The following is a 115,343-nucleotide window of genomic DNA, read 5'->3' as shown; positions in this document are numbered from 1 at the left end:
ATTATCATATGTCTCTCTCAATCCTTGCGTAAATAAACTCTCAGCTCCAACGCTCGAAGGATTTCTTTTATCCGTATTGAGATCATCGAGCCTATCATCACACCCTATAAAAAAGAGTGCAATGGTTAATATATATATAATTTTTTTCATGTGTCTCTAGTTCAAAATTAAAATTTGATGTCTGCTTTGAAACCTAAAGTTCTAACTGTAGGATATGATCCAACCAGGTAACCTTGTGCAGGGCCTGCTCCAAGTCCTGATTCAGGATCTGCATAGGGTACATTTTTATGAATTATCCATAAGTTTCTTCCTACAATTGATAAATCTACACTTTGAGCAAAAGAATCAGTCCATTTAGATGGTAAACGATACCCAATTGACAACTCTCTCAACTTAACGTAAGAAGCATCATACATAGTCATTGCGCTAGGGTTGTAATCACTATTACCCCAATAAAATGCTCCTGCGTAATTAGCATCTGCATAAGTGGTATTTACAGATCCATCTTCGTTAACTCCAGGATTAAGAACGCCACCACCTGCAGATACAGCATCTCTAATAGGATTTCCTTTATCATTCAGACCTACAGTATTCTCATACAAACCAGTACCTTGTCCGTAATGCATATCTAGTGAATATACATCCCCACCTTTCTGAACATCTACCAAGAAGCTCAGTGAAACCCCTTTGTAAGAAAATGAGTTGGTTACACCTCCAATCCAATCTGGATTTGGATCACCTATAATCTGATCTGCTTCTGATACATAAAGACCATCAGAATTAACTACTTTCTCTCCATTTAAATATTTGAAACCCGTGCCTTTAAACACTCCGAAAGGCTGACCTACAGTGGCATTAGAAGTAATACCTCCTCCAAAACTTTGAATAACAAAGTTTTCAGTTCCACCTAACAACTCTAAAACTTCACTTTTATTCTTAGTAAAGTTCACTGCTACATTATATTTAAAATCATTACTTCTCACGACATCACCTGAAAGCACAACTTCAACACCTTTGTTTCTTATCTCTCCTGCATTTACAAATTTCTTTGTATAACCAGTAGCCCCTGAAACATCAATATCTAGTAGCTGATCAGAAGTTGTTCTGTTGTAGTAAGCTACATCTAAGTTAACTCTTCTATCTATAGCCGTTAGCTGTACACCAAATTCATACTCACGAGTTTGCTCCGGCTCAAGAATATCATTGTTTTTGGTATTAGGAAGAGAAGTAAGAATTGAATTTCCAAAGTTATTTTGTCTTAGGAAATAATCTTTAACTCTTAAAGCTCTAGTATCATTACCTACTGTACCATAACTCGCTCTCAATTTACCAAAATCAATCCAGTCTATATCTACTATTTCAGTAAATACAAAACCTAAACCTAATGAGTAGTAATCATACTGGTTATTATCCAATGGAAGAGTAGAAGAAACATCTACGCGATAGTTTCCATCAAAATATAAGAAGTTCTTATACCCTAAGTTTACGTTAGCAAAATAGCCATAAACCTCTTTTTCCCACAAAAACTCATAAGGAAAAGGATTAGCATTAACAGAGTTGCTCAACGCGTATAAACCAGGTACTGCCAGTCCACCACTAGTTGATTTCTGGCTGTAATTATAACTTTCCTTTCTAAGGTTAAAACCGATCAAACCATCCAAAGAAAAGTCTGTACTCAATTGTTTATTGAAACTTAAAATACCATTATAGTTATATTCCGTGTTTTCAATATCAGTTCTTTGGTAACCAGAACCAACGTCATTAAGATTTACACCAAACGCCGTTGGAACGCTACCTACAGCTCTTCTTTCTTCCCTCACCTCGGTATAATGGTCTATAGACGCTCTGCCTGAGAATGTTAACCACTCGTTAATTTTATAGGTTAATCCAACTTTTGACAAAGTACGGTCACGAGTTGAAGTACTATAGTTTTCATATCTTGTCCAGTAAGGGTTGTCCCAGTAAATTGGCGTAGTTGGATTGTTATAATTTGCAGCGTTCCAAGTATAGTTTTTGCCCGTTCTATCATACCAACGCTCAAGTTCTTTTACATCCACATTCACTTGCCACCACTGACGGAATTGAGTCATGATGTTATCAGAATAACCTGTTGAGAACAAACCGTCAAGATCTTGTTTATTATATTGGAACAATACATCCGCAGATAATTTATCGGTCAGCTGAGATGATCCCGTGAAATTAATAGTATTCTTATTCATTGATGAATTCGGCATAATATCATCAATGTTCAAATTAGTATAGCCTAACCTAAAAGTACTTTTTTCAGTGCTTCCTGAAAATGCGATACTATTATTTAATGTCACTTGAGATTCAAAAAAGTCATTAGGAGTATTTTTTGCAGCCACCCAAGGTTGTTTCTTCATGAAGTTTTCTGATTCTGGTATAAAAGAATCCCATTGGTAAACATTCAAATTCGGGTTAAATGCTGCTCCATAAGAACCATCATCATTAGTAGGAACTACCCAGTCTAATTGTCCATCTCCGTCAATATCCTCTTGTAGGAAATAACTATCAGCATTTTCGCCATATGAAGGGAGGTAGCCTGCACCATATTGCTTCTGATACTCTGGTAAAGTTTTTCTATTCACCTTACCTACAGTAACCCCTGTAGAAAAGTCAACTCCAATACCTTTTTTTCCAGAACCTTTTTTAGTAGTGATTAATATAACACCATTTTGTCCTCTAGATCCATAAAGCGCCGTAGCTGCCGCACCTTTTAACACAGACATAGAAGCTATATCCTCTGGGTTAATATCTGCGGCGGGATTACCATAATCATACCCAGCGTTACCAGCCTGTTGGTTAGCGGTATTATTAGTCTGGTTGCTAATAGGTACCCCATCAATAACAAATAAAGGCTGATTATTACTAAAAGAAGAGTTCCCTCTAATTGTAATATTGGTTGAGCCTCCCATGGTATTGTTTGTTCTTACTTGAACACCTGATACTTTACCTGATAATGAATTTATAAAGTTACTTTCCTTTACTTTACTAACAGCATCAGAATCTAATGTTTGCTGAGAATAGCCTAATGAAGCTTTATCTCTAGAAACGTTCATTGCTGTAACAACTACTTCTGTAAGCTGCTGAACATCATTGGCCATCTGCACATCAACTTTACTTCGTCCGCTAACTGCAATTTCTTGAGTTTTTAAACCCACAAAAGAAAAAACCAAAGTTGAATTTTCAGGAACGCTAAGAGTATAGGCACCCTCAATATCCGTTACCGTACCATTAGATGTCCCCTTCACAATAACGTTTACTCCCGGCAAACCTGATCCGTCCGCTGCAGACGTCACTTTGCCGGAAACAGTTCTTTCTTGTGCCCACGTAACCAGCGAGAACACGAAAAAACTCATAAATAGTAATAGTTTCCTCATAATTAGTTGTTTTAGGTTATTTTAGTTAGAAATGGTACTTCTGTCAGAAATACCAAGTTGCCAAATTAACACAGGTCAATGTAAAAACAAAATCCAATTTTGATTTCAAATGAAATATTGAGACAAAATTTCGATTTTACCCTTAAAGCATAGATTTAAATAAAAAACTGCGTGAATTACAACTTGAATCGTTTTCTGCGTACCAATGTTAAAACAATAAACAACTAATTTTCAAATAGTTCTAAAATAATCCTCTTTTTTTTAAAAAAATCATAATGCCAATTACCTGAGGATACTCTGAAGTGGTATAAACAAAAAAACCTTCTCGAAATACATCGAGAAGGCTTATATAATGCGTTTTTTATAAAAAGCTTACGCCTGAGCTTCTACAGATACGAATGATCTGTTATTTCTTCCTTTTTTAAAGGTAACAACACCGTTAGTTAGAGCAAACAAGGTATGATCTTTACCAATACCTACATTTTTACCTGGGTGATGCTTGGTTCCTCTTTGTCTTACGATAATGTTTCCAGCTATAGCTTGCTGTCCACCGAAGATCTTTACACCTAGTCGTTTACTTTCCGACTCTCTACCGTTTTTAGAACTACCAGCTCCTTTTTTGTGTGCCATGTTCGTTAAATGTTTTTATTATACTTAAGTATCTGTTCTCTAAATTTAGTTCAAACTAACAGGAAGTGCTTTAAGCAGCTTCTTCTGTAGATTCCTTCTTTTTAGTGGTCTTTTTTCCTTTACCAACGATATCTTCTATCTGTATTTTGGTAAATTGCTGACGGTGACCGTTTTTCTTCTTGTAACCTTTTCTTCTTTTCTTTTTGAAGACGATTACTTTATCACCTTTTACATGACCCAGGATTTTTCCTGATACTTTGGCACCTTCTACTAATGGTGCACCTACTTCGATCGTATTGCCATCACCTAATAACAATACGTTACCGAACTCAACGGAAGCGCCTTCTTCGCCCTCCATCTTGGGAGCATACACGAATTGGTCTTTTGTTACTTTGAACTGCTTTCCGGCTATGTCAACTATTGCGTACATGTAACTTATAGATTTTTAAAATGGACTGCAAAGTTAAACCAATTATATTAAATATCAAACACTTGTTTGGATGATAATTATTACCTTTCTTAAGACACATCTTGCTTGCTTAGCTTGCTTATATTGCTTGACTTGCTTGGAATTATCAAACGCTTTATTTTAACTTCGTATTTCTTTTCATAATATGAAACTCAATATACCAGAAAAATACGCGGATTTATACCTGAAAGCGCTCTCAGAACGTAAGCGTATGCTACAAGACAAAATAGCTGAGTTTCAGAGAGAAATAGAAGATATTGAAAATCATATGAGCGCGCTTACGAGTATACCCATCTTCCATGATAACCTACCCACTAGCAAGTCAAAATATCAAAACAATAGCTATCAGGAAGAGTGGCCATGGTCAAGAAAAATCACTTATTATCAAGAACTTAACAAACAAATCATGACCTCAGCAGAGGTTGTAGATTTTATTTTAAGTAAAGAACCAGATTTAGACAAAAACAAGGTAAGAAGCTCAATATCAGCAGCTTTATCTAACAAACACCGGTCTGGAGATTATATAAAATTTGTAGATCCAGTTACTAACACGGCCTACTATGGCCCTCCAGAATGGTTTATAAATAAGGAACAGCCCCATCTAACTTATGTACCAAACGATCTTAAAAAAAGGCTGGTAGGTAGATAATCTAATGTAAGAAATATTGCTTCAAGTGAACTTCAACAGCTTGATTTTGTGGAAAACTTTTTAAGATTTTTTCAACCCCTTTTCCAGCCCCTCAGAGGCAAACTAACAATTGAAAAAACAATGGTAAATCATTGACTAACAAATAATTATATCGAATAAGCAGCGTAGGACATGCGATCTGCCATCAGCTTTGATTTTTCTTCTCGTTTCTTAATTTTGCATCAGCTTTTCAAGGCTACAGAGTCTATGACCGTTCTGAAATGTACCTGTAATTTTTAGGACAAATATTTCGTTTTAATTAAACATTGACCTCTGGTACATTTTAATAAATAATAAGTTTCCAACTTAAAATAAGTAAATGATGAGTGACAGCACAAATGCCATTGAAGAACCTATACTAAAAGAGAACAAAAACCGATTTGTATTATTCCCAATACAGCATGATGATATCTGGGAGTTTTACAAAAAATCAGAAGCCAGCTTTTGGACAGCAGAAGAGATCGATTTAGGGCAAGACCTAAAAGACTGGAATAATCTCAATGATGGCGAACGTCACTTCATATCTCATGTACTAGCCTTTTTTGCTGCTAGTGATGGAATTGTAAATGAAAATCTTGCAGAAAATTTCGTGGCTGAAGTACAATATACAGAAGCTAAATTTTTCTATGGCTTTCAAATAGCAGTAGAAAACATTCACTCTGAGACTTACTCTTTACTTATAGACACTTATATTAAAGATGCCAAAGAAAAAGACAGGCTCTTTAATGCTATCGACACGATGGACTGCGTGAAGTTGAAAGCTGAATGGGCGCTCAGATGGATCGATAAAGGAAGTTTTGCAGAACGTTTAGTGGCATTTGCGGCAGTAGAAGGAATATTCTTCTCAGGAAGCTTCTGCTCTATTTTCTGGTTAAAGAAAAGAGGGCTCATGCCTGGTCTTAGTTTCTCTAATGAGCTGATCTCAAGAGATGAAGGCTTACACTGTGATTTTGCTTGTTTAATTTATAATAACCACCTCGTAAACAAGTTGCCTAAAAGCACTGTTAAGGAAATCATTAAAGACGCCGTTTCCATTGAAAAAGAATTTGTTACTGATGCTCTTCCTGTTTCTCTTATAGGTATGAATGCTGATTTGATGTGCCAATACATTGAATTTGTGGCAGATAGGCTACTGCAAGAGCTTACCGGAGAGAAAATATACGGAGCAACTAACCCGTTTGATTTCATGGAGATGATCTCTTTACAAGGAAAAACTAACTTTTTCGAGAAAAGAGTAGGAGATTACCAAAAAGCTGGTGTGATGAAGAAAAGTGATGATTCTTCTCCTAAGTTTTCTCTTGACGAAGATTTTTAATTGTTTCTGTTTTATAAAAAACCAATATAACCCCCGATATATATGCTAGTGATAAAAAGAGACGGACGGCGTGAGTCTGTCAAATTTGATAAAATTACCTCCAGAATTGATAAACTTTGCTATGGCCTTGATATGAACTATATCGAGCCTGTAGATATTGCAAAAAAGGTTATAAATGGAATATATGATGGTGTTACTACCGTAGAGCTGGATAACTTGGCAGCCGAAACTGCTGCTTCAATGACTACGAAGCACCCTGATTTTGCTTTGTTAGCTGCAAGAATGGCTATTTCTAACCTTCATAAGGTAACTAGCAAGTCTTTTTCAAACACAATGAAAAGACTTTATACTTATGAAGACCCCAAAACAGCAGAAAATGCACCTTTAATTTCTAAAGAAGCATATGGGGTTATCAAGAAAAACGCTGCTTTACTAGACTCTACCATCATATACGATCGGGATTTCAACTACGACTACTTCGGGTTTAAAACTCTAGAAAGATCTTACCTCATGAAAATAGATGGTAAGATAGTAGAAAGGCCTCAGCATATGCTTATGAGAGTAGCTGTAGGTATACATATGGATGACATTGAGTCTGTAATTGAAACTTACAACTTGCTAAGTGAAAAATGGTTTACTCACGCTACACCTACACTTTTCAACGCAGGTACTCCAAAGCCTCAGTTGTCTTCATGTTTCCTACTTACCATGCAGGAAGATAGTATCGATGGTATTTATGATACTTTAAAGCAGTGTGCTAAAATCTCACAGTCAGCTGGTGGTATAGGGTTGAGCATCCATAACGTAAGAGCTACCGGATCATATATCAAAGGAACAGGGGGTGTTTCTAACGGTATAGTACCTATGTTGAGAAACTTTGATATGACTGCCAGATACGTAGATCAGGGTGGAGGTAAAAGAAAAGGTAGCTTTGCTATATACCTTGAGCCTTGGCATGCAGATATCTTTGACTTCCTTGATTTAAGAAAAAACCATGGTAAAGAAGAGTTAAGAGCCAGAGATTTATTCTACGCTCTTTGGATTTCGGATTTATTCATGAAAAGAGTAGAAAACAATGAAATGTGGTCTCTTTTCTGCCCTAACGAAGCTCCTGGACTAGCTGATTGCTATGGCGATGACTTTGAAAAACTATACACTAAGTACGAAAGTGAAGGCAAATACAGAAGACAAATAAAAGCCCAAGACTTGTGGTTTGAAATACTGGAAGCTCAAATAGAAACAGGAACTCCGTTCATGCTTTATAAAGATGCTGCCAATAAAAAGTCTAACCAAAAGAATTTAGGTACTATTAAATCTAGTAACTTATGTACTGAAATTATGGAATATACTGCTCCTGATGAAGTAGCGGTATGTAACCTGGCATCTATTGCACTTCCTAAATTCGTTACTGAAGAAGGTACTTTTGATCATCAAAAACTTTATGTGATAACTAAGGTAATTACCCGTAACCTCAACAAAATTATTGATGTTAACTATTACCCTGTTGCCGAAGCCAAAACATCAAACTTAAGACACAGACCTATAGGTATAGGTGTACAAGGTTTGGCTGATGCCTTCTTAATGTTAAAAATGCCTTTTGACTCTGAAGAAGCTAAAGGATTAAACAAAGATATCCACGAAACCATCTACTTTGCTGCTATGACAGCTTCTATGGAACTAGCTCAAGTAGAAGGACCATATGAAACATTTAAAGGTTCACCGGTTTCTAAAGGTATATTCCAGTTTGATATGTGGGGAGTGACTCCTGAGTCTAACCGTTGGGACTGGGCTTCTTTGAAGCAGCAAGTGAAAAAGCATGGTGTAAGAAACTCTTTGTTAGTAGCTCCAATGCCTACTGCCTCTACTTCGCAGATACTTGGTAACAATGAGTGCTTTGAGCCTTATACTTCAAACATTTATACCAGAAGAACTTTATCAGGTGAGTTCATTGTAGTGAACAAACACTTAATGAGAGATCTGATTGAGCTTGGAATTTGGGATGACGATATGAAAAACAGATTGATCGAAGCTAACGGTTCGGTTCAAGGTTTCGCTGATATCCCTCAAAACATAAAAGACAGATATAAAACTGTTTGGGAACTCTCTCAAAAAGTTATTATAGATATGGCTGCCGATAGAGGAGCTTATATTTGCCAAAGCCAGAGTATGAACGTTCATGTTCAGGAACCTAACTTCGGTAAGTTAACCTCTATGCACTTCCACGCCTGGAAAAAAGGCTTGAAAACTGGAATGTACTATCTAAGAACAAAAGCCGCTGCTTCTGCTATTCAGTTTACAGTTGATAAGTCTGCCAAAAATCAACCTGTAGCGAGAAATGTAGAATTAGAAGAGCAAAATCGCTCAGACATGGCTTGTTCTTTGGATGATCCGGATTCTTGTGAGGCTTGTGGAAGTTAATTTATGTCACCTAGTTAATTCACTTTAACTTGAAGTCCCGATCCTAATAGATCGGGACTTTTTTATTTCCTTATACCAATGGTGCCTCTCTACTCAACTGCTTTTCTTAAATTCGCTGACCAATAATCTATTACATAACCATGAAAAAAATAATACTAGCATTTATTGCTCTACTTTATATGGATGTTTCATTAGCCCAAAAAAAAATAACAGTTTCTGATGTTTTTGAAAAAGACACTTTCTCCCAAAAGAGTGTTTATGGCATTAATTGGATGAATGACGGACGCTACTACAGCGCCCAGGAAGGAAATGACATTGTAAAATATGATGTTACTACCGGTGAAAAAGTTTCTACTATACTCAATGGAGATGACCTCAACCCTTCCATAAAATTCAAAGGCTATACTTTCAGCAAAGACATGGATAAAATCTTGTTGATGACTGAAAGGGAGAGCATTTACAGAAGATCTTATAAAGCAGAATTCTATGTATATGAGATGGAAAGCAAAAAACTGGTAAAGCTATCAGAAAATGGCAAACAATCATACGCTTCATTCTCCCCGGATGGTTCCAAGGTGGCATTTACAAGAGATAACAACCTTTTTTATGTAAACCTCGATGACATGAGCGAGGTTCAAATTACTAATGATGGTAAATTCAACCACATCATCAATGGTAGTACCGACTGGGTATATGAAGAAGAGTTATCATTTACCAAAGCCTTTGAATGGTCTGGAAATAGCGAGCAGCTATTCTTTCTTACATTCGATGAAAGCAAAGTAAGAGAATACAACATGCAAGTATGGCATAACGGACAGCTTTATCCGGAAGATTATCGCTTCAAATACCCAAAAGCTGGAGAGGATAACAGCCAGGTTACCGCACAAATCTTTTCTCTTAAAGACGAAGCACTAACCAAAGTTGAACTACAGGGTGATGACAAAGAGTTTTATATAGCCAGGATAAAGCCTACGAAAAAAGCTCAAACACTAGCATTAATAAGGCTTAACAGACTCCAAAATAAAATTGATTTACTCCATGTAAATATGAATAATGGAGAAGTAAAAGAAGTACTTTCAGAAAAGTATGACACCTATGTAGACATAGATTTTATTGACGAACTATACTACCTGGAAGATGGAGACCAATTCATCTGGGCTAGTGAAAAATCCGGGTTTAAGCATTTATACCTTTATAATACTAATGGCAAGCTTATCAACCAAATAACTAGTGGCAAGTGGGAGGCATTATCTATTGCTGGTGTAGAAGAAAAAGGGAAGAAGGCTACCATCTACTATACTTCAAATGAAGGATCGCCCCTGGAAAAATATTTCTATTCTGTTGGCATTAATGGTAAAGGCAAGCAAAAGCTCACTGACCAGCAAGGTGTGCATAACATTAATATGAGCAAAGATCAGCAATACTATATAGATTACTACTCTAGCGCCACTGATCCTTTGAAAGTTACGTTATATCAGACTAGAGGAAATAAAAGAATAAAAGTATTAGAAGATAATGCAGCTCTAGTAAAAACTACCACTGAGTATAACCTTCAACCGAAGGAGTTTTTCACTTTTAAAACTGTAGACGGTACAGAACTCAATGGTTACATGCTTAAACCAGAAAACTTTGATCCAAAGAATGAATACCCGGTTCTAATCTATCAATATAGTGGTCCAGGTTCTCAGAATGTATTTAACTCATGGGCTGGAGGGCAATATTACTGGCACCAGATGTTGACTCAAAAAGGATATATAGTGGCGGTTATTGATACTCGAGGTACTGGTGGTCGTGGAGCTGATTTCAAGAAAATTACTTACAAGCAACTAGGAAAACATGAAGTACAGGATCATATAGAAGCCGCTAAATACTTAGGCAGCCAACCTTATGTCGATGCCAGTAGAATAGGAATTTGGGGCTGGAGCTATGGTGGTTACATGAGTTCTTTAGCTATTTTAAAAGGAGCAGATGTATTTAAAGCTGCTATAGCTGTGGCACCTGTAACTAATTGGAGATTTTATGACACCATCTATACTGAAAGATACATGGATACTCCTCAAAATAATGCCTCTGGTTATGATGATAACTCTCCAACCTCCTATGCAAATCAACTAAAAGGCAACTTTCTGCTTATTCATGGCACAGGAGATGACAATGTCCATTTCCAAAACTCAGTAGCATTACAAAATGCATTGATCCATAACGGAAAACAATTTGACTCTTTTTACTATCCTGACAGAGCGCATGGCATTTACAAAGACAGTGCTCGCCCGCACTTGTGCACCATGATGACCAACTGGATATTAGAAAACCTTTAAAGCATATCAGAAGGCTGCATTATTAAAATAATGCAGCCTTCTCTTTTATCTTCCTTTTCCTAACATGAAAGATCTAGATTTATATTTCATAGCCATTATACCTCCAAACCCCATTAAGGAAGTGGCCCAGCAATGGAAAGAATACTTCAGTGAAAAATACAACTCAAAAGCAGCATTAAAATCTCCACCCCACATAACGCTGCATATGCCTTTTAAATGGAAAGAAGAAAAGGAAAATCGAATATTTGAGGCTTTGGAGAAAACGGCCTCCTCTTCCTATACATTTGACTTGGTGATGAATGGCTTTGGGGCCTTTGAACCACGAGTAATATATATGGCTTTGAATAAACCTGAAGGACTAAGTCTATTATATAAGCACTTAGCAACGGTAATGAAAAAAGAGCTAAATATCTTCAACTCAGACTACAAAAATAGAGGATACCACCCACACCTCACAGTAGCTTTTAGAGATTTAAAAAAGGCAAAATTTGCCGAAGCATGGTCTGAGTTTCAAGAAAAAGAATATGAAGCCAACTTCAAAGTACATCATTTTCACCTACTTAAGCATAATGGCAAAAACTGGGAAAATTATAAAGCTTTTGAGCTGATACAATAAAGCTGGCCTAAAACTTAAGTTCATCTAATTTACTATCAGAGGTGAATTTCATACTTTTTATGTCACCTCCACGCTCTACATGCACCAAATTCACCTGATCATCATAAACCTCGGTAAGAATACTATTAAACACCCTCACTGATTCTAATTGATTAACACCATCAAGTTGTAAATAACAAAAGATAGCATCGTTCTCCACTTCATGCCCAAGATATTTTGGCAAAACCTCTTTCCCGTTAATAGTCACTTTAAACTTATCCTTGAGATATTCTTTCAATAAATCATCTGTAGTTCTTCCTTTTCCAGGATTCGTGATGTCTAAGAATGGCTCCTTCAGAGATTGTCGGAATGATTTTTCCCAATCATCAATAAAAATATGATGAGTAAACTCCAGGCTATGATTCTTTTGGTTAAAGTTAATTTCACAAACACTTACGTGCATAGGGTGAAACCATTCACTTCCAAAAAACATAACCACTAACATGAAATACTTCAGCATTGATATAAATGTTTTATCAATTTGGGCAAATATAGCCTAAACTTGCGCTTAATAATAAAATCAATATGACCCAATTTCAATTATATTTCGAATTAGGCCTAGAACACATCTTGGACATTAATGGCTATGATCACATCATATTTGTCATCGCATTATGTGCCATATATTTATTACACGATTGGAAACGCATTTTAGTTCTGATAACGGCCTTTACCATTGGCCACTCCATTACTTTGGCGCTCTCCACATTAAAAATAGTTAATTTTGACAGTGCAGTAATAGAGTTTCTAATACCAGTGACTATTTTTCTTACTGCTATGAGTAACATTCTCAAAAAAGAAAAAATGTTCTCCACCAAGCTAATACAAACCAATTACCTATTAGCTCTTTTCTTTGGGCTAATACATGGACTCGGTTTTTCAAACTATTTAAAAAGCCTTTTGGGACAGAGTAAGGGTATTGTATCACAGCTATTTGCCTTTAACATAGGCTTAGAAGTAGGCCAAATAATAGTGGTTGCAATTTTTCTACTAATTAGTTTTATATTCGTAGATCTTATAGGCGTTCAGCGGAGAGACTGGCGCATCGTCATATCATCAGCTGTAGCTGGCATAGCACTTATGCTTATGTTTGAAACAAAATTTTGGTAATTAAAAAAATAAGAATGAGGAAACTAGCACTTAGTTTAATAACACTATTGGCTTGTCAGGCATCCTTTGCACAGGATAAACCATGGCAAGGCAAATTTGAACAGCTCGGCACGGAGCTACCCACTCCTAATGAATACCGAACCGGCTCTGGTGCTCCGGGAAATGCATATTGGCAACAACAAGCCAATTATGATATAGAGGTAGAGCTTAATGATCAAAACCAAAGTATTACCGGTAAAGAAAAAATTACTTATATCAATAATTCGCCCGATGCGCTTAGCTATCTGTGGGTACAGCTAGATCAGAATGTTAGGGAGCAAGGAACGAATACGTTAAAAGTAGGTCAGTTTAGCCTTAGAGATTCTCTGCCGGCAAAATTTGCTGCACAAGGCTTAGGCATTTCTGACTATGATGGAGGTTTCAAAATCAAATCCGTTAAAGATGATTCTGGTAAAGATCTAAAATACATCATCAACAAAACTATGATGAGAGTAGACCTGCCAGAAAAATTGAAATCAGGTGACTCTTACACTTTTGGAATAGACTGGAGCTATAACATTAACGACCGTATGGAAGATGGCGGCCGTAGTGGTTTGGAATACTTCCCTGAAGATGACAACTACCTGTACACTATTGCTCAGTTTTACCCTAGAATGGCCGTTTATGATGACTATGAAGGATGGCAAAACAAGCAGTTTTTAGGTAGGGGTGAGTTCGCACTAACTTTCGGTAATTTTGATGTAAAAATCACTGTTCCTTCTGATCATATCGTAGCATCCACTGGTACACTACAAAACCCTAAAGATGTACTGACTAAAGATCAACAAAAAAGATTCGATCAAGCTAAAAAGTCATTCGATAATCCTGTGATCATAGCTACTCAGGCAGAAGCTGAAGCAAGAGAAAAAACTAAGTCTAGCAAAAAAGCTACATGGCACTATCATGCAGATAACGTAAGAGATTTTGCTTTTGCTACTTCTAGAAAGTTTATTTGGGATGCTCAGGCCGTTAAAATAGGTGATAAAACTCCTTTGGCCATGTCTTACTATCCTAAAGAAGGAAATCCTCTTTGGGAAAAGGAATCTACCAAGGCAGTTAAAAATACACTTGAAACATATTCAAAATATACTATTGACTACCCTTATCCTAAAGCCATATCTGTACATGCCGCTTCTATTGGAATGGAGTACCCTATGATATGCTTTAACTTTGGTAGACCTAACCCTGATGGAACCTATAGCGATCGTTTAAAATACAGAATGATTGGAGTAATCATCCATGAAGTGGGGCATAATTTCTTCCCTATGATCATCAACTCAGACGAGAGACAATGGACATGGATGGATGAAGGATTAAACACTTTCGTACAATATAGAACTGAGCAGGAAAAATATGATGAGTTCCCTTCTAGAAGAGGCCCTGCGGCTAACATCGTCGATTACATGAAAGGAGATACTAAGTATATCAGACCTATCATGACTAACTCAGAGCAGATAGTACAGTTTGGAAACAATGCTTATGCCAAGCCAGCAACCGCTTTAAACATATTAAGAGAAACGGTAATGGGACCTGAACTATTTGACGCTGCCTTCAAAGAGTACGCTACCCGATGGGCTTTCAAACACCCTAAGCCAGCTGACTTCTTCAGAACTATGGAAGATGCCTCTGCCATAGATCTAGACTGGTATTGGAGAGGATGGTTCTACTCTGTTGATCACGTAGATATTTCTATTGATGAAGTAAAGTGGTTTACTATGAGAGATGAAAATGCACAGGTTGAAAACAAGGGCAAAAAAACCAAAAAAGGAGATTTAGCTCAAAAAGAGGACTCAGAAAGCGCTATGAATTTCAGCAATGGGCCTGAGCCGTTCTCTTTAATTGAGACTGATCCTCGCTACTATGGTGAATTTCATAATAGAATAAATGATAAAGCCGTAATGGCCAAATTTGCTGACAAGAATTTCTATCAGATGAAATTCCAAAACAAAGGCGGACTGGTGATGCCTATTATAGTAGAGTTCACCTTCAAAGATGGCAGCAAAACAACTGAAAAAATACCAGCTGAAATCTGGAGAATGGATGAGCAGTTTGCCACTAAAGTTTTTGCTTTTGACAAAGAAGTTACTAACATCACGCTTGATCCAAACCTGGAGACAGCAGATACTGATGTAGAAGATAACTACTTCCCTAGAGAAGAATCCACTTCTAAATTTGACAAGTTCAAAGGCAAAGAAGGTAAATAGGAAGTACTAATTATATTCGTTTAAAAGCCACTCAATTATGAGTGGCTTTTTTTATTCATACCCATAGTTCTTCCTTCCAAAAGTGAAAATTACCCTTAAGCCTGCTGCTTAGTTTCTTATTATAAATTCCATTCCTATACACAGAAAAAAATAACTAGATTTGTATACTACACTGTAAAATTTAACCAGACTTTATATTATATGAGAAAGATTCTACTCACTGTAATGGCTCTTGCAGCCTGGAGTACTTCCTGGGCACAGGAAGATTGGGGACAAAAGTTTGAACAACTAGGCCAGCAATTGCCTACACCCAATGTATACCGAACAGGATCAGGGGCACCGGGAGTAAAATATTGGCAACAACAAGCTGATTATAAAATTGATGTAGCTATCAATGACAAAACCCAAGAGCTGACGGGTTCTGAAAACATAAAATACCATAATAACTCACCAGATGTACTTACATACCTATGGGTGCAGTTAGATCAAAATGTAAGAGCTAAAGGCAATTTAGATGATATTACCAGTACTGGTACTTTGAACGATTCTTTGCCCGCCAAATTTTTTCAATCTCAAATGGGTACCGATGCCTCTGGCTATGAAGGTGGCTATAAAATAAAAGCGGTTAAAAACGAGAGTGGTAAAGATCTTAACTATGTCATCAATCGTACTATGATGAAAGTTAACCTCCCTGAGCCCTTAAAATCAGGTGATAGCTATACTTTTCAGATCGATTGGTCTTACAATATTTATGACCGTATGATTATAGGCGGAAGAGGTGGCTATGAATACTTTCCTGAAGATGATAACTATGCCTATACTTGTGCCCAATGGTATCCTAGAATGGCCGTATACGATGATTATGAAGGATGGCAAAACAAGCAATTTATAGGACGTGGTGAGTTTGCCCTGACCTTTGGGGATTTTGAAGTAAACATTACCGTACCTGAAGATCATATAGTAGCCGCAACGGGAGTACTACAAAATGCTAAGCAAGTACTTTCTAAAACACAAATGGATCGTTTTGAAAAGGCTAAAAAAACTTATGACAAGCCTGTATTTATAGTTACTGAAGCTGAAGCCAAAGCAAATGAAAAAACTAAAGCCAGTAAAACTAAGACATGGTCTTTCAAAGCTGATAACGTAAGAGATTTTGCCTTTGCCTCTTCCAGAAAATACATCTGGGATGCACAAGCTGTAAAACTACCTACTACTACACCTTTAGCGATGTCCTTTTACCCTAAAGAAGGAAACCCTCTTTGGGCAGATGAATCTACTAAGGCCATTAAAAACACGCTTGAAATATACAGTGAAAGAACTTTTGATTACCCTTACCCAGTAGCCATTTCAGTAAATGCTGCTAACCAGGGAATGGAATACCCAATGATATGCTTCAACTACGGTAGACCCGTTGATGGCACTATTTCTCCCAGACTTTTAGACGGTACAGTAAGCGTAATAGTGCATGAAGTAGGACACAACTATTTCCCTATGATTGTTAACTCAGATGAGCGCCAGTGGACGTGGATGGATGAAGGACTCAATACTTTCCTTGAAAAAGAAACTAAACGAGAGCGCTACCCTGACCTTGACCTTGATTGGGGTACACCAAAAGGCGTAATAAGATATATGAAAGGCGATACTAGATATATCACTCCTATCATGACTAACTCTGAGCAAGTTAAACAATTTGGATATAATGCCTATGGTAAGCCCTCTGCCGCGTTAACAGTACTTAGAGAAGTAGTTATGGGGCCAGATCTTTTCGATGCTGCATTTAAAGAGTACTCTAACCGGTGGATGTTTAAGCACCCTAAGCCTGCTGATTTCTTCCGTACTATGGAAGATGCTTCCGCTGTAGATCTTGATTGGTTTTGGAGAGGGTGGTTCTACTCTGTAGATCATGTAGATGTAAATCTGAGCAATGTGCAGTGGTTCAAAATGAGAAATGAAACCGGAGACGTAGAAAACAAAGGTAAATCTGTGAATGAAGCTGATCTACAAACTAGCAGCAATAGCGCCATGGACTTCAGCAAAGGGCCTGAGCCTTTTTCTCTTATTGAAACAGATCCTAGATATTATGGAGAATTTCAGAATAAGATTGATGACAACGCTGTTATGAAAAAATTTGCAGATAAAAACTTTTATCAGCTGACTTTTAAAAATGAAGGGGGCTTAGTATCTCCTCTAATAGTTAAGTTTACTTTTAATGATGGCTCTTCTACCTCCGAAACTATTCCTGCAGAAATATGGAGAATGAATGAGCAAGAAGTAATTAAAGTTTTTGCTTTCGATAAAGAAGTAACAGATATAGTAGTAGACCCTGAAGAAAAAACAGGTGATACTAATACCGAAGACAATATATTCCCAAGAGAGCCTTCACTTTCTAAATTTGATCAATTCAAGAGTAAAATAGATACCAATGCTAAAGTAAAGGTAGAAGGAGAGTGGCATTTCACTACAGAAACGCCCGAAGGAGAAATAACCGGTAGCATAGACATCAAGAAAAAGAGAAATAAATATTCTGGCACAGTAACTACCGAAAGCAGCTCTAAAAAGAGAGAGCTAACATCAGTTTCACTAGAAGGAAATGTACTGAAATTTAGCTTCGAGGCATCTTCGGGTGCTTTTACTGTAGAAAGCAAGGTAATTGTAGAAGGAGATCAATTTAATGGAAATATGAGCCTAGGATCATATGGAGATTTTGATGTAACTGGAAGGCGATAGCATTCTAGTTGTTTTAAAACCAAAAAGGCTGCCTTACACCTCGTAAAGCAGCCTTTTCTTTATCGATTCAATTAAATTAAACCTTGGTTAGTCTTAAGTAAGGTTTCACTTTTTCGTAACCTGGGAATCTTTTATCTGCGTCTTCATCAGAGACTGAAGGTGAAATAACTACCTTATCACCATGATTCCAGTTTGCCGGAGTAGCCAGCTGCTGATTAGCTGTAAGCTGCAAGCTGTCTATCACTCTTAATAACTCGTCAAAGTTTCTACCTGTAGAGGCAGGATAAGTTAGCAACAGTTTAAGCGTCTTGTCTGGTCCCACAATATATACAGATCTTACCGTAGCCGTACCTGATGCCTTCGGGTGAATCATTCCATAAAGATCAGCTATTTCCTTATTAGGATCAGCTATGATAGGAAAGTTCATTACACAGTTTTGTGTTTCGTTAATATCTTTCACCCACTCATGATGAGAATCGATATCATCCACACTAATAGCCATCATTTTAACGTTTCTTTTATCAAACTCAGGCTTATATTTAGCAGCAGTACCTAGCTCAGTAGTACACACTGGCGTAAAGTCTGCAGGGTGAGAAAATAATATTCCCCATGAGTCTCCTAACCATTCGTGATAGCTAACCGTACCTTCAGTAGTTTCAGCGGTAAAATCAGGGGCTATGTCGCCCAATTTTAAATCTGCCATGATTTTAAATTTTTGATTTAAGTTTCAAAATCTTTTCTCCCTTATATAATTTAAGGGTATTACTGTTTAACGTATCATACTTTTGATAGTTGGCTTTTTTTAAATAATCTATATAAAAATAAAAAACAGGCCCCTTTTCATTAGAAAAGGAAGCCTGTTTTTAGCGATTAAACCTAAATCGTTTATTTTAAATTACTTGATTTCAATTTTCCAGTTAAGATCAACATCAGACTGTCCGTCTTCGGTAGTAGTAGACTCAGACTTTAAATTAGGCTGATGCTTTAGTATAATTCGGAAATTTCCTGATTTAGCCTCAGCAGTAGTCCAGGTTGTGGTTAAACCTAAAGGCAGTGAATTCACATCCTTGTCTTCATAGTTAATATCCTTATCATCTCTATTACCTGCTCCTATATTACCGGTGCCCTGAGGATCAGAAAAAAGGCCTTCTGTAAACCCAAAGAAGAACATGTGTGCATCGCTTTCTTCTTTAATTTCTTCTGTGATATCTTCATTCTCGTCACCTACAGTATTTTTTAAAGACATAGTTAAGGTATACTCAGTATTGGCTTTTAGTACTATATCGTCTTGAGTAGGTTTTTCAGTTCCTTCACCATCAGGATCATAGTAAGTCGCTGTTACTACCTCTGTACCTTCAGACGGGGTGAAGGTAAGTGTAATCTGATTGATCACTTCTTCCTCGTTTTCTGCTTCAGGTACATCATCATCACTACACGAAGTGAAAAGCACCGTAAATAATAATAAAACAGGAATTGTAATTCGTAAAACTTTCATGTGTTGCTGCATTTTAGTTTTTATAAAAATCTTAATGCAAAGATATAGCAATTGCAACAATATTGCATCTGTTTTATGTAAAAGGTTGAAAAAAAGTTTAAGATGCCTATATAAGAGGTCAATTAAAATTTATACTTAGCAGAAAAAAGCACATTCAAGCCCGGTTCATCAGCATAATATCGCATGCTATTAGTATAATCTCGATAGCTAGTATTAAGCAGATTCTTACCTCTAAGACCAAGGATTAACTTACCCATAGTTACATTTACTTGAGCATCTAACAAAAAGTAGCCATCAGGTGCAGGCGCAAAATCAAATCGATCATTACTATTTTCTATAACTGGTGTCCCAGCCTCTTCGCCCTCAATAATCTCAGTAGGACTTATCACTTTCGGAGCATTGTATTGCTTAAAAATATAATTCCCTTCAATACTTGCATTTACATTATCAAAACCAAGAATAGATTTTTCAAAATTCAATTTATACCCCACCTTATTTGAAGTAATGCCTACAAAATAGGCGTCGCTGCTAACATCTTTTACATACAAATACGATCCTCTTACCTGGGAAGAAAATGTTTTATTATGATGATGGATATAACTGGCATCAAGGCCATAAAACAGGGCATTAGTCTGATCATAAAGAAAATAGGGGAAAGGCCCTCTTACAGTAGAAACTATACCACCAGGACGTGTATAAATATAATTGCCCATGTAATTAACATAAGGCGTTATTTCTAAATCATGCTTTGAAGTTTTATAATTATAAGTAGCCAGCCATTTAAAAGAGGTTTCGTTATCAATAGGTTTGCTATCCTGATCGGCCACATCTCTGCTACTACCTACTGCCCCTGCACTCTTAATCTCCCAACGCCAAAAACCATATTCAACCTCATTTTCATGCTTACCATAACTATACAGCTCCGCTACGTTTGGAGGTCTCCAGGCTGATCCTATACTCGTTCTAAAATGTCCGTACTGCCCTAACTCCTTGCTTATACCAATAAGGCCTGTAACACTGTTATAAGTCAGATCTTGTCTGTAAATGCCATTATCATTTTCACGACCACGTACATTGGCCTGTTGATAATCATACCTAACACCTACCTCAAGGGTAAAATGATCCAGCGGCTTTGATTCGGTGATGTATAAACCAAATCTACTGTTATTGTAATTAGGCACAAACTGCACTGTATTAGTACCGGGTACATTATTATTATCCTGATACAACCACTGACCGCCAATACTACCATCCCAGCCATTAATTTCCGGGTGAAGCCACTCCAAATCTAAAGTATGAGTAAAAAGCTCAAGATCTATGGATGGTAATTCATTATTATTAGATCGCCTAACATCAAATTCCTTTCTTCTGTTAGCTTGAAAGCCGTATTCAAACTTTAGCATACTGTTAGAAAAATTGTACTCTCCCTTGGCAGTAACCACATCATGCTGCACCTCCTGCCGAGGATTATTAATATCATAACTAAAATCAGAATTAGTGTAAGCTGGCTTCTCACTCTGCATAGCCAAAGCCAAATCTTCCAGGCTGCCGACCACGGAACCTCTCAGCACACCCAACTCTTGCCCTATATGACTATAGCTTAATTGTAGATCGATATTTTTATGATGGTAGCGTGTACCAGCCATATAGCTAAGTTCACGCGCTCCCGTGTTGGTTAGATAATAATCGGGAGTCTTCATATCTCCCTGCTGCCTACCAGACAGCTGAGCCATCCAGGCCCACTTTTTATAGCCTTCTTGCAATAACAAATTTCCATTTAAAGACCTTCCGTTACTACCTGCTTCCACTCCCGCTTCTCCATGCAAATGTCCTGTAAGTAATTCCATTTTAGGAGGATTCAAAATAACTACTCCCCCCATAGCATCAGGACCATACTTTACTGCAGAAGCTCCTTTCACTACGGTAACATTGTCAGCCTGGCTTACATCTATCTCAGGTGCATGATCACTTCCCCAGGTTTGTCCTTCATGCCTAATGCCATTATTAATTATTAAAATGCGATTTCCGTACAATCCATGAATCACAGGTTTCACAATGTTCGCTCCTGTTTTCATAGTTGAAACTCCTGTAATATTAGTGAGTACATCTCCCAGACTTTCATTCTTAACCAAATCAAGCTCTTGTTTAGAAATCTTATTTTCCGCCGCAGTAGATAGTCCAGATTGTTGCTTATCTCCTTCCACCACCACACTTTCCAGTATCATATCATCTTCAGCCAGCTGCACATTCATGTGTTTATGAAAGAGGTCATGATGATGAACCACACTCTTATAACCCACATATGAAACCAAAATATCAAATTCTTGTGAGCACAATTTCTCAAGGATGAAATACCCCTTCTCATTGGTAAGTGCTCCTTTTTCTGTACCCTTTACCTGCACCGAGGCATAAGCTAGCGGTTCTCCCGTTTGAGCATCAGTAATAACACCATCAAAAGAACAACTACAATCTAAGGAGCAATCCTTTTTTTGACTATATACCACACTAAAAAGAAGAGAGAAAATAAAGATTAAGCCTAACTTTTTCATATTTCATTCATTAATTGCAACAAAGTTGCATACACATTTTAAGAAAGGGGTAGTATTTTAAAATTTATTTCACCATTCACAACAAAAAGACCACCATGGACTTTAGTATTGCAGAAGAAAATATTAAGTTCTGAGTTATGAGCAAAAAACACCCTCTCCTTATTTACATAGCAATTATATTTGCCTCAATTCTATCCATTAATTGTGCTCCTAAAATATCCACCGCAGAAAAGCAACTTTCGGAACACTTAACCAACAGCGTATTATGGTATCAAAGATCCGCTGAAATGACAGCCAGCTATCTACAAGCCTACCAATATGCTGAATATTTACTAAGCAACAAATTAGACACTATGGAGTTTCAAAAACCTCCGGCAGTGGTATTAGATATTGATGAGACTGTATTAGATAACAGCCCATATGAAGCTCAACTTATAGAAGAAGGAAAAACATACGCATCAGAAAGCTGGAAAAAATGGACTGATGAGGTAAGAGCTGAAGTACTGCCTGGCGCCAAAGAGTTCTTAACCTATGCCAAAGAAAATGGAGTAGAAGTATTTTATATTTCTAATCGTAAGCAAACGGAGTTAGAGAGTACTATACAAAACCTAACTATGCTTGATCTCCCCAATGCAGATCAAAATCACATTTTCTTGAAATCTGGCACTAGTGACAAAACCGAAAGGAGGCAGCATGTAGCTAATGACTATACTATTATTCTATTTGTAGGAGATAACCTCACTGATTATTCGCAGCTATATGCTGACCGTGGTAAGGATATGGGCAAAAATATATTGTTGAAAAACAAAGAGGAACTACTTGATAACTTCATAATTCTACCTAACCCTATGTATGGAGAGTGGGAAGGTAGTATTTATGGTAATGACTACGGGATCTCCAATGAAGAAAAAATAATCAGGAGAAAAAAGGCTTTTAAAAAATAGGTTAAACCTATTCTTCTACCATTTCTGAAAATTTAAATTTCTGAATTATGTAGTGTAAGAAATTAAAAGAAATAACAGAATTAGGATCTTCATATGTATTATCTGATGAAGATCTACCTTTATCTTCAGAAGTTTCTTTGCTGACACTATTAGTACTATTGGCCTTATCAGATTCCTTTTTCTTAGACTCTATATCCTGATTTTTCTTGTTGCTTTCCTTATCTCCATCAGTATAAGAGGTACGTGCTTTGTGGTGTGTAGAATACGATCTGCCTTCGCCAGAAGTGTATGATCTTTCATTTCCCGCATCCATTAGATCACTGGCAGAAGAACCAGATCCTCCATCTTCGAACATAAACGTATTTTCCTGCGCTAAAGCAGTAGATGCAAAAGCACAAAATACTGAAAGCATAAATAAGTTTTTGAACGACTTTAGTTTCATAAGAAGCATAAAAGTGATGTTAAATATACGCATAATATTTGAAAATGTTGCAAATCATAGATGATACGGCTAATATTAGACCATACCTCAAACAAAAAATAATATGGATCTAATTAATTGGGATGAATTCGAAAAGGTCAAAATCTGTGTAGGAACAGTGATTAAGGCAGAGTTATTTCCGGAGGCGAGGAAACCTGCTTATAAGTTATTAGTCAATTTAGGAGATGAAATTGGTATAAAAAAGTCAAGCGCTCAAATCACATATCATTATGATCCGGAAACCCTCATAAACAAACAGGTGATTTGTGTAGTAAACTTCCCTGAAAAACAAATCGGCCCCTTAATATCTCAGGTACTTGTTACCGGCTTTCATGATGAGAATGGCCATGTGATACTCGCTACACCTGATAAGCCCATTCCTAATGGTACTCGACTTTTATAACTCATGTACTATTTCCCTAATATTGACGTAAATTCTCTGTATCAAAAAGAGCTATGTTTTATATGTTAAAGCTTCATGATTCTATAGCTTTAGGGAAAATTTGGAGAACATCATATGATTACGTTCCAGCAGCTACCTTCTATCACCAAGGGAATTATTTTATCTGAAAATGGGCCATCGGAAATAAGCTATTTATTAACAGATAGCCGAAAGTCATTCTTTGCCAGAGGAGCCTTATTTTTTGCTATTTCAGGGAAAAGACATGACGGACATGACTATATTTCTAATTTATACAACGAAGGAGTCCGACAATTTGTAGTTGAGAAAAACTTGGACGTTACTCCATATCCAAATAGTAATTTCATTCAAGTAGATAATGTAATAGAAGCATTACAGGCAATCGCACAGTATCATCGTGAGACCTATAAGCTTTTGTGCGTTGGTATTACTGGTAGCAATGGTAAAACCATCATTAAAGAGTGGCTGCACCAAATGCTGTCTCCGTATAAAAAAGTAGTGAAAAGCCCCCACAGCTATAACTCACAGATAGGGGTACCGCTTTCGGTTTGGCAAATCAACGACCTCCACGAAGTGGGCATATTTGAAGCCGGGATAAGCACCACAGGAGAAATGCAAAAGCTAGCCCATATCATTCAGCCAGAAATAGGCATTTTCTCCAATATTGGCTCAGCACATGCACAAGGATTTTATTCTATTGAAGAAAAAGTAAAAGAAAAGGCCTTACTCTTTAAAAATACTCGCCGGGTAATTTATTGCAAAGATCATGAACTCATAGATCAACATTTAAAAGATAAAGGATTTACCTGGGGGTATTCGGAACAAGCAGATATTCACATTATAAGTCAAGAAAGCAAACTCGGCGTTACCTCCATGCAAATATCATATGAGGGGAATAATCACGTGCTCAATTTTCCATTTTCTTCAGAAGCTGCCCTGCAAAACAGCCTGCATTGCGTAGCTTTTCTCACTTTAATGGGTTTTGATTTCAGCATCATTCAAAAAGGTCTTGATAAACTTCAGACAATACCTATGCGCTTAGAAATGAAAAAAGCGCTTAATGGATCTTCCTTAATAGATGACACTTATAATAATGATCTGGCAGGCCTACGTATAGCAGTTGAGTTTCTTTCTCATCAGACACAACACCCTAAAAGAACCGTCATACTATCTGATATACAGCAAAGTGATTTAGAAGAAAAAGGGCTATATCAACAAATAAATACCATATTTAAATCGGCTGATATCAACCGCCTCATTGGAATAGGGCCTGTGCTAACCAAAAATAAAGACTGTTTTGACATTCCATCCTCATTTTATAAAAACACGACCGACTTTTTAAATGATTTTGACCTAAGTCAGTTACAAAATGAGCTTATTTTGGTAAAAGGTGCCCGTAGCTTCACTTTTGAAAAAGTGGTACGTGCGCTGGAAGAAAGACTTCATGGTACACAGCTACAGATTAACCTTGATGCTCTTACTCATAACCTCAATTTTTACAAATCTCAGTTAAAGTCGCACACCAAGCTAATGGTAATGGTAAAGGCCTTTGCCTATGGCAGCGGTAGCTTAGAAATAGCTAATCTGATGCAGTTTCACAGGGTAGATTATCTGGGGGTGGCATATGCTGACGAAGGCATGTTTTTAAGAACCAATGGTATCTATCTGCCTATTATGGTGATGAACCCTAGTGAAGACAGCTTCGAAAACATTATAAAATATGATCTGGAACCTGAGATCTATAACCTAAATATACTTAAGCATTTCATTAGCTACTTAGATGGAAGATCTGCTAAAATCCACCTAAAACTAGATACTGGCATGCATAGGCTAGGTTTTGAAGGGCAGGATCTTGAAGAATTATTAAATATTCTGAAAAACCACCCTAACCTAAGGGTAAAGAGCATTTTCAGTCATCTAGCTGGAGCTGACGGAGCAGAACATAAAGATTTTTCATATCAACAGGCACAAAAACTTAAAAACTGGGTTAATATTATCAAAGAACGCCTTCAGTATTCACCCATCGTCCATTTATTAAACTCTCCAGGAATTATTCGTTTTCCTGATTTACAATTTGACATGGTACGACTGGGAATAGGATTATATGGCCTGGATACCAACAACTTACAACAACATCACCTTTTGCCCATAAGTAGATTAAAGACCATGATTTCTCAAATAAAAACAGTAAAACCCGGCGAGACCATCGGCTACAGCAGAAAAGGGAAAGTCAACCAAGAAATGAAAATAGCCACTATAGCCATTGGCTATGCCGATGGTTTTAACCGAGGCTTTAGCAATGGGAATGGAGAAGTGTGGATCAACGGAAAAAAAGCTCCTGTAATAGGCAATGTTTGTATGGATATGACTATGGTGGACATTACCAACATAGATGCACGGGAAGGAGATGAAGTGGAGGTTTTTGGAGAACACGTAACCATTACAGAAATGGCTGAGAAAATTAACACTATTCCCTACGAGATATTGTCTAATGTGAGTCAGAGAGTAAAAAGAATCTATTATACTGAGTAAGATATGAAGTGGATCATAATTTTATTGGCTTTAATATGCTCCTCCTGTAAAATAGACAGCGACAAAGGGGTAGACCTCACGGACTTTGATTTTAAAACAGGTGATGATACTGAAATTTTCTTCAAAAACGTAAGGCAATCATATTATGATCTGGAAGAAAATAAATCAGCGAAATTAAATATCTTCCGTTTTGAAGATCGGTTAAAAGAAGCGTCACACCCTGTTCTCAACCTAGCTATAGTATTTAATTATCTGCAAGATGAAGCCACTCTACTCATAGAACCACTCAATATAACTTTAGAAGGAAACCTGGAGGTAATTGCGAATCACAACAACCAGACTGACACTTTAACACTCGATACTTTTAACAGAAGTGCTATGCTTATCTTTATCAGCGACATATACCAGCACTTGATAAAAGGTGCTAAGTTTCAAATAAAAACGGCATCGGGCTATGAAGATACCTTGGTGTCAAAACAAGAAAGGGAAGCCTTTAGGCTCACCGTCTCTGATTACTATAGACTTACCCGTATTTATTGAAATTATTTATGTCTTATTAACCATTTCCTACACTTAATGCCACCATAAAAATAGTACCTAGAATTCTCTTGATGCTATCTAATTTATTATCCTTATATAACTATACCGCTATTTCAAAACGAGACACAAGGTTAAGAATGATTTAAACCAAAGTCCGGTCAACCTTTTTTATCTTTGTGGATGGCCAAAACTAAAACCTTATTTTTTTGTCAGAATTGCGGGTATGAGTCTGCGAAGTGGCTAGGCAAATGTCCCTCATGTGGTAGCTGGAACAGCTTTGTGGAAGAAGTAACCAAAAGCAGCTCCTCTACTGATAAAAATGAATGGAGAACAAAAAGCAAACAACAAAAATCAACTCCTAAAAGAGTAGGAGAGATAACCCACGAGAAAGATCTGCGGATAAACTCTAAAAATAGCGAGCTCAACCGTGTGCTAGGTGGGGGAATAGTAGCCGGATCTGTGGTACTCATAGCTGGCGAGCCAGGTATCGGTAAATCTACCCTGATGTTACAAATAGCACTTTCCGTAAACTGCAAAGTGCTTTATGTGTCTGGAGAAGAAAGTGAACAGCAAATAAAAATGCGGGCCGACAGGATCACTAATATTGAATCTAGCGCCAATGAATGCTTTATCTTGGCAGAGACAGACACTCAGGACATTTTTTCACAAGCGGAAGAACTCAAACCAGATGTACTGATTCTAGACTCCATCCAAACGCTTCACTCTTCACATGTGGAATCTGCTGCAGGGAGCGTTTCTCAGGTAAAACAGTGTACTGCGGAGCTGATAAAATTTGCCAAGGAAACCAATACACCACTATTTCTGGTAGGTCACATTACTAAAGATGGCACCATAGCTGGCCCTAAGGTGTTAGAACATATGGTGGATACGGTGCTGCAATTTGAAGGCGACAGACACCTTTCCTACAGGATATTGCGAACTACAAAAAACAGGTTTGGCTCTACTTCTGAACTAGGTATTTATGAAATGTTAGGCTCTGGATTAAGAGAGGTGAGTAACCCATCAGAGATTTTAATATCACAAAAAGATGGTGAACTGAGTGGCGTAACTATTGGCGCCACTATAGAAGGAAACCGACCTTTAATGATAGAAATACAAGCATTAGTTAGTACCGCAGCATATGGCACCCCACAGAGAAGCTCTACAGGTTTTGAACCTCGCCGTTTAAATATGCTGCTGGCGGTATTAGAAAAAAGATGCGGTTTTAGACTAGGCTTGCAAGATGTATTTTTAAATATGGCCGGAGGTATAAAAGTAGAAGATCCTGCCATGGACCTGGCCGTTTGCTGTGCGGTAGTATCATCATTAGAAGAAATATCAATACCTGAAAAAGTATGTTTTGCTGCTGAAGTAGGACTTGGTGGTGAGTTAAGAGCTGTAAACAGAATTGAAAGCCGAATAGCAGAAGCAGAAAAATTAGGCTTTGAGGAAATTTACATATCAAAATTTGGAATGAAAGGGGCCGAACAGTCAAAATTTAAGATTACTGTAAAACCTTTCAGCAAGATAAACGATATTTTTAGTGAACTTTTTGGATAATACAACTTATGGAAACTTATTTTAATGGCTTAGGAGTAGACTCGGAAACTTTCAGAATTGTGGTATTACCCCTAATGATTTTCTTTGCCCGAATCTGTGACGTATCTATTAATACCATCAGAATTATATTTGTAATGGGTGGTAAAAAGTGGATCTCGACCATTTTAGGCTTTTTTGAATCCCTTATATGGCTATTAGCCATTGGTCAAATTTTTCAGCACATCGATAATATATATTCATACATAGCCTATCCTGCCGGGTTTGCTTGCGGTATTTTGGTAGGTATGCTTATAGAAGAGCGCCTGGCTCTGGGCAAGGTAGTAGTAAGAATAATCACCTCCGCTGATCTCTCTTCTATATTAGACTATATTCATGATAAAAATATCAGATACTCAATGGTATCGTCAGAAACTCATGAAGGAGAAGAAAAACTATTGTTCACTGTGCAAAACCGCGACAATTTGCCTGATTTCTTAAATCATATGCAAAAGTCCATTCCTAAAGCTTTTTATACAGTAGAATCAGTTAAAAATGCCAGTGAATCAGGCCTACTTATAGAAAAGCCCAGCAGAAGAGGACTAGGCTCATGGCTCACCTCTATAAGAAGAAAATAATAATTTCGCAGATGAAAAGTTTATTCCTTTATGAATTGAAATTTTTCATCTGCTAACCTTAAAACATATATCCCTTTCGGAAGATGAGAAATGTCTATCATATGGTCAACTACAGTCCGAGAATAGACATTTCCTTTCATATCTATAACCTTCACCTCTTTAGGTAGGAATACCTTATCTAAATATATTTTATCTTTCGCTGGGTTTGGGTAAGGATGTAACGCCTCATAAGTTTCATCATTTGAGGTAATGGATTCATAAATATTAGGTATTTCAATATCTGGCTCCTCGGTGGGCTGGCTATACACCAAGAAATTAAAGTCATTAACCAAAGAATCCGATTCCAATCTATTTATTGCTCTTACAGTCACCATATACGGATTATTTCTTGCAAGATGATCAGACATTTCTAAGCCAAGCAAAACGCCGTCACTTATCTGCTCAGTGCTGATATTTTCTAATTCACTATACACTTCAAAGGTTAGATCTCCTTTATCTTTAGTTGCATAAATGTGTAAAGACTCCTTTTTTTTGGCTCTAATACTAAAGACCTCTTGGCATCGAGGTTTTCAACATCATCTGCATTGATCTTAACTGCACCATCCACATCCTTCAAAATAATTTGAAAATCTCTCACCATATAACCAACCATTTGATATTCTCCTTCTATCCATGCAAACTGAGCTATTTTTAAAGCAAAATTATATTCACCAATAGCATCATCGGCTGTAGGCATCCAGGTAAACAAACCGGTTATATGATCTACAGAAACTCCTTGGGGAATAAAATATCCATCTACTTCCTTATTAAGGAATTGTTTGCAGGGTACCAGCTCATACCTAAGCTTTAAATCCTGTCCACTTTTTGCGGCTAGTGATAAATTCAGTTCTTTCCTATATTGTCCGTAAAAAAGAGCAGGCGCTTGTATGGCCGGAGACTTCTCAGATACAAGCATATTCTCCCTAACAGCAATAAATGTTTCTAAGTAAAGAAACATATTAACTGAATTCTTTATATTAATAACACTCTCATTCCTATTAGCCTCTGCATAACTCATAATATAATTACCTAAAGTATTATATTGGTGAGTAACCGAATATTCTGCATAACCGACATTAGGCCCCTCTATAGAACTGTCTACAAGAGGTACCATCATAGAAGTACCATCTCCAAAGTCAAGCACCCCTTCACCAACAAGCACCTTAGATTTGGCATCTGTATAGACTTTTATAGTGATTTTATAAGTAAAATTACTTTCATCTATCAACTCATATGATATCTCCCCACTACTAAGGTGAGTAGCCCAAAGGCTATTTGCTGAAAAAACAGAGATTATGAGCAAGAAGAAGAGTGATTTTTTCATTATTTCAAATTTGAAAAGCGAATTTATTACTTTTATTAATTACTCAAAACCTTTCAAGCCCTGAAGCCCTCCGGTGTGAATCGCCAGAATTTTACTGCCTGGCTCGAAGTAATCCATGCCTATTAGAGCCCACAGCCCAAACATCATTTTACCAGTATACACAGGGTCTAAAGGCAGGTTATGCTCTTCTCTAAATCTATGTATAAATGACATCAGCTCAGCGTTAATCTTAGCATAGCCGCCAAAATGGTAATCAGTATTTACTTTCCAGTTTTGATAATCTACGCCATAACCCTTTAAAAGGTCGCCTACTTCTTTTTGCAAAAAATCTCCTTTGAGAGCTGAAAACCCTAGCACCTGACCCGCCCCTTGCATGCCTACAATAATTCCTGATAGGGTGCCGCCTGTACCAGAAGCAGAACAGACATAATCAAAAGAACGCACCTCATCATCCACAATTTCTTCACACCCTTTTATTGCCAGATTGTTAGTCCCTCCTTCAGGCACCAAATAAAAATCTCCATATTTATCTCTAAGCTGCTGAATTATAGGTGCCGTTTTCTTTAACCTGTAGGTACTTCTATCCATATAAGAAATGTGCATCCCCTGTTCTTTCGCAAAACTTAGAGTATGATTTAAAGGTAAATGCTCCTCCCCACGTATAATTCCTATAGATTTAAAACCCACTTCCTTAGCCGCGGCGGCAGTAGCATAAATATGATTAGAATAAGCTCCGCCAAAAGTGAGCAAAGTATGATGTCCCTCGCTTTTTGCTTGAATAAGGTTATACTTTAATTTTCTCCACTTATTACCAGAAACATCAGGATGAATAAGGTCTTCTCTCTTAACAAAGAGTTGAATCTTTTTTTGGTCTAAAAAATCATTATTTATCTCTTGAATTTCAGGCTCTTGGTGTATTGTAAGCATTTATTTCTTTTTCTGCATATAATCAATGGTGAGATGAAGCATAGCTTTCATTCCAGTGATTAATCCACTTTCGTCAATATAAAAATCGGGTGTATGATGTCCGCCTAAAGTTACTTCAGGTTCATCTGAACTCAAGGGCTGACCGCCTATAAAGAAGTACAGCCCGGGTATTTTTTCCTGAAAAAAAGAAAAATCTTCTGCGCCCGTCACCGCATTGATCAACTTTACATTTCCTGGGCCTGCAGCCTTTTCTAATGATGGCAACATCATGTCTGTTAAAGAAGGCTCATTATAAGTAACTGGAACCATTTTCTGGATAGTAACCTCCGCTGTGGCACCAGCGCTCTCTGCTATTTTGGTAGCTGTAAGCTGCACCTTTTTATGAATCATGTTTTGCATGGTAGTATCTAAAGTTCTAATGGTTCCGGTAAGCATTACCTCTTCAGGCACTATATTAAAGCGAACCCCTCCATTGATTTTGCCCACTGTAATTACAGCAGCCTCTTTGGTAAGCATAGTTTGCCTGCTAATAATCGTTTGGAGGCCATTAATAATTTGTGCTGATACCACTACAGGATCCACTCCATTCCAGGGAGAAGAACCATGAGTTTGTTTTCCTTTTATCTTAATAGAAAATCGATCTGAAGCAGCCATAGCTCCACCTGGCTTGTAATTTATTTGGCCTACAGGGGTACCGGCACTTATATGCAGACCAAAAATCACATCAGGCTTAGGGTTTGCAAGCACCCCTTCTTTAATCATTAGGTCAGCACCGCCTTCTTCTCCAGCTGGCGCTCCCTCTTCAGCAGGTTGAAATATAAACTTCACCGTACCCGGCAGATCTGTCTTCATTTGAGATAGCACCGTAGCCACGCCCATTAAAATAGCAATATGAGTATCATGACCACAGGCATGCATTACTCCTGTTTTTACTCCTTCATATTCAGTAGTAACTTTAGAGGCAAAAGGCACTGAAGTACGTTCGGTTACTGGCAAGCCATCAATATCGGCTCTTAAGGCTACTACCGGCCCCGGTTTTCCTCCCTTCAAAAGGCCTACGACGCCCGTCTTAGCCACTCCCTCTTCTACCTTCATACCCAGTGAAGTGAGGTACTTGGCTATTTTTTTGGAAGTCTCAAACTCCCGGTTAGAAAGCTCAGGGTGCTCATGGAAATATCTCCGCCATTCTATTACCTGAGACTCTAAGTCCTGAGCTTTACTTATGGCTGTCTTATTTAGTGATGATTGTGAAAAAGTGCAATAAAAGCATAATACAAGAAGAATAGTTAGGGTAATTTTCATTTCGGTTTAGATTAATATTTATTCAAGATAAATATTAGAACCGTTTCTAAAAATTTTCACCCATTTTATTACTTATTCGCTGATTGCTTAACACCAGATAATGAAAGGGAAATATCGCCTCCGTTGGCTTCTATATTCACATATCCCAGATAATTAGTTTCTACACCTATTCTCCCCGTCACCCGCACCTCTTTTTGCTTATCATCAAGATACTCCTTCTTAGTTTTTACATTTTCAAAAGGTAATCTTAAATTCTCATCCTTAGCAGTAATATCTACTTTAAGGTACGAGTTAGGGAAAAAGTCTAAGAAGACATCAGTGTATTTACTTCGAATATCTATTTTATTAAAGCTAAAAGGAACACTTTTAAAAGATACCGACCCATAACTCATGTCCATATCTGCAGATTTATTGAGACTTTCTATTTCCAACTCTGAAAAAGAGGTATTACCCTTAATATAATTTAGCTTTTCAAAAATTAGCTTTCTATCACTTTTAGATTCCAGGGTAATGTCATTAGCCTCCACAATTCTAAGGTCAGAAGAAACGCTATTAATATCCACCTTGCCCATCTTCAAAACTTCTCCTTCCACTGACTTTAAAATCAGCTGTCCATCACTCAGCTCTTTAATTCGGATATCGCCATATCCCACATCTATCTTAGTGGTACCATTGAACTTATTAGCCCTGAGGTTACCATGAGTCACCCTAACCTCACATTTACCAAAGAGCTCATGTAGGTAAACATCTCCAAATTTATTGTCTAGCTCCAGGTTAAATGAGCGAGGCATATAAATTTCATAATTAATTTCAATTTTATTCTTACTAAGAAGCGTTTTTGAGTAGTCATTGATGTTATTCCAAAGCTCCTTAAAGAAACCTGATTTCCGATCAAGAATAGTCTCAATAATAAGGTATTGCCCCGTTTTATTAAAATCTATATTTACTCTGTCCGTAAGCTTTTCAGCATCATCTTCATCCTTGCCATACCCCACTATTTCTACTTTTACCTTTACTGAATCTTTATTCCAGGTATGCACATCTACCTGACCGTACTTATTCATTAATTCCAGAAAACCTCCTGCTTCTACATTGAAAGATTTCTCAATTAACCTGATTGATTTAGTATCTTCCTTCTCCTCGGCCTTCACCACACCTAGAGCTAAGCTTAAAAAGCAAAGCATAGATTTAAATATTAACATTTTCATGAATATTTTCTCCTTTATGTTTTCTAATCTCTCCTATAATTTGCTCCAGAATCTGCAGCTTGATGCGATAATTTGTAATCATAGCATCTATTACTTCCTCACTATCAGCGTTATCTCGAAGATCATTCTTAAGCTCTGCATAAGCACTATCAAGCATTGAAAGATTCTGCATTACTTCATGATCTACATTAGTATTGTTCGCTTTAATAAATCTCAACTTCTCTTCTACCTGCTGAGAATAGTAAAGCTCAGTTTCTGCCATTTCTGGTGATACATCATGCAAAGCATAGCCGTTTTGATGGTCTACTCCCACCACCTTAAGTGTAGCTAGCCCTGCCACGCATAGAAGAAGTAGCGCAGCGGCTACTTTTGCCATGCTATACCATAGGTGCAACCTACTTTTTTTAGTAATTGCTTTGTCTATATTGTTCCATAGCGCATCATAATCTGCCTGATAAACATCAAACTCCTTCCTGCGATTATGGACAGTGTTTTTTAATTGATCTTTCATGTTCAGGTATTTAGATTCAATATTTTCCTCACTTTACTTTTAGCCTTACTGTACTGAGCCTTGGAGGCTGATTCAGTAATTCCTAGTATTTGCCCTATCTCTTTGTGATCGTATCCTTCAAAAAGATAAAGATTCATTACGGTACGACACCCTTCAGAAATATGATCTATAGCCTGTAGTATTTTATGACTCTCTAAAGCACAATATTCATTCTCTTCCTCATGGTACTCGGCAACCTCTACATCATCATTCAACTCAGAAACTAATAGTTTTCTTTTCTTAAGAGCGTTTAAGCAATGATTAATGACTATTCTTTTTAACCATGCACCAAAAGTGACTTCCTTTTTAAGCGTATGAATAGAAGAAAACGCAGTAATGAATGCATCCTGCAGTACATCCTTAGCCTCTTCTTCTTCTCCCATCATTCGGCGACAAATGTTATACATAGCCGCAACATATAACTTGTACAGCTCAGTTTGGGCCTGCCTATCTCCTTTTTGGCACCGTTTTATTAGGTAAATATGTATTGTTTGGTGTTCTGCCTCCACTTTAGGTGTTAGTTATTGTAAGGACAACAGTCCCACTAATAGGTTTCCAACCGTATATAAAACATTTTAATTTAACGGTCGTTGTTTCTTACATGGTTATACGAAAGCTCTCAAAAACCTTATTTAAAATCAATAAAAGGACATTTATAGTGTTATGTGGTCTTATTTCAATCGGAATAAGCTCATATGCACAGGAACACATATATAGGGTAGAATGGAAGGGAGACTCTGTGGGCTATATGATAGCAAAGAAAAAAGTACAAGGCCCTATTACCAATTACTCCATTGAGAGTAAATCAAAAATAAGTATGATACTCAGTTTTGAAGTCAACTCTTCTTATAAATCACAATATGAGAATAATCGCTTAAGCAATTCTTACTGCAAAAACATACTTAATCAAAAAGTAAAAGGTGAAACCTCGGTTCACTTCAATGGCTCAGAATATCTGATAAAACAAAAAGACGAAGAAGACCAAGTTGTAAAAAAAAGAATAACAGAAAGCATAGCTGCCCTATATTTTAATGAACCTAAGCTAAACGAAATCTTCTCTGAAAACCATGGCTCTTTTTGTCCAATAAAAAAAATAGAAGATCATACTTATGAGTTAACAAAACCGGATAAGGATACCACTCTTTATTATTTTGAAAATGGAGAATGCGTTCATGTGACAGCACATATGGGTATCGCAACAATAAAAATGATCAAAATCAATTAAATAATGGCCCTAATTTCTTAATTTGAAATGTTATATCCGGTAACTTAGCGCTTCAATTTACTTTAACCTATCGTATATGGAAAAAGAAAAATTCACTGTTGATCAAATTTTATCCATGGATCTGCCAAATATCATTTTGTATGCGGCACCTGTAATGCTGTCATTAGTGGCAATAGAATGGATAATAAGTTACAAGCAGAAAAAGGACTATTATGACTCTAAAGATACTATATCCGCTGCTGTAATAGGTCTGGTAAATGTGGCTATGAGTGCAGGGTTAAAGATATTAACCTTTGGTGTTATTTTATTCTTCTACAATCTGGTTCCCTGGTCAATTCCTGCCACATGGTGGTCTTACATATTATGTATCATTTGGATTGACTTTTGGAGATACTGGGCTCACAGAGTGGGGCATGAAAACAGATTCTGGTGGGCTACCCATGTTACGCACCACAATTCAGAGAAATATAATTGGTCTGTGGCATTTCGCCTGAGCTGGACACAGCATATTAAAGTTATATTCTTTATTCCGGTGGCTCTTACTGGCTTTCACCCAGTAGTATTCTTTATTTGCCACCAAATAGAAGTTTTATATCAGTTCTGGATTCACACCGAATATATTCATAAGTTGCCTCGTCCGATAGAGTATATTTTCACTACTCCTTCACACCATAGAGTGCACCATTCTAGTGATGCTAAATACCTGGACAAAAACTATGGCTCCACACTCATTATTTGGGACAGAATATTCGGCACATTCCAACCAGAAGAGGAAAGACCTAAATATGGACTGACTGAGCCTGTGAACACTTATAACCCTATTACATTGAATTTTCACGAGTGGCGTGACATTTACATAGATGTAAAGAATAGTAAATCTCTGAAAGAAGCTTATCACATGATGTTTGGTAGCCCAGCACAAATAGCGGCAGAAAAGAAAGCAGCTATGGAAGCAGCTGAGCAAAAGAAAAAGGCGGCTTAAGAGTTAGCAAAACGAATTGAAAAAGGTCGGTTCTTAATAGAGCCGATCTTTTTTTTAGCCATTATTAAAATATTCTTGTAACTCTGTAAGGGTAGAGGGTGAAGTATGAAGATCTTTTATTACCTCTCCCTTTTCTAATACAATAATACGATCACATACTTCTGTAATATGCGTAAGGTCATGGCTAGATATTAGGTAGGTTACAGAATGATCATTTCGATATTCTATCAGTAGCCTTTTTAGTTTTATCTGTGTGCTGGGGTCAAGATTGGCAAAGGGCTCATCAAGAATAATAATTTCAGGATTACCCAAGAATGCAGAGGCTATACCTATCTTCTTTTGATTACCCTTAGAGAGATCCCTGATATATTTTTCCTTACCCCGTACTTCATCATTAAATATACCCTCAAACCTCTGCAACGCCAGACCTATATCCGCGGGAGACATTTTATGCAGTCCACCTACAAATGCAAAATACTCGTCAGGGGTGAGAAAGCTAATCAAAAAACCTTCATCAAGAAAAGAGCTCGTAAAGCTCTTCCATTCATCTTTCCCTTTTACAGGAATATCCTTTAGCAGCACTTCACCATCATTAGGCATTATCAAATCCAGAATAACACGAAACATAGTAGTTTTTCCAGCTCCATTGTTTCCAACTATGCCTACTGTACTTCCTGTTTCTATTTTTATAGTAGGCAGGTTAAGCACCAAATTTCCTTTATACTGCTTTCTTACCCCTTGTATTTTAATCATTATTCCTTAGTGAGTCCGCTATTACGTACTTATAATTATTAAACCTCTTCACCAGCACATCTATCAGCTTCTGACGAAACATAATTCCAAGAACTCCTTGAAAAGCAATGAGCACCACTCCCCAAATAGGTATCCCAAATAAATAAAAAAACATATACCCACATAGGGGAGTCATAAAACATGGGACCGCTAATATAAATTGTGCTAAGCCTGCTCCCTCATAATTAAACATACTTGATTTAGACAAATCTATCCTTTTTGGGCTTTTACCAGTGAAGTATAGAATAAAGAATGAGTTTACTCCCATATTAAATAAGAGAGTAGCAATATGAATAAGCACAATCTTAGCTCCAAAAAAACCGTAAGGTAATGACAGCAGAAATCCAATTAGACACCCGTAATCAAAAAGTTTAAGCTTATTTTCAATAATCTGTCTATAACTTATGTTCTTGGTTAGGAAGGTGTCAAAATAACCACTCTCCCAGCTAAAACTAAACTGACCATAATTAATCATAAAACCGCCAGTAATGAAAATGCCAACAAAAATGAGCATGGCATAACCATCCATATAACTGTCTTTAGTATAAAAAAGAAACCCATATAAAATGAAAAACAAAGACATCAAAAGCATAGACCGAGGTCTTTTGTTTCTCAAAATCAATCTCAACTCTAGGGTAATTAGTTCATTTTTAAAATGAGGATTGAAGTTAAACCACATATTATCGTGCTTCTTTTCCTGTATTTGCTCTGCATAAAAGGCCCTTTTAAGGGTAAAAAAACATAAGCTATACACTGCTACTATGGTAAGCAAAGCAATAGCAGGCACAAAATAATAATGAAGAGAAAGCATAAATAAGCCGGCAGACACTGATCTAAAATCAATAATATGATAATAATCTAAAGCAAAAACGAGCAACACCAGCCCCACGAAGATCAACATCACCCAAGAATTCTTAAAAATGGTTTTCTTTAGATAAACGATACCAAAACTGCAAATGAGAGATAATGAAGTAATAGAGAGAACCCAGCTAGCGGTGAGCCCCCAGCCATAGGCTGGCAGTACCTGCATCAGTGCAAATGGTATTACCAGAAATAGGGGCACCAGATTAAACAAGGTCATTGCTGATCTCAGCAATAAGTAATGGATGAGATGGCTCCTTTTTACAGGTAGTACTCGGTAAGGCTGTATCTCTAATGCTGGTATCTCCTGCAGGTAAAATCTCATAATAAGCTCTGAGGTGAAATAAAAAAGTACCAAGCCTGCATAGGTTTCAATTACTGGTTCTTCAGGAAACATAATCATAATGATGCGGTCCATCAGAAAACCCACCACCATTAAATATAAAACAGCCACCAAAGCCAGCAAAATAGATAGTACGGTAAGCAATCGGTTTTTACCCCAAGATGGTGACCTACTTATCTTTTTGGACTGATGATTAATAATCCATTTAAGCATAAATATTTTATAGGGTATTAATTAAAAACCGGATTGTTTTTCAATAAACTAATTTTTCAACGTTATTTGAAACAGTAGAACCCTAAGTTATGCACAAATATCTTCTTATTGCAATTTTCTTAATAGTAACGGGAGCCGTAAAAGCCCAAGACAAACGCCCCATACATGATATCCTAGACTCCCTGCAATACACCCAGGAGTTACCTAAAGACATATTAAAAACTAAATCGATGGTATTGGTAGATGTGCCCCCAAAAAGCACTACTCCTTACATCAGAGGAAACTGGCATGCTATGGCAGAAATTGCGCAGCCTGGATTTAGAAAAGCAGGTATAGACGCTGTCGTTTATTATCACATGGAAGACATATATAGTGGCAAAGAATCTTTTGAAGCTTTTATGGGCAACTTCAATAGTAGAGAAATTGAAAATGTAGTCTTTTTGATCAAAGAAAATGGCATTAATAAGGTCATCTTAACCAAAGTACATGATGAAAACCGCCTGATTGTACCTGGCCAAACAGCCTGGAAGATAGAAAATGCCAATATGGAAGAGCTCATGTCTTCATTATACAGGGTAGCCGGTAATTCACCTCAAGATAGAGAAAACCTTCTGGTGACTACCGTACCTGAATATGGGGATATGCCCAGGGTGATAAAAGCGAGAAGAGGAGAATATTACGATCTCAATTTCTCTTCAGAAAAACTGGCCATCCCGATGTTTGCCGATACGGCCGCTATTAGCCAGGCTATGACCAATTACCCCTATGAATACGGCTTTGTAGACCCCGAAAGAGAAGAGAAAAAACTTAGATCAGACGGGTATCAGTACATTCTATATTATGTACATTCTACTTCCAAATCTGTAAAAGAAATGCTGGAATACCCTATTAAAGAGTCGGAAACCGCATTTATTTCAGAAGTGATTGTGAATGACAAGACTAGAACATCATCCAATAATATTAATACTCCCGTTTATAAGTTTTATATAAAACATATTTACTCCGGTAATATCTTTTTAGGAAAAAGATGGGATGCCGCACCACGCTGGCAAGACGCTCTAATCAACTATGTTGATAACCTACGCAACGAGCTGGTGAGAAATTAGAGCTCACCTGGTGGGGTTTCTGTGATAACCTAACTGCAGATTTATGAAAAAAATATCAACAGCATTTCTGGCTGCCCTACTGTTTTTAGGAGGGTGTAATAACGCCAAAAAAGAAAACAACCATGCACCAAACCCAGAGGTACAGGCTTTTCTTGATGATTATAACACTAAATATTTGAAGCTATACTATCAGTCTTCGCTAGCTGAATGGGAGTCTAATACGCATATAGTAGAAGGAGATACTATGAATGCCTATCATACGCGCTTGGCCAATGAAGCCTTGGCTGCGTTCACAGGCAGTAAAGAAGTTATAGAAAAGACCAGAGAGTTTCTTAAAAACAAGAATGTTCTTGATACCCTTCAGGCAAAACAATTGGAAGCCATATTATACTCTGCAGCCAATAATCCTGCTACAGCAGAAAAAGTAGTAAAGCAAAGAATTAAAGCAGAAGCTTTACAAACCGAGCGCCTTTTCGGCTATGATTATAAAATAGGGAATAAGTCAGTTTCTACGAATGACATAGATAATATTCTTAAAAATGAAAATGATCTACTTTTAAGAGAGGCTGCCTGGGATGCCAGCAAAGAGGTAGGAAAAGAATTAAAATCGGGACTAGATCAGTTAAGAACATTAAGAAATGAAACAGTGCAGGCCTTGGGGTATCAGGATTATTTCTCTTATCAGGTCTCGGACTATGGCATGTCTGTAGATGAAATGATGGCGCTCAACCGACAACTTATAGAAGAAGTATGGCCGCTATATAGAGAGTTACATACATATGTACGCTATGAACTCGCTAAAAAATATGGAGTATCTACTGTTCCTAAAATGATTCCTGCCCACTGGCTACCTAACCGCTGGGGACAAGACTGGTCATCGATTATAAATGTAGAAGGAATAGATCTGGATGCCGCTTTAGAAGCAAAAGGTGCCGAATGGCTGGTTAAACAAGCAGAAAATTTTTATGTAAGCCTAGGCTTTGATCCCCTTCCGAAAAGCTTCTATGACAGCTCTAGCTTATATCCTGCACCTGCTGATGCAGGTTACAAAAAGAACAATCATGCTTCTGCGTGGCACATGGATCTTCAACAAGATGTACGCAGTTTAATGAGTGTTATCCCCAATGCCGAGTGGTATGAAACTACTCACCATGAGCTTGGACATATTTACTATTACATGTCATATTCCACCCCTGAAGTACCCCCTTTGCTTAGAGGTGGAGCCAATCGTGCTTTTCATGAGGCTATAGGTAGCATGATGGGCCTTGCAGCTACCCAGAAGCCCTTCCTCACCGAGCTAGAACTCATACCCGCCCATGTGGAGACTGATGAAACCATAACTTTACTGAAAGAAGCATTAAGTCATATTGTTTTTATTCCCTTTTCTTCAGGAGTGATGACCCATTTTGAGCACGACCTTTATCTTAATAACCTTCCTCAAGATCAGTTTAATGCCAAATGGTGGGAATATAAAGAAAAATTTCAGGGGATAGTACCTCCTACACCGCGTGGTGAAGAATTTGCCGACGCCACATCCAAAACGCATATTAACAATGATGCGGCACAGTATTATGACTATGCCTTATCATACGCTCTACTATTTCAAATTCATAGCCATATAGCCAAAAATATCCTCCATCAGGATCCTCGCGCTACCAACTACTTTGGAAGCAAAGCTACTGGAGAGTTTTTACATAAGCTACTCAAAACAGGCGCTACTGAAGACTGGCGTCAGCTATTAAAAGATGCTACCGGAGAAGACATCAATGCCAAAGCTATGCTAGAATATTTTCAGCCACTTATGAAATATTTAAAAGAAGTAAATAAAGGGAGAGAATATACCTTACCGGTAAGACCCATCTTTAATTAACTGTTGCATTAGAAAAAAAGCTACCTCTTTGACAGAGAGGTAGCCTTAGTTAAAACCAAACCAATAATTATAATTAAATTAAGACAAGGCTCAGGCGTAATTAATAAACGACGCTAACTTCTGAGCTCTACATTCTTCATATCTCAAAGGCCTTCTTTCTTTATTCACCTTCAGATCCGTCTCTCCCAAAGACTTTTTTACTGCATATATGAGAGAGTTATCTAAATAAGGCTTTATTAAAAAGGCACTAGCCTCCAGCTCCCTGGCAGATCGAATATAATCAAGATCCATTTCTCCGTGGAGGCATATTATGCTTATATCTTTAGTAGATTTCTCATTTCTGAGCATACCCACCATATCAAGGCCATTTAGTACAGCTATATCAATATCTGTAATAATCAAATCTGGCTGATTTTCCTTGGCTGCATATAAACCATGTAAGCCATCTGATGCATACATAAGGTCAAAATCAAAATGGGAAAGTATGCTATGCATTTCTCTCCTGGTTTCTTCATCTTGATGGATAATAAGAATACGTCTGCTTTTCATCTACTAAAGAGTTTTAAACGATTAGTGATGGCAAGTTATAAATTGATCAATGGATAATTTTTTCAGAATTTCTCTTAGTAGTTATACCTAGAGAGATTAAGCCAAACAACCTATTGATTTTAAGTAATTTACACGTAATTCAAATAATAGTCAAGACTTATGCATTGGGTATTTTGCACTAAACAATTAGGTAAATTTACCTAATGCGCAAGATGTAAGTATCTAGTCCAGCAAACCACTTTCATAGGCATATTTTACAAGACCTACAGTATTTCGCACACCAGTTTTATCCATTATACGAGCCCTATGGTTATGAATCGTCTTTTCAGAAAGAGATAATTTCTCTCCTATTTCCCTCATAGTAAGCTCACGACATATAAGTAATAGTATTTCCTTTTCTCGTTCGGTAAGAGACAATGTCTGATTAAAAACAGGTCTGGATTCAGCTTTTTTCCGATCTTTCGCTCCTTTTCTCAGAGCATCAACAACTAACTGATTCTGATAGAAATCCTTTTCCACCACTGCATTTATAGCTTCTTCCACTTCTTCAGGCTCTGCATTTTTTAATAAAAAGGCATGAGCGCCTACTTCCATAAGGTAAAATATGTGTTGCTGACTATCATGCATAGAAAGAATAATGACCTTTATGTCTGGATAGCGATTTATAATTTTCTCAGTGGCTTCTATACCGTCCATAACCGGCATTTCCAGATCCATCAGGATAACATTAGGAGGGTTATCCTTTACCAAATTCAGTAATTCTTTTCCATTTTCAGCTTCTTTTACTTCTAAAATCCCCGGAAAGGATTTTACTAATCTAGCCATACCCTTTCTAAAAAGGGTTTGATCATCTGCTATGTATACTTTCATTAAGTTCTTAAAACAATTCTTATTCGCGTGCCTTTGCTTATTTCGCTATCGAATTGCATTGCTGCCCTAATTAAGCTTACTCTATTCTCTATACTATATAATCCTATGCCTCCCTTATTTTCTCGCTTGGTTTTAACTATATCAAAACCTTTTCCATTGTCCGAGACCGTTAAATTAATAGGACTATTCCAATCGATATTTACGCACACTTCGGAAGCCTCAGCATGTTTAAGAGCATTATTAATTAATTCTTGCACAATTCGATAGATCAGGAGTTCATCCTGTTGGTTTAATTTAACGTTTTCTCCCTTTTGATGAAAGTATATTTTTGTTTGCGGTGTAGATAATTTTTCAACGAGCTCCTCTAAAGCCCTTCCAAGTCCAAAAAACTCCAGAGAAGTGGGAAGTAAAGCTTTAGATATTTTTCGCACCCTTTCTATGGTACTATCTATCATTTCTTTAGTATCTACCATGGTAAGCTCCATCTCTTCTGTAGGAATAGTTCCTTTTTTCAACATATTCAAATTAAGCTTAGCGGCTGATAGCATGGCTCCTATACCGTCATGAAGCTCTGCAGCAATCCTTCTTCTTTCCTTTTCTTGAGAATTTACAGTGGCCTGTAGTAATTCTCGCTGATAATCTACCTCCAACTGCTGGGCAGCAATTTCATTATGCAGCATACGCGAGCGATAATTAATAATGAAAAGTAGTATAGCTCCTGCCAAAAATAAAGTGGTAGAAGTTCCTAGTATGACCAGTGTCGCGATATTTGGAATCTCTATATTCATGAACATCCTAAATTTCCCAATTTAATTGAGCACAAAAGCAAAGCTTCTTACTAATGATCTTAACTATTTTAAAGAGACTACAAATCATATGATATACAACGGCAAATAATCTGTCTATCTTATTTAATAAAGAAGCTTTCAAAGTTTTACCCCGAAAAGCTGAGTTAATAGAGAAGAAAGAACTCTCTAATGGATTTTCTATTTCCATTTCTTACGTATTTAATAAAAAATAAGGTTATATGAATGCTAAATAAATCATCCATAAAAACCTGAGACAGTTATCATTATAGCCTTAACGGTTAAAAAATATCTAATACCAGTAATTATATAACTGCAAAGTTAAAAATTTATTTAAATTTAAATATTCTTTTATAAATTTCAACTAACAAAAGAAGTACTATTATTTTAGTCGCTATTTAACTTAGTTGCCATATCCATAGAAACAATTAAACTAGATTATTGATATTAAGATCAAACAGAAATTTAAAAAGATAGGTCAGATGTTGAGGCTATACTCTTGGCATGGAAGGCATAGTATTTTTACCACACAACGTTAACAAGTCATAAAATTCATTTGAAATATCATTGATCATATAATAGTAAACCTCCTATTCAGATAAGGCCATGTACTTACCAAGCCATTTCTTGATTCAGCATTTATTATTTAATTTGCCTGAAATCTCCAATATGACTTTAATTCAATTTGAATATATAATAGCTGTAGATAACTACAGACACTTCGGAAAGGCAGCAGAATCTTGTTTTGTAACCCAGCCCACTCTAAGCATGCAAATCCATAAAATGGAAGAACAGCTTGGTGTCATGATTTTTGATAGAAGCAAGCAGCCAGTAGTACCTACCGATGTAGGTAAAAGAATTATAGCCCAGGCTAGGTTGGCTTTAAGTGAATCAAAAAAAATTAAGGAGCTTGTAGCTGAAGAAAAAGGAGAAGTTGCAGGCGAACTCAGCATTGGCATTATACCTACCTTAAGTCCTTATCTGCTTCCTCTATTTATTAATAATTTCATAGAGAAATACCCTAATGTAAAAATTAAGGTAGAAGAGCTTAAAACTAATGAGGTGCTAAAAAAGCTTAAGAATGAGCTCCTAGACTTAGGGCTCATTGTTACCCCTCTAAATGATCCGGGGCTAATTACTAAACCTGTTTTTTATGAGGAATTCTACGCCTATGTATCGCACAGAAGCAGTTTATATAATGAAGAAAAACTAAACATTGAAGAGCTACCAGCGAATGAAATTTGGCTTTTAAACGAAGGGCACTGCTTCAGAGATCAGGTTTTAAACCTCTGCCACACCTACGAGGATAAAGACACACAATTTAAATATGAAAGCGGCTCACTAGAAGCACTGAAAAAGATAGTAGATAAAAATGGAGGTTTCACCTTGCTTCCTGAGCTAGCCACTTTGGATTTTGATAAAAACAGTAGGTCAAAGCTGAGATCATTTGATGATCCTAAGCCGGTAAGAGAAGTATCAATCATTATGCATAGAAGCTATCTGAAGAGAAAGTTAGTAGAAGCGCTTCACACAGAGATTCTCAATGCTATTCCTGATTATATTAACATTCAAAAACACGGAGAAGTCATAAAATGGAAATAATATATGAACCAGCCCACATCACAAGCCACCACCTGCGTACATGCAGGATCACAAAAAGATACAACGGCCAAAGGAGTTAATACACCCATATTTACCTCGAGTGCCTATGATTATCTGGACGTAGACGTTCACGCCTACCCGCGCTATTTTAATACCATAAATCAACAGGTGGTTTCTGATAAAATTGCCGCTTTAGAAAAAGGAGAAAAAGCCATGGTCTTTAGCTCTGGTATGGCCGCTATTACCACTGCACTTTTTTCCATTCTAAAAACAGGTGATCATGCTATATTTCAAAATGATCTTTATGGAGGAACACACCATGCCGTAACTAATGAGCTAAGCCGTTTTGGCATAAAATACACCCTGATTAATAGCCTATCAGCAGAGGAGTTTGAAAAAGCCATTCTTCCAAACACAAAGCTTATCTTCATAGAAACTCCCTCTAATCCTTTACTTAAGATTATTGATATCAGCGCCATTAGCGCACTAGCCAAGTCAAATAGCATCCTTACACTTATTGATAATACATTCGCTTCTCCCATCAACCAAAACCCTTTAGAACTAGGCATAGATATAGTGCTCCACAGCGGAACGAAATACCTGGGAGGCCATAGCGACTTATGCTGTGGCGCTGTAATATCATCAGAAGAAATTATGCATAAAATATGGTCTTCAGCCATTCATTTCGGCGGCAGCCTAGACGCCCAATCGTGCTACTTATTAGAAAGAAGCATTAAAACTTTATCGATTAGAGTAAAACAGCAAAACTCTAATGCACTTGCCATAAGTAAGTTTCTAGAGAGCCACAAAAAAATTTCTAACGTGTATTACCCTGGTCTCTCTACACATCCACAGCACCATTTAGCCTCTCGCCAAATGTCTGGTTACGGTGGTATGTTATCCTTCGAAGTGACGACAGATCCTGATGTATTTGTGAAAAAACTAAAGCTTATAGCTCCCGCCATGAGTTTGGGCGGCGTAGAATCTACCATAACTTCTCCTGCTCAAACCTCACATTCAAAAATATCGGAAGAAGAAAAAGAAAAGGCTGGAATATCAAATTATTTGCTTAGATTATCCGTTGGAATAGAAGACGCTGATGATTTAATTAATGACCTAGACCTAGCACTCAATGGTAATACCTAAAGAAATACGTGAGTTTTGCCAAAAGAAAATCGGCAATATTCAAGACTTTACCCCCGCCTCTGGTGGCTGCATTAACCACGGAGGAACAACTACCACGACAAAAGGTGAATTCTTTCTAAAATGGAACAGCGCCAGCCTTTATCCAAAAATGTTTGAAGTGGAGGCTAAAGGCTTGCAACTTCTGAGTGAGCCCAAATGCATTAAAATTCCAGAAGTAATCTTTACCTATGAAGGAGATGAATACTCATGTCTTATCCTGGAGAATATCAAATCATCAACCAAAAGTAATACTTACAATAAAGATTTGGCAGAAGGGCTAGCGTGTATTCATCAGCAAAAAGCTGAGAAATATGGCCTAGATCATGATAATTACATGGGATCTTTAGATCAAAGTAATGCTCACTCTGCAAGCTGGGCTGACTTCTTCTATAAAAACCGAATCGCACCCCAAGTAAAATTGGCCCTCTCCAACGGAAAAATGAGCCAGCATGATTACGATAAATTCTGTGAGCTAGCGGACAAACTACCTTCTTTGCTATCTGAAGAAGCCCCAACTCTCATTCATGGAGATCTTTGGGGAGGAAATATTATAGTAGGTGCCAGTGGAGAGCCTGTACTCATAGATCCTGCAGTGAGCTTTGCTCACAGAGAAATGGATTTGGCCATGACTACACTCTTTGGTGGTTTTGACCAATCTTTCTATGATGCATACATGAATATTTCACCACTGCCCGAAGGCTATCGTGAAAGATGGGATATTTATAATCTGTACCCACTACTGGTACATGTCAACTTATTTGGAGGCGGATATCACACTCAAGCGATGAACATACTCTCTAAATTCATCAGATGAGAATATTTTTCCACACATAAGGAACACACAATAATTATAAAATACTGATTTTCAACATTATAATATTTTGGTATTGTTTTGACATAAGTAAAGACAATACCAAACGGTAAAATCAAGATGGAAAATAATATTAACAAATTTGATATCAACATGTATGCAGTGCTCCTGATAGGAGCTCTAGCATTTATGATATTCGTGATGGGTTGCGAATCGCCTAAACAAAATAATGAACAGGCTGCTGATACTGTATCTATTGATAACAGCGCAGTTGAACCAAATAACGTTGCTGTTCATGAAGAAGATTCCACTATACATGCATTAGTGGAAAAATACCCTGAATTAGAATATAGCTATATACAAACTGAGGATGGTAATATTGTAACCGTTAAAGGAAACTATCAGGTAAAAGTAGATGGCATAGACAATGATCAAGACCTGAATAAATTTGTTAAATATGTAGAAGGTCATTTTGCAGACCAAGAACTAATGCGCAAAGAGTATAATAAAAATGTACAAACAGCCGCAGAACCAAAAGATGGATATGATGCTTATTATCAAGCCATTAAAACTAATGTAGAGTATCCTGAAGAAGCTTTAGATAACAACGTAGGTGGTACTGTAATAGTAGAATTTGTAGTAGATGAAAATGGAAAAGTAAGTGAAGTAAAACCTGTGGAATCTATCTACTATACCAAAAACAAGGAGTACATAGAGGCACTGGATGAGGCGGCTGTAGAAGCTATTAAAACTACTGACTGGACTTGGACTCCCGCTAAGCAAGGAAACTCACCTGTGAGAATGAAATTAGAAATTCCTATCACATTTGAAGCAGAAAGTTAATAAATATAAATAGTAATAGTAATCAAAGCTCGGTTCTATGAATCGGGCTTTTTTTGTTTTCAACAAAATATAAATTGGCTAAAATCGTTTAATTCAATAAAAATATATGGTAAAATTTTTCAATTAGAAATTAACCATTACCTTTGACAGGCAATCAAGTAATAATAATCACTAGGTGAAACCTCTTTTCACATATACGAACATCACACTAAACTCTATTCTAGGGATGGGCAATATTATTATTACTACCATTATTACCCCTTTGCGGGGTTAATATTCATATATCACCATTAGGGGCATGGGCTCCATCGTATAAAAATCACATCATATTTTATTAACTATAAACTTATCTGTTTATGCAGGTCTTAAAATTTGGCGGCACATCCGTAGCCTCAGCTAAAAATATTACGCTGGTAAAAGACATCATCGTTCAAAAAAAAGATGCAGGCAGCCTCATAGCTGTAGTATCAGCACTAGGGGGTATAACTACACAATTGGTAAACGCTAGCCTTTTGGCTTCCAGCGGAGATGAAGGCTACCTAAAACTTCTTAACCAGGTAGAGCAAAAGCATATAAAAACTGTTCAGGAGCTGATATCAGTAAAAGCACAAAGCAAAACCCTAGGAAAAGTAAAAATATTATTAAATGACCTTGAAGATATTTGCCGAGGCGTATTTCTGATTCAGGAGCTCACGGCTAAAACCAGCGACAAAATACTGTCTTTTGGAGAAAAGCTTTCTTCTACAATAATAGCTGACTTCCTAAATGACAGTGGCATAAACAGTAGCTTGGCTCAACCTCAAGAATTTATCATTACAGACAATAATTATGGTAGAGCCAATGTAGATTTTGGAGTTACAGTACCTAAAATTAGCGCCTACTTTGGCGAGCAGCTACCGGTATACATATGCCCTGGATTTATAGCCTCCTCTAAAGATAATCAGTGGACTACCCTCGGACGTGGTGGCTCAGACTACACTGCCGCTATATTAGCCTCAGCACTAAATGCCGCTGAATTAGAAATATGGACGGATGTAAGTGGTATGATGACTGCCGACCCTAGATTAGTTCGGTCTGCCTACGCCATCAATGAGATCTCTTATGAAGAAGCTATGGAGCTTTCTCACTTTGGAGCCAAGGTAATATATCCTCCAACCATTCAGCCTGCTTTAGAAAAAAGTATTCCTATAAGAATTAAAAACACCTTTAGTAAAGAGGATGCTGGCACACTGATATCAGCCAATGCTTCTGCCAATGGTCAATTAATTAAAGGTCTTTCCAGCATTCAAAACATAGCCTTGCTCAATGTTTCCGGCAGTGGGATGGTGGGCATACCCAACTTTTCACACAGATTGTTTAGAGCGCTCTCCAATGCTAAAGTAAACGTGGTGCTTATCACTCAGGCATCATCAGAGCACACTATATGCGTAGGCATAGATGCCAGTGATATAAGCAAGGCATTAACTGCTATAGAATCAGAATTCGCCTTTGAACTATCTGCTCGCAAGATTAATCCTGTAGAAGTAGAAAAAGAGTTGGCTATAATAGCCCTGGTAGGTGCTAACATGAAAGAACAGGTAGGAGTGAGTGGTAACATGTTTAGTGTGCTTGGCCAAAACGGAGTGAACATAAAAGCCATAGCACAAGGATCTTCTGAAAGAAATATATCAGTAGTGGTACATGAGAAAGAAGTGAAAAAGGCCCTCAACAGTTTACATGAAAGCTTTTTCTTATCAGATAAGCGAGTTATAAATGTATTTATGATTGGTGTAGGAAATGTAGGATCTGCCCTAATAGAGCAGCTAAGAAAACAAAAAAGTTATTTATCCACACATCACCATATAGATTTAAGAGTAGTAGCACTAGCCAATAGCCGAAAGATGTACTTCCAGGAAAGAGGCATGGATCTCAAAGAATGGAAAAACAAGCTGGAACATGAAAGTGAGCCTATGTCCTCAGAGTTATTCCTACAAAAAATGGCCGAACTCAACTTGAGAAACAGCATTTTTATAGACAACACAGCTAATGCAGACATCGCTTCTGTTTATAATGGCGTGCTAAAAGAAAGTATTTCGGTAGTAACACCTAACAAAATAGCTTGCACTAATTCTTATGAAGAGTACCTTAATCTTAAAAAGACTGCCTTAAAGTATAAAGCCAAATTCTTGTTTGAAACCAACGTAGGCGCAGGATTACCGGTAATCAACACCTTAAACGATTTGATAAAAAGTGGAGATGAAATCATAAAAATCCAAGCCGTGCTTTCTGGTAGCTTAAATTTTATCTTCAATAATTTCAATGAAAACACTCGGTTTGCAGATATAGTAAGACAAGCTCAGGAAGAAGGCTATACGGAGCCAGATCCAAGAATAGATTTGAGCGGAGTAGATGTAAAAAGAAAAATACTTATCCTCATAAGGGAAAGTGGCTTAAATATGGAGATAGATGATATCCCTTCAAGAGCATTTATTCCCAAAGAATGCATGAATGCTCCTACTATTGAAGAGTTTTTCAAAAAACTAGAAGAGCATGAAGACACCTTCCAAAAGATGATAGCAGACGCTAAAAAGGCGGGTAAAAAAATAAAATATGTAGCTACTTTCAATAAAGGTAAAGCAGAAACAGGGGTACAGCTTATAGAAAGCTCACACCCTCTCTATAATCTGGAAGGTAAAGATAATATAGTTCTTTTCACCACTAAAAGATACCCTGAACAACCCCTAGTGGTAAAGGGTGCCGGAGCTGGTGCTGAGGTTACTGCTTCCGGAATATTTGCCGATATAATGAGAATAGCCAACGCTAACTAATATGGAAAAGATAAAAGTGTTTGCGCCCGCCACAGTAGCTAATGTAGGCCCTGGTTTTGATGTACTAGGCCTAGCTATAGATGGCATAGGTGACGAACTCGAAGTAATAAAAATTGATAACGGCATTAAAATCAATCCCATTTCAGGTTTTGAAGATCTGCCAGTTGACCCTAAAAAAAATGTTATTGGCGTAGCCATACAGGCATTACTAGATGAAACTAAACTGAGCAATGGTTTTGAAATCAATGTCAAAAAGAGGGTGATGCCCGGCAGCGGATTGGGTTCCAGCGCTTCAAGCTCAGCGGCAGCTGTATTTGCTGTCAATGAGTTGTTGGGGCAGCCCTATAGCCGACAAGAGTTAGTGAAATTTGCAATGGAAGGGGAGCGGTGTGCGTCAGGTAAAGCACATGCAGACAATGTGACCCCGGCCTTACTAGGCGGCTTCACTATTGTAAGAAGCTATACTCCACTGGATGTAGTTAATGTGCCTTATCCTAAAGATTTACATGTGGTGGTAGTTCACCCTCAGATAGAGGTAAAAACATCTGACTCCAAGCGCATTCTTAAGAAAGATGTAAGCTTGGAAACAGCGATAAGCCAGTGGGGAAATGTGGCAGGATTAATAGCAGGTCTGGCTACTGAGAATTATGAACTCATAGGCCGTTCTTTAGAAGATTACATAGTAGAGCCTATCCGCTCGGTACTGATTCCGGGCTATGATGGTGCCAAAAAGTTAGCCATGGAAAATGGAGCTTTGGGCTGCAGTATTTCAGGTTCAGGGCCATCCATTTTTGCTCTCACTAAAGGGAAAGCCACCGCAGAAAAAATCGGCACAGCCTTTACCAATTATTATTCATCATTAGAAATAGATCATAAAGTATACCTATCGGCTATTAATGCAGAAGGTGCTAAAGTAATTTAAAAATGCAGTATTATAGTACCAATAGACAAGTAGCTCCTGTTAGTTTTAAAGAAGCAGTAATCAAGGGATTACCGGATGACAATGGCCTTTTTATGCCTGAAAGCATACCGCAGCTACCTAAAAGCTTTTTTGATAGCCTTTCATCTCTTAAGCTAGATGAAATAGGCCTGGAAGTGGCGACTCCTTTGATAGAAGAAGATATTCCGAGACAAGATCTGGCTACAATTATTTCAGAGACACTCAATTTTGACATACCTGTAAAACCAGTAAAAGACAATATTTATGCGTTGGAGTTATTTCATGGCCCAACTTTAGCCTTTAAGGATGTCGGAGCTCGTTTCCTGGCTCGCTGCCTGAGTTATTTTTCAAAGGAAAGTGACGAGAAAGTAACTGTAATTGTAGCTACATCTGGCGATACAGGAAGTGCGGTAGCTCATGGCTTTTTAGGTGTAGAAAATGTAGATGTAGTTATTCTTTACCCAAAAGGAAAAGTAAGCTACCTGCAAGAAAAGCAACTGACCACATTAGGACAGAATATTACAGCATTAGAGGTTGAAGGTAATTTTGATGACTGCCAAAGGCTAGTTAAGACGGCTTTCTTAGACAAGGAGCTTAACAAAAAAATGAAGCTTACCTCAGCCAATTCTATTAATATTGCCAGGCTTATACCGCAGTCTTTTTATTACTTCTGGGCGAAGGCTCAATTACCTGAAAAGGACTTGGTATTCTCTGTGCCAAGTGGGAACTATGGAAACCTTACAGCCGGACTTTTAGCTAAAAATATGGGGCTGGATATTAAGGGATTTGTGGCTTCTTCCAATATTAATGATATCGTACCTAATTACCTCGCTTCTGGCAATTATGAGCCTACAGCGTCTAAAGCTACAATTTCTAACGCTATGGACGTAGGCAATCCTAGCAATTTCTATAGGCTCCAAGAGCTATACGGCAAAAGTTGGGATAAAATAACAGCTGAAATAAAAGGATATAGCTTTACTGATGAGGAAACAAAAAAGGCTATGAAGGAAGTTTTTGATGAAACTGGTTATGTCATGGACCCTCATGGAGCTGTTGGCTATTTAGGCCTAAAAAATTACCTTCTTCAAAATGAAAAAGCAACCGGCTTGTTTTTAGAAACTGCTCACCCCGCTAAATTCAAAGACACTGTAGAAGAAGTAATAGGTGCAGTGACCATTCCTGAAAGGCTGGCCAAATATGCTGACAAAGAGAAGAAAAGCCGCCAGATAACATCTGATTTTGAAGAATTTAAAAACTACTTGAAAACCAGATAAATAATATGAGCTCCGGTGATCTATAAGTAGATCATCGGAGTTGATTTTATTGTTCCAATCGACCTTTTAACTTGTTATAATCTGCTGATAGACCCACCTCAATATCTCGCTCTAATAATTCAGGGTGATTAAAAAACAGCTTTTCGCCCTTATTACTCGCTTCTACTAAATAATCCTTACCTGAGAAATAACTTTTAACTACTTTTACCGACAAGGTTGCACCTTCTTCCACATACAGATCATGAGGATAAAGCAGCACCTTCCTATTGCTATTTAAGCTAGGCCATAAAACATCAGCTTCTACCTCAGAAACCTCGCCGAACAGGGTGGCAACATACCTGCTTTTCGGATTAAAATATAAATGAGAAGGCGATTCGTGTGCCATAATTTCGCCTTCTTTCATTACTATGGCATCATCAGAAAAAGAAAGCACTTCTGTAGGATCATGAGTAGCCACAATACAGGTAATATTCTTTTCTTTCAAATAATTAAAAATATTCCTACGCAGATTATTTCTTCTATACTGATCAATGTGACTAAAAGGCTCATCAAGTAATAGAAGTTCCGGCTCTTGTGCTAATGCCTGAACAATAGCCACCCTTTGTTGCTGGCCTCCACTAAGATATTTAGCCTGCATATCAGCATAATCTTCCATTTCCACCATCTCCAATAACTCCTGTATTCTATCTTGCTTTTCATCTAAAGGAATTGATTTCAAATGCTTCCCTACATTTTCAGAAACCTTATGAAAAGGATATAGATCAAAAGATTGAGAAAGGTATTTTATAAAAGGCTCTCCGGGCACCAGCCTGTCTTCTGGCTTGGTTATCTTTTTATCACCCCAGCTTATTTCACCTTGAAAGGAAAGTAAGCCATATATAGCTTCCAAAAGAGTAGTTTTGCCACAGCCACTGGCTCCTATTACACTTAAATGCTTACCCTGATCAAGAGTAAAACTGATGGATTTTAATATAGGATCACTGTTATAGGCAAAAGAAACATTGGATAATTCTAGCATGAAAAATGGTCTACTTACAAAATCATTTCGGTGGCTAAAACTACCCCTGCTTTCTTAATTAACCAATTTAATTCTAACTAGTTAATTAATATTTTTTGTGTTACCAGCTCGTTAGAAAAGGTAAGCTGCACAATATAATAACCTTTAGCTATATTTTGAGGCAGGCTTATTTCATTCACATATCCATCACTATCAATAGCAATATCTACCTTATATCCATTAGAAGAAACCATAACTAATTTACTTAGCGGCTGTGTACTTTTAACTGTAATACTTCTATTAGTTACAGGATTCGGGTATAACTGGTAATTCAAATCCTGAGTCTCGCAATTTACTCTTACTAAACCATGATACTGTGAAGCTCCATCAAAATCTACTGCCTTAAGTCTATAATAAGATACGCCTTTTGCAGTTGCATAGTCAGTCCATGCATAATCAATCTCCTCAGTTGAATTACCATTTCCTCTTAGGTATCCAATTTCCTGAAACTCTATAGAATTGATTGATCTTTCTATCACAAAATGGTCAAAATTACGCTCTGTAAGTGTACTCCAGGTAAGCGAAACGGTATTATTCTTTACACTTGCCACAAAGTTGCTAACCTCAATGGGAAGCACCCCTCCATTTCTTACAAAATCATAAAGAGGCTTATCATCATTATATAAATCACCTTCTGTAGCTGTGTAATCAGTAGGATTACAGGTAGGGGTTCCCCACCAACTAGTAGCACAGGTATTATTTCCATCACCAATGGTACCATTGTTATTATTTAGATTTCCAAAAATATAAAAGGTAGGACTTGTAGTCACAGCTGTACCATCATTAATATTCAGGTCTCCTAACACTACTACCCTTCCATTATTATTACTTTTAAAACCTCCGTAGGAAGTGTATGACCCTGTAACTATAAGCAAACCATTAGAGTGAATTTCAATGGAAGCACCAGATCCAAGATTTAAATCACCATCTACATAGAGTGTATCATAAATATTAATTTTGGGATTTGCGCTCTCTACCGACAAGGTATTTGCCGATCTTATATAACCATAAACATTAATTTCGCCCGCATTATTATTAGTAGGATTACCTGGTCTAGCCGGAGCTCCATTCCACCCACCTTTGCTAGACCATGTAGCCTGATCTTCCCAATTCCCTGAATAGTTATTCTTACTAGTATAATTTATTTGCGCGCTAGCTATATTATATACACTAAAAAAAAGAAAAATTATATTAAAATAACAATATTTCACCACCTATGTAATTTTTATGACAACTCTCTATAGATGTAAATAATGTGCCAATAATAAAAAAGGCCTCAATTCAATGAATTGAGGCCTTCTTATTACAATTATTCCCATTCCGGGATTATATTCTCTTTTTGTGTCAAATAAAGATGTAAGAATTAAACATAATTACCTATTTAATATCAATTATATTACATTTTCTCTGATATCATCTACCACGTCAGGGTTAAGCAAAGTAGAAGTGTCTCCGAGGTTTTCTGTATCGCCGCTTGCTATTTTTCTTAAAATCCTTCTCATGATTTTACCAGATCTGGTTTTAGGCAAACCTGGTACTATTTGTATTTTATCAGGCTTAGCAATAGGTCCGATAATCTTACTAACCGTCACTCTTATTTCCTGCTTAAGGTTTTCCTCAGAACGGCCTTCCATATCACAGATAACAAAAGCATAAATTCCTTGCCCTTTAATATCATGCGGATAACCGACCACCGCAGATTCCACTACTTTAGGGTGCTCATTAATAGCGTTTTCTACCTCTGCAGTACCCATTCTATGGCCGGAAACATTGATAACATCATCTACCCTACCTAAAATACGGTAGTAGCCATCTTCATCACGTTTAACACCATCACCAGTAAAATAATACCCTTTAAAACTGGAAAAATATGTCTGCTTACACCTATCATGATCCCCATAAGTAGTTCTTAAGATAGAGGGCCATGGAAATTTAACACAAAGGTTTCCTTCTACACTATTGCCTTTCAGCTCATTTCCATCATTATCCAAAATAGCCAACTGTACACCTGGCAACGGTAATGTGGCATAAGACGGCTTAGTAGGCGTAACACTGGCAATAGGGGATACTAATATACCACCCGTTTCTGTTTGCCACCAGGTATCTACCACTGGGCATCTTCCTTTGCCTACATGATCATGATACCAGTGCCATGCCTCTTCATTAATAGGTTCACCTACGGAACCCAATACACGTAAAGAATCTAATTTATATGGCTTTAATACCTCTGCTCCATAAGCCTGTAGTGCACGAATAGCAGTAGGTGCAGTGTAGAACTGATTTACCTGATATTTATCGCAAATCTCCCAGAAACGACCGGGGTTAGGGTAAGTAGGTACTCCTTCGTACATGATAGTAGTAGCTCCGGCCAATAGCGGTCCATAAACAATATAAGAGTGACCGGTGATCCAACCCACATCAGCCGTACACCAATAAACATCTCCTTGATTATACTGAAAAACATTTTGGAATGAATAACAAGAATATACCATGTAGCCTCCGCAGGTATGCACCACCCCTTTAGGCTTACCGGTAGACCCTGAAGTATAGAGAATAAAGAGCATATCCTCAGAATCCATAATTTCAGCTTTATTCTCAGTAGACACGCCCTCAATAGCATCATGCCACCAAATGTCTCTACCCTCCGTCATAGTCACTTCCTGACCAGTACGCTGATATACTATTACCTTTTCTACTGTTGATGTTGATTTCAGCGCTTCATCAACTACGGATTTTACTTCTATCTTTTTATCTCCTCTATAATTACCATCGGAGGTAAGTACCATTTTAGCTTCGCAGTCATTAATTCTATCAGCCAAGGATTGTGAAGAAAACCCTGCAAAAACCACGGAATGCACCGCTCCAATACGCGCACAAGCCAACATGGCTACTGCTGTCTCAGGCACCATTGGCATGTATATAATTACTCTGTCGCCCTTTTCTACTCCATTTTCTTTTAAAGTATTAGAAAACTGGCAGACCATCTCATATAACTCCTTATAGCTTATAGTCCTATTGTCTTCTTTCGGATCATTTGGTTCCCAAATAATGGCAGGCTTATCACCAAGCAAAAAGAGGTGCCTTTCAAGGATATTTTCGGTAATATTTAACTTGGCATTTTTAAACCACTTCACATCTGGCCCATCAAAGTCCCACTCCACTACCTTATCCCATCGCTTATGCCAGTAAAATGCATCGGCTATTCTGCTCCAAAAGTGCTCAGGGTCCTGCACACTCTTCTGGTAATCATAAAAATAGCCACTTAATGTCTGGATTTTATTGATCATACTTTTAATTGTTGATTAGTAATATTTTTTGCCTGTCGCCGCTCCCTAAATTGCAAAAAAACCATCATACGACGAAACACTATACTGCAAACGTTATCGAAAAGTATAATGTTTAATGTTCAAACAAACAAAAAGAGCTCTTCACCTGGCAGTAAAGAGCTCTTTTATAAGATATAAATGCTTTGAATTATTTTACCGTACTGTACTCATTTAAAACCTATAAGTAAGAGTAAGTCCCGAAGCCCCATGCTTTCTATAGTATCCTGCACTGATACGATCAAGCTTCTGTTCATACTTCTTCTCTTTTGAATTTCCTACAATAGCTAGCACCACGCCAGTAATAGTAAGAGGAACCCCAACTATGGTAAATAATACGCCAACAACACCCTCAGGGTCATCAGTAGTAACAGTATTACTACTGCCACCATAACCATTAGAATTAGAGTCTACCCAATCTGCCTGATTTATCAATGCCACACCCGCTGTAGTCATAACAGCACCGCCTATGGCCATAGCCATACCTGTACGCTTTAACCTACCGTACTTTTCCACCTTTCTCAGATAGGTTAACTGATTCTCATCAAACTGAGCCTGAGTAAATTCAACATTAATTAAAACTAGTATCAAAGCTAATCCTAATGCCTTCATCAATTTTATTGAGTTATATTTAAACGCAAGATATAGAGTTATTTGAATAGAAAAAAGCAGAAATTAAAAATACATCTCTGCCATTACTGCTATAAGAGCTCCAAAAATAGCCACTCCCAGCTTTTTGCCATTAAACCGATGGTTGGCATTATTTTCAAAAATGATCGTAGTAGAAATGTGCAAGAAACTTCCACTTACTATAGCAAAAACAATAGTGAATGTCTCTGGATTTAGTGCTTCATTCTCCACATAATAATCACCCAAAAACAAGCCTAAAGGAGAGGCCAATGAAAAGATGAGTAGAAATATACCTGCCAGCACTTTTTTCCCTAGCTGACATACTAATATTGACATTAAAGCAAAAGCCGCAGGTGCCTTATGAATTATAATTCCGAAGAGCAACGTTTTGGACTCATGGTGGGCGTGAACCGTACTTGGATGAGCCAATAATGATCCCTCCAAAAATGCGTGTACTGACAAAGCCAACAGCACCATGATGGCTCCGCTCTTGGCATGGTTATGATTTTCTCCATGCACATGCATATGACCGTGCTCCACACCAGAAGAAAAATATTCTAAAATGAGTTGAATAAAGAAACCTATCAGAATATAAAGACCTATACTGATGGGATCTTTAGAATGAGTAAAAAGCTCAGGCAAAATATGAATGATAGTAATGGAAAACAGATAAGCTCCCGCAAACACCAGTATCAACTTATAGTTTATCCCTTGTTTTTGAGGTATAAAAAACGCGACTGTGCCAGGAATTACAGCTGCAAAAAATAAAAATATCAGATTAAAAACCATTCAAATTTTGTTAAACGGCAAATATACAACATTGTTGCAGTTAGCTCCTCTATTTATTTGCTTCGAGCTATAAAAATCATCCGTTCCGATTTTTTTTCATCATAATCATTAAGATCGTAGTCGCCAAAAAGCTTCACTACTTGCAACCCGGCCTTATCAAAATAATTAAAGAAGTGTTCCTTATATAAGATCTTTACGCGCTCATAGAACTTATAAAGCTTCCCATTATCAGCAAATTCTATATTTTTAATAATGAAACCATCCTTACTTAATTCCTTAGATATTTTAAATTCTATGCCCTGCTCCACTTTCGTCTGATGCGGAACCATGTTTCGAATAACCCAATGAGGATTTAAAAAATCGATAAGAAAAGCTCCTTTCGACCTTAAGCCTTTTGCCACTGAGGATATTGTTTTTTCATTCTCCTCCTCTGTGCCGAAATATCCAAAACTGGTAAATAGATTAAGAATGAAATCAAATTCTTGATGAGCAAAAACTTCTCTCATATCATGCTCGTAAAACTTCAGTTTAGCATTCTCAAACTGCTTAGCATATTCAATATTGTGAGCTGACAAGTCTACACCCACTACTTCAAACCCTTTTTCATTCATATAAACAGAATGCCTTCCCTTGCCGCAAGCCAAATCCAGCACTTTATGATCTGGCGTGACCTGAAAATAACCTATAAGGTTGTCAATAAACTTTTTAGCCTCAGCAAAGTCTCTGTTTTTATAAAGTATATGATAATAAGGTGAGTTAAACCATTCCCCAAACCATTCTTCTACCACCTTTTTCATTATTTTGCTATTTCAATGTCTTCCCTTATTCCCTCGGTAATAAAGTGATGTAACTCCCCATTGGCATCTGTATACACCAGCAAGGCATCAAACTCAGTATGCTCTTTAAAAAAGACCATTGATTTTTCCTTGCCCATCACCATACAGGCTGTGGCCAAAGCATCAGCCGTCATACAGTCAGGAGCAAAAACCGTAGCACTAAGCAATGAGTGTTTAATGGGGTGGCCAGTTTTAGGACTTAGTGTATGGCCATACATCACGCCGTCAATCACCTGATAATTGAAATAATTACCAGAAGTCGCCATGGCTCTATCCTTTATTTTTGCGTAAGCGTAATAATATTGGTTCAACTGATCCGAACGAGGATCTAATATACCCACTTCCCAGTATTTATCTTTCTGCAAATTTTTACCCTTGGCACAAACTTCACCTCCTATTTCTACAAATAGATTCTCTATTCCCTTATCCTCCAGAAAATGACCCACTACATCTATGCCATACCCTTTAGCCAAAGCACTAAAGTCTAACTGCACGCGATTATCAGATTTCCAAACCTGCTTTTCATTATAAAGCACCTTCTCCATGCCCACGAAAGTCATTAGTGAATCTATGTAAGCGCTATCCACTGTTATTTCCTTTTGAGGACCAAAGCCCCAGGCATTAACCACTGGCATAATGGTAGGGTCAAACGCACCATCAGTATATTCAAATATTTTACGGCTATCTTCTAACACGGGGTAGAAAAATGGACTTTCAAAAACAAATACCGAATCTCTATTAAAACGGGATATTTCTGACTCAGGAATATAAGTGCTTAAAGACTGGTTAAATACCTGCAGCAATGAATCTACTTCCTTCTGAAAGTAGCGCGTATCATCATCAAAATATTTAATATGATATTCTATAGGCCCCATGGTTTTACCGGTAAGATACCCTAAAGGAATTTGATTACTCTTCCTGTATTTCCAAACCAAAAAAACGGCCAGCAACAGCACCAAAGTATATATGATATTTTTATATCGAAGTGTCATACAATAAAAATTTGGCGCAAAATTAGTCAAATTGAAGAGGCTTATCTTTATTTAGAATTATTAATTAGGGAATTATATCTTAAATTCACACTTGGAAAAAGGGAATCTAATATCTGGTTGACTAATATATGAGAGAAGACTATTTAAGTGGAGATGGAGAAGGGCTCAATGCTGGAGAAAAAGAAATTGAAAAAGCACTCAGGCCTTTAAGTTTCGGCGATTTCACAGGCCAGCATAAGGTGGTTGAGAACATTAAAATATTTGTTCGTGCTGCCCAGCAGCGGGGAGAATCTCTGGATCATGTATTGCTTCACGGCCCTCCGGGATTAGGAAAGACCACTCTATCTCACATTATAGCTAATGAGCTGGATACGAACATCAAGATCACCTCAGGCCCGGTACTGGATAAGCCCAGTGATTTGGCGGGCTTACTGACCAACCTGGAAGATAATGATGTGCTCTTCATAGATGAGATTCACCGCTTGAACCCTATAGTAGAAGAATATTTGTATTCGGCTATGGAAGATTTCAGGATAGATATTATGCTCGATTCAGGGCCTAGTGCGAGAACGGTGCAGATCAGCCTTTCTCCCTTTACCTTAATAGGTGCAACCACACGTGCCGGACTACTTACCTCGCCACTGAGAGCCAGGTTTGGAATAAATGCCCGACTAGAATATTATGATGCCGAACTTTTAAAAACCATTGTAGAGCGCTCCTGTAGCATCCTTAATTGCCCCATTCATGAAGACGCAGCATACGAAATAGCACGCCGAAGCCGTGGTACTCCTAGGATCGCCAATAATTTACTTCGCAGAACCCGGGATTTCGCTCAAATAAAGGGGGATGGCACCATTACAAAAGACATAGCTAAAATGGCTCTTGATGCACTGGATGTAGATGAACATGGCCTTGATGATATGGATAACCGCATACTTACTACCATTATAGAGAAGTTTAAAGGTGGCCCTGTTGGCATTTCTACCATAGCCACAGCCTGTGGTGATGAGGCAGAAACCATTGAAGAAGTCTATGAGCCGTTTCTGATTCAGGAAGGATTTATAAAAAGAACGTCACGAGGCAGAGAGGCAACTGAACTAGCTTATAAGCATTTAAAAATAGTGCCCCCTAATAAAACGAGAGGGCTATTTGATTAATATAAATAGGTTGATAATAAGCTAATTTCCTTTAACAAAGCCGGACTTCATTGAAGGTCTTGTTACAAAATCTATCTTTGTAGCGTGCAATCAAAAAGTGAAAGAAGCCATATAATCAAAAAAATTGCTCATGACCTGGGTTTTATGTTTTGCGGTATAGCCAAAGCGGAGTTTCTAGAGGAGGAAGCTCCAAAATTAGAAAAATGGCTCAAGCAAAATATGCATGGCAAAATGAGCTATATGGAAAATCACTTTGACAAACGACTGGATCCTACCAAATTAGTTCCGGGTGCAAAATCAGTAGTAAGCTTGGCTTATAATTACTATCCTGAAAATGATTTAGCTCAAGAAGAAGGCTTCAAAGTGGCCAAATATGCCTATGGAAAAGATTACCACTTCGTTATAAAAGAGAAGCTCAAGCTCTTTCTTGAGATGATCAGGGAAGAAATTGGCGATGTAGATGGCCGTGTGTTTGTTGACTCCGCCCCTGTGATGGAGCGAGCCTGGGCCAAGAAAAGCGGAATAGGCTGGATCGGCAAGAACAGCCTAATCCTGCGAAAACAAGCAGGCAGCTTCTTCTTTCTGGCTGAACTAATTATAGACCTGGATTTAGAGTATGACGGCCCCGTGAAAGACTACTGCGGCACCTGTAGTGCATGCATGGATAACTGCCCCACGGATGCCATTACGGAACCTACCGTGATAGATGCTAACCGATGCATCTCCTATCTAACTATAGAGCTAAAGGACGAGATTCCAAACGAACTACAATCTAAAATGGACGACTGGATCTTCGGCTGTGATGTTTGCCAGGATGTTTGTCCGTGGAACCGATTCTCCAAAGCCCATCAAGAATCACAATTTAAACCACACCCCCAACTAGGCGATTTAGACAAAAAAGAGTGGAAAGAACTCACAAAAGAGGTTTTTAACGAAATTTTCAGAAAATCTGCCGTTAAAAGAACTAAGTACGAAGGGCTGATGAGAAACATACAAGCAGCTGAAAATGAAGGTGATAGTTAATCTTCATTTTCAGTCTGTTCATTTTATTATTTCAGTTCTACTACAATTACTCCATTGGCCGCTTTTTCGCCAAACTTCTCTACTGCGGTCTCTCCTTTGTAAACATTTAAGCTCTTAATATCGGCAGGATTCAGATCTTTTATAGAATCCACTTCTTTAAGGCCAGATGCTGTTTTAATATAATATTTTGGCCCTGAATCTGCCTGCACCTGATCAATTTTAAGCACAACCCTTGGATTCTCATTGATAGGAGTAATAAAATTATAGGATAGCTGCCCATCGGCTTCTTTATATTTATTGAGCTCCTTTTGTTGAGCAGCCGTTAATTGATTCTTGATCTCAATAAGCATGGATAAACGTATTTTTTTTGCGTCTTTTTCCAAAACCAACATTTTTTCCAGCATATCAATAGATTTTTCAGAATCTACATGACTACCTTCCAACATTTGCTTCATGCTGACCTGGTAAGCATCCATATCCCATTTTAAAGAATTAAAATTGGCCATATGATCGGCATGAATTTTCTTAATTGCAGTCACCTGTTTATCAGTAAGTTTAATTTCATTACGGTATTTCATTACCAGGTCAGCACTATACAGCTCCTGCTGAAATACATCCTGACTAAACGCCAGCCATGAAATGGACGAGAGACATACGAGCATTAGTATCTTTTTCATATTCTTACCTTGTTTAAAAATCGTTTATTAATGAAGCAGTAGGAGATTCCCACTCGCTAACAGTAGTTTCTTCTTTTATCAAATAATCAGAGCTTAATGATGGCCCTGTCTCTATAATAATGCTCATTTCAGCCACATTTTCTGTAGCCTTCCCCTCAGAAGGAAGTAATGCATAACCTATACCTGCCAGCACCACCACTGCCAGTGATGAAAAAACTAAGGAAAGCCTGACCTTCCTCTTGCGCTTCGCCGGAAAGGCAGGAATTTCTATACTCTCTTCATCTTGCTTCTTCATATTATTGAAGAATTCTTTCATTAATTTCTCATCTTCCATAAGCATATTTATCTTGAATCAGCTCTTTCAATTTTTTCTTTCCGCGGTCATAATGTGTACGCACCGTACCTAAACTCACATTTAAAACTTCGGCAACTTCTTCCAGCGTGAGGTTATGATAAAAAACCAGCAGAAGCACTTCTTGCTGCCTCTCTGGGAGTAGTTTCAGTAAGGCCTCATAGTTCTCCGTCTCGGTTTCAGAGGTGTCATTCGGCAGCCTTGAAATATCAGCCATATCTAAACTGGAAAACTTACTTTCCTTCTTTAGCAAATCAATCGCTGTATACTTTACAACAGAAAACAACCAGGTTTTCACCGTTGAATTACCTCGGTATTTAGCCCTCCCCTCTAACACTTTCAAATACACTTGCTGCAACACTTCATTAGCCGTATCACTATCATAAAAACAGCACTGACGAGCCCAAAGGAAAGCTTCCTTATGCATAACTTTTAATTGGTGCTCTAACTCTTTTTGTGTCATTCTTACCCCTTAGTCTGGCTTGCTGCTGATTTATATGACAAGCCATGAAATAAATTTAGAAAAATTTAGCGCCCTTATTTATTTCTAGATTGTAGAAGATATATGATTTAATTTCAATATATTAGTTCTACAATCTGGAATATAATAAGTATACCATGAAAGAAACTCGATTAGGAGAGTTTGAAGAAGTGATATTATTACTGGTAGGCATATTAGAAGAAGATGCCTATGCTTTTAAAATATCAGATGAATTTGAAGCGCAAACAGGGCGTTCTGTTTCTATAGGAGCGGTACACTCCACCTTAAACCGACTATCGGAAAAAGGCTTTCTTAATTCTGAAATGGGTGCTTCTTCTCCTGAAAGAGGAGGCAGAAGAAAGCGAATATATACAATTACTGCATTGGGGCACAGGGTGTTGACAGAGGCGAAGGATTTTAGGGTTTCCCTTTGGAACCAATTTCCTGGTCTTGCCAATGGTTAAGAAAAACAACACACCACCTAAGCTTGCAGAACGCTTACTTCTCTGGTTTTTAAAAGAGCAGCTGGCAGAAGAGGTATTAGGTGATTTGAACGAGAAATTTTATAGCGAAGCTGCAAATGGGTCATTGCGGCGAGCTAAACTCAATTATTGGCATCAGGTAATTCATTATCTGAGACCATTTGCAATAAAAAGTATTAGTTCAAAAACTCAAAACACCATGCTTATTCACCACCTAAAAATTGGCCTTAGAAGCATTAGGTCTTCTAAGTCATATTCCATCATCAATATTTCAGGGCTCGCCTTGGGTCTGGCATCCTTCCTCTTCATTATGCTATGGGTTAATGACGAGCTCCAGATGGATAACTTTCACTCCAAAAGCCAACAGCTTTATAATGTCTACCAAACCATAGAAGAACAATCCGGCAATCTAAATGGCAGCCCCAATACACCTTTGAGCAATGCAGGAGCTCTACTTTTAGATTCCGCTGAAAGTGAAATTCCTGAGGTGAAAATGGTGAATCACTATGCCACGGGTTATGAGTTCCCCTGGGGCTTCCCCAAAACTTTTAGACGGGGAAAAAAGCTGTTTAAGCTGTCAGGCTCAAGAGCAAGCCCTAATTTCTTTAAGATGTTTGATTACACTGTTATTGCCGGCAGCAAGCAAGCAGCTATTAAAGATATTAGCAGCATTGCCATATCCAGAAAAATGGCTCTCCTGTTTTTCGATTCACCGGAAGAGGCCATTGGCAAAAGCCTCAACTATGAAAATAATCTCGATTTTCAGGTGCAGGCTGTCTTTGAAGATGCGCCTCAACATAGCTCACTGGAGTTTGATTATCTCATAAATATAGAAAATCAAATTTTGCATAAAGTAGAATGGGCTTCTCATAAAATAATTACTACCTATTTATTAGAAGAAGGAGCCAAGCCCAACCAAGTGTCTCAAAAGCTTAATGCCTATTTAGCCAATCGGCAAGATGAATCTTCTGGAAAAAATATACGAATAGGCTTACAACCATTTAAAGATCAATACCTGGTTTCCGGTTTTGATAATGGTAAGCCTGCTAACGGTAAAATGGCTTATGTGAAGTTGTTTATCGCGGTGGCCATATTTATTTTAATCGTGGCCTGCATTAATTTCATGAACTTATCCACAGCCAGATCGGTAAAGAAAGGTAAAGAAGTAGCCGTTCGTAAAGTGGTAGGCTCTTCAAAAGGACTTCTTGTGCAGCAGTTTTTGAGTGAATTTCTGCTAATGACTTTAATGGCCTTTTTTCTCGCCATACTAATAGTGTTTAGCTTATTGCCAGCTTTCAATCAGTTTACTGGTAAGCAAATAGAGCTTCCTATTACAGAATTATGGTTTTGGGGTTCCCTTTTGATCCTTGCTTTTATCACCAGCTTTGCCGCAGGAGCATATCCATCCCTGTTTTTGTCGGCACTTATACCGGCTAAAACACTAAAAGGAGCCGTTCGCTTTTCTAATCGCTCCAGATTTTTTCAGAAAGGACTAGTGGTCTTTCAGTTTTGCCTCTCCATTTTGCTACTCATTGCCACGGTAGTATTTACCTGGCAAACCAACTATATCAGCAACAGCCATTTAGGTTATAATAAGGAGAATCTCATCTATTTGAGAATAGAGGGAAACTTAAATTCCAAATACAATTTATTAAGAAAGCGACTGACTAATATGCCTGGTATAGCCATGGTGGACCGCAGCAGCGAGGCACCTCACGCCATGAATTTTGAAGTATCAGACCCTATTAACTGGGAAGGTAAGGAAGATGGACAGATAGTTAATTTCAAACCTGTTTCCGTCGGGTTTGATTTTACGAAAATAATGGGCTTGCAGGTGGTAGAAGGCCGCACTTTTAACAGGAATATCGCCAGTGATTCCAATGCTTTTATGGTCAATGAAATGGCGTTGAACGAAATGGGCATTAAAGATCCTATTGGCAAATGGATATCAGCATGGGAAAAGAAAGGGCGCATTATCGGGGTCATAAAAGATTTTCACACTCACTCCTTCAGGCAGAAGATAAAGCCTTTAGTGATAGATGTAAAAGAGGACTTATACTTCGGTGAAATCATAGTACGTACCGAAGTAGGGAAAACTAAAGAGGCTTTAGCCAGTATGGAGCAAATTTTCGAAGAAATCAACCCTGACTACCCATTTAATTATCAGTTTTTGGACACTGAATACATGAAACTTTATAAAAGTGAAGAAACAGTGTCAAAGCTTTGCAACCTGTTTGCCGGGCTGGCCATCATTATTTCTTGCCTGGGCTTATTAGGCTTATCTATGTTTTCCGCTCAGCAGCGCACCAAGGAAATGGGAATACGAAAGGTGCTGGGTGCAAATATGACACATATTATAACCAAATTCTCCCAGGAATTTATTGTGCTTGTGGCCTTGGCATTTCTTATCACCACCCCACTAGCATGGCTTTTAATGAATCACTGGCTCCAGGGGTTTGCCTATAGAATTGATTTAAGCTGGTGGATTTTTGCATTAGCCGGACTGGTAATAGTTAGCATTACTTTACTCACGGTAAGTTTTCAATCTTATAAAGTAGCGATGGTAAATCCTGCTCGTACACTCAGATCAGAATAGTGAAAACCACAAAAAAGTCAATACCACCCCAACTAGCCGAGCGCTTGCTCACCTGGTTCCTAAAAGATGAGTTAGCCGAAGAGGTACTGGGTGATCTGGATGAAAAATTTTATAATGCCGCCGCAAAAGGGTCATTGTGGCAGGCTAAGCTTAATTATTGGTATCAGGTGCTGCATTATTTCAGGCCTTTTGCTATTAGAATTTTTAGGTCAAACCACTCAACAAACAACATCATGCTTCAGCATTATTTTAAAATATTTACCAGGAATTTAGGTAAGAATAAAGCCTTTTCTTTGATCAATATCAGTGGGTTAGCTATAGGTCTTACGGTGGTGATGATCATTGCCTTGTGGGTGAAGGATGAATATTCTTATGACAGGCATTTCGATAATTATGATCGAGTAGCGCAAGTAATGTACCGGCAAACTTATGAAGATGGCGTAAAGGTGGGGCTTTCTACAGCCCGGCCACTAGAGTTTGTGCTGAAAAACGATTACAATGGCTTGTTTAAACAGGTAGTGATGACTGCCTGGAATAGGGAGCATATTCTTTCTCATGAAGATAATAATGTGGTAAAACATGGTACTTACATGCAGGAAGGTGCCGAAGAACTGCTTTCATTAAAGATGATATCAGGGAGCGGTAAAGGGCTTCGCGAACCAGGAAATATATTGTTATCCGCAAGTGCTGCCGATGCTCTATTTGGCGATGGAGAGGCTGTCGGACAAACTATTCAGCTGGATGCGGCTCATGAGATGTTTGTAGCTGGGGTTTATCAAGATATGCCTCCCAATACTTCTGCTAACTTTTCACAGTTAGATTTTATAGCACCATGGTCATTATATGTGGCTAGTTCTGAATGGATTCAATCTGTGGAGCAGGTTTGGGATCAGTCATTTCAGACTTTTGTTTTACTGAATGAAAATGTTTCCATGGCTCAAGCCAATGCTGCTGTTGAGGGCGCTTTGAAAAACAGGGATCAACATTTGACGGATACAAAAGCTGAACTTTTCTTATATCCCATGGAAGACTGGCACCTGCGAAATCACTGGGAAGAGGGTGTTTTAGATGGAGGAAGTATTGATTTTGTACATCTTTTCGAAACCATAGGAGTATTTATATTGCTGTTGGCTTGTATCAATTTTATGAACCTTAGCACAGCCAGGTCAGAACAGCGATCCAAGGAAATAGGCTTGAGGAAATCAATTGGTTCAGGCCGTTTTCAAATCATTTTCCAGTTTTATATAGAAAGCTTTTTGATTGTATTCGCTGCCTTTATTATATCGCTTTTTGCGGTGTATCAATTGCTCCCTTATTTCAATAATTGGACACATAAGAACATTCAATTACCTCTCGGCTCACCAACATTTTGGCTAATTGTAGGATCATTCATAATCATTACCTCCCTAATGGCGGGCAGCTATCCTGCCATATACTTATCTTCTTTTAATGCCATTAAAGCCTTGAAAGGCAAGGTAAGGCAAGGGGCCGCTGCAATTATCACCAGAAAATCATTGGTAATCACCCAGTTTAGCGTGGCTATTGTATTAATAGTTTGTACGGCCGTGGTTCACCTACAGGTAAATTTCACTAAAGACCGACCCTCGGGATATAATAAAGCCGGGCTCATACAAATACAGCTCAACTCTGATGCCTTCAAATTTAAATATAAAAGCCTGCGAACAGAGTTCATAAATTCTGGTGCCGTAGTAGAAATGTCTGGCTCACATAGCCCTTTAACCGATATTTACTCCCGAACCTCAGGGATAGACTGGCCGGGAAAACCTGCTGATTTCAAAGATCAGTTTTTACTAGTGAGATCCTCACCGGAATACGGAGCCACTGTGCAATGGAAAATTTTAGAAGGAAGAGACTTTGATCCTGATAATACAGCAGATGAAGAAGCTGTGATTATAAATGAAGCCGCTGCAAAATATATGGGGTTGACAGATCCTATCGGTCAATCCATTGGCAAGAAAAGAAAATCTCCAATCATAGGCGTAGTAAAGGATATGGTTATGGAATCTCCTTACGAACAGGTAAAACCAACCCTTTATGTTATAGATGGGCCATATAATTTTTATAACCTAAGACTCAACCCGAACCAAAGCATCCATAAAAACCTATCTGTACTGGAAAAAACCTTTAAAAAGAGATTACCCAATGTGCCCTTCAATTTCCAGTTTTTAGATGATCAGTACGCTCAAAAGTTTGAGAGCGAGGAAAGGCTGGGCCAGCTTTCTGGCCTGTTCACTATTCTGGCCATTTTTATTTCATGCATTGGGTTATTCGGGTTATCGGGTTATTTGGCAGAGCAGCGAACCAAGGAATTAGGGATTAGAAAAATTTTGGGTGCTTCGGCTATGGGTTTATGGCAACTGCTATCCAAAGAATTCGCATGGCTTACCCTCATAGCCTGCTTCATATCAGCGCCATTGGCCTATTATTTCATTTCAGAATGGCTTTCTGCTTACCAATATAGCATCTCTATGCCTTGGTGGCTATTTGGAGTTACCTGGGTTGGAATTTTGATTATTGCCTTACTTACAGTGAGCCACCAGGCGGTGAAGGCTGCTTTGATTAATCCGGTGGATAGTTTGAGGGGGAGTGAAAAGATTAAATATTCAACTGCCCATTCTCACAAAACGCTGGTTTTTCATTATGAGATTTATGGTAAAATATTTAGATTGGGCTCTATCATTTAAATACGGGGATGGTTATTCCCTTCATACAGAGGTGCTACATTATATGACGAGCATAACATACATAAATAGGTTATAATTATGACGCAAGTAAGTCTAAGTTGGCTAGACCTAAAACCCAACCAAGACCAATCGGGCAATCAAGAAGAACTGGATGCGTATATTCAAAGAATAAGAAAAGTATTCAAAGAGTTCAATCATATTCAAAATGATATTTTTGAACAATGGATTTGGGCTCATCATAATAACTCTGAAACCTTACGAAATTATGGATGGTTAAATTATGAAAATTTTGAGTTCGTTCTATGTAATTGGACCAATGATGAAATATCGAATGTTAACATAATTGACGAATACTCTGAATACGTTAAAGGAAGAGCAAGCTTTAGCGCAATTAGACAATTTTGTTGTAATAAAACTGATTTAAATTATTGGAAAAATAACGGAACTTGGCGCACTCCTCCGATTATTTTGGATGTATACTCTATTGAAGAAGAATTCCCAAGGTGGAGTGAAATCAAGTATCCATACCAATTAATAGAAGGACATTCGAGACTTGGATATTTAAAGTCAATGATTAATATGACAAAACAAGGAAAAGCCCAAGTTGCGAACACTCATTCTGTTTATATCATGAAAAGTCAAGCAAAATAAAAAGAGTAAAATTAGACAACCAAGAAAGCTCTATTTAGGATTATTATATATCATTCAGAGAAGAAGATATAATAAAAATCTTTGAAGCTTTGAAAAAAATTTAAAAAACAATACCAAACAGGCTCCCCCAGTGCTCGTCCCTTTGCCGCGTAACAATTATTACTGAGGCCTCATGCATAACGGTAACTTGGCCAGAGCCAAGCGACTGATTTAAAAGTAAGAGAACCTCTTCACTATCTTTATATATTAGCTATCGAATATTAGGGAGGTAACGTAACTTTGAATATTAGTTTGATGATGTGATGTGGAAGAGTCGACCATGTTGTGAGGATAAGCTGTTGAATTAATTTCACTTTAGAATGAATAAAGTTAGATTAGCCTCACTATATAAGTGATACTTTTAAAGTATGAAAAGATTAATTTTCAGATCTGTCCTAATAGTTATCGGTGTAGCTATTTTGTTATTTTACTTTGATATGACCGCCTTTTTAGGGTATAATGTGTGGGCGCTTTCAAAAGTACACACTCTAACATTCTTTGCCTCACTAAACTTGATAGTTGTCGGGTTGACCTTTAGTTCACTAGTTTTCCATTTAAGTTATGAAAGTGATTTAAGTAAAATAGAATTAATACTGTTTAGCCTTTTCGTATCCACTTTATTAGCAGTAAAAAAATTTGATACAATTCAAATATTGCTTTTTCAAACTTTATATATACTATTTGTGACTCTTTGTAAAAAAATGTGGCATGGATAATATCTTCCTTGCTATTTTACATTCTCACATGCCTATTCGTATCCTTTTCTCTGCCAAAGAATTGCATCTTATTGATTAATGTAGCTACTATAATCTTAACATTTATTCTTTTTAGCTTACAGTCTGAAAAAACACTACTTATCCTAATATCCATTCTTGCCCTTTTTGTATTTAATTCTTATCTATTTCTTAGATATGAAAATTTAAAGACTCAATTCTTAGTAGTAATTTTATTTCTATCTGCTCTTTTATTTTGCAGATCATTCATAAACATTTATTGGACAAAATATCTACTGATAGCACCATTTGTTTATTTGACTTATATCACTACAAATGCGATTGTTATTGCAAATATAGGGTTAATAACTTCTCCTAATATAGGATTACAAACTTCTCCTTTAGATTACAAACCGTTTACCACGCTTGATTTTTACCCAATGGTATCAATCCTCTTAGCAGTCAGTAGTCAATTGCTATTTAAGAAAAAAGCTTAATAACTAAATTTGCACTCAGTCTCTCGTCTTTTTGCGGCGCGACAATTATTTCCGAGGCCTAATACATAACCTTCACTTGCCCGGAGCCAAGCGGCTGTTTTGATAGGCATAATTTGAAAGCTTTTGCCAATTGAATAAACAGATTTTCCTTTCGTCAAGATGACTGCTGGAGAGGTAATAAAGCAGACACTATCTAACCCGATCATCAATCAGCCCCGATCGTCTACCCTTCGACTCAGGCTGACTTGATAGTGTTTAATCTTGCTGTACCGTCGTGAGATGAAAGAGGTTTGAAAAGCAGGCTTTTCTCAAGTCCTTAGTGGCAGCTCATATCTATGAAATGGTTCTGTGAGCGGAAGACCTCACAGCAAGAAGGAGTTTTTTGTTACTTTTTTGATCGACTGCAAAAAAGTAAGGAACCCCTCCAATGGAATGTAGGCTGCAGATTCTAAAAGCAAGCAGATGTTTGAAAAGCATATGCTAGTTAAGTACATATATCTTTCCTCTCGTCAAGATGACTGTAGGGGAGGTGATAAAGCAGTAACCCTTTAACTAGATCATTAATCAGGCCCGACCGTCTACCCTTCGACGCGGCTCAGGCTGACTTGATAGTGTTTAATCTTGCTGTACCGTCGTGAGATGAAAGAGGTTGGAAAAGCAGGCTTTTCTCAAGTCCTTAGTGGCAGTTCATATCTATGAAATGGTCCTGTGGGCGGAAGACCTCACAGCAAGAAAGAGTTTTTTGTTACTTTTTTGATCGACTGCAAAAAAGTAAGATACCCCTCCAATGGAATGTAGGCTGCAGATTCTAAAAGCAAGCAGATGTTTGAAAAGCATATGCTAGTTAAGTACATAGATCTTTACTTTTGCCAAGATGACTGCTGGAGAAAGAGAAAAAGCCGACACTATTTAACTATTTACTTAACAAGTATGAAACTAATTGATTATATTCACAATTGTTAAGTAAATGAATGCAGGATGAAAGAACCCTCTTTAGGTGAATTTGAAGAATTAGTATTGCTCATGGTAGCCGCGCTTCATGATGAAGCTTATGGCGTATCCATTCTTGAAAACCTGGAAACCAAGCTTGATAAACGGGTCAATATCAGCGCTATTCATGTAGCCTTAAAGCGCATGGAGGAAAAAGGTTTTGTGCAATCCCGATTCGGAGGTATTACTAATGACAGAGGCGGTAGAAGGAAGAAATTCTATATTATTACCGCTTTTGGTAAAAAAATGCTGGATCAGCAGTATGCTCTTCGCACCAGTTTGTATCAGGAAATACCTAAAATTTCCTTTAACTAATGAAGGTGCAAGCTCCCAAATATGCCTTAAAATTTCTCAGGTGGTTTTGTAGAAAAGACTATCTGGAAGAGATAGAAGGTGATTTGATAGAGCTATTTGAGTTACAGTCTGCCGAATCTCCGGCTGCCGCCAAAAGAAAATTTACCTGGAGTGTTGTCCGCTATTTCCGTCCTGAGTTCATAAAGCTTTTCCCAAGTCAAAACTCAAAATTTATTATCATGCAACAGCACAATTTAAAAATCACTTATCGGACTTTTCTCCGGTATAAAAGCTCATTTCTCATCAACTTGTTTGGTCTGGCCACAGGGCTTACCTGCGCCATTCTCATTTTCCTTTGGGTAAATGATGAGCTCAGCACAGATAAATTTCACGAGCATGATGCTCAGCTATATCATGTAATGCTCAACCATGAAGAAGATGGAGGCATACGCACAGACACCAGCTCTCCCGGTCTGCTGGCAGAAGCCTTAGAAGAAGAGGTGCCGGAAATAAAAATGGCCGTAGAAGATAGCGATCCTCTATGGTTCGGAGAAAATTTCAGTTTATCAGACGGGGAGAAATTCCATAAAGCCTCTGGTAAATTCGCTGGAGATGGTTATTTCGAAATGTACTCTTTCCCCATGAAGTATGGCCAGGCAGACCATGCTTTGAAAGACAAAAAATCGGTCGTGATTTCAGAGTCACTGGCTACCCGTTTATTCGGCAGCTCTAAAGATGCGCTCAATAAATCATTAGAATGGAAACTTTTACATTTCACATCTCAAGCTACAGTTACAGGCGTTTTTAAAAATTTACCCACAAACTCCACACAGCAGTTTGATTTTGTATTGCCTTTCTCTCTCTTCAAAGACATTTTAGGTGATGGCCTTCATTGGGGGAATTACAACACTTACACTTCAGTGCTGGTTACTCCCGGCACCAATATTAACCAACTCAACCAGAAGCTGGCCGATTTTATCAAAAACAAAAACCAGGGCAGCAATGTATCTCCAATGCTGGTAAAGTTCTCCGACCTATATCTTTATGGTCAATTCGAAAATGGGCAACAAGCCGGAGGCAGAATCATGTACGTACGCCTATTCTCTGTTATAGGCCTGTTTGTACTGATCATCGCCAGCATCAATTTTATGAACCTCAGCACTGCCAGAGCATCTCGCAGGTTAAAGGAAATAGGGGTTAAAAAATCACTTGGAGCAGGAAGAAAAACATTGATAGCACAATATCTGACTGAAGCCCTGGTCATGGCTTTTCTGGCATTAATATTTGCCATAGCTTTTACTTATGCTCTTCTTCCACAGTTTAATCAAATTACCGGCAAGGTTTTAACATTGACACTGTCACCCACATTTATTGGAGGTCTAATTGGTATTGTAATCTTCACAGGCTTACTAGCGGGCAGCTATCCTGCCTTGTATTTATCAGGATTTAAGCCAATAAATATATTAAAAGGCCACTTTAGAGGCTCTGCCACCGAAGCATGGACACGAAAAGGACTGGTAGTTTTCCAATTTGTATTATCCATTGTAATGGTGGTTTCGGTACTTATTGTTTATAAGCAAATCAATTTTGCACTTACCAAAAACATAGGCTACGATAGGAATGGGGTAATTCTGGTACCTATGGAGGGTAAGGCCACCGAAAACATTGAAAGCTACTTAACCAGATTAGGTGAAGTTCCTGGCGTGGAACATGTTTCTGCCAGCTCCCATACTTTCACCCAAAACGGCTCTTTTACCACTGGGGTAAGTTGGCCAGGAAAAACTGAAGGCACCATCATTAAATTCGAACAATCAAGGGCGTATTATGACATTCAGCAAACGTTAGGCTTTGAAATGGCAGAAGGAAGAAGCTTTTCTAATCAATATGGGGATGAGACATCCAAAATCATATTTAATGAAGCCGCCATTGAAGCCATGGGATTAGAAGATCCTATCGGGAAAAAGGTAAACTTATGGGGCGAAGAAAAAGAAATAATTGGCGTGATGAAAAATTTCAATTATTCCAGCCTGCATAGTAAAGTAGAGCCTATGTTATTTCATTTCAAAACAGATTTTCTGCCTAATATTTTAATTAAGTTAAACACTAAAAATCCTAGAAATGTACTTTCTAACCTGAGAGAATGGTACAAAATCAACAATCCGGGCTATAATTTTGATTATACATTTTTAGATACTGCCTACGAGGCTCAGTATAAAGCAGAAGAAAGAGTGTCATTGCTAGCCAGATATTTTGCAGGTGTAGCCATAGTTATCTCTTGCCTGGGTTTATTTGCTTTAGCAGCTTTTACGGCAGAGAGAAGACAAAAGGAGATAGGAGTAAGAAAGATACTCGGAGCCAGTCATTTTACTATTGTCAGGCTGCTCTCAGCTGATTTCACCAAAATGGTGCTATTAGCTATAGTAATAGGCTTACCAGTAAGCTACGTAATGGCCAACTTCTGGCTACAAAACTTCGCCTATCATATTAATTTAGAATGGTGGTACTTCGCCATCTCAGGCGCCGCAGCACTGGTTATAGCTTGGCTCACTGTGAGCTTCCAGACTATCAAAGCAGCTCAGACCAACCCTTCCGCTAGTTTGAAGGAAGAATAAAGACAAAAAAAGAGGCTGCCTTAAAAGTAACTTTTAAGGCAGCCTCTTCTATATTTTCCAATAATTATTTCTACTGCAATTCATAAATTAAACCTGGCCCATCACAGGCAGACCATGAACTGCTTATAGTATTTTCTGATTGAAAGTATAAAAACTCTTTATTATCACCAGTACAGTTCCCTATCAACTCACTATCTCCATCAAAAGTAAGCTCAAAATATTTCTCACCATTCTTTTCTACCTTCTCGTACTTTCCCTTTGCTTCTTTCACCTTCCCCTCGTGGCTACGTTCTTTAGTAAAGGTATTATCATCACTGAACGAATAAGATTCTTGATACTCCATCTCACTGCCTGTCCTTTCCGAACCTTGCATGTTGCCAGTCATTTTCACTAGTTTCCAAGTCATTTCAGTATTTTCAGGTGATTGTTCTTCTTTGTCGTTGACTTCTGCAGAATCGCAAGCGGTAAGCCATACTATGAGACAAAGGACAGAACTAAGGTAGTTTAGGATTTTCATATTTTATGTAAGTCTTTTTTTTACAGACACTACACGAATGTTAAAGGTTGTGATTTTTTTAATTTATTTTTTAATAAAATTTATACTGAAGCCACAGAACCACCGTCAACCCTAAAATTAGCTCCAGTTACAAATGATGCTTTATCTGAAGCCAAAAAAGTAACTACCGAGGCCGTTTCTTCCACGTCTCCAGCTCTTTCCAAAACTAGATTAGGCCTTTTATTCTTAAGAAATGCCTGCACAGCTTCGTCGGGAGTAATACCCTCTTTATCCGCTATGTCTTGCATCATACTTTCTACAAGTGGTGTTTTTATAAAGGCGGGAGAAACAGTATTTACAAGAATGCCATCCTTGGCCAATACCTTAGATAAGGTTTTAGTAAGGTTATTCAAAGCGCCCTTGGTCACATTATAATGTGCCATATCAGGATCTGGCTGCTCTCCATTTTCAGAGGAGATATTGATAATCCTACCCCATTTATTATGCTGCATCATAGGCACCACCTTTCTAATGAGCGTAACAGCCGAAAACACATTAAGCTCAAAGATATCTCTCCACTGCTGGGTACTCAGCTCCATAAAAGAAAGAGGGTCCCCTATGGTTCCGGCATTGTTTACCAAAATATCTATCTTTCCGAATCTTTCTTGAGATTTATGGATTAGATTATCTATCTGCTGCTCATCGGTAAGGTCAGTAGGTACAGCCAACACATCCACATTATACTTTTCAAGCTCAGATACCACTTGAGATAAATCAACCTGATCTCTGGCGCAGATAATTAGATGACAGCCCTCTTTAGCCAACTCCTCTGCTATGCCTTTACCTATGCCCTTACTGGCTCCGGTAACTAGCGCCACCTTTTCTTTCAAATTTAAATCCATGATATCTTATTTTTCGTATTTCCTAATAATAACAATCTGACTTGGCAGGCTGTAAACAAATCAACTTGCCAGCCCGTTTGTATTCTTGAGACTATAACACTGATATTATGAAGCTTGTTTTCAAATTTACCGTAATAGTATTCTTATTCATGGCTGCAAGCTGTGGTGCCAAGACAGAATCTAAACAGCTTTCTACGCTGGAAATAAGTGATGATAAGGCTGCTGAACTAGATACCGCTTATTTCGCCGGAGGCTGCTTCTGGTGTATAGAGGCCATATTTGAACGTGTTAAAGGGGTAGAGGCTGCCGTATCTGGATATAGCGGAGGAGACCAGAAAAACCCCACTTACCACGAGGTGAGCTATGGCAAGACGAACCATGCAGAATCTGTAAAAGTGTTTTTTGACCCTAAAGTGGTTTCATATAAAACATTAGTAGAAATCTTCTTTGGATCAATAGATCCCACCCAATTAAACCGTCAAGGTCCAGATGTAGGAAAGCAATACAGATCAGCCGTTTTTTATAAAGATAATGGGCAAAAACAAATAGCTACAGAGGTCAAAAATAGACTGAATCAATCTGAATATAACGGTAAAATAGTAACGGAAATAACAAAATTTAAGGCTTTTTATGACGCTGAAGATTATCATCAGGGTTATTATGAAATACACCCAGATGACCCTTACGTAAGGAGTGTTTCAAAACCTAAAGTAGAAAAATTCATGAAGCACTTTAAAGATAAATTGAAAGAAGAATACCAATAACAAAAAAGCCCGGAGTTCCGGGCTTTTTTGTTATATATCTATCTCTATCTGATTTTTCAAAATATCGTCCATGGTCTCTCTCTGGCGTATGAGGCGAGCTTTCCCTTCATAAACCAAAACTTCTGCCGGTCTATACCTGGAGTTATAATTAGACGCCATGCTAAAACCATAAGCTCCTGCATTCTTTATAGCCAATACATCTCCTTCTCTTACTTCATTGAGCTTTCTATCCCAGCCAAAAGTATCTGTTTCGCATATATACCCCACCACAGAATATACTCTCTTTATACCAGAAGGATTTGAGACATTAAAAATTTCATGATGTGCATCGTACATCATAGGTCGTATCAAGTGGTTCAATCCAGAATCTACGCCCACGAACACGGTAGCAGGTGTAGTTTTTATTACGTTAGCCTTTACAAGAAAATATCCGGATTCACTTACCAAGTACTTGCCTGGCTCAAACCACATTTCTAATCTTCTGCCATAAGACTCACAAAATTTATCAAAGGCATTTCCTAGCTTTAGTCCCAGCTCTTTTACATCTGTAGTAATATCATTAGGCTTATAGGCTACTTTAAAACCACTACCAAAATCAATAAACTCCAGATCAGGAAAATCATTAGCCACATCAAATAAAATATCGGCCATTTTTAAGAATACCTCTGCATCCAGTATGTCAGATCCGGTGTGCATGTGCAGCCCTTTTACATGTATGTTATTGGTTTTCACCACCCTTAGCAAATGAGCCATTTGGTAAATAGAAATACCAAATTTAGAATCTCCATGACCGGTAGATATTTTCGCGTTACCACCAGCCATAATATGAGGATTCAAACGAACACAACACGGAATAGAATCATGATAAGTATGTCCAAACTGCTCAAGAATAGAAATATTATCTATATTAATAATAAGCCCCATTTCTACTCCTTGCTGTAGCTCAGCAAAAGAAACACAGTTAGGTGTAAATAATATTTCATCAGGCGTAAAACCAGCTTTCATAGCCAGCCTGGCCTCCTGTATAGAAACAACATCCACCCCGGCACCATGCTTTTTCATTAACTTCAACACAGATATGTTAGTTAATGATTTCGCCGCATACTTAATCTTCAGCTTTTGAGTAGAAAAAGCATCCTTTAAACTTTGAAGCTGACTTATGATTTTATCGGCATCATAAACATATACAGGGGTTCCAAATTCCTCTGCTATCTGAGTCAAGTCAATACCCTGAAGCTGATAAGTGTTGTTGTTTAATTCCATATTGTAAAAAAATATTCGTCAAAGATATAAAAAGCAACAAAGGTTTTAGAATATAATAAGACAAATACCATTGTAATACTGCCATACCAAATCAAGTCTTCGGTTAAAATTGGTTAAATTGAAGCTTAAGCGCATTCAATAAGGTAAGATTGTTACCAAAACTGCCGAAATTGCAGCCTAATGAAGAAGCACATTATTTGGATTGTCATATCGTTAATGTCTGTAGCATTAATTGGACTCACCAGCTTTCAGGTGTATTGGATTAATAATGCTCTAAAATTAAATCAGAAACAATTTGAGCAGAAGGTACAGCAATCTTTACAGCTGGTATCTCAGCGGCTTGAGAAGAAAGATGCTTATGATTTCACTCATAATATTCTACGGGTATATCCGGGAGTGGTATCTCAGAGCACGCGCAGGTTTGAATCTTCTTCAGGCAATTATAATGAGGACAGCTCTGAAGTAACAAACCCCTCTTACTACTGGGGCCATCATGCATTCTGGTTTAATATTATAAACCCAGATCTACGGTCAGAAAATCAGCTATTACGCAAATCAGAAATGGTTAATGTAGTAGTAGAAGAGATGTTTGGCAGAAAGAGGAGTATACATGAAAGAGTAAACCCAGACATATTGGAGTCTATGCTAGACAAAGAATTTTTTGAGCGAGGTATAGAGCTCAACTATGACTTTGCCGTATGGAACCCTTACATGGATAGTGTGCTATATACTAATACCAATAACGACATCAAAAAAGTAAAGCACTCTCCACTCAGAGCTCGACTTTTCCCTAATGATATACTGGGAAGTACCCATTATTTAACGGTAAACTTTCCTGATGAAAGCGCCTTCTTGTTTAGAGAAATATGGGCAACACTGGCCACTTCGGTAGTTTTCATTTTACTTATTATAGGCTGCTTTACTTATGCCATTTACACCATCATAAGACAAAAGAAATTATCTGAGATGAAGAATGACTTCATCAACAATATGACTCATGAACTAAAAACACCTATAGCCACTGTAGGCCTTGCCTGTGAGGCTCTTCATGAAAAAGAAATGCGACAAAACGATAGCATTCTACTAAGGTATCTGGATGTAATAAAAGATGAAAACAACAGGCTAGCCACTCAGGTAGAAAAGGTATTGCAATCAGCCTTATTAGACAAACCGTCTTTTCAAATTAAAAATACAGACCTAAAGCTACATGACCTCATAGAAAATGTGGTTTCTAAAATAAGAGTACCGCTGGAAGCCAAAAGCGGAGAAGTGGAGCTTAAGCTAAATGCTTCAAATGACAATATCCTGGGAGACTATGAACACCTATCTCATGTGGTGCTCAACTTGTTGGATAACGCTATGAAATATTCGCCAGATAAGCCTTTTATCAATATCTCTACTTTTAACATTCAAGATGGTATTATAATAGAAATTTCTGATCAGGGAAAAGGGATGAAGCAGGAAGAATTAAAGCGAATTTTTGATAAATTTTATAGGGTGCACACCGGTGATCGGCATGATGTTAAAGGCTTTGGTCTCGGACTTAGTTATGTTAAATCAATTGTAAATATGCACGGCGGCGATATTTCTGTTAGATCTGTTTTAGGGCAGGGTAGCACGTTTAGCATATTTCTTCCTTTTAAAAATGGAGAATAAAATAAAATTACTCATTGTAGAAGATGATCAAAATCTAGGACAGATATTAAAGGAATATCTGCAACTGAAAGGCTATAAAGCTGATTTGTATCGAGATGGAGAGTCAGGGCTCCAAGCTTTTGCGCCTGGACTATATGACCTGTGCATTTTAGATATTATGATGCCTAAGCGAGATGGCTTTTCTTTGGCGCAAGAAATTCGTAATCAGGATAAAAACATTCCATTGATTTTTCTTACGGCCAAATCCATGAAAGAAGATGCCATAAAAGGACTCACCATAGGGGCTGATGATTATGTTACCAAACCCTTTAGCATGGAAGAACTCTTACTTAGACTGAAAGCTATTTTAAGGCGTTCTGCCCCTATTGCGGGTGAGCAGCCTGCTGAGTTTAATATTGGAGATTACAAATTTGATCCTACCCGAAGGATATTAGATTTTAAAGGAGAAACTACCAAGCTCACCACTAAGGAAAATGATCTACTCACGCTACTGTGCAAACATCAAAACAGGGTGCTTTCCAGAAAAATAGCGCTAAACAGCATCTGGGGAGATGATTCTTACTTCAATGCCAGGAGCATGGATGTGTATATTACTAAACTAAGAAAGTATCTTAAAAAAGATGAGTCTCTTCAAATCCTAACTGTACATGGTGAGGGCTTCAAGCTCATTAATTTATAGACTAATTTCTTTATAAAACCATAAAATAATATTTTGCCCTTTTAAATATTTGATGATGTAGATGTAAGCTATCTTGTAAGTTACCTCTATTTTTCTTACTTTTCTGTTTGATTCCAAACAAAAACAAAGTACTTAAAAAAGGAGAATTTTTTGCTCGGAATTAGTAAGGTGTGCAAGGAGAAATGCAACCATTTATTAAAAATAATTTTATTGATCCAGAACCTATAACCCTATATTCCGATGATTCAGATAATACCTTCGATCATTATTAATGATGGGAAAGTAATACGATTACAGCAGGGAGACTTATCTCGCGAAAAGGTGTACGACAAGAGCCCTCTTGACCTTGCCAAAAACTTTGAGGACCATGGTATAGAAGAAGTCCATTTAGTAGATTTAGATGGCGCCAGAAGAGGGGAGCCCGTTAACTATCATATTTTAGAAGCTATAACAGGCCACACTAACTTAAAAGTAGATTTTACAGGTGGTATTCATACTGATGGAGACATAAGCAAAGCCTATGAATATGGAGCCAAATACATAACTGCTGCCAGTGTAGCCGTAGCTCGGAAGGAGCTTTTTGCCTCATGGATTATTTCATATGGCCGAGAAAAAATTACTCTTGGTGCAGATGCCATGAACGGAAAAATAGCTATACGTGGCTGGCAAAAATCCACCGACATAGAGCTGTTTGATCATATAGAGTACTTTTATTCAAGAGGCCTTAAATATGTTAAAACTACAGATATAGCACGCGATGGCCTCATGGAAGGACCTTCTTTTGATTTGTATCAAAAAATTATCGATACCTTTCCAGACATTTGTGTATTAGCCAGTGGTGGGGTAAGAAACGTAGATGATATCAAAAGGCTTAATGATATGGGTGTGTTTGCCGTAATATTTGGTAAAGCCTATTATGAAGGCCGCATAAAACTGAAAGAACTGGAATCTTACCTTGTGAAAGTGTAACGGATTTCAGTCCTAAAGCTCACTAAGCTGAGTTTTACCTACTCTTTGATAAAATCATCAAAAATTAAAAGCCCCGAATATCTTCGGGGCTATAAGATTTAACTTGCTTTTAATAAACTGTCCTGCTTTAGAGTGTAGGTTCTGACCTCTTTTTTCTCTAGATCAAACCAAGCGCATTCCACTAGATAAGAGCTTTTATCCTTAATGTAATGTAATACCTCCATCACTTTCCCATCTCTATTACTTTTTACACGCTCTCCTTTTTTAAAAAGTCTTTTCATAGGCATCTCCCAACTATTATAAATTAATATAACAATATCGTTCTTACCTTAAGTATACGATTTTTTTTAACAAAAGATCGTAAAATCTACAATTATTAACAAGACTTATATAAAGTTTAATTACAGTTAATATTAAGATAATCCTAATCCATAATAGTAAGAACCAGACATGCCATCATAAACTCCCTCAATCAGCACACCGCCTTCTTTATTCTCAAGAATCTTCACCACATCTTCCTTACTCTTCACTGTTTTTCCATCTATCTTGGTAATAATAAATCCTTCTCTCATATCAGTAAATTTTCTGATTTTCCCTGGCTTCAATGCTTTTACTCTTACTCCAGACTTAAGATCCAATTTACTTAAAGTGGCATTATCAACATCTTCTAATTCAGCGCCTAAAACAGATAGTATCTCAGAAGTCTCTTTTTTCACTACTTCAGTGTTTCCTTGTCTGTTTTTGAGTTCCACTTTGTAAGAAAGCTCCTTACCTTCTCTATTTACCTTTAGCTCCACCTTATCTCCAGGTCTCTTACTACCTATATAGCCTATCAGCTGAGCAGTATTATCTATTCTTCTATTGTCTATACCTGTAATCACATCTCCTTCTTTCACTCCTGCATCTTTAGCTCCACTCATAGGATCCATCCCTGCTACATACACTCCTGAGTATAGGTCTATATTCTTGTCTTTGGCAAACTCACCAGTTACATTTTGTATTTGTACTCCTAACCATCCTCTCTGTACTGTTCCATAAGCAATAAGGTCTTCAACTACTTTACTCACAATATTAGCTGGCACTGCAAAAGAATATCCCGAATAAGATCCTGTGGGGCTTGCTATAGCTGTATTAATACCTACAAGATCACCATTAAGATTTACTAAAGCTCCTCCACTATTTCCTGGGTTTACTGCTGCATCTGTTTGTATGAATGATTCTATGGCTGTATTCAGACTATCTCTAATATTATTTTCAGCCAAAATACCAATGCTTCTCCCTTTAGCACTTACTATACCCGCCGTTACAGTAGAGTTAAGGTTGTAAGGGTTACCCACAGCCATTACCCACTGGCCTACTTTTACTTCATCAGAATTAGCTAACGAAAGGTAAGGTAAATCACCCTCTTCTATCTTTATCAAAGCAATATCTGTAGTAGGATCTGCACCTATAACTTTTGCTTTATAGCTTCTATTATCATGCAGCGTTACTTCAAGGTCATCAGCATCTGCTATCACATGATTATTAGTAACTATATAACCTTTGTTATTTATAATTACGCCACTACCAGTACCTACTCTGGGCTGAGCGCCTCCCTCCGGCTGCCTAAAGAAGGGACCAAAGAAATCTCTGAACTCATCCGGCACTTGCTGACCTCTTGAGGAATAATTACCTGTACTTGTAGACCTGATGTTTACTACTGCATCCATTGTTTTTTCTGCCGCTGCCGAAAAATCTAAAGCTACCAGGTCTCCAGCTTCATTAGTGGAGTAGGCCGTTTTTACTGCAGGGGTACCATCTACATGTTCTACTTTAATGGTTTTACCATTATTATTAAGGTCAAACACCTGGAATGACCCTATAGTTAATGCACTACCTAAAACAGCAGCCATTATTAATGCACTAAACTTCTTCATACTTTCTGTTTTTCTTGATTAAAACACTTGCAATAAAGGTTCGATAACACATTGCACATTCTAACGTGAGCAACTGTAATTTTATTTACGCTATAACCTATTTTTTAGTTTAAAGAGTAAGTTAAAAATTGTTAAAGTACAATTACTAAATAAAAAAGGTCACCTCTCCGCATTAATCAGAGGGTGACCTTTCAAAATATTCAATGACTAAGAAATTTCTATTAATCTAGATGTAGCCGTTTTAGCTTCTTCTTTTTTAGGAATTGAAAGAGCCAAAATACCATCGGTATATTTAGCTTCGATCTTGTCTCCTAATACGGTGCTAGGTAAAGTGAATGACCTTTGAAATGATTGATAGTTAAACTCTCTTTTGGTGAATTTCCCTTCATCATTCTTTTCTTCGTTTTTCACTTCTTTTTCATAAGAAATGGTCAGCAAGTTGTTATCCACCTCTACTTTGAAGTCCTTTTTATTTGCTCCCGGAGCAGCTACTTCTACCTGAAAATCGCTTTCACTTTCTTTTATATTTACTGCAGGCATCGTAGCATTTGAGCCTGAGAAATTGAACATGTCCCTTGATAAGAAATCGTCAAAGAAAGTAGGAAACAGGTCATTTGTTCTTCTAATGAGTGTCATAATATACCTCCTTTTAAAATGTTATTAAATCAAATTCAATAACATTTTTACAATTAGAATGCCAGACGGAGAATAAGACAAATTGACGCTTCAGTAAAGACCAAAATAGCAAAAAAAGTGACATTTTGTCTATTTTTCAACTAACTCCCCATTATCATATTCATACTCTATAGACACATTGCCTTCCTGATCATACCAGCGAGAAATACCGTTTCTTTTGCCATCAGTATAAGGGCTTTCCTCCATCAGGGTGCCATTATCATAATAAGACTTAGCCACCCCTTGCAACAAGCCATTTTCGTAGGTTTTTTCTTCTTTTATTCTATTTCGGTTATAAACCACATAGTCTCCATGCAGCTGACCGTTATGGTAATAACTTCTCTTCTCTATCTCTCCTCGCTGCCCTAATTCTACATGCATACCCTGCATTACACCATCTACATATCCCGTTACAGATTTAACCACACCATTTGCATAAAACGTAGTCCAATTCCCCGTTTTCTTATCATTCAATAAGTCTCCCTGCTCTACCACATTACCTGCATCATTTTTAACTGTGACCTTAACCATACCTGAGGCATCCTCATAAGATTCCTTTATGGCGCCTTTGTGAATGGCTGATGCCCCTTCATTGCTAAGAGCATTATTATCAGCCAATTGATTATCTGAACATGAAAACAATCCTATAGAAATAAAAAAAGCAAAAAAATACTTCATGATATTTTAAGTGTTAATGAATAAAAATAAAGCTCAATTATAAAATATGGGCGATAAAATAAAAAGAATAAGGTGGATTTTGAGCAGTATTTTATATCAAAAAGTAATGAAAGCAAAAGAGCGCATCTTTCGGAATGAAGATTAGCTCAAAAGGGAAAAATACATAGAGGATTGTCCATCATTTTTCTATATTATCTAATATGCAACATAGTGTTAATCTGCTAATGAAAAATTGAGCGGTCCTTTACCTATAAAAACCGCTCAAGCCAAGCTCATAAAAACTAACAAAATTTAACCATTGACTGCCTTAAAGTTCCTCTAGCAGCGCAATCACCTTCTCTTTATTATCAGAAGTAACCTTGTCTTTTAAAGCTCCTTTTTCAAAAGTGGCAAAAAAAGGAAGGCTATAAACCCCGGCCTTTAATCGGGTTTTAGGAGCTTGCTCAGCAGACACTTCTACGAAATTAATGTGCCCATATTTCTCTTCCGCAGCCAGCCTATTATAAATAGGAGCAAACCGCTTACAAACCCCACACCAATCGGCTGAAAATTTAACCATCACTTTGTCATGTGCATTAATTACCTTCTCAAACTCTTCATCAGACACAATTTTCTTTTCCATACTAAAATATTTTAACCATATACTAAGAAAACGATTTCGAAAGACAATGAGTAGAACTATCAATCAATAAAATTTAGTGCGTCATAGACAAAATAAATGAGAACTGTATTTTCAATAAAAACAAAGAGGGTGTGTCAAAAGTGACTATTAAAAGCAACTTTTGACACACCCTCCCTTCAATAAATAGAATAGTAAAATTATTATCTTTCTCCCAGCACAAATTTTACAGGGATCACTTGCTTTACCTTTACAGGCACCCCTCTTTGCTTGCCAGGATTCCATTTAGGCGAATTTTTTTCAAAAATTCTTAGCACTTCCTCATCACAGCCCGCACCTATTCCTTTGGCAATCTGTATATCCACCATATTACCATCTTTATCTACCACAAAGCTTAAATACACTGTACCTTCCACACCTATTCTGCGTGCCTGACCAGGATACCTCAGGCGTTTGTTGATAAATTCATACAGTGCACTCTCACCTCCTACAGGCGAAGGCATCTTTTCCACAATAAGAAAAGTATCATCTACTTTCTCTTCGGGCAAAGGGTTTTCTACGATCACAGGATCTTCTATTTCTACAGGTGGGAGCTCTACTACCACGGTTTTTTTCAATTCTTCCTCCACATCCTGAATATCGGGATCGGGAATAGGATTCATTATTTTTTTCTTCACCGGTGGTGGTGGTGCTGGCTTTTCTTTTACTTGTACCGTGGGCAAAATAGTCTCCAAAACATCCATTTCCCTTGCATCCAAATCTACCGGATTATCGGGAGCTTCCATGGCCGTACGATATTCAAAAGCACTTACTACCAACATTATAGCTGCCAGCAGGCCAATCTGAAAGAATAAGCCCGAAAGCCTTCTTACATCTTTTTCAGGATTTTTACGTTTTTCCATTGTCTGTCATGTTTAGTGTAACATTTATAAAATCATCCGGCCGGGATGTATTTTCTTTTTCTATATGTTCATTACAAGCACTTTTTTCATTTTTAGCCCCTACCACCTTTACGGCAAAATAGGCTATCAATAATAAACCTATGAGTATGAGCACATATATTATAAGCCTCACCACACGCTTACCCACGCTGCTCTTCTCATGCTGCTTTAAAATATCATGATAGTTCTTATGGCTCTCGATGCGCCTCGAAGTCATTTTCTTTCTTCTTAACCGTATTTCATGTCTGCTCATTATTGCTCCCAGTTGACTTTAAAATGTTTCTTTAACTTTTCAACAGCCCTGTATAGACGCATCTTCGCTCCACTTTCTCCTATATTTAATATAAAAGCGATCTCTTTAAAACTTCTATCCTCAAAAAACCTTAACTCTAAAACCTCCATAGTTTCTGTAGGTAGCTCTCTCAATGTAGCTATAAGCAAGCGAATTTGATCTTCACTAAAATCATTTTCGTGTTGCTCAAAAAGCTCTAGCACACGCTCTTCTTCTACACTAAATATTTTATTCCTTTTGTTTTTATTAAAATGCTTATTCACCTCATTACTTGCTATCCTATAGAGCCAGGCGGAAAATGGCAATCCCCTAAACTCATACTTCTTCAAGTTTTGTAATGCCTTTAAAAAAGTTTGAGAACAGATATCTGCTGTTAGATCTTCATCATCAGTTCTTCTGTATATAAAATTAAATATACCCTCATAATACTGATCATAGATCGCACCAAATGCCTTCGCATCTTTTTTAGATGCTTCTATCACTCGCTGTTCGTGAGTAATATCCTCTTCGGTCATATGTCTGGCCTTATTCAAGCTATTCAAGGTAATGGTTTTGATCATATAACCGTGGTTTTTAAAAAGGTCACAGGTTAATTTAATTTTTTTTAAATAATTATCTGCTTGCAATTATTAGAATAGAGTTGTGAACCACAAAGTCAATGTCTAGTTTTAAAGAACCTTTAAAACTCTAAGCCGCATGAAAACAATAGCGATGAATAAGCTTCTTTTTCTATTACCCATCATATTCTTAAGCTGCGCTGCTTCTAACTCAGGATCATCATCTGAGTCAGGCACCACAACAGGCGGAATCAACGAAAAAACCGCAGGTATGAAGAAATACGAAGGATATTTCTCTTTTTATTATGACGAAAAATCTGATAAAATATTTCTGGAAATAGATAAGCTGGATGAAGAGTTTCTATATGTTAACTCACTGGCAGCAGGTGTAGGGTCTAATGACATAGGACTAGACAGAAACCAGCTAGGCAATGACCGGGTAGTGAAATTTGAAAGAAAAGGCCCGAAAATTTTATTAGTTCAGCCCAATTATAAATACCGAGCCATCAGTGAAAGTGAAGATGAAAAGAATGCCGTAAGAGACGCTTTTGCCCAATCAGTACTTTATGGCTTTAAACTAGTAGCCGAAGAAGAAGGAAAGGTATTAGTAGATGCCACTGATTTTTTCATTTCTGACTCACACCATGTAATCAGCACTTTAAAAAGGAGTAAACAAGGAAGCTATTCACTAGACAAATCCCGCTCAGCCCTTTACTTACCCCAAACCAAGGCATTCCCAAAAAACTCTGAATTTGAAGCCACACTCACCTTTTCTGGAGAAGCGCAGGGCGGCTATATAAGAAGCGTAACTCCTACTTCGTCTGCCATTACGGTCCGCGTTCACCATTCATTTGTAGAGCTACCTGATGGTGATTATGAACCAAGAATATTCGATCCTAGAGCAGGCTATTTTTCTACCTCATACTATGACTATGCTACACCCATTGGAGAGCCTTTGGAAAAAAGATTTATCACCAGACATCGATTAAAAAAGAAAGATTCTAATGCTGCGGTAAGCGAGCCGATAGAGCCTATCATCTATTATATGGATAGAGGCACTCCTGAGCCCATTCGCTCAGCACTAATGGAAGGGGCCAGCTGGTGGAATCAGGCATTTGAAGCAGCTGGTTATAAAAATGCCTTTCAGGTAAAATTACTTCCTGCTGATGCTGACCCATTAGATGTACGCTACAATGTTATCAACTGGGTACACCGATCTACGCGGGGCTGGTCTTACGGTTCATCAGTAGTAGACCCCCGTACCGGAGAAATCATTAAAGGTCATGTGCTGTTGGGCTCATTAAGAGTAAGGCAAGATTACCTGATAGCAGAAGGACTTTTAGCTCCTTATAAAAATAGCACTTCGGTACCTAAAGAAATGGAAGAAATGGCTTTGGCTCGCCTCCGACAGCTAGCAGCTCATGAAGTAGGCCACACACTTGGCTTAGCACATAGCTATACTTCCAGTTCAGAAAATAGGGCTTCGGTGATGGATTATCCACACCCGCTCATTAAAATAACCAATGGAGAAATAGACCTATCAGATGCTTATGATGATAAAATAGGCGCTTGGGATAAAGTAGCCATCAACTACGGATACAGAGACTTTCCTTCTAATGAGAATGAAAAAACCGAACTCAATAAAATAATACAAGAGTCATTAAAAAATGGTCTTACTTTTCTATCTGATCAAGACGCAAGACCAAAAGGGGGAGCCCATCCTTATGCACACCTCTGGGACAATGGCAAAAGTCCTGTAACTGAACTGAACCACATTTTGGAAGTGAGAAGAATTGCACTTAACAATTTTGGAGAGAACAACATCCAAACAGGTACTCCTTATGCAGAACTGGAAGAAGTATTAGCACCCGTCTATTTCCTACACCGATACCAGACTGAAGCCGTTTCTAAAATAATAGGCGGCATCAACTACAGGTATGCGCTTCGTGGCGATGGACAGCCTGTCACTGAACTTATAGATGCCAATGAACAGAAGCTGGCATTGGGAGCTTTGCTTTCCACTATAACCCCAGAACGGCTTATGCTTACCGAAGATCTTCTAAAAATAATTCCTCCTCGGCCATTAGGGTACCGCAGAAGCCGTGAGCTAACTGAAATTCGGACCTCACTCACTTTCGACCCTCTTACCGCAGCCGAAAGTGCTGCTCAAATGACTTTCGGGCTACTATTCAACCACTCACGCGCACAAAGATTGATAGAACATCATGCACGCAATAGCGAGCAGCCTGGCTTGGAGTATGTCATAGATCAGGTAATAGCTGCCACTTGGGAGCAAAAACCATCTAATAACACCTACAAAGCCGAAATCCAAAGAACTGTAAATGATGCCTTACTCACTCAACTTATGGGGTTAGCCGCAAATGAAGAAAGCAGTGAGCAGGCCAAAGCCATCGTCTATTATAAACTAGACGAACTAAAAACCTGGCTTAACTCCATTATGAAAAAATCCGATGAACTACAAAAAGCACATTTCGCTTATGCTGTTCATAAAATAGAAGCATTTCAAAACGAACCTGAAAAATATAAGTTACCTGTGGTGGTTGATACACCTGACGGATCGCCTATAGGCAGTTATTAAACCATGAATTCACTACTACTGAAATTTGAAAATGCCGTAGCAGGTTACGGCATTGCTCACTCCATACCACCTATTGATCTTGAAATACATGAAGGAGAACATGCGATTCTTGTAGGTGAAAACGAAAAACGGAAAGCAGAATTTATGGATGCCGTAGCTGGAAAAATATCCATTCCTAAAGGCAGGCTTTATTACCATTTTTCTGACAATTACTGCAAAGCTGATATCAAAAAGCCTATTGCTTCTGTACTGGCACGTCATGATTTTAAAAGCCTGGATGCCGAAAAAAAATTCTACTATCAGCAAAGGTATAATTCATCTGATTCAGAAAACTCTGAAACAGTATCAGAGTATCTGGCTAAAATTAAGTCATTTAGGAAAAAGCCCTATTGGACTATTCCTAAAGTGGTAAAAAGACTGAACCTAAAATCACTGGAAGATGAAGCACTTATAAAACTATCTAATGGAGAAACCCGCAAAGTACTATTGGCCGCAGCCTTATTAAAGAACCCGGCCATCTTACTTTTGGACAACCCCATGACGGGTCTCGACAAGGAAAGTAGAGCTTTTTTCAACTCTCTCATTCCTGACATATCTTATTCTGGAGTAACCATTATCATGAATTCCTCTGAACACGATATTCCGGAAGAAATAGAAAAGGCCATTATTTTTAAAAATAACCAACCTATACAAAAAGTAAAGACTAGAGAAGCAGAAAGGTACTTACAATCAGAAGAAGCGCTAAATATTCCTAAAGAGGATCTGGAAAAACTAATGCAGCACAACCATACAGCTTATGAAAGCATCATAAAAATGAATGATGTAAAGGTAAAGTATGGCAACAAGTTAATTTTAGACCACATTAATTGGACTGTTAAGCAAGGGGAGCGATGGGCTCTGACAGGCCGAAATGGAGCAGGAAAATCTACTTTACTGAGCCTTATTAATGGAGACAACCCTCAAGCTTATGCCAATGAAATCTTTCTTTTTGACAAGAAAAAGGGATCCGGTGAAAGTATATGGGATTTAAAAGCAAAAATAGGGTTTGTATCTCCCGAATTATTTCAATACTTCCCTCGTCACCTGACTTGTGGACATGTAATAGCCACTGCTTTTTATCTTAGAATGGTATCTATTCCGGCATTACCCAATGACCGAAAAGAGAAAATTCTGCAATGGATGACCCTTTTCAATATTGATCAATATTTTAACGAAAAATTCTATTCCGTTTCTATCAACATTCAGCGCTTATGCCTATTAGCCAGGGCTTTGATCACCAATCCGGTACTACTCATTTTAGACGAACCATTTCAAGGCTTTACTCACAATCAGAAAATGTACCATAAAAAAATTATAGATACCATTTGCGAACAAAGCGACCTTACACTCATTTTCGTAAGCCACTATGAGGAGGAAATACCTGAAAGTGTTACTAACACAATCAGGCTAATAGATGGAAAACAGGCCTAACTTATAATTCAGGCCATTTTATTGTATCGTCATCAATAAACTGAGGAGACCACTGTATCTCATCTAATCGTCCTTCATTTATCCAAAAATTAACTGAGTGAGAATTGGATTCAATTAACTTATGATCTGGACTTTCGGCAGACGACCAGTCTTCCATTTCCAGGTCATCCATTCCTACTTTAGCCAATACTTCCTTCAACTTTTCCTCACTTTGACCAATTAACGTTTCACCATCTAGCTGGTAAAAATCAGAGGTTACTGAAATCACTATCAGACGCCAATCATCTTCTTCATCAAAATTAAGAGACAAACTCAACTCTTTATAATCCCACGATTCTGTAAGATCTTGATCAGAATCAGTATAAGAATAGCTCTCTACCACATCTGCTTCGCCTAATATTTCCTTAACCTGGTCACGAGTCATACCAAATTTTATAGTACCTAAACCTTCTCCTGGTTTTATATCTTTTAGTTCTGTATTCATAACGTTTATTTTAAAGCAAATCTAACCATAATAAAATCAGCATCTCACTTTTTATCCACTAAGCTGACACTGTTTCCTTACTATCAACATTATATTATTACTTTTGCATAAAACGGGTTATAAAAAATTATATGGAGGATATTGATATTATTGAAGACGATGAGTTATACGAGCATCATCGTATAGTGGCTGACCCCAAGCAGCAATTACTAAGGATAGACAAGTTTCTGATGGACAGGCTCCCTAATGTAACCCGAAACAAGCTGCAGTCGGCCATAAAGGACGGATTTGTAAAAGTGAATGATCAGGAAATAAAACCTAATTACAAGGTAAGGCCTGATGACATTATAACGATTGCTCTGCCTGAGCCTCCGAGAGAAACCGAAGTAGTACCGCAAGATATACCTCTCAACATAGTTTATGAAGATAAGCATGTGCTTGTGGTGAACAAAGAAGCGGGCATGGTAGTGCACCCTGCTTACCAAAACTGGGAAGGTACATTGGTAAACGCTTTGGCATACCATTTTAAAAATCTGCCAGAAATGGAGGGCAATGAGGGCCGACCAGGACTAGTACACCGCATAGATAAAGACACCAGCGGCTTGCTTGTAATCGCTAAAACTGAACAAGCCATGAATGGGCTCGCCAAGCAGTTTTATGATCACTCTATTGAAAGAACCTACTATGCGCTGGTGTGGGGCTCTCCTGAACCTAATGAAGGTACTATACATATTAACCTGGGCAGAAGCCTGAAGGACAGGAGGATTACTGTGGCTTATGAAGATGATACCATAGGCAAAAATGCCATCACCCATTATAAACTACTGGAAGACCTCAGGTATGTTTCACTAGTGCAGTGTAACCTGGAAACAGGCCGTACCCACCAAATCAGAGCCCACATGAAACACATAGGTCATGAACTGTTTAATGATGCTACTTACGGTGGAGATAAAATTCTAAAAGGCACTCCTTTTTCTAAGTACAAAAGCTTTGTAGATAACTGTTTTAAAATATTACCCAGACAGGCCCTGCATGCTAAATCTCTAGGATTTGTTCACCCTGTTACTAAAGAGTTTATGCAGTTTAACAGCGAGCTTCCTGAAGATTTCTCACAAGTATTAGAAAAGTGGAGAAGTTATGTGCAGTATAATTAAATGAAAGGCTCAATCATTGTTCATGTATGATTTAAAATGGAGATGAAGTGATTTTATATGAAAGGAGTAGATTTAGCAAATAAGCTTTTTGTCCTAATACAGTTATAGCAAATAATATGGTAGTCGTCGATTGTCAAGGATTTCAGTTAGACAAATACAAGATTCCCGCTTTCCTGTTAAATAAGGGAGAAATTGTAACACTAAACCTATGGAATGGTAATCATTTTCACTATTTCCTGATGATAGACTAAAAGCTACGAACAAAGTTTCACATCTTGCTGGCAACCCTAGAAGATTTCTATCCATTTATACAACTCTCTCAAAGAGTGATGGTTTAATCTTTAATCTTCTAGGAGTTGACCCTCAAGGAGCTATTGAAATTTATGAAATCGTCGAAGAGGCTGTAAAATCTAAGAATGGTTATGCCATACTTTTGAATAACTTTGATGACATGAAAGGCAACTGCCTCAAACGCTATAATATTGAATTATTAAATTGATAGACCTACTGTCTTGTCTATAATATTTTGTTACGCACACATAGTAACATCTACACAACGGTTTTACAAAATTCAAAACTTATAACTACTCAACCTCTCCACCTGTAATAAAACCAAATTCATGGATTTTTTAGTATATGTAAACAGCTGATATTCAGTTTATTAAATACAGAAAATCACTTTTGGCATGGCTCTTGATTAATTCACACTATAAGTTATTTACTGATATCACTTTATAACTTCTTTAGTTCATGAGATCCCGACTTATTGATTTCATGTAGATGTTAAATCTAAATTTTTAAGGACATGAAGAAGGTTGCATTACTTATCGTATTCACTGCATTTATTGCAGGATCTGCTTTAGCTGAAAAAGCTGCTGCTACATTTAGAACAGACAAAGGAGAAAAAATTCAGGTGATTATTAATAATAAGGTTATCAATCACCAACCCAAATCAATAGTAAAAGTTCAGGGAGGCGGGGGCCTGCTAAACGTACAAATTAAAGTCTACAACAGTCATAATACCTTAACCTTAAGAGATAGACTAGACATAAAGCCTGGTTTTAAAAGTGATTTTGTGATTATAAAAACAGGCCGAGAAGCCCAAATTCAAAAATCATCTATAAAACGAATCTATGATAACCACTACAGAAGACCCGAAGAATTATACAACAAAAAGTACTATGCCCTAATAAGCGAAGGAAGCATGAACACTTTATTGGATCGATTAGAGTATGCTCATAATGATCAGGATAGGTTATTAACTGCTAGAAATAATATTGGCGATAATAAAATCACCACCTATGATCTTGGTCAAATATTAACAGCTCTTGATGAAGAAGAGTCTAAATTAAAATTTGCCAAATGGGCATATAAACGAACAGTAGATCAGAACAATTACACAGATATACATGCTGCATTTCAATTCAGAACCAGCATAATAGAACTCGATAGATTTATTTACGGTTAGTTAATGTGTTGAACAAAAAGCCTTTCAAATAATCCTGAAAGGCTTTTCTCATGCAAAAACCGCGCACTATACTGATAAAAAGCTATTCGGTGTTGCCTTCCACAATTTGCCCCACAAGACTCTCTGAGCGCCCTTCCTGCTCCCGCGTTTCTTTTATCACTTGCTGAAGCTCCTCTTCATTAATAAAGCCTTTGCTATACGCGTGCTCTGCGGCTACGGCCGTATCAGAAACTAATAACATATCTACATTTAAGGCCTTTATATCCTCCGCCTGCCTGAGCACTTTTTTCTCTTTACTCTTTTTAGAAACATCTCTTATATAAATAGCTTTAACCCTACCAGGAAATTCTTGCGTAATCTGAACATAAAGCTCAGAATCCCTTTGTCCACTATCTCCAATGAGTATAAAAGACAGATCTTTATATACCTCAAAAAGATGTCTTATTTTGATCAATTTATGATTATGTGTGCCTCCACCAGATTTCATAAGCTCCCATAAGCTGGTTTTCAACTCTTGCAGTAAAAAAGGGCCTTTGGGAATATTCCGTACCTCACAGAAGTTTTCGAGGAAATCATAAAGATTCCACTCACTACTACTCACATAAAAGATCGGGTTTGAAGATTCACTTTTGGTCCCTCTTCGGAGCGCATCATAAAAGGCAGCCACACCCGTAAACGGCAACCTGGTTTTTGAATTTTTGGTAAGTATGAGCCTCAGTTTCCTGAGGGTTTGAGTAGCATGAGAAATTAGAATAGTGTCATCTACATCAGAGATAATACCAAAGCATGAATTGGGCTCTTCAATATATACCTCCGTTTCAGTTTCTATATCTTTTTGATCATCAACTAGGATATCTAAAACCTTAAAACTTGCTGTATGCCAGCCGTGCTGAGGTAGTTCCTCTTCAAATTCAAATAACGCCTCAAAAAGGCCATTTTCATCAGTAACCACTTCCTTTTCAAAGCCAAATAACCGCACCCGCACCCTTACATCTGGTATGGCCTCACTGAGATAGCGACTAATCATAGCTCGGAAATTCTTCCTTCTCTTATCTTCTTCGCTAGCCTCATAAAGTACCCTGTCATCCAGCACATGTCCACGGAGATATACCTTTCTTCTGGAACCATAGCCCCTATAAGGAATGATGGTAGGTGGGGTCAGTACTCCAAGCCATTTTTTAAGGCGTAAAGACAGTTTTTTAACCGGTTTCCTAATTAACTTTTTGATAGATATCTATTTTATTGATAACCATTCATAATACACTAATGTTATCAATGGACGTATGAACCACTTATTGTTTGTAGTAAACCCTATTTCAGGAGGGATTGATAAATCTGACTTACACCATCAAATAGACGGTTGTTGTAAAACGCATCAGGCTGAATATTCCATTATTGAAACTAAAGGTAAAAACGATAAAGAAAGAATTGCAGATCGTATAAAAGAACTTTCTCCGGATATAGTTATTGCATGTGGGGGTGACGGCACTATTAACCTGGTAGCTAATGTGCTTTTAGGTAAGGATAACGTAAAGCTGGGAATCTTACCGCTAGGATCTGCCAATGGCTTGGCCACAGAGTTAGATATTCCTGAAGATATTGAAGGCTCGCTAGAAATTATACTAGCAGGAAAAACCATCCACATGGATGTGCTGAGAATAAATAAGAAATATATTTCACTTCATTTGAGTGACATTGGTTTTAATGCTGCTTTAATTAAAAGATTTGAAGCCAGTGGTTCACGAGGAAAATTGGCTTATGCAAGGCATTTTTTCGCCACATTATTTAAGAAGAAAACACGCAAATATCAGTTCGACTTAGGTTACACTAAGTTTAATCAAAGAGCAGAAATGGTGGTTTTTGCTAATGCCACTAAATACGGTACAGGTGCCGTTGTCAATCCGGAAGGGCACCTGGACGACGGCAAATTCGAAATTTGCATTTTCAAACCATCGCCTTGGTATGCCATGTTCAGCCTGGCGTATCATTTTTTTACCGGGCAAATGAAACGCTCGCGTTACGTTTCTATTTTAAGCGCAGAAGAGCTACATCTCTCGACCAAAAAATCTGATATTCTTCAGATTGACGGTGAAGACCTCGGTGAATACAAAAAAGTACATGTGCAAATAGAACCTGCACAGCTCCATGTAATTAGAGGCTAGTCAGTAAAATAAACTCGATCTCAATTACCAAACAACCAAGCATAACTCCATTCAAACAAAGCCAGTTTTTCATACCAATGAATTCCTTATTTTTAGAATGATTTAAAACCCATTACTATGATAAGAATTCTCTGTTGCTTTCTATTAATATCCTTCGCCGCCAAGGCACAGTATTCATCCAACCTATCAATTCCTGAAATAATGAAGGGAGAAGACTTTGTAGGCTACCTTCCTGAAAGAGTACAGTGGAGCCCCGATAGCAGATATATCTACTTTTCATGGAACCCTGATCATGAGCTTGTAAGAAGCATGTATAAGGTAGAAACAGCCACAGGAAAAATCAGCAAAATGACTGATGATGAGCAAAAATCCAGAGTATATATTGATACTTATAATGATGATCATACTCTGATGGTATATAGTAAAGATGGAGACCTTTTTCTTTACAATACTAAAACAGGAAGCGTAAAACAGATCACCAATACACTAGAAAGCGAAAGTGGCCCCGAATTTTCTGGAGACCAAAAGCAGGTCATTTATTCGGTAGGTAAAAATTTGTTTTCCTGGTCTATTACAGATGGCACCACCCGTCAGCTCAGTAATTTTAAATCTGGGTCGGAAAAAAAGGACTCGAAGGCCTCTTCACAAGAAGAATGGCTGAAAAATGACCAACTGGCTCTATTTGAAGTGCTTAACGAAAGAAAAGAAGAAAGTGAACTGAGCAAGGAGCAACTAGAAAACTTAAAGCCAGAAAGGCCTTTAGAAATTTACGTGGGTGATAAAGATGTTTTTGACCAAAAAGTGAGTCCTGATATGGCTTACATCACCTATAGATTAAGAAAAGAGGCGAAGCACAAAAATACAGAAGTCACTCATTTTGTAACAGAGTCGGGATATACTACTCAAAGCCCAGCCAGATCTAAAGTAGGCATAGAAGAAGATACTTATGAAATGGGTATTTATGATATTAAAAATGACACTACTTATACCTTAGACACTAAGGAAATAGAGGGTATTTATAACAAACCAGCCTTCTTAGAAGATTATGCTGATGGAGATTTCGATCCTAAATATGAAACACCGAGAGAGGTAATTTTTCATGGCCCATTCTTTTCTAAAAATGGTAATGCCTTTGTTGATATCCGCTCTCAGGATAACAAAGATCGTTGGATTATGCTGCTAGATCTGGCTAGCGGTAAGCTTACACTAGTAGATCATCAACATGATGATGCCTGGATTGGAGGCCCCGGCATCAGCTCCTGGAACTTCTTCCCTGGCAATCTGGGTTGGCTGGCTGATAACGAAACCATATGGTTTCAATCTGAAGAAACCGGATACTCGCATTTGTATACCTATAACATTAAAACTAAAAAGAAGAAAGCACTCACTAAAGGTGATTTTGAAATAAGAGAAGCCAAACTCTCTAATGACAAAAAATACTTTTATCTGCAAAGCAACAAGGTATCTCCTCACGTCAACCATTTCTATAAAATGCCTGTAACCGGAGGTAAAATGACACAAATCACCTCTTCGGAAGGCCAAAACGATGTTACTATCTCACCTGATGAAAAACAGCTGGCAGTATTATACTCGTACAGTAATAAACCTACGGAGCTGTACCTCATGAAAAACAGTGAGGGGGCGGTTATGAAACAACTTACGAACTCTACAACCGAAGCGTTCGATGCCTATTCCTGGAAAGATCCTGAGATCATTCGTTTTGAAGCCGAAGATGGCGCAAAAGTGCCCGCCAGAATTTATAAGCCAGAAAAGCCAAATGGGGCGGCCGTAATATTTGTGCATGGCGCTGGTTATCTGCAAAATGTACATAAATGGTGGAGTTCTTATTATCGTGAGTTTATGTTTCATAACTACCTCACAGATATGGGCTATACCGTTTTAGATATTGATTACCGTGGCAGCGATGGTTACGGTAGAGACTGGCGCACAGGTATATACCGCTGGATGGGAGGCAAAGATCTTTCTGACCAAGTAGATGGAGCTGCTTATTTAGTAAAAGAACAAGGCATTGATAAAGACAGAATAGGAATCTATGGAGGCTCTTATGGAGGCTTCATCACACTAATGGCTATGTTTACTGCACCAGACACCTTCCAAAGTGGTGCGGCACTTCGTTCAGTCACAGATTGGGCACATTACAACCATGGATATACTGCCAATATTTTAAATACACCAGTGCAAGACAGCATCGCTTATGCTAAAAGCTCTCCTATTTACTTTGCTGAAGGATTGAAAGGGAAACTGGTAATGCTACATGGAATGGTAGATGATAACGTACAGTTTCAAGACGTGGTAAGACTATCACAAAGGCTCATTGAATTAGGCAAAAAGGACTGGGATTTGGCCGTTTTCCCTATGGAGAGACATGGCTTTGTAGAAGCGAGCAGCTGGGCAGATGAGTACAGAAGAATTTATGAACTCTTTGAGGAAACATTGAAAAAAGAAGAATAAAAAAGAGGGCGGATTTTCAATGAATGTCCGCCCTCTTTTTTATAGGGTAGTTTAAAAGGGCAGTGAGCCAACATCTACATTGCCCCCACTTATAATAATTCCAACTTTCTTGCCTTCAAACAACTCCTTATTTCTCAATAGCACGGCCAAAGGAACCGCCGCACTAGGTTCTATTATTATCTTCATTCGCTCCCAAACCATTTTCATGGCTGCTGCTATTTCATTATCATTCGCCAATAAAATATCAGACACATGTTCTTTAATTATATCAAAAGGCTTTTCTCCTAATGAAGTTCTGAGACCATCAGCAATAGTATCTGGGTTAACCATAGGCACCAATGTTTTGGTTTGAAAAGACCTAAAAGCATCATCTGCTCCCTCGGGCTCACAGCCGATTACCTGGGTACGATTAGACCAATAATGTGCACTGAGCGAAGTGCCACTCAAAAGACCTCCACCACCAACAGGGGTTAGAATATAATCTAAAGGCTCGTTTACTGATTCTATTAGTTCTTTAGCTGCTGTAGCCTGCCCTTGAATAATACGATAATCATTATAAGGATGGATCATGCTCGCTCCTGTTTCACTTATAACCTTCTGCAAAGTCTCTTCCCTGGCCTGAAGCGTAGGCTCACATTCTATCAGATTAGCGCCATAACCTCTTACGGCCTCCATCTTCACTTTAGCCGAATTAGAAGGCATAACAATATGAGCTGGTATGCCTTGCAGCTGAGCAGCCAGAGCCACTGCCTGAGCATGATTACCAGAACTGTGAGTAGCCACTCCCTTTTGCCTCTCCTCATCTGACAAAGACAATACTGCATTCATACCGCCACGTGCTTTAAAAGCGCCCACCTTCTGAAAGTTCTCACACTTAAAGAAAATCTCTGCACGAGCTATTTTATTAATGCTTTCCGATGAATAAACCGGAGTGTAATGAATATAAGGAGACACACGTTCGTGTGCCTCTTCAATGTCTTGAGCCGTTGGTTTGATGTTCATTAGCCAAAAATAGTGGATATTCATTTAATCAGTTATAATTTGCTAAATGAATAACACCACTATCACCAAGGCTATCAGAATTCCAAAAATGAGAAGGCCGGTTTGGTTTGCTTTTTTCATGGTTTTAATCAGGTATGCCACAAAGATCACATCCTGAAGAAAACGAAGAAATCAAAACCTACTCAACCACCCAATTTATCGAGTGAAGTGCAGAAATTTACCGGTAAAAGAATTAGTGCGCTTTTAGCCAATTATCACCTACACCTGCTTCTACTTCCATAGGCACTTCGAGATCAACCGCTGAAGTCATCAGTTCAATTACCTTAGTTCTCACCACTTCAAGCTCGTCTTTAGGCACATCAAAAACCAATTCATCATGTACCTGCATGATCATTTTGGTTTTAAGCCCCTCATCCTTCAACCACTGGTGTATTTTCACCATAGCTATTTTAATAATATCTGCCGCACTGCCCTGAATAGGGGCGTTAATAGCATTCCGCTCTGCATAGCCACGCATGGTGGCATTTTTTGAGTTGATATCTCGCAGATACCTTCTTCTGCCTCTTATGGTCTCCACATATTCCTTTTCACGCGCCTTTTCTATGCAGTCATCCATATATTCTCTAATGGAAGGAAATTCCTTGAAATATGATTGGATAATTTCACTGGCTTCAGAGCGAGGTATGTTTAGGTTTTGCGATAAGCCAAAAGCAGAAATTCCATATATAATACCAAAATTAACTTCTTTGGCCTTTCTTCTCATGTTGGAGTCTACTTCCTCTACCGGCACATTAAATACTTTTGCAGCTGTAGTAGCATGGATGTCTCTACCTTCTTTAAAAGCAGCTATCATATCACTATCATTCGCAAAAGAGGCCGCTATTCTCAGTTCTATCTGGCTATAATCTGCCGCTAGCAACACATGATTATCATCTCTAGGAACAAAGGCCTTTCTTATTTCTCGGCCCTTTTCAGTTCTGATAGGGATGTTTTGAAGATTAGGGTTATTAGAGCTAAGCCTTCCTGTAGCTGCCACTGCCTGACCATAATCAGTATGAACACGACCATCGCCACTAATTAGCTTTGGCAGAGCATCTACATAGGTAGACTTAAGCTTTTGATATTCTCTAAAATCGAGAATTTTACTACATATTTCATGCTCAGAAGCTAATCGGCTCAATATTTCTTCTCCAGTAGCATACTGACCTGATTTAGTCTTTTTAGGCTTATCTACCAGTTTAAGCTTATCAAAAAGCACCTCCCCAAGTTGCTTAGGAGAAGCAATATTAAATTCCTGTCCTGCCAATTCATAGATCTCTTGCTGCACTTTTAAGCTAGCCTCCTGCAACTCCTTAGACATATCAACCAGCGCATCTTTGTCTATTCGCACTCCCTCAAACTCCATATCAGCAAGTACGGGCACCAGCGGGTATTCCACTTCATCAAGAAGCTCTGCTAATTTCTCTTCCTTTTTGATTTCCTTATCCAGCACTTCTTTTAGCTGTAAAGTAATATCAGCATCTTCTCCAGCATACTCCACTACCTCCTCGGGCGCAAGGTCTTTCATATTTAACTGCTTCTTGCCTTTTGGCCCAAGCAAGTCAGAAATAGGTACAGGAATGTAGTTTAGATATTGCTCTGCGATCATATCCATGCTATGCTTGGTTTCGGGCTCCAGCACATAATGAGCTAGCATAGTATCGAAAATATCTCCCTCCACATGAATATCGTATTTTTTCAAAACCAGAATATCATACTTCAAATTCTGGCCTATTTTAACAATATCAGTATCTTCTAAAACCTCTTTAAAGTCATTTAGTACCTCTTTGGCCTGCTCTCTATCTAAAGGCACGCTTACATAAAACGCTTCTCCCTTTACATATGAAAAAGCTATACCCACTACTTCTGCCTCCACGGCATCAATATTAGTAGTCTCAGTATCGAAACAAAACTCCTTTTGCTTTTTAAGGTAAGTTGCAAGCTCCTTCCTTTTCTCCGGTGTGGTGATTAGGTGGTATTCATGAGCCACCGTTTTTATTGTGCTCTTCTCCGTTACTACTTCTTCTTCTACCTCTATGGCCTCTTTACTTTCAGCGCTAAACATAGAAAGTTGTCCTGATGACGATGCACTTGAAGCGCTAGCGGAAGAAGCCTCTTGACCAAAAACTCTTTTTAGCAAGGTTCTAAACTCCAGTTCATCAAAAATGGGTTGCAGCTTATCTTTATCAGGGCCAGTGTATAATAAATCTTCTTCGTTAAACTCTAATGGCACTTCAGTATTAATAGTCGCCAGTTCTTTAGAGAGTATTCCCTGAGCTCCAAAATTCTGAACATTCTCTTTCTGTTTTCCTTTTAGGTCGTCAGCATGCTCTACCAGATTCTCTACTGAGCCATAAGTTTTTATAAGCTTAGCAGCGGTTTTCGGGCCAATCCCCGGTATACCAGGAATATTATCAGAAGCATCCCCTTGCAAGCCCAGCATATCTGCCACCTGATCTACAGATTCTATGTCCCACTTTTTGCAGACCTCTTCTACACCTAAAATATCTACCGCATTACCCATGTAAGCCGGCTTATATAAGTATACATGCTCCTGCACCAGCTGACCATAATCTTTATCGGGAGTCATCATAAACACCTCAAAATTATTTTCAGCTGCCTTTTTTGATAACGTTCCTATAATGTCATCAGCCTCATAGCCATCAAGCTCTATCACGGGTATGTTAAATGCCCTTACAATATCTTTCACTATCGGAATACCCGTTTTAATATCTTCTGGAGTCTCCTCACGGTGCGCCTTATACTCCACATACCTTTCATGACGGAAAGTAGGGGCTGAGGTATCAAAAGCTACAGCTATATGGGTAGGCTTCTGTTTTTGTAACACTTCCAGTAAAGTATTAGTAAAGCCAAACATCACACCAGTGTTAATGCCTTTAGAACTAATTCTAGGGCTTTTACTAAAGGCAAAATGTGCTCTATATATTAATGCATAAGCATCTAATAGGAAAAGTTTTTTCTCGGGTTTACTCATAGGGCATAAAGGTAGCTAATTGACCTAACAGATGGCAAATTAAAATAATAATTCGTCTGACAATGCCCTACTGAGGCGGTATTATAATATACCTCGCAGTCGGATAAAGTTATCCTCCTTTTCTCGTTCTAAATTATTAATTTTCTGGTAGGCGATTACAAAATGATGAGCGATAACTAGTGAATTGAGAAAAAATATAGCCAGGTAGCCAAGGTTAAGAACGATCAAATTGACTTTGAACATAAAAATATAAGCCGTTAACTCATAGGCAAAAGATAATATGCCTACTAAAATACCAGCTGCACTAAACCATGCTTCCTTCTGCTTATTTTGCAACGCCTGAATAACCACCACTGCTATGTAAACCAGATTAATCATTAAAAAGAATTGATAAGCCGGTAGTAATGAAGTGAAAAATATAGGCGGTAGAATTAGAGTGATAGCAATAAAAAGGTAATTGATAGTAATAATTATCCACTTAAAGAGTCCTTTGACTATATCCTTAAAAGATTTAGTAATGAAAAGAACACCTACCATGGCACTCGCGTAAAGTGATAAATACTCTATTCTTAGCGATAAGCTCCAAGGCAAGTTAACCAGTTCTGAAATAAGATAGATGTTTGAAAATAATATCCTAACAGCCCATAGCAAGCAGAAAAGCCCAAAATATAAGGTTGCTAATTGCCCTTTCCGTATAAAGAAAAATACTATAAAGAAGAAGCCCAGAACCAATAAACCACCTACCGAAAGTAAATTAGCAGCTACAATGTTTTGTTGAGATTTGACTACTTCTTCTGGTGTACCCAGTTTTAGTAATTTATGGATCCCTCCTCTGTGATGATGAAAATTGGCCACCTGCCATATGAGCTCTAACTCGTGGTCTTCGCTAATAAAGGTTGTATAGGTAGGTTTCCATTGTGGCTCTACCTCTTCTTTAGATTTTCCAACTTTACCGTTTGACGCTATTAGCTGGCCATTAGCGTAGAGCCGATATGCGGTATATACATTAGGCACATACAATGCGAGTAACTTGGCTTCAGGATCTTTTTTAATAATCAGTCTATACGTAGCATAACCTCTACCATTAAGCATTATGCCTTTATAGCGCATATCATTCCAAATACTCGGCACCTCCGCATATTTGGCATCCCATTCTTCATCATGAAAATCAGCTGAGAAAAGAAGTTTATGATAATAAAATTCCCATTCACCAGAAAGATCAATGGTTCCCATTTCTCCAATATCATTCTTTGATAAATCTAACCGACCTTTGTTTATCTCTGGTAAACTCTGGGCATGAAGTGATAAAAAACAGGATGTAGACAAAAAAATGGCAACGGATAATTGCCTTAAAGCTTTAACTATAGACATTAATAGACAATGTTATTAATACACCATCTTGCAAATTAACCCGAATGCAACTTACTTCCTACTGATTATTATCAAAAAAAGTACGTGCGAAATTAATCGAGAACTCGTTTTAGAAAGCCAATTGATTTATGATAAGCATCATCAGCTGCGTTCTTATCATAATCAGGGTTACTAGGATTAGCAAAAGCATGCACTGCATCATAAAAATGAATTTCCACAGATTTTGAAGCACTTTTCATGTCCTCCTCAAAGGTATTTACTATCTCGGGAGTGATGTGACCATCTTTCTCAGCGAAGATTCCTAATACTGGAAACTCTATTTTTGCTATCTTGTTTTCATCTTTTTCTGGCATACCATAATACATTACTGCACCCTGCGCCTGCTCCCCGGCAATCATAGCTGCCTGTAATGCCCAGCCTCCTCCAAAACACCATCCTAAAGTACCTATTTCTGAACTGATACCTGTAAAAGTAACTGCTCCTTTAATAATAGATTCTGCTCTTTCTGTAGTTACAGAACTGACTAGTTTAGAGGCCTCTTCTCTCGTAGTAGCTAACTTACCATCATACAGGTCTATGGCAAGAATATTAATGTTTTTATTAAATCCATGCCAGTATTTATCAGCTTCCTTTTTGATGTAATCATTAAGCCCCCACCATTCGTGAAAAATGAAAATATAGTTATCAATATCGGTGTTGGCCTTTACCAAGTAAGCGCTGGCCTTCTTACCATCAGGAGTTTCAAAAGTGATCATTTTGCCAGCCTGCTCCTTGTAGTGAAAAGGTATTGGATTCATATGCTCCTTTTTAAAAGTTTCATTTGAAGCAAACAATGCAAAGCTCTCCGTAGCTGAAGTTTGACATATGGTAATATTTTGATCTAGCGTATTCTGAGCATGCAGCACTGAGCTAGCGAACAATAAAAGGAATAATAATTTTACTATTTTTCTCATAATGGTTTAGATTAAATGGCCCTAATATTATATTAACAGAAATGAACACTTACTGTTTATCACTTTTGCCTACAATAAACTATATAATCCGTAACCGGAGGAGTAATATCTAATTCTCTTAACCTACTTATAACCTGACCTCTATGATAAGAGCTATGATTAAGCACATGGACCATGATTTCTCTTATAGTATTTTCGTATTTGGTGCCTTTGGTGTTTTTGTAAAAGATCATTTCTTCAAAAGTTTCTCTAGGGTGATTCTCTATGAGATCGCGCCAATTACGGTTACTTTCCTCATTCATGCTCTTTATCTCATGGAGCTTATATTTCTCCCACAAAGGAAAAGGCGAGGTAGGCAAATCCTTTATTCTATTTATCCAGATAATTTGGGAAGAAAGCAAATGGCTAAATAAGGTCATAATTTTATCATCTTTCACTTCGCCTTCTTCCAAAGTAATCAATACTCGGTTATTAGCCCATTCATTATATCGAAATAAATCTGTAAAATGCTTTTTCATAATTTTTAAACTAAATAAAACTTTATAGTAATTAATGATAATGTATCATTCAAACTAAGCTATAAAAAAATAACATCTTTCCAGTGTAGTTCTTTGCTACTAAATTGTAAAATGACAGCAAAGCATAATAACAATAAACTTCATTTCCATAAAGCGGAACACCTTTCAAAATATGGAATATTTTTCTATCAGTGATTTTTGCAAAAACATGAATATCAGAAAGTTAAGCATTAGGCATATCTTATGATTAATGAATAACAAATAGCTTAATGTTAAAAAAGAAAGAAAACATAAATTTCAGAAAATGATGAACTGATTACCGCCACAATTTTAAAAATAGTAATGAGTAAACGTGTAAAGTAAACCGAGAGGAAAGATAGCCTTATTACTATTGACGGTGGTAATCAATTTAACTTATAAAAGTAAGATGAGATGATAAAAAATTCTTTAACAGATCTGCTGTAGTAGAGTAAAAACTGATCAAAGCTAAGTAGAACAGAGCAAGGTGATGGTTATTGAGTAAGATAGTGGCTCTGGAGGTTTTGAGGAGATGGAATAAGTGACGATTGGTTGACGGCAGTAGGGAAGAACACAGTAGATTCTGTTAAGACATTAAGCCATGGGCAGTGCAAAAGAGGAAGAAAAAAACTCAGAAGTTAACTCTAGATGTAATTTTACGGAGTGAGGTAGCAAAGGAAGAGAAGTTAACATCTGGGTTTAAAATGAGGGGAAGCATGCACTGTTCATTCTGGCCTTTTTTAAGAAAAAAGTAGTGTTGCGTTAGGGTTAAAATGTGTAGAATGAGAGGAGCCTTTCTTTTAAAGTTAGGCTTCTTCACTTTACTGAAAACGGAACTACAATTAATGTATTCTCCCACATCATTATCATTTCTACTTCATCACCCATAGCTTCTAAAGCAATAGTAAACTGATTAAATACATTAGAAGTATAAATGGGTTTTACTTGAAGTATAAGAGCATCCATTTCAGGATCTCTGTTGGCCGATTGAGAGAACACATCAATTCCCCACTGCCCGATTTCATTATTAAATATTACTTTCCAAGAGTTTTTACCCGGTATAGTGAATATAGAATATGAACCGGCCTTAAGTTCTTTTCCATTAATTTTCAGGTCATGGCTTATAGATAGTACGGTCGCCTCATTGGCCCCTGTTCTCCAGACTTTGCCATAAGGCACTAATTCTCCAAATATAACTCTGTCTTTCACGTAAGGGCGGCTATATTTCACTTCTATGTCTACACTATCACTTTTATAGGCAACCTTATCCTGCGGACTGAAGGATTTTGTATAGACTCTAAACACAACCAGAAATATGGCAATGATAGCCACAATGCTACCAACAAAAACAATGAGTTTCTTCATTACCTTATTTCCATAATTTTATTCATACGTCTGTGAGTCTCGTAAAGATCCATTTTTATAGTAATAGAGCCAGCGACCTGTTTCCTCTCCATCTTTATATTCACCATATGATTGTCTATTACCATTGTCATAATAATAAGTCCATGCTCCTGTTTTCACACCACTCTCAAACTGCCCTTCTTCTGCCAGTTTACCATTATGATAGTAGTACTTCCAGTTTCCATCCGGCAATCCGTTCTTAAACTCGCATTCAATTTCCTTTTGCCCATCAATGTAGTAATTGATTTTAAGTCCGGTACCATTTTTCAAATTACCAGAAGAAAGGGTATCTCCATATATAGTATAATAGTCGCTCACCCTCATTAGCATGCCAGAAACCCATTCCTCCTCCTGCATAAGCAAACCCGTAGTATGAAATATTCCCCACTTACCATTTTCAAGACCAGCCTCAAAAGAACCAATGCTCTTCAGCTCCCCTTTATCATAATAAGTAAACCACTGGCCACTTTGCTCACCGTTTAAATAATGTCCTTCTTCCAACAAGTAACCTTTTTCATTAAAAAATCTCCAATTTCCTTCTTTTAGTCCATATTCATACGTTCCTTGTATCTCAGGCTTGCCATTTTCAAAATAGGTGAGGTACACGCTATCCTGCAAACCATATTTATAAAAGCTCAATGATTTCAAATCTCCATCGATATAAAACTCTCTCCACTTTCCTTCAGGTTTTCCATTTTTAAAGTGCTTTTCAGAAAGCACCTTACCATCTACAGTATATTCCTGCCAGGTACTATCTGGCTTGCCAAGCTCATAATGTTCCACCGCCCTTAGCTGACCAAACTCATAAAACTCTTTCCAAGTACCTACTTTTATACCATTACTATAAGCTCCATCAACAGCCAGTTTACCATATTCATTATATAACTTCCAGTCTCCATCAGTGGTATCATTGTCATATTGCGCTTCCAGCATGAGTGTACCATAATAGTCAAACTCCTTTGTAACTCCTTTTTTCTTACCTTTTTCGTATTCCATTTTTGCTTTCACCTTGCCATTCGGGTGGTAGGTAGTCCAAACACCAGATTTTAAGCCATTTTCAAACTGACCAGCCTCCACGGTAGTACCTCTCAAGTCATACTCCAGGTAGTTTTGAGGCTCGTCATTTTCATAATTCACCTTAGCCTTAATCCTACCATTGGGGTATAAAATATTCCAAACCCCTTCACGCTTATCATTCTCAAATTTTCCTTCTTCTATTTTAATATTATTCTTATTGAAGAACTGCCAATTGCCAGCTTTTTTGCCTTCTATAATATCTCCTATGGCATAAACGGAGCTATCCTGAGTGAAAAGTGTAGTTTTCTGAGCAATGGCAGGTATGAAAATAAGGCTCAAGCCAAATGCTATAAGTATATTCTTTAGTTTCATTAGGTTTTAGTAGTTAAGCGATGGAACTTAATAACGTTTATAGTTACTTTTCCCACACAAATACCATACGATAGTTTTTCAAAATTGGATGCTTTTTTGATCTGCAATCTTATTTAGGGCCTAAAATACCTGATATTTTTCGTTAGACCGGACATAATTAATATCATATTTTAATAACTGTTTCTTCAAATCCATTTACATGCCCACTGTATCAAAAACCCTTAATAGTATAATTGCTTTACACCAATCATTGTTCAATATTGAACGCTCTTTTGACTTATGATCGTACAGCAGAATGCCACAAAATTGACATATTAGACCAAATAAGCATAAAATGATAATGGTATGCTCTTTGAATTAACCATTTGAAAGGAGCACCAAATGTTAAAGAATAATGCCATAATTACCATTCGAAAATTTAAAAGTCACCTTCCTCTTAGAATGGCCGCTATTATTATGCTAAGCCTGGGAGACTTATCGCTGCTTTTGAACATAAGCCTTTGCAGAAGTAGCATAGCCCATATCTCCTTTAGCCTGGCAGCTATTTCTTTTTTTATATCAGGGCTACTTATTCAAATTATGCCTGAGCATGGGCACAGGAAAGAAATAGGTATGAGAAAAATATTTGGAGCCAATCTCAAAAACCTCTTTGAGCTTCATCTTTTAGGCCATCTACTTAATTCATTCTGCGCCCTATTACTTTGCTTAATCATTTATAACAATAAAAAATTTATAGAAATAATATCAGGCATACCACATAGCTATACGCTACACTTTACAGACCTGATTATTATCATGACTTTCTCATTGATAATTAGCATTTTAAGCAGTTTTACCTGTAGCTATATAGGAGATAATATGAACATTATGCGGATACTACAAAAAAGATAAACTCAATTATGTATAGGTCTGCTCTATGAACACAAAATGAAGCGACTGTATCATACATATCTTGTAAAAATTGCTTAAATTTTGGTTAGAACGCGTAAGTGCATGAAGAGCCATACTACTCTAATAATTTTGCTGTTTATTTATCTGACAAGCCCCCTTTATGCTCAGCAATTAGGCTTCAGCATTAGCAGCAATAAAAAGAAGGTAGAAATTCCGTTTGAAATCTACAATAATCTGATTGTAGTGCCGGTAGTCCTAAATAATGAACTCCCCCTTAAATTTATTTTAGATACTGGCGTAAGAACCAGCATACTCACAGAAAAGGCCTTTGGAGATATTATTAACCTTTCATACTCTAAAAAGTACACTATTTCTGGCCTTGGTGGAGAGCAACTAATAGATGCTTATATTACTAACAATGTATCTATAAACCTACCTGGTGTAAAGGGTCGGGGACATGCCCTGTTAGTATTGGCAGAAGATTATCTGGAACTGCGTAATTATCTGGGTACCGATGTACATGGTATATTGGGCTATGAGCTTTTTAGCCGATTTGTGGTAAAAATAGATTACGATCGTAAAATAATGCTCCTCACTACCCCAAAACATTTTAAGCCTGGAAGAAAATATAGAGAAATACCCATGGAGGTACATGATACCAAACCCTACATTACTGGCCAAATCATTTATGGCCCTAAAGAGGTGCACAAGGCCAGGCTTATGGTAGACTCAGGAGCGAGCCACGGATTACGGCTTGAGCCTAACGAGGAAAGTGATATTTATATACCACAAAATAACATTAATGCCATACTCGGCAGAGGCTTGGGAGGAGTAATGAAAGGTAAGATAGCAAGAATACCCATGCTTCAGCTAAATAATAAAATTTGTTGGGAAAATGTAATCACAAGCTTCCCAGATGATCATGACTTTCTTGATAGCCTAAAAACTTCTGGATCAGATCGAAATGGAAGTATTGGAGGAGAGATATTAAGTCGGTTCATTACTGTTTTTGACTTCCCTGATGAGAAGCTATTTCTAAAGCCAGGCAAAGATTATAAAGATCGTTTTTCCTACAACATGAGCGGGCTCACCGTAAAAGCCAAAGGCAGCTTGCTTAGCACCTTTGAAATAGTAGAAGTAAGAAAAAATTCTTCTGGCGAAAATGCCGGTATTGAAAAAGGAGATATTATTCTAAAAATTAACGGTATGCAATCAGGTTCTTTGCATCTGAACGTGATCAATAGCATTTTAAACTCCAAAGAAAACAAAAAAATAAAGCTAGTTATTCAAAGAAACGATAAAAAACTAGCTTTCAAATTTCGGCTGCACAGTCTTATTTAAAGAAGAATTGCTTTAATCTTGATGTCTCCTTCTTATAGCGCTTGTATAAATAAGCATGCATGCTTTTAAACTTAATCGCATTCAAAATAGATCTGGATAGCGACTCGGATGTAATACCATCTTTAAGGATATACTCCTGAGCGTCGGCCAGGTAGGCTTCAGAATAATTAGAATTCTTGATGATAGTAATTGGGATATGACGAGTTTTTATGCCTGAAGACAATCTTTTTACCAGACTCTTCATATAACTTCTATCAAAATTATCGTCGATTAAAATGCAACTGGGATTAGAATGAATAATTCTTTTATAAAGTCCCTTAAGATTAAAGCCTATCTCTGTATTATAGGTTTTGTGCTTTATTTGCTTAAGTTTATCGTAAATGTGACCAAGTTCAATAGGATTGTTACCTACTAAAAAGATATTCAAAGAATCTCTTTTATTATCTGAAGTTGTTAGGGGTTGCATAAGTTGTGATGTTTCAAATGGTTAACGGATAATCGAATAATTTGTTAATAATTAAATTCTCATTATTTATTACACCATACTGATCTAACTAAAATCTGGCTTTGAGACAAATAATCATTATTGGTGGCGGTTTATCAGGGTTGATTTGCTCTCTGAATTTACAAAAATCCGGCTTCCAAACATTAGTAATAGAGAAAAAAAATTATCCTTTCCACCGAGTTTGTGGTGAGTACATTTCTAATGAGGTCAGGCCTTTTTTAGCTAGTTTGGGAATACACCCGGAGGAGCTAAGCGCCGCCACATTAAATCATTTTCAGCTAAGCTCCGTAACTGGTAAAGAATTAATACTACCCTTGGACCTGGGAGGTTTCGGCATCAGTCGTTTCACGCTAGATCACTTTATTTACGAAAAAGCTAAGGCGGCAGGCGTTTCCTTTATCATCGGCAAAAAGGTGCAAAATGTGAAATACCTTCAAGATCATTTCGAGGTAGAATTACAGGGTGGAGCCATAGAAAAAGGCCACTTTGTGATAGGTGCTTATGGCAAGCGCTCCAAACTTGATCAGGTAATGAAAAGGAAATTTTTCTCCAAAAGATCTCCATACATGGGGGTCAAATATCACATCAACTACCCTGAACAAGCCCCTGATCTTATTTCTCTACACAATTTTAAAAATGGCTACTGTGGAATAAATAAAGTAGAAGGAAATGCATATAATTTGTGCTATCTCACTGCGCGCAGCAATTTGACCACCACTATTGCAGAAATGGAAGAAAACACTTTATTCGACAATCCATTTCTTAGAGAAATCTTCACTTCAGCAGAATTTATTTTTAAAAAGCCGCTTGTTATTAATGAAATATCCTTTGAAACGAAAGAACTAGTAGCTAATCATATCTTCATGTGTGGAGATGCAGCTGGTATGATTACCCCACTGTGCGGCAATGGTATGGCCATGGCCATACATTCCGCCAAAATACTGAGTGAGGTCATTATAAAATATGCTCACCAAAAAAATGCTCAGCTTATTATTGAAAAAGCGTATAACAAAGAATGGAATAAGTACTTTAAAGCCAGGCTATGGAAGGGCCGACAAATACAGAAACTATTCGGGCAATCATGGGTATCAAATGTGAGTGTGGAGCTGGCCAGAAAAGTACCGCCATTTGCTAATTTTATCATGAAACAAACTCACGGAGATCCGTTCTAAAAAGCCTTTACAGCTTGTAAAATTTGAGTGCTATCAATGAAAAAATAAATAAAAAATACGCTCAGGCATACTGCTGAGATCATATTGAGCCACATAGTATGTTTGTAATCAGCCTTGGTACTATCTTGGTAAACCTCAAGATACCAGATAGCAAAATATAATACTACTGGAGACATACTCCCTATAAACACCCACGCATACTTTACCTGCTGGTATTCCATAAAATAAAACACAAAACCAGCTACAGCCACTGTGAAGGCCACTGCCGTAAAATAAAACGTGCCTTTTATACCCAATTTCAAGCTAAGCGTATTATCTCCTCTCTTAGCATCTTCTTCATGCTGGTATATCTGAGTCATAGGGTAGGAGCCCCATAAAATCAGTGAACTCAGTAATGCCGGAATAATCACCTGTGGCCAAAGAAACACATTAAAGCCAAATCCATTTAAACCCATATATGTCATAACCAATGTGAAAGCGCCCTGAAACAAACCGGCAACAAACCAGCTAGCGAAAGGATATTTCTTAAGCCGGATTAATGGATGACTATAAGCTTTAGATACTAATCCATACACAAAAAGCATGATAGCAAATGGCCAGCTAATGGAAAGGCCCAACAAAATGGCTATTATATCAAAAACTAATGCCAGATAATAAAGCCCAAGAGAAACCTTTGGAGGATTTTTAAGCCCCCCAATGCTTTTCTCATCTTTATCAAAATAACTGTTATAGCCATTGCTAGCGGGATATAAAAAAAAATGCAGTGAAATAAAAACAATGACTAGGTTGCTTTCCTTAATGTTTGGTGAAATACTCAGACCAAATAGAAATACAGGTAAAAGGAAAAAAGAAAATGGTATTCTGAGATGCAGCCATGAAGATTTCTGAAACATAAAAATATTAATTTCCACCAAGATATTGATTTTTTAGTATTATTGAATGAATGAATGTATACATTACTGGCACAGGCACCGCCACCCCAGAACACAAAATAGCACAGGCCGAAGTCTGGAGATTTATGTCTAAGGCTCATCAAATGAATGAGCAGGAAAGCCAAAAACTACGATTACTCTACCGCGCCACAGGAATAGAGA

100 protein-coding genes (2 of these 100 cut by a window edge) are annotated in these 115,343 nt (G+C 37.7%); 47 read left to right on the top strand and 53 right to left on the bottom strand.

The genetic code is table 11. The annotated features are described in order from the left end of the window. The 4 genes from JL102_RS01535 to rplU form a co-directional block, all read right to left on the bottom strand. Nucleotides 1-150, bottom strand: the 5' end (the start) of a protein-coding gene (locus JL102_RS01535; protein WP_202241918.1) for a SusD/RagB family nutrient-binding outer membrane lipoprotein. 1,293 nt of this gene lie to the left of the window's left edge; 150 of the gene's 1,443 nt are visible here — the first part of the coding sequence; its start codon is at nucleotides 148-150; its stop codon lies beyond the left edge, outside the window. Between the two features lie 17 nt (nucleotides 151-167). After that, a complete protein-coding gene (locus JL102_RS01530; RefSeq protein WP_202241917.1) occupies nucleotides 168-3,401 on the bottom strand; it encodes a SusC/RagA family TonB-linked outer membrane protein in 3,234 nt (1,077 codons plus the stop codon). 372 nt (nucleotides 3,402-3,773) lie between these two features. After that, entirely contained in the window at nucleotides 3,774-4,031 is a 258-nt protein-coding gene (gene rpmA / locus JL102_RS01525; RefSeq protein WP_202241916.1) for a 50S ribosomal protein L27, read from the bottom strand. 70 nt (nucleotides 4,032-4,101) lie between these two features. Then, nucleotides 4,102-4,461, bottom strand: a complete 360-nt coding sequence (rplU, locus tag JL102_RS01520; RefSeq protein WP_202241915.1) for a 50S ribosomal protein L21 — start codon at nucleotides 4,459-4,461, stop codon at nucleotides 4,102-4,104. 184 nt (nucleotides 4,462-4,645) lie between these two features. Between rplU and JL102_RS01515 the strand changes: the two genes are divergently transcribed. The 5 genes from JL102_RS01515 (at nucleotide 4,646) to thpR (ending at nucleotide 11,855) form a co-directional block, all read left to right on the top strand. Continuing rightward, nucleotides 4,646-5,149, top strand: coding sequence for a hypothetical protein (locus JL102_RS01515; protein WP_202241914.1), 504 nt, complete (start codon nucleotides 4,646-4,648; stop codon nucleotides 5,147-5,149). 361 nt (nucleotides 5,150-5,510) lie between these two features. After that, the gene (locus tag JL102_RS01510) at nucleotides 5,511-6,503 is read left to right on the top strand and encodes a ribonucleoside-diphosphate reductase small subunit (protein ID WP_202241913.1); all 993 of its coding nucleotides are present in this window, start codon (nucleotides 5,511-5,513) and stop codon (nucleotides 6,501-6,503) included. A gap of 42 nt (nucleotides 6,504-6,545) precedes the next feature. Continuing rightward, complete coding sequence (locus tag JL102_RS01505; RefSeq protein ID WP_202241912.1) at nucleotides 6,546-8,921, top strand: ribonucleoside-diphosphate reductase subunit alpha; 2,376 nt, start codon at nucleotides 6,546-6,548, stop codon at nucleotides 8,919-8,921. A 140-nt stretch (nucleotides 8,922-9,061) separates the two neighbouring features. Continuing rightward, nucleotides 9,062-11,239: a S9 family peptidase gene (locus JL102_RS01500; RefSeq protein ID WP_202241911.1), complete on the top strand. Its 2,178-nt coding sequence runs from the start codon at nucleotides 9,062-9,064 to the stop codon at nucleotides 11,237-11,239. 64 nt (nucleotides 11,240-11,303) lie between these two features. After that, on the top strand, nucleotides 11,304-11,855 hold the full coding sequence (gene thpR, locus JL102_RS01495; RefSeq protein WP_202241910.1) for an RNA 2',3'-cyclic phosphodiesterase: 552 nt from the start codon (nucleotides 11,304-11,306) through the stop codon (nucleotides 11,853-11,855). A gap of 7 nt (nucleotides 11,856-11,862) precedes the next feature. Here the strand turns inward: thpR and JL102_RS01490 are convergent, their stop codons facing one another. Beyond that, on the bottom strand, nucleotides 11,863-12,354 hold the full coding sequence (locus tag JL102_RS01490) for a DUF6702 family protein (RefSeq protein WP_202241909.1): 492 nt from the start codon (nucleotides 12,352-12,354) through the stop codon (nucleotides 11,863-11,865). Between the two features lie 65 nt (nucleotides 12,355-12,419). Here JL102_RS01490 and JL102_RS01485 point away from each other — a divergent pair, with 65 nt between their 5' ends. From JL102_RS01485 to JL102_RS01475, 3 genes are all read left to right on the top strand, one after another. After that, nucleotides 12,420-13,004: a HupE/UreJ family protein gene (locus tag JL102_RS01485; protein WP_202241908.1), complete on the top strand. Its 585-nt coding sequence runs from the start codon at nucleotides 12,420-12,422 to the stop codon at nucleotides 13,002-13,004. Between the two features lie 14 nt (nucleotides 13,005-13,018). Beyond that, entirely contained in the window at nucleotides 13,019-15,247 is a 2,229-nt protein-coding gene (locus JL102_RS01480) for a M1 family metallopeptidase (protein ID WP_202241907.1), read from the top strand. 201 nt (nucleotides 15,248-15,448) lie between these two features. After that, the gene (locus tag JL102_RS01475; RefSeq protein WP_202241906.1) at nucleotides 15,449-17,974 is read left to right on the top strand and encodes a M1 family metallopeptidase; all 2,526 of its coding nucleotides are present in this window, start codon (nucleotides 15,449-15,451) and stop codon (nucleotides 17,972-17,974) included. Between the two features lie 76 nt (nucleotides 17,975-18,050). Here JL102_RS01475 and JL102_RS01470 read toward each other — a convergent pair whose 3' ends face one another. From JL102_RS01470 to JL102_RS01460, 3 genes are all read right to left on the bottom strand, one after another. Further along, nucleotides 18,051-18,677 carry a peroxiredoxin gene (locus tag JL102_RS01470; protein ID WP_202241905.1) on the bottom strand — a complete coding sequence of 209 codons (627 nt, stop codon included), beginning with the start codon at nucleotides 18,675-18,677 and terminating at the stop codon, nucleotides 18,051-18,053. 192 nt (nucleotides 18,678-18,869) lie between these two features. Further along, nucleotides 18,870-19,469, bottom strand: coding sequence for a hypothetical protein (locus tag JL102_RS01465; protein WP_202241904.1), 600 nt, complete (start codon nucleotides 19,467-19,469; stop codon nucleotides 18,870-18,872). A 122-nt stretch (nucleotides 19,470-19,591) separates the two neighbouring features. Then, nucleotides 19,592-22,018, bottom strand: coding sequence for a TonB-dependent receptor (locus tag JL102_RS01460; RefSeq protein ID WP_202241903.1), 2,427 nt, complete (start codon nucleotides 22,016-22,018; stop codon nucleotides 19,592-19,594). Between the two features lie 137 nt (nucleotides 22,019-22,155). On the opposite strand from JL102_RS01460, the gene JL102_RS01455 reads away from it, so the two are divergent. Beyond that, nucleotides 22,156-22,962, top strand: coding sequence for a 5'-nucleotidase, lipoprotein e(P4) family (locus JL102_RS01455; RefSeq protein WP_202241902.1), 807 nt, complete (start codon nucleotides 22,156-22,158; stop codon nucleotides 22,960-22,962). 7 nt (nucleotides 22,963-22,969) lie between these two features. On the opposite strand, the gene JL102_RS01450 is transcribed toward JL102_RS01455, so the two are convergent. Further along, nucleotides 22,970-23,374, bottom strand: coding sequence for a hypothetical protein (locus JL102_RS01450; protein WP_202241901.1), 405 nt, complete (start codon nucleotides 23,372-23,374; stop codon nucleotides 22,970-22,972). A 133-nt stretch (nucleotides 23,375-23,507) separates the two neighbouring features. Here JL102_RS01450 and JL102_RS01445 point away from each other — a divergent pair, with 133 nt between their 5' ends. The 5 genes from JL102_RS01445 to JL102_RS01425 all read left to right on the top strand — a co-directional run bounded on the left by JL102_RS01445 (nucleotide 23,508) and on the right by JL102_RS01425 (nucleotide 29,110). Next, nucleotides 23,508-23,846 carry a tRNA-binding protein gene (locus JL102_RS01445; protein ID WP_202241900.1) on the top strand — a complete coding sequence of 113 codons (339 nt, stop codon included), beginning with the start codon at nucleotides 23,508-23,510 and terminating at the stop codon, nucleotides 23,844-23,846. Between the two features lie 114 nt (nucleotides 23,847-23,960). Further along, entirely contained in the window at nucleotides 23,961-26,396 is a 2,436-nt protein-coding gene (locus JL102_RS01440; RefSeq protein ID WP_202241899.1) for a bifunctional UDP-N-acetylmuramoyl-tripeptide:D-alanyl-D-alanine ligase/alanine racemase, read from the top strand. Between the two features lie 3 nt (nucleotides 26,397-26,399). Then, complete coding sequence (locus JL102_RS01435; RefSeq protein ID WP_202241898.1) at nucleotides 26,400-26,936, top strand: hypothetical protein; 537 nt, start codon at nucleotides 26,400-26,402, stop codon at nucleotides 26,934-26,936. A 180-nt stretch (nucleotides 26,937-27,116) separates the two neighbouring features. Then, the gene (gene radA / locus JL102_RS01430) at nucleotides 27,117-28,496 is read left to right on the top strand and encodes a DNA repair protein RadA (RefSeq protein ID WP_202241897.1); all 1,380 of its coding nucleotides are present in this window, start codon (nucleotides 27,117-27,119) and stop codon (nucleotides 28,494-28,496) included. A gap of 8 nt (nucleotides 28,497-28,504) precedes the next feature. Next, complete coding sequence (locus JL102_RS01425; protein ID WP_202241896.1) at nucleotides 28,505-29,110, top strand: DUF2179 domain-containing protein; 606 nt, start codon at nucleotides 28,505-28,507, stop codon at nucleotides 29,108-29,110. 20 nt (nucleotides 29,111-29,130) lie between these two features. On the opposite strand, the gene JL102_RS01420 is transcribed toward JL102_RS01425, so the two are convergent. The 7 genes from JL102_RS01420 to JL102_RS01390 all read right to left on the bottom strand — a co-directional run bounded on the left by JL102_RS01420 (nucleotide 29,131) and on the right by JL102_RS01390 (nucleotide 34,969). Beyond that, nucleotides 29,131-29,583 (bottom strand): T9SS type A sorting domain-containing protein, encoded by a 453-nt coding sequence (locus tag JL102_RS01420; RefSeq protein ID WP_202241895.1) that lies wholly within the window; start codon nucleotides 29,581-29,583, stop codon nucleotides 29,131-29,133. An 8-nt stretch (nucleotides 29,584-29,591) separates the two neighbouring features. Beyond that, nucleotides 29,592-30,473, bottom strand: coding sequence for a hypothetical protein (locus JL102_RS01415; RefSeq protein ID WP_202241894.1), 882 nt, complete (start codon nucleotides 30,471-30,473; stop codon nucleotides 29,592-29,594). A gap of 39 nt (nucleotides 30,474-30,512) precedes the next feature. Beyond that, nucleotides 30,513-31,400, bottom strand: coding sequence for a 1-aminocyclopropane-1-carboxylate deaminase/D-cysteine desulfhydrase (locus JL102_RS01410; protein ID WP_202241893.1), 888 nt, complete (start codon nucleotides 31,398-31,400; stop codon nucleotides 30,513-30,515). Beyond that, the gene (locus tag JL102_RS01405; protein WP_202241892.1) at nucleotides 31,401-32,702 is read right to left on the bottom strand and encodes an amidohydrolase; all 1,302 of its coding nucleotides are present in this window, start codon (nucleotides 32,700-32,702) and stop codon (nucleotides 31,401-31,403) included. Nucleotides 32,703-32,770: 68 nt separating this feature from the next. Then, complete coding sequence (locus tag JL102_RS01400) at nucleotides 32,771-33,886, bottom strand: DUF4097 family beta strand repeat-containing protein (RefSeq protein ID WP_202241891.1); 1,116 nt, start codon at nucleotides 33,884-33,886, stop codon at nucleotides 32,771-32,773. 4 nt (nucleotides 33,887-33,890) lie between these two features. Continuing rightward, on the bottom strand, nucleotides 33,891-34,421 hold the full coding sequence (locus JL102_RS01395; RefSeq protein WP_202241890.1) for a hypothetical protein: 531 nt from the start codon (nucleotides 34,419-34,421) through the stop codon (nucleotides 33,891-33,893). 2 nt (nucleotides 34,422-34,423) lie between these two features. Then, entirely contained in the window at nucleotides 34,424-34,969 is a 546-nt protein-coding gene (locus tag JL102_RS01390) for an RNA polymerase sigma factor (RefSeq protein WP_202241889.1), read from the bottom strand. A gap of 5 nt (nucleotides 34,970-34,974) precedes the next feature. On the opposite strand from JL102_RS01390, the gene JL102_RS01385 reads away from it, so the two are divergent. Both JL102_RS01385 and JL102_RS01380 read left to right on the top strand, forming a co-directional pair. Further along, the gene (locus JL102_RS01385) at nucleotides 34,975-35,685 is read left to right on the top strand and encodes a DUF6134 family protein (RefSeq protein ID WP_202241888.1); all 711 of its coding nucleotides are present in this window, start codon (nucleotides 34,975-34,977) and stop codon (nucleotides 35,683-35,685) included. Between the two features lie 76 nt (nucleotides 35,686-35,761). Continuing rightward, nucleotides 35,762-36,667 carry a sterol desaturase family protein gene (locus tag JL102_RS01380; protein ID WP_202241887.1) on the top strand — a complete coding sequence of 302 codons (906 nt, stop codon included), beginning with the start codon at nucleotides 35,762-35,764 and terminating at the stop codon, nucleotides 36,665-36,667. 54 nt (nucleotides 36,668-36,721) lie between these two features. On the opposite strand, the gene JL102_RS01375 is transcribed toward JL102_RS01380, so the two are convergent. Continuing rightward, nucleotides 36,722-37,420, bottom strand: coding sequence for an ATP-binding cassette domain-containing protein (locus JL102_RS01375; RefSeq protein WP_202241886.1), 699 nt, complete (start codon nucleotides 37,418-37,420; stop codon nucleotides 36,722-36,724). Beyond that, on the bottom strand, nucleotides 37,413-38,876 hold the full coding sequence (locus tag JL102_RS01370; RefSeq protein ID WP_202241885.1) for a DUF5687 family protein: 1,464 nt from the start codon (nucleotides 38,874-38,876) through the stop codon (nucleotides 37,413-37,415). The genes JL102_RS01375 and JL102_RS01370 overlap by 8 nt, the downstream gene beginning before the upstream one ends. An 89-nt stretch (nucleotides 38,877-38,965) precedes the next feature. Here JL102_RS01370 and JL102_RS01365 point away from each other — a divergent pair, with 89 nt between their 5' ends. Together JL102_RS01365 and JL102_RS01360 are read left to right on the top strand one after the other, a co-directional pair. After that, nucleotides 38,966-39,982 carry a hypothetical protein gene (locus JL102_RS01365; RefSeq protein WP_202241884.1) on the top strand — a complete coding sequence of 339 codons (1,017 nt, stop codon included), beginning with the start codon at nucleotides 38,966-38,968 and terminating at the stop codon, nucleotides 39,980-39,982. A 43-nt stretch (nucleotides 39,983-40,025) separates the two neighbouring features. After that, nucleotides 40,026-41,852, top strand: a complete 1,827-nt coding sequence (locus tag JL102_RS01360) for a M2 family metallopeptidase (protein ID WP_202241883.1) — start codon at nucleotides 40,026-40,028, stop codon at nucleotides 41,850-41,852. Between the two features lie 90 nt (nucleotides 41,853-41,942). On the opposite strand, the gene JL102_RS01355 is transcribed toward JL102_RS01360, so the two are convergent. From JL102_RS01355 to JL102_RS01345, 3 genes are all read right to left on the bottom strand, one after another. Continuing rightward, entirely contained in the window at nucleotides 41,943-42,401 is a 459-nt protein-coding gene (locus tag JL102_RS01355; RefSeq protein WP_202241881.1) for a response regulator, read from the bottom strand. A gap of 222 nt (nucleotides 42,402-42,623) precedes the next feature. Continuing rightward, nucleotides 42,624-43,271: a response regulator transcription factor gene (locus tag JL102_RS01350; RefSeq protein ID WP_202241879.1), complete on the bottom strand. Its 648-nt coding sequence runs from the start codon at nucleotides 43,269-43,271 to the stop codon at nucleotides 42,624-42,626. Next, on the bottom strand, nucleotides 43,271-44,059 hold the full coding sequence (locus JL102_RS01345) for a sensor histidine kinase (RefSeq protein WP_202241878.1): 789 nt from the start codon (nucleotides 44,057-44,059) through the stop codon (nucleotides 43,271-43,273). The genes JL102_RS01350 and JL102_RS01345 overlap by 1 nt, the downstream gene beginning before the upstream one ends. 687 nt (nucleotides 44,060-44,746) lie before the next feature. Between JL102_RS01345 and JL102_RS01340 the strand changes: the two genes are divergently transcribed. The 7 genes from JL102_RS01340 to thrC all read left to right on the top strand — a co-directional run bounded on the left by JL102_RS01340 (nucleotide 44,747) and on the right by thrC (nucleotide 53,539). Continuing rightward, nucleotides 44,747-45,679, top strand: coding sequence for a hydrogen peroxide-inducible genes activator (locus JL102_RS01340; protein WP_202241876.1), 933 nt, complete (start codon nucleotides 44,747-44,749; stop codon nucleotides 45,677-45,679). Nucleotides 45,680-45,682: 3 nt separating this feature from the next. Next, nucleotides 45,683-46,825, top strand: a complete 1,143-nt coding sequence (locus JL102_RS01335; RefSeq protein ID WP_202241874.1) for a trans-sulfuration enzyme family protein — start codon at nucleotides 45,683-45,685, stop codon at nucleotides 46,823-46,825. Continuing rightward, nucleotides 46,812-47,678, top strand: a complete 867-nt coding sequence (locus tag JL102_RS01330) for a fructosamine kinase family protein (protein WP_202241873.1) — start codon at nucleotides 46,812-46,814, stop codon at nucleotides 47,676-47,678. Before JL102_RS01335 ends, JL102_RS01330 begins: the two co-directional genes overlap by 14 nt. Nucleotides 47,679-47,795: 117 nt before the next feature. Continuing rightward, nucleotides 47,796-48,518, top strand: coding sequence for an energy transducer TonB (locus JL102_RS01325; protein ID WP_202241872.1), 723 nt, complete (start codon nucleotides 47,796-47,798; stop codon nucleotides 48,516-48,518). A gap of 356 nt (nucleotides 48,519-48,874) precedes the next feature. After that, nucleotides 48,875-51,325: a bifunctional aspartate kinase/homoserine dehydrogenase I gene (thrA, locus tag JL102_RS01320; RefSeq protein WP_202241871.1), complete on the top strand. Its 2,451-nt coding sequence runs from the start codon at nucleotides 48,875-48,877 to the stop codon at nucleotides 51,323-51,325. A 1-nt stretch (nucleotide 51,326) separates the two neighbouring features. Further along, nucleotides 51,327-52,247 (top strand): homoserine kinase, encoded by a 921-nt coding sequence (locus JL102_RS01315; protein WP_202241870.1) that lies wholly within the window; start codon nucleotides 51,327-51,329, stop codon nucleotides 52,245-52,247. A 2-nt stretch (nucleotides 52,248-52,249) separates the two neighbouring features. Continuing rightward, on the top strand, nucleotides 52,250-53,539 hold the full coding sequence (gene thrC / locus JL102_RS01310; protein ID WP_202241869.1) for a threonine synthase: 1,290 nt from the start codon (nucleotides 52,250-52,252) through the stop codon (nucleotides 53,537-53,539). Nucleotides 53,540-53,585: 46 nt separating this feature from the next. Here the strand turns inward: thrC and JL102_RS01305 are convergent, their stop codons facing one another. The 7 genes from JL102_RS01305 to JL102_RS01275 form a co-directional block, all read right to left on the bottom strand. After that, nucleotides 53,586-54,557 (bottom strand): ABC transporter ATP-binding protein, encoded by a 972-nt coding sequence (locus tag JL102_RS01305; protein ID WP_202241868.1) that lies wholly within the window; start codon nucleotides 54,555-54,557, stop codon nucleotides 53,586-53,588. A 77-nt stretch (nucleotides 54,558-54,634) separates the two neighbouring features. Further along, entirely contained in the window at nucleotides 54,635-55,810 is a 1,176-nt protein-coding gene (locus tag JL102_RS23940; protein ID WP_202241867.1) for a T9SS type A sorting domain-containing protein, read from the bottom strand. Nucleotides 55,811-55,987: 177 nt separating this feature from the next. Beyond that, complete coding sequence (acs, locus tag JL102_RS01295) at nucleotides 55,988-57,883, bottom strand: acetate--CoA ligase (protein ID WP_202241866.1); 1,896 nt, start codon at nucleotides 57,881-57,883, stop codon at nucleotides 55,988-55,990. Nucleotides 57,884-58,093: 210 nt separating this feature from the next. Beyond that, entirely contained in the window at nucleotides 58,094-58,531 is a 438-nt protein-coding gene (locus tag JL102_RS01290; protein ID WP_202241865.1) for a hypothetical protein, read from the bottom strand. A 63-nt stretch (nucleotides 58,532-58,594) separates the two neighbouring features. Continuing rightward, complete coding sequence (locus JL102_RS01285) at nucleotides 58,595-59,338, bottom strand: ZIP family metal transporter (protein WP_202241864.1); 744 nt, start codon at nucleotides 59,336-59,338, stop codon at nucleotides 58,595-58,597. 53 nt (nucleotides 59,339-59,391) lie between these two features. After that, complete coding sequence (locus tag JL102_RS01280) at nucleotides 59,392-60,135, bottom strand: class I SAM-dependent methyltransferase (protein ID WP_202241851.1); 744 nt, start codon at nucleotides 60,133-60,135, stop codon at nucleotides 59,392-59,394. Further along, a complete protein-coding gene (locus JL102_RS01275) occupies nucleotides 60,135-61,166 on the bottom strand; it encodes an FAD:protein FMN transferase (protein ID WP_202241849.1) in 1,032 nt (343 codons plus the stop codon). Before JL102_RS01275 ends, JL102_RS01280 begins: the two co-directional genes overlap by 1 nt. Before the next feature lie 128 nt (nucleotides 61,167-61,294). On the opposite strand from JL102_RS01275, the gene ruvB reads away from it, so the two are divergent. Both ruvB and queG read left to right on the top strand, forming a co-directional pair. After that, nucleotides 61,295-62,323: a Holliday junction branch migration DNA helicase RuvB gene (ruvB, locus tag JL102_RS01270; protein ID WP_202241847.1), complete on the top strand. Its 1,029-nt coding sequence runs from the start codon at nucleotides 61,295-61,297 to the stop codon at nucleotides 62,321-62,323. Between the two features lie 84 nt (nucleotides 62,324-62,407). Continuing rightward, nucleotides 62,408-63,346 carry a tRNA epoxyqueuosine(34) reductase QueG gene (queG, locus tag JL102_RS01265; protein ID WP_317191602.1) on the top strand — a complete coding sequence of 313 codons (939 nt, stop codon included), beginning with the start codon at nucleotides 62,408-62,410 and terminating at the stop codon, nucleotides 63,344-63,346. Nucleotides 63,347-63,372: 26 nt separating this feature from the next. On the opposite strand, the gene JL102_RS01260 is transcribed toward queG, so the two are convergent. Genes JL102_RS01260 through JL102_RS01250 form a run of 3 tightly spaced genes read right to left on the bottom strand, consistent with a single transcriptional unit; the run spans nucleotide 63,373 to nucleotide 64,802 of the window. After that, nucleotides 63,373-64,023 carry a Spy/CpxP family protein refolding chaperone gene (locus JL102_RS01260; protein ID WP_202241834.1) on the bottom strand — a complete coding sequence of 217 codons (651 nt, stop codon included), beginning with the start codon at nucleotides 64,021-64,023 and terminating at the stop codon, nucleotides 63,373-63,375. Nucleotides 64,024-64,036: 13 nt separating this feature from the next. Beyond that, nucleotides 64,037-64,357, bottom strand: a complete 321-nt coding sequence (locus JL102_RS01255; protein WP_202241823.1) for a hypothetical protein — start codon at nucleotides 64,355-64,357, stop codon at nucleotides 64,037-64,039. After that, nucleotides 64,347-64,802 (bottom strand): RNA polymerase sigma factor, encoded by a 456-nt coding sequence (locus JL102_RS01250; RefSeq protein WP_237390293.1) that lies wholly within the window; start codon nucleotides 64,800-64,802, stop codon nucleotides 64,347-64,349. Before JL102_RS01250 ends, JL102_RS01255 begins: the two co-directional genes overlap by 11 nt. 191 nt (nucleotides 64,803-64,993) lie before the next feature. Here JL102_RS01250 and JL102_RS01245 point away from each other — a divergent pair, with 191 nt between their 5' ends. From JL102_RS01245 to JL102_RS01220, 6 genes are all read left to right on the top strand, one after another. Further along, on the top strand, nucleotides 64,994-65,320 hold the full coding sequence (locus JL102_RS01245; RefSeq protein ID WP_202241819.1) for a PadR family transcriptional regulator: 327 nt from the start codon (nucleotides 64,994-64,996) through the stop codon (nucleotides 65,318-65,320). Then, complete coding sequence (locus tag JL102_RS01240; RefSeq protein ID WP_202241817.1) at nucleotides 65,313-67,934, top strand: ABC transporter permease; 2,622 nt, start codon at nucleotides 65,313-65,315, stop codon at nucleotides 67,932-67,934. Before JL102_RS01245 ends, JL102_RS01240 begins: the two co-directional genes overlap by 8 nt. Beyond that, nucleotides 67,934-70,639 carry an ABC transporter permease gene (locus JL102_RS01235; RefSeq protein WP_202241815.1) on the top strand — a complete coding sequence of 902 codons (2,706 nt, stop codon included), beginning with the start codon at nucleotides 67,934-67,936 and terminating at the stop codon, nucleotides 70,637-70,639. Before JL102_RS01240 ends, JL102_RS01235 begins: the two co-directional genes overlap by 1 nt. 78 nt (nucleotides 70,640-70,717) lie before the next feature. Further along, nucleotides 70,718-71,290 carry a hypothetical protein gene (locus JL102_RS01230; protein WP_202241813.1) on the top strand — a complete coding sequence of 191 codons (573 nt, stop codon included), beginning with the start codon at nucleotides 70,718-70,720 and terminating at the stop codon, nucleotides 71,288-71,290. A gap of 2,227 nt (nucleotides 71,291-73,517) precedes the next feature. Then, complete coding sequence (locus JL102_RS01225; protein ID WP_202241811.1) at nucleotides 73,518-73,844, top strand: PadR family transcriptional regulator; 327 nt, start codon at nucleotides 73,518-73,520, stop codon at nucleotides 73,842-73,844. Next, nucleotides 73,844-76,435 (top strand): ABC transporter permease, encoded by a 2,592-nt coding sequence (locus tag JL102_RS01220; protein WP_237390291.1) that lies wholly within the window; start codon nucleotides 73,844-73,846, stop codon nucleotides 76,433-76,435. The genes JL102_RS01225 and JL102_RS01220 overlap by 1 nt, the downstream gene beginning before the upstream one ends. 70 nt (nucleotides 76,436-76,505) lie before the next feature. Here the strand turns inward: JL102_RS01220 and JL102_RS01215 are convergent, their stop codons facing one another. Next, nucleotides 76,506-76,952 carry a hypothetical protein gene (locus tag JL102_RS01215; protein ID WP_202241809.1) on the bottom strand — a complete coding sequence of 149 codons (447 nt, stop codon included), beginning with the start codon at nucleotides 76,950-76,952 and terminating at the stop codon, nucleotides 76,506-76,508. Nucleotides 76,953-77,032: 80 nt separating this feature from the next. Next, a complete protein-coding gene (locus JL102_RS01210; protein WP_202241807.1) occupies nucleotides 77,033-77,833 on the bottom strand; it encodes an SDR family NAD(P)-dependent oxidoreductase in 801 nt (266 codons plus the stop codon). Nucleotides 77,834-77,940: 107 nt separating this feature from the next. On the opposite strand from JL102_RS01210, the gene msrA reads away from it, so the two are divergent. Then, nucleotides 77,941-78,597, top strand: a complete 657-nt coding sequence (gene msrA, locus JL102_RS01205; protein WP_202241806.1) for a peptide-methionine (S)-S-oxide reductase MsrA — start codon at nucleotides 77,941-77,943, stop codon at nucleotides 78,595-78,597. A gap of 30 nt (nucleotides 78,598-78,627) precedes the next feature. Here the strand turns inward: msrA and lysA are convergent, their stop codons facing one another. Further along, entirely contained in the window at nucleotides 78,628-79,860 is a 1,233-nt protein-coding gene (gene lysA / locus JL102_RS01200) for a diaminopimelate decarboxylase (protein ID WP_202241805.1), read from the bottom strand. A 180-nt stretch (nucleotides 79,861-80,040) separates the two neighbouring features. On the opposite strand from lysA, the gene JL102_RS01195 reads away from it, so the two are divergent. The 3 genes from JL102_RS01195 to JL102_RS01185 all read left to right on the top strand — a co-directional run bounded on the left by JL102_RS01195 (nucleotide 80,041) and on the right by JL102_RS01185 (nucleotide 83,164). Next, complete coding sequence (locus JL102_RS01195; RefSeq protein WP_202241804.1) at nucleotides 80,041-81,516, top strand: sensor histidine kinase; 1,476 nt, start codon at nucleotides 80,041-80,043, stop codon at nucleotides 81,514-81,516. Further along, nucleotides 81,506-82,195 (top strand): response regulator transcription factor, encoded by a 690-nt coding sequence (locus JL102_RS01190; protein WP_202241803.1) that lies wholly within the window; start codon nucleotides 81,506-81,508, stop codon nucleotides 82,193-82,195. Before JL102_RS01195 ends, JL102_RS01190 begins: the two co-directional genes overlap by 11 nt. A gap of 240 nt (nucleotides 82,196-82,435) precedes the next feature. Then, nucleotides 82,436-83,164, top strand: a complete 729-nt coding sequence (locus JL102_RS01185; RefSeq protein ID WP_202241802.1) for a 1-(5-phosphoribosyl)-5-[(5-phosphoribosylamino)methylideneamino]imidazole-4-carboxamide isomerase — start codon at nucleotides 82,436-82,438, stop codon at nucleotides 83,162-83,164. 98 nt (nucleotides 83,165-83,262) lie between these two features. Here the strand turns inward: JL102_RS01185 and JL102_RS01180 are convergent, their stop codons facing one another. The 8 genes from JL102_RS01180 to JL102_RS01145 form a co-directional block, all read right to left on the bottom strand. Next, complete coding sequence (locus JL102_RS01180; protein ID WP_202241801.1) at nucleotides 83,263-83,445, bottom strand: hypothetical protein; 183 nt, start codon at nucleotides 83,443-83,445, stop codon at nucleotides 83,263-83,265. Nucleotides 83,446-83,577: 132 nt separating this feature from the next. Continuing rightward, nucleotides 83,578-85,080, bottom strand: a complete 1,503-nt coding sequence (locus JL102_RS01175; RefSeq protein ID WP_202241800.1) for a Do family serine endopeptidase — start codon at nucleotides 85,078-85,080, stop codon at nucleotides 83,578-83,580. A 207-nt stretch (nucleotides 85,081-85,287) separates the two neighbouring features. Beyond that, nucleotides 85,288-85,716 (bottom strand): Hsp20/alpha crystallin family protein, encoded by a 429-nt coding sequence (locus tag JL102_RS01170; protein WP_202241798.1) that lies wholly within the window; start codon nucleotides 85,714-85,716, stop codon nucleotides 85,288-85,290. Between the two features lie 129 nt (nucleotides 85,717-85,845). Continuing rightward, complete coding sequence (locus JL102_RS01165) at nucleotides 85,846-86,433, bottom strand: toxin-antitoxin system YwqK family antitoxin (protein ID WP_202242413.1); 588 nt, start codon at nucleotides 86,431-86,433, stop codon at nucleotides 85,846-85,848. Between the two features lie 307 nt (nucleotides 86,434-86,740). Beyond that, nucleotides 86,741-87,055, bottom strand: coding sequence for a thioredoxin family protein (locus tag JL102_RS01160; protein WP_202241797.1), 315 nt, complete (start codon nucleotides 87,053-87,055; stop codon nucleotides 86,741-86,743). 200 nt (nucleotides 87,056-87,255) lie between these two features. Next, nucleotides 87,256-87,954 carry an energy transducer TonB gene (locus JL102_RS01155; RefSeq protein ID WP_202241796.1) on the bottom strand — a complete coding sequence of 233 codons (699 nt, stop codon included), beginning with the start codon at nucleotides 87,952-87,954 and terminating at the stop codon, nucleotides 87,256-87,258. After that, nucleotides 87,941-88,246: a hypothetical protein gene (locus JL102_RS01150; RefSeq protein ID WP_202241794.1), complete on the bottom strand. Its 306-nt coding sequence runs from the start codon at nucleotides 88,244-88,246 to the stop codon at nucleotides 87,941-87,943. Before JL102_RS01150 ends, JL102_RS01155 begins: the two co-directional genes overlap by 14 nt. Further along, nucleotides 88,246-88,845 carry an RNA polymerase sigma factor gene (locus JL102_RS01145; protein WP_202241792.1) on the bottom strand — a complete coding sequence of 200 codons (600 nt, stop codon included), beginning with the start codon at nucleotides 88,843-88,845 and terminating at the stop codon, nucleotides 88,246-88,248. Before JL102_RS01145 ends, JL102_RS01150 begins: the two co-directional genes overlap by 1 nt. 136 nt (nucleotides 88,846-88,981) lie before the next feature. Between JL102_RS01145 and JL102_RS01140 the strand changes: the two genes are divergently transcribed. After that, nucleotides 88,982-91,441 carry a zinc-dependent metalloprotease gene (locus JL102_RS01140; RefSeq protein WP_237390290.1) on the top strand — a complete coding sequence of 820 codons (2,460 nt, stop codon included), beginning with the start codon at nucleotides 88,982-88,984 and terminating at the stop codon, nucleotides 91,439-91,441. A gap of 3 nt (nucleotides 91,442-91,444) precedes the next feature. Next, on the top strand, nucleotides 91,445-92,911 hold the full coding sequence (locus tag JL102_RS01135; RefSeq protein WP_202241790.1) for an ATP-binding cassette domain-containing protein: 1,467 nt from the start codon (nucleotides 91,445-91,447) through the stop codon (nucleotides 92,909-92,911). Nucleotide 92,912: 1 nt separating this feature from the next. Here JL102_RS01135 and JL102_RS01130 read toward each other — a convergent pair whose 3' ends face one another. Continuing rightward, nucleotides 92,913-93,395: a hypothetical protein gene (locus JL102_RS01130; protein ID WP_202241779.1), complete on the bottom strand. Its 483-nt coding sequence runs from the start codon at nucleotides 93,393-93,395 to the stop codon at nucleotides 92,913-92,915. Between the two features lie 131 nt (nucleotides 93,396-93,526). On the opposite strand from JL102_RS01130, the gene JL102_RS01125 reads away from it, so the two are divergent. Beyond that, nucleotides 93,527-94,549, top strand: coding sequence for an RluA family pseudouridine synthase (locus tag JL102_RS01125; RefSeq protein ID WP_202241777.1), 1,023 nt, complete (start codon nucleotides 93,527-93,529; stop codon nucleotides 94,547-94,549). A gap of 805 nt (nucleotides 94,550-95,354) precedes the next feature. After that, complete coding sequence (locus JL102_RS01120) at nucleotides 95,355-96,017, top strand: DUF4476 domain-containing protein (RefSeq protein WP_202241775.1); 663 nt, start codon at nucleotides 95,355-95,357, stop codon at nucleotides 96,015-96,017. A gap of 82 nt (nucleotides 96,018-96,099) precedes the next feature. Here the strand turns inward: JL102_RS01120 and JL102_RS01115 are convergent, their stop codons facing one another. Then, nucleotides 96,100-97,110 carry an App1 family protein gene (locus tag JL102_RS01115; protein ID WP_202241773.1) on the bottom strand — a complete coding sequence of 337 codons (1,011 nt, stop codon included), beginning with the start codon at nucleotides 97,108-97,110 and terminating at the stop codon, nucleotides 96,100-96,102. A gap of 190 nt (nucleotides 97,111-97,300) precedes the next feature. Here JL102_RS01115 and JL102_RS01110 point away from each other — a divergent pair, with 190 nt between their 5' ends. Further along, a complete protein-coding gene (locus tag JL102_RS01110) occupies nucleotides 97,301-98,179 on the top strand; it encodes a diacylglycerol/lipid kinase family protein (RefSeq protein ID WP_202241771.1) in 879 nt (292 codons plus the stop codon). A 117-nt stretch (nucleotides 98,180-98,296) separates the two neighbouring features. Beyond that, nucleotides 98,297-100,651: a S9 family peptidase gene (locus JL102_RS01105; protein WP_237390288.1), complete on the top strand. Its 2,355-nt coding sequence runs from the start codon at nucleotides 98,297-98,299 to the stop codon at nucleotides 100,649-100,651. Nucleotides 100,652-100,702: 51 nt separating this feature from the next. Here the strand turns inward: JL102_RS01105 and JL102_RS01100 are convergent, their stop codons facing one another. The 7 genes from JL102_RS01100 to JL102_RS01070 all read right to left on the bottom strand — a co-directional run bounded on the left by JL102_RS01100 (nucleotide 100,703) and on the right by JL102_RS01070 (nucleotide 110,340). Next, entirely contained in the window at nucleotides 100,703-101,677 is a 975-nt protein-coding gene (locus tag JL102_RS01100) for a pyridoxal-phosphate dependent enzyme (protein WP_237390286.1), read from the bottom strand. A 208-nt stretch (nucleotides 101,678-101,885) separates the two neighbouring features. Beyond that, complete coding sequence (gene polA, locus JL102_RS01095; protein WP_202241763.1) at nucleotides 101,886-104,687, bottom strand: DNA polymerase I; 2,802 nt, start codon at nucleotides 104,685-104,687, stop codon at nucleotides 101,886-101,888. Nucleotides 104,688-104,768: 81 nt separating this feature from the next. Further along, the gene (locus tag JL102_RS01090) at nucleotides 104,769-106,058 is read right to left on the bottom strand and encodes a 7TM-DISM domain-containing protein (protein WP_202241762.1); all 1,290 of its coding nucleotides are present in this window, start codon (nucleotides 106,056-106,058) and stop codon (nucleotides 104,769-104,771) included. Nucleotides 106,059-106,150: 92 nt separating this feature from the next. After that, nucleotides 106,151-107,011 (bottom strand): dienelactone hydrolase family protein, encoded by an 861-nt coding sequence (locus JL102_RS01085; protein ID WP_202241755.1) that lies wholly within the window; start codon nucleotides 107,009-107,011, stop codon nucleotides 106,151-106,153. Between the two features lie 59 nt (nucleotides 107,012-107,070). Further along, nucleotides 107,071-107,529, bottom strand: a complete 459-nt coding sequence (locus tag JL102_RS01080) for a DinB family protein (RefSeq protein WP_202241753.1) — start codon at nucleotides 107,527-107,529, stop codon at nucleotides 107,071-107,073. 834 nt (nucleotides 107,530-108,363) lie between these two features. Then, nucleotides 108,364-108,912, bottom strand: a complete 549-nt coding sequence (locus tag JL102_RS01075) for a DUF2911 domain-containing protein (RefSeq protein WP_202241751.1) — start codon at nucleotides 108,910-108,912, stop codon at nucleotides 108,364-108,366. A gap of 18 nt (nucleotides 108,913-108,930) precedes the next feature. Beyond that, nucleotides 108,931-110,340: a toxin-antitoxin system YwqK family antitoxin gene (locus JL102_RS01070; protein WP_202241749.1), complete on the bottom strand. Its 1,410-nt coding sequence runs from the start codon at nucleotides 110,338-110,340 to the stop codon at nucleotides 108,931-108,933. 381 nt (nucleotides 110,341-110,721) lie between these two features. On the opposite strand from JL102_RS01070, the gene JL102_RS01065 reads away from it, so the two are divergent. Together JL102_RS01065 and JL102_RS01060 are read left to right on the top strand one after the other, a co-directional pair. Further along, the gene (locus JL102_RS01065; protein ID WP_202241747.1) at nucleotides 110,722-111,231 is read left to right on the top strand and encodes a hypothetical protein; all 510 of its coding nucleotides are present in this window, start codon (nucleotides 110,722-110,724) and stop codon (nucleotides 111,229-111,231) included. A 102-nt stretch (nucleotides 111,232-111,333) separates the two neighbouring features. Further along, nucleotides 111,334-112,572 (top strand): aspartyl protease family protein, encoded by a 1,239-nt coding sequence (locus JL102_RS01060; RefSeq protein ID WP_202241745.1) that lies wholly within the window; start codon nucleotides 111,334-111,336, stop codon nucleotides 112,570-112,572. Here the strand turns inward: JL102_RS01060 and JL102_RS01055 are convergent. After that, nucleotides 112,565-113,038 (bottom strand): hypothetical protein, encoded by a 474-nt coding sequence (locus JL102_RS01055; RefSeq protein ID WP_202241743.1) that lies wholly within the window; start codon nucleotides 113,036-113,038, stop codon nucleotides 112,565-112,567. The two genes, JL102_RS01060 and JL102_RS01055, sit on opposite strands and share 8 nt — an antisense overlap. Nucleotides 113,039-113,139: 101 nt before the next feature. On the opposite strand from JL102_RS01055, the gene JL102_RS01050 reads away from it, so the two are divergent. After that, complete coding sequence (locus JL102_RS01050; RefSeq protein ID WP_237390284.1) at nucleotides 113,140-114,249, top strand: NAD(P)/FAD-dependent oxidoreductase; 1,110 nt, start codon at nucleotides 113,140-113,142, stop codon at nucleotides 114,247-114,249. On the opposite strand, the gene JL102_RS01045 is transcribed toward JL102_RS01050, so the two are convergent. Beyond that, nucleotides 114,246-115,142, bottom strand: a complete 897-nt coding sequence (locus JL102_RS01045; RefSeq protein WP_202241741.1) for a UbiA family prenyltransferase — start codon at nucleotides 115,140-115,142, stop codon at nucleotides 114,246-114,248. The two genes, JL102_RS01050 and JL102_RS01045, sit on opposite strands and share 4 nt — an antisense overlap. A gap of 50 nt (nucleotides 115,143-115,192) precedes the next feature. Here JL102_RS01045 and JL102_RS01040 point away from each other — a divergent pair, with 50 nt between their 5' ends. Next, nucleotides 115,193-115,343: the beginning of a type III polyketide synthase gene (locus JL102_RS01040; protein WP_202241739.1), read on the top strand. It continues 938 nt past the right edge of the window; 151 of the gene's 1,089 nt are visible here — the first part of the coding sequence; the start codon lies at nucleotides 115,193-115,195; its stop codon lies beyond the right edge, outside the window.

This window comes from Fulvivirga sediminis (assembly GCF_016757215.1).
In the GTDB taxonomy this organism is placed as follows: domain Bacteria; phylum Bacteroidota; class Bacteroidia; order Cytophagales; family Cyclobacteriaceae; genus Fulvivirga; species Fulvivirga sediminis.
Note: the sequence above shows the minus strand (reverse complement) of the source record. Positions and strands in the feature narration are given on the sequence as shown.

Excerpts from the sequence above, each read along its gene's own strand:
- JL102_RS01530 (WP_202241917.1), bottom strand. The coding sequence starts at position 3,401 with ATGAGGAAACTATTACTATTTATGAGTTTTTTCGTGTTCTCGCTGGTT.
- rpmA (WP_202241916.1), bottom strand. The coding sequence starts at position 4,031 with ATGGCACACAAAAAAGGAGCTGGTAGTTCTAAAAACGGTAGAGAGTCG.
- rplU (WP_202241915.1), bottom strand. The coding sequence starts at position 4,461 with ATGTACGCAATAGTTGACATAGCCGGAAAGCAGTTCAAAGTAACAAAA.
- JL102_RS01515 (WP_202241914.1), top strand. The coding sequence starts at position 4,646 with ATGAAACTCAATATACCAGAAAAATACGCGGATTTATACCTGAAAGCG.
- JL102_RS01510 (WP_202241913.1), top strand. The coding sequence starts at position 5,511 with ATGAGTGACAGCACAAATGCCATTGAAGAACCTATACTAAAAGAGAAC.
- JL102_RS01505 (WP_202241912.1), top strand. The coding sequence starts at position 6,546 with ATGCTAGTGATAAAAAGAGACGGACGGCGTGAGTCTGTCAAATTTGAT.
- JL102_RS01500 (WP_202241911.1), top strand. The coding sequence starts at position 9,062 with ATGAAAAAAATAATACTAGCATTTATTGCTCTACTTTATATGGATGTT.
- thpR (WP_202241910.1), top strand. The coding sequence starts at position 11,304 with ATGAAAGATCTAGATTTATATTTCATAGCCATTATACCTCCAAACCCC.
- JL102_RS01490 (WP_202241909.1), bottom strand. The coding sequence starts at position 12,354 with ATGCTGAAGTATTTCATGTTAGTGGTTATGTTTTTTGGAAGTGAATGG.
- JL102_RS01485 (WP_202241908.1), top strand. The coding sequence starts at position 12,420 with ATGACCCAATTTCAATTATATTTCGAATTAGGCCTAGAACACATCTTG.
- JL102_RS01480 (WP_202241907.1), top strand. The coding sequence starts at position 13,019 with ATGAGGAAACTAGCACTTAGTTTAATAACACTATTGGCTTGTCAGGCA.
- JL102_RS01475 (WP_202241906.1), top strand. The coding sequence starts at position 15,449 with ATGAGAAAGATTCTACTCACTGTAATGGCTCTTGCAGCCTGGAGTACT.
- JL102_RS01470 (WP_202241905.1), bottom strand. The coding sequence starts at position 18,677 with ATGGCAGATTTAAAATTGGGCGACATAGCCCCTGATTTTACCGCTGAA.
- JL102_RS01465 (WP_202241904.1), bottom strand. The coding sequence starts at position 19,469 with ATGAAAGTTTTACGAATTACAATTCCTGTTTTATTATTATTTACGGTG.
- JL102_RS01460 (WP_202241903.1), bottom strand. The coding sequence starts at position 22,018 with ATGAAAAAGTTAGGCTTAATCTTTATTTTCTCTCTTCTTTTTAGTGTG.
- JL102_RS01455 (WP_202241902.1), top strand. The coding sequence starts at position 22,156 with ATGAGCAAAAAACACCCTCTCCTTATTTACATAGCAATTATATTTGCC.
- JL102_RS01450 (WP_202241901.1), bottom strand. The coding sequence starts at position 23,374 with ATGCTTTCAGTATTTTGTGCTTTTGCATCTACTGCTTTAGCGCAGGAA.
- JL102_RS01445 (WP_202241900.1), top strand. The coding sequence starts at position 23,508 with ATGGATCTAATTAATTGGGATGAATTCGAAAAGGTCAAAATCTGTGTA.
- JL102_RS01440 (WP_202241899.1), top strand. The coding sequence starts at position 23,961 with ATGATTACGTTCCAGCAGCTACCTTCTATCACCAAGGGAATTATTTTA.
- JL102_RS01435 (WP_202241898.1), top strand. The coding sequence starts at position 26,400 with ATGAAGTGGATCATAATTTTATTGGCTTTAATATGCTCCTCCTGTAAA.
- radA (WP_202241897.1), top strand. The coding sequence starts at position 27,117 with ATGGCCAAAACTAAAACCTTATTTTTTTGTCAGAATTGCGGGTATGAG.
- JL102_RS01425 (WP_202241896.1), top strand. The coding sequence starts at position 28,505 with ATGGAAACTTATTTTAATGGCTTAGGAGTAGACTCGGAAACTTTCAGA.
- JL102_RS01415 (WP_202241894.1), bottom strand. The coding sequence starts at position 30,473 with ATGAAAAAATCACTCTTCTTCTTGCTCATAATCTCTGTTTTTTCAGCA.
- JL102_RS01410 (WP_202241893.1), bottom strand. The coding sequence starts at position 31,400 with ATGCTTACAATACACCAAGAGCCTGAAATTCAAGAGATAAATAATGAT.
- JL102_RS01405 (WP_202241892.1), bottom strand. The coding sequence starts at position 32,702 with ATGAAAATTACCCTAACTATTCTTCTTGTATTATGCTTTTATTGCACT.
- JL102_RS01400 (WP_202241891.1), bottom strand. The coding sequence starts at position 33,886 with ATGCTTTGCTTTTTAAGCTTAGCTCTAGGTGTGGTGAAGGCCGAGGAG.
- JL102_RS01395 (WP_202241890.1), bottom strand. The coding sequence starts at position 34,421 with ATGAAAGATCAATTAAAAAACACTGTCCATAATCGCAGGAAGGAGTTT.
- JL102_RS01380 (WP_202241887.1), top strand. The coding sequence starts at position 35,762 with ATGGAAAAAGAAAAATTCACTGTTGATCAAATTTTATCCATGGATCTG.
- JL102_RS01375 (WP_202241886.1), bottom strand. The coding sequence starts at position 37,420 with ATGATTAAAATACAAGGGGTAAGAAAGCAGTATAAAGGAAATTTGGTG.
- JL102_RS01370 (WP_202241885.1), bottom strand. The coding sequence starts at position 38,876 with ATGCTTAAATGGATTATTAATCATCAGTCCAAAAAGATAAGTAGGTCA.
- JL102_RS01365 (WP_202241884.1), top strand. The coding sequence starts at position 38,966 with ATGCACAAATATCTTCTTATTGCAATTTTCTTAATAGTAACGGGAGCC.
- JL102_RS01360 (WP_202241883.1), top strand. The coding sequence starts at position 40,026 with ATGAAAAAAATATCAACAGCATTTCTGGCTGCCCTACTGTTTTTAGGA.
- JL102_RS01355 (WP_202241881.1), bottom strand. The coding sequence starts at position 42,401 with ATGAAAAGCAGACGTATTCTTATTATCCATCAAGATGAAGAAACCAGG.
- JL102_RS01350 (WP_202241879.1), bottom strand. The coding sequence starts at position 43,271 with ATGAAAGTATACATAGCAGATGATCAAACCCTTTTTAGAAAGGGTATG.
- JL102_RS01345 (WP_202241878.1), bottom strand. The coding sequence starts at position 44,059 with ATGAATATAGAGATTCCAAATATCGCGACACTGGTCATACTAGGAACT.
- JL102_RS01340 (WP_202241876.1), top strand. The coding sequence starts at position 44,747 with ATGACTTTAATTCAATTTGAATATATAATAGCTGTAGATAACTACAGA.
- JL102_RS01335 (WP_202241874.1), top strand. The coding sequence starts at position 45,683 with ATGAACCAGCCCACATCACAAGCCACCACCTGCGTACATGCAGGATCA.
- JL102_RS01330 (WP_202241873.1), top strand. The coding sequence starts at position 46,812 with ATGGTAATACCTAAAGAAATACGTGAGTTTTGCCAAAAGAAAATCGGC.
- JL102_RS01325 (WP_202241872.1), top strand. The coding sequence starts at position 47,796 with ATGGAAAATAATATTAACAAATTTGATATCAACATGTATGCAGTGCTC.
- thrA (WP_202241871.1), top strand. The coding sequence starts at position 48,875 with ATGCAGGTCTTAAAATTTGGCGGCACATCCGTAGCCTCAGCTAAAAAT.
- JL102_RS01315 (WP_202241870.1), top strand. The coding sequence starts at position 51,327 with ATGGAAAAGATAAAAGTGTTTGCGCCCGCCACAGTAGCTAATGTAGGC.
- thrC (WP_202241869.1), top strand. The coding sequence starts at position 52,250 with ATGCAGTATTATAGTACCAATAGACAAGTAGCTCCTGTTAGTTTTAAA.
- JL102_RS01305 (WP_202241868.1), bottom strand. The coding sequence starts at position 54,557 with ATGCTAGAATTATCCAATGTTTCTTTTGCCTATAACAGTGATCCTATA.
- acs (WP_202241866.1), bottom strand. The coding sequence starts at position 57,883 with ATGATCAATAAAATCCAGACATTAAGTGGCTATTTTTATGATTACCAG.
- JL102_RS01290 (WP_202241865.1), bottom strand. The coding sequence starts at position 58,531 with ATGAAGGCATTAGGATTAGCTTTGATACTAGTTTTAATTAATGTTGAA.
- JL102_RS01285 (WP_202241864.1), bottom strand. The coding sequence starts at position 59,338 with ATGGTTTTTAATCTGATATTTTTATTTTTTGCAGCTGTAATTCCTGGC.
- JL102_RS01280 (WP_202241851.1), bottom strand. The coding sequence starts at position 60,135 with ATGAAAAAGGTGGTAGAAGAATGGTTTGGGGAATGGTTTAACTCACCT.
- JL102_RS01275 (WP_202241849.1), bottom strand. The coding sequence starts at position 61,166 with ATGACACTTCGATATAAAAATATCATATATACTTTGGTGCTGTTGCTG.
- ruvB (WP_202241847.1), top strand. The coding sequence starts at position 61,295 with ATGAGAGAAGACTATTTAAGTGGAGATGGAGAAGGGCTCAATGCTGGA.
- JL102_RS01260 (WP_202241834.1), bottom strand. The coding sequence starts at position 64,023 with ATGAAAAAGATACTAATGCTCGTATGTCTCTCGTCCATTTCATGGCTG.
- JL102_RS01255 (WP_202241823.1), bottom strand. The coding sequence starts at position 64,357 with ATGGAAGATGAGAAATTAATGAAAGAATTCTTCAATAATATGAAGAAG.
- JL102_RS01250 (WP_237390293.1), bottom strand. The coding sequence starts at position 64,802 with ATGCATAAGGAAGCTTTCCTTTGGGCTCGTCAGTGCTGTTTTTATGAT.
- JL102_RS01245 (WP_202241819.1), top strand. The coding sequence starts at position 64,994 with ATGAAAGAAACTCGATTAGGAGAGTTTGAAGAAGTGATATTATTACTG.
- JL102_RS01240 (WP_202241817.1), top strand. The coding sequence starts at position 65,313 with ATGGTTAAGAAAAACAACACACCACCTAAGCTTGCAGAACGCTTACTT.
- JL102_RS01230 (WP_202241813.1), top strand. The coding sequence starts at position 70,718 with ATGACGCAAGTAAGTCTAAGTTGGCTAGACCTAAAACCCAACCAAGAC.
- JL102_RS01225 (WP_202241811.1), top strand. The coding sequence starts at position 73,518 with ATGAAAGAACCCTCTTTAGGTGAATTTGAAGAATTAGTATTGCTCATG.
- JL102_RS01220 (WP_237390291.1), top strand. The coding sequence starts at position 73,844 with ATGAAGGTGCAAGCTCCCAAATATGCCTTAAAATTTCTCAGGTGGTTT.
- JL102_RS01215 (WP_202241809.1), bottom strand. The coding sequence starts at position 76,952 with ATGAAAATCCTAAACTACCTTAGTTCTGTCCTTTGTCTCATAGTATGG.
- JL102_RS01210 (WP_202241807.1), bottom strand. The coding sequence starts at position 77,833 with ATGGATTTAAATTTGAAAGAAAAGGTGGCGCTAGTTACCGGAGCCAGT.
- msrA (WP_202241806.1), top strand. The coding sequence starts at position 77,941 with ATGAAGCTTGTTTTCAAATTTACCGTAATAGTATTCTTATTCATGGCT.
- lysA (WP_202241805.1), bottom strand. The coding sequence starts at position 79,860 with ATGGAATTAAACAACAACACTTATCAGCTTCAGGGTATTGACTTGACT.
- JL102_RS01195 (WP_202241804.1), top strand. The coding sequence starts at position 80,041 with ATGAAGAAGCACATTATTTGGATTGTCATATCGTTAATGTCTGTAGCA.
- JL102_RS01190 (WP_202241803.1), top strand. The coding sequence starts at position 81,506 with ATGGAGAATAAAATAAAATTACTCATTGTAGAAGATGATCAAAATCTA.
- JL102_RS01185 (WP_202241802.1), top strand. The coding sequence starts at position 82,436 with ATGATTCAGATAATACCTTCGATCATTATTAATGATGGGAAAGTAATA.
- JL102_RS01180 (WP_202241801.1), bottom strand. The coding sequence starts at position 83,445 with ATGAAAAGACTTTTTAAAAAAGGAGAGCGTGTAAAAAGTAATAGAGAT.
- JL102_RS01175 (WP_202241800.1), bottom strand. The coding sequence starts at position 85,080 with ATGAAGAAGTTTAGTGCATTAATAATGGCTGCTGTTTTAGGTAGTGCA.
- JL102_RS01170 (WP_202241798.1), bottom strand. The coding sequence starts at position 85,716 with ATGACACTCATTAGAAGAACAAATGACCTGTTTCCTACTTTCTTTGAC.
- JL102_RS01165 (WP_202242413.1), bottom strand. The coding sequence starts at position 86,433 with ATGAAGTATTTTTTTGCTTTTTTTATTTCTATAGGATTGTTTTCATGT.
- JL102_RS01160 (WP_202241797.1), bottom strand. The coding sequence starts at position 87,055 with ATGGAAAAGAAAATTGTGTCTGATGAAGAGTTTGAGAAGGTAATTAAT.
- JL102_RS01155 (WP_202241796.1), bottom strand. The coding sequence starts at position 87,954 with ATGGAAAAACGTAAAAATCCTGAAAAAGATGTAAGAAGGCTTTCGGGC.
- JL102_RS01150 (WP_202241794.1), bottom strand. The coding sequence starts at position 88,246 with ATGAGCAGACATGAAATACGGTTAAGAAGAAAGAAAATGACTTCGAGG.
- JL102_RS01145 (WP_202241792.1), bottom strand. The coding sequence starts at position 88,845 with ATGATCAAAACCATTACCTTGAATAGCTTGAATAAGGCCAGACATATG.
- JL102_RS01140 (WP_237390290.1), top strand. The coding sequence starts at position 88,982 with ATGAAAACAATAGCGATGAATAAGCTTCTTTTTCTATTACCCATCATA.
- JL102_RS01135 (WP_202241790.1), top strand. The coding sequence starts at position 91,445 with ATGAATTCACTACTACTGAAATTTGAAAATGCCGTAGCAGGTTACGGC.
- JL102_RS01130 (WP_202241779.1), bottom strand. The coding sequence starts at position 93,395 with ATGAATACAGAACTAAAAGATATAAAACCAGGAGAAGGTTTAGGTACT.
- JL102_RS01125 (WP_202241777.1), top strand. The coding sequence starts at position 93,527 with ATGGAGGATATTGATATTATTGAAGACGATGAGTTATACGAGCATCAT.
- JL102_RS01120 (WP_202241775.1), top strand. The coding sequence starts at position 95,355 with ATGAAGAAGGTTGCATTACTTATCGTATTCACTGCATTTATTGCAGGA.
- JL102_RS01110 (WP_202241771.1), top strand. The coding sequence starts at position 97,301 with ATGAACCACTTATTGTTTGTAGTAAACCCTATTTCAGGAGGGATTGAT.
- JL102_RS01105 (WP_237390288.1), top strand. The coding sequence starts at position 98,297 with ATGATAAGAATTCTCTGTTGCTTTCTATTAATATCCTTCGCCGCCAAG.
- JL102_RS01100 (WP_237390286.1), bottom strand. The coding sequence starts at position 101,677 with ATGAATATCCACTATTTTTGGCTAATGAACATCAAACCAACGGCTCAA.
- polA (WP_202241763.1), bottom strand. The coding sequence starts at position 104,687 with ATGAGTAAACCCGAGAAAAAACTTTTCCTATTAGATGCTTATGCATTA.
- JL102_RS01090 (WP_202241762.1), bottom strand. The coding sequence starts at position 106,058 with ATGTCTATAGTTAAAGCTTTAAGGCAATTATCCGTTGCCATTTTTTTG.
- JL102_RS01085 (WP_202241755.1), bottom strand. The coding sequence starts at position 107,011 with ATGAGAAAAATAGTAAAATTATTATTCCTTTTATTGTTCGCTAGCTCA.
- JL102_RS01080 (WP_202241753.1), bottom strand. The coding sequence starts at position 107,529 with ATGAAAAAGCATTTTACAGATTTATTTCGATATAATGAATGGGCTAAT.
- JL102_RS01075 (WP_202241751.1), bottom strand. The coding sequence starts at position 108,912 with ATGAAGAAACTCATTGTTTTTGTTGGTAGCATTGTGGCTATCATTGCC.
- JL102_RS01070 (WP_202241749.1), bottom strand. The coding sequence starts at position 110,340 with ATGAAACTAAAGAATATACTTATAGCATTTGGCTTGAGCCTTATTTTC.
- JL102_RS01065 (WP_202241747.1), top strand. The coding sequence starts at position 110,722 with ATGTTAAAGAATAATGCCATAATTACCATTCGAAAATTTAAAAGTCAC.
- JL102_RS01060 (WP_202241745.1), top strand. The coding sequence starts at position 111,334 with ATGAAGAGCCATACTACTCTAATAATTTTGCTGTTTATTTATCTGACA.
- JL102_RS01055 (WP_202241743.1), bottom strand. The coding sequence starts at position 113,038 with ATGCAACCCCTAACAACTTCAGATAATAAAAGAGATTCTTTGAATATC.
- JL102_RS01045 (WP_202241741.1), bottom strand. The coding sequence starts at position 115,142 with ATGTTTCAGAAATCTTCATGGCTGCATCTCAGAATACCATTTTCTTTT.